The following is a 115,343-nucleotide window of genomic DNA, read 5'->3' as shown; positions in this document are numbered from 1 at the left end:
GGAGGGGGGACGTGGGAAGGATAGAAATATTTAATCCCATACGTTGTTGTGCAATACGTTTGATATCTTCATAGTTATCTTGTTGCGGATATGTTTCAATGATATCAATAATGGCTGAAATATCGTGGACAACAGTGGTTGAAAGACGCTCAGTTACCATTTGCCAATGACGTTCCATAAAGACGTAAGCAATCACCGTTTGCAAGAGTACCATAGGGGCAATAATAATGATCAAAGAGCGTGCATAAAGCCGTTTAGGCATCTTCTTTGTTAACCACTGGACGATTTTTTTTGAGGTTTCAATCATTGTGTATTTATTCAATTGAGAGTTTATAACCTATTCCTCGCACAGTTTGGAGCCATATCGGGAGAGCTGGATTTTTTTCGATTTTACGACGGAGACGATTGATCTGTACATCAATGGCGCGTTCACCGATATTGTTATCGTCCGTTGCAAATTTATGGCGTGGAATGATATCACCTGCATTTTCGGCAAAAAGAACCATCATTTTTTGTTCTGTATCTGTCAGTTTAATAATTTCTCCTCCTTTTTTTAGCTCACGTCGTGCAATTGAAAAGATATATGGTCCAAAAACGATCTGTTCGATTTTGGGCTGCTTTAGTGAAAAACCACGTCGTAAAATAGCGTTAATGCGAAGTAAAAGTTCACGAGGATCAAACGGCTTAGCAAGATAGTCATCAGCGCCCGCTTCTAAACCATGAATACGGTGGACGGTTTCTGATAAAGCTGTAAGCATGAGGATAGGAACATCTTTTGTTTGTCGCAGTGAATAGGTAAGATCTATACCATTTTCGCTGGGCATCATGACATCAACTATAAGAAGGTCAAAATCTAAGCATGCGAGTTGTCGTTTTGCTTCATCGGCATTGGCTGAGACTGAAACGCGAAAACCATTTTTAATGAGGAATTGAAATAAAAGATTGCGAATACGGGTGTCGTCATCAATTACAAGAAGGTGAGGTGCATCGTCACACAAAACTTGAACATGATCGGTCATTTTTAAAAACCTTGACAAAAATTTAGTTTACACAAAACTCAAGTTTACATAAGTTGTATAAAGCTGTCGAGCAGGCTATTTTCTATAAAAGGGAAAGAAATGTGTCTTTTAAGTTTGGAAGAGTTTTGTTTTTGAAAAGGACATCATGAATAATTTTAGTGCACATATTATTCCAGTTACGCCTTTTCAACAAAATTGCACTTTGCTTTTTGATAATGAACAAAAAGTAGGGGTATTGGTTGATCCTGGAGGTGATTGGCTTCGCGTCCAAGAAGTGATCCAGAAGAGGGGTGTTACCGTTGAAGCTATTTGGATAACACATGGTCATTTTGATCATGTAGGAGCGGCAATGCAAGCTAAAGAAGCCCTTGATGTTAAAATTATTGGTTCTCATCGTGCTGACAAGCCCCTGATGGATGCTGTAAGCGAAAGTGCAAAAAGTTACGGCATCACTGATGCGTGTATTTGTATCCCTGATCAATGGTTAGAAGATGGTGATAGCGTTCATTTTGCTGGGCATGAGTTTAGGGTTTTTCACACACCGGGACACTCTCCTGGTCATGTCATTTATTTCAATGAAAAAGAACGCTTCGCTTTATTGGGGGATGTCCTTTTTCGTGGCTCTATTGGACGTACGGATTTTCCATTCTGTTCTCATGAAGAATTGATGAAATCTCTTAAAGAAAAAGTTTTACCCTTAGGCGATGATGTTCATTTTATTTGCGGTCATGGACCAAGAAGTCAAATAGGATATGAACGCCAAAATAATCCTTTTCTCTAGGGGGGTAATATGTGAGCAAACAAAAAAACGCCCTAAAGCGTTTTTTTGTGCCGTTTAAGATTTTTCTAGCAAAATTATTAAAAAGTTAATTTACTGGAGCGTAACAAAAGTGTTCCGCACCATCATAGCCTCGGAATGTGCCCGTTTTAGGATTGAATGAACGATATTTTTTTTTGCAATATTTAAGCCAATCAGATATTTGCGATTGTTGAAGTGGCTGATATGTTGACTGAACTTCATAGATTACCTGATTTTGTGGTGCTGTTTGATAAACAATTGTTGGTTGTTTTGGCTGCTTTAAAACATTGCCAAGAATTGCACCTGCCGCAAGACCAAGAATACCTGCGGCTAAAGCATCACCTGAGTTATTTGTATGAATATTACTGTGTTTTGTCGTTTTGCGCTCGACATATTTATATGTTTTGCGTTCAACATGATGATGATGATGATGATGATGATGATGATGATCCGTTCTTTTATGGTCGATATAATGATGGTGGTAGGGCTCATCAAAAGAAGAGTGATATTTACTATGAGGAGAATAGGAACTAAAACTGTGAGACGATAAACCAGCCTTCCTCCTCATTTCCCTCATCATATCATCTGTTTGTTTAATCTTATACCTTATCATATCATCTATTTCTTTTGAAATATGGTTACTATGATACCATGCCATATCCGCAAGCGTTGTATCTAACGGTATCAAAACGGTTACAGCTGACATTGCTGATAATACCGCTAACCTGATCACTCTTTTCATAATGATGCTCCTTGTGTAAATTCGTATTTTTCACATCCTACGCGTTTCAAACTGAATAGAGCCTGAACAATTTCAGACTTTATTGTGACAAAACAAATAATAATCTATTTAGTTAGATCTATTCTTGATACAATAAAATAAAATAGTGACAGAATTTTGATTTCAATTATTTTACTCAGCTTAAGTTTACTTGATAAGTTTGTATTAAGAGAAGCTATTTTTTACTATTTGTTATAAATTATTTATTTAGTAATAATTTTTTGTATTACTTTATACAATATGAATTTAACAATATGTGTATGAATGAAAGCTATCGTTTTTGTTATAATAGGCTTATGGTGTTATGATAAAGTTTTATTTTACTTTATTTGTGTTATAGAACACTATCCTGTTTGGCTATTATTTTGTAATGATAAATAATATTGAGTTATATATCATAGTATAATTGTATTAAGATAATATATTTCGATTATTTTTTTGGTATGTCAGAGATGTTTTCTTTAAATTTGTCTGCGTTTTTTTAGAGTTTATAAGTTTTTTATAGTTTTATGGATTTTTATAAAGTGGTTTAGCGAGAAAAATTGCTTAAAAAGTCAATAATTTTAAGCATTTTTTGTAAACTGTTTTCTCTTATGGTGTTTTAGACTAATTGGAGTATCCTTAATGTTTGAGGTTATCTATTTTTAGGGCAATATTGGTTGCTTTTCATGTTTAGTCATTTTTTTAGAAGAGCAGCAGATTATTTTTGGTGGTTTTAATTTTTGGGATCCTTTGTTGGACGCGTATTTTTTCGTTTTATGGTCGTTTGGTTAGGGGTGTTTTTACGAGATTTTCCTTTACGATTTTCCGGAAGTCCAGTATCTATGGTTGGTCCCATGTGATCAAGGTCTGGTTTGGAGAAAAGACTTGGTTGTAATACTTGGTCGTGGGGGGATTGTTCGCTATGATGTGTTAAGGGATTCTCCGTGATTTCTAGTTCTATTTCTTGTAATTGTTTGATCTCATCGCGAAGTCGTGCTGCTTCTTCAAAGTTAAGATCAGCAGATGCTTCATGCATTGATTTTTCAAGGTATTTAATATGGAGTGTTAAATTGTTGCCAACCATATTGTTTTGCCTGATAAAATCAGGAATATTTGTGGAAGTATGGTTGTTTTTGCCTCCTGAATTGAGAATATCATCGATATTTTTTTTGATACTGATTGGTGTGATATGGTGCTTTTCATTGTAGGCTATTTGTTTTTGTCGACGTCTTTGTGTCTCCTGTAAGGCGCGTTCTATGGAGCCTGTGATTGTATCTGCGTAAAGGATAACGTGGCCATCTACATTGCGCGCAGCGCGTCCGATTGTTTGTACGAGAGAAGTTTCAGAGCGCAAAAACCCCTCTTTATCGGCATCTAAAATAGCAACAAAACCGCATTCTGGAATATCTAAGCCTTCTCGAAGTAAGTTGATGCCGATGAGAACATCAAAGGTACCAAGCCGAAGATCACGTAGAATTTCAATACGCTCTAACGTATCAATGTCAGAATGCATATAGCGTACGCGAATGCCTTGTTCATGGAGATATTCTGTCAAATCTTCGGCCATACGCTTGGTTAAAACCGTTACTAAGGTACGGTAGCCTTTTTGAATTGTTTTACGAATTTCGTTCACAACATCATCGACTTGGCTGGATGCTGGGCGAATTTCTGTTGCTGGATCAATCAATCCTGTTGGGCGAATAATTTGTTCAGCAAAAATCCCGTGAGCTTGTTCTATTTCCCAGCGTCCAGGTGTTGCGGAGACAGCAATAGTTTGTGGGCGCATAGCATCCCATTCTTCAAAGCGTAAGGGACGATTATCCATACAGGAGGGGAGACGAAATCCATATTCTGCTAAGGTTGCTTTTCTTCGAAAGTCACCTCGGTACATGCCACCAATTTGGGGAATAGTTACATGGCTTTCATCGATAAAAACGAGAGCATTGTTTGGAATATATTCAAACAAGGTTGGAGGTGGTTCACCAGGTTTGCGCCCCGTTAAATAGCGTGAATAATTTTCGATTCCGGCGCATGAGCCGGTTGTTTCCAACATTTCCAAATCAAAAGTTGTACGCTGTTCTAAACGTTGTGCCTCTAAAAGACGTCCCGCGGCATTTAATTCGGCAAGGCGTTGCACCAATTCCATTTTGATGAATCTCATTGCCTGATTTAATGTTGGGCGTGGTGTGACGTAGTGTGAATTGGCATAAATTTTAATTGATCGAAGATCATCTGTTTTTTGTCCTGTGAGGGGATCAAATTCAGTAATTGTTTCTACTTCTTCGCCAAAAAGTGAAATACGCCAAGCACGATCTTCAAGGTGGGCAGGAAAAATTTCAATTATATCTCCTCGAACACGAAAGGAACCACGAATGAAGTTGATATTTTGTCGACGATAGTGTTGAGCAACTAAATCAGTGAGTAATTGTTGTTGATTAAGTTTGTCACCTTTTTTTATTTCAAACGTCATAGCAGTATAGGTTTCTACTGAACCAATTCCGTAGATACAAGATACAGATGCAACAATAATGACATCATCACGTTCAAGTACAGCACGTGTTGCAGCGTGGCGCATACGGTCGATTTGTTCATTAATAGAGGATTCCTTTTCAATATAAGTGTCAGAGCGCGCAACGTAGGCTTCTGGCTGATAATAGTCATAATAAGAAACAAAATATTCGACGGCATTGTGGGGGAAAAAGCTTTTAAATTCTCCGTAAAGCTGTGCTGCTAAAGTTTTATTTGGTGCTAGGATCAAAGCTGGGCGTTGTGTTTTTTCAATGATTTTGGCCATTGTATAGGTTTTTCCTGAGCCAGTAACACCCAAAAGTACTTGTGTACGCTCATCCTTTTCGATTCCCTCAACCAGAGTTTTGATTGCTTGAGGTTGATCTCCCGCAGGTTCAAAGGATGTTTCGAGTTGAAACGGGATGCCACCTTCAGATTTTTCAGGACGAGCAGGGCGGTGGGGTGTCCATAATACGCCATTCTTAAAAAGGGGATTGCCTGACGCAATCAGAGCAGAAAGAGCTTCTACTGTTGCTGTGACACCATTTTTCATTGTTGCATCCTCTTTTTGAGATAAAAAAGTGTTTGTGGTTAAAAAAATACTAAATTTTACAATTTAATCGTGATAACGACAAAACGTTAATTAGCAGTTTTGTTTCGGTTTATTGAATATTTCATAGAATATTTGATAAATTTGGGATATTAGACTAATCCTATAAGAAGGTTTTTCGGTTTTTTAGAGTGAGACGATATTTGTAGTTGTTCATGTACATTGTCCCACCTGCGTCATGATATTGACAGGGCGCTTATTTATAATATTTACCATTAGCTACCGTGGATAATGGCTGTATGTATTATGCTTAGTTCCTGAAAGTGTCGTGTATGTCTGATAAAGGTCATTTCCATCTTTGAATGAGAGGTAACGAGATGATACCCAACCTATTTGAGTGTTATATCTGATGTGGCACCAGTTCCTTTTACACGTTTGGACAAATACCAACTTTCCTGCGGGGATTAAACCACGAAGCATATATTGAACGCTTGGTCCCGTTCTAAGATTAAGGTTTTTTGTGGTAAAGGCATCTGCAGCTCCAGAGCCCGTTGAGGTTAGAGAGAGCCAAAAACAAAAAAAAATTACGAGCTTTTTCATTTTTTGTAGAGCATTCCTTTAGAGTTTTTCTTTTCATATGAGATCTTTTTCGTTAGGTTATGATAAAACAGAAAAAAATACGATTATTTCCTCTTTAAGACTCTAATAGTCGGAGTGCAGTTTAGCATTTTAAGCGCTAAAATAGTAGATAGCTTAAACACAATTGGTGAATACTTTATTCCTTTTTCTATTTTTATATGGAAAAGGGGGATACTGTACTATATAATAAGAGAGGATTATGGTTTTCGGATTCCAAAAGTGATTTTGGAAGCCGTTTTTTGTGTTTTTATTAAACCTTCCGTGTAATAGAAAGGGACGGATTATGGAAAAAGTTCCGATGACTACAGCTGGTTTTGAAAGTCTTAAAGAAGAGTTACGTTGGCGCCAACAACAGGAACGTCCGCGAATTATTGAAGCAATTTCTGAGGCACGTGCACATGGTGATTTATCAGAAAATGCTGAATATCACGCTGCTAAAGAGGCACAAAGTCATAATGAGGGGCGTATAAATGAGCTTGAAGACTATATTGCGCGGGCGGAAGTTATTAATGTTTCACGCCTTTCAGGGGACAAAATTAAATTTGGAGCCACTATCAAGCTTTTGGATGAAGATACTGGGGAGAAAAAGGTTTATCAGATCGTTGGTGATCAAGAGGCTGATGTCAAAACTGGTAAAATTTCTATTTCTTCCCCTATTGCGCGTGCACTCATTGGCAAGCAAGAAGGTGATGTGATTGAGGTGAATGCACCAGGTGGTTCGCATAATTACGAAATTATTAAGGTTCAGTACATCTAAATTGTTATGCATGTATCTTTGGAAGAAACAGAGATTATCGTTCCTCACTTTAAAAAGCGCTTATCAGGAGTGACCTCTACAGTTATCCAGCTCATTCCATTGCAGCGACAACAGGGGGTACGTATCTCCACTTTTGGATTTGGGTTACCGCGAGATTTACCGTTCCTTTCCTTCAGCGATCTTTTTGGACTTTGGAAAAGTCCGAGGGGAAAGCCATTTCGTATTTGGCATGCACGGCGCAATATTGAGATGCTTTGCGGAATATTTTTGCGGGATGTTTTGCGAATGAAGCTTAAACTCATCTTTACTTCGGCATCTCGACGCCACCATAAGCCTTTTACCAAATGGTTGCTTCGTCGTATGGATAAGGTTATTGCTACTAGTGTATGTACAGCAACTTATCTGGAAGTACCTTGTCAGGTTATTATGCATGGAGTAGATGTTAGGCGTTTTTCACCTCCCCAAATTCCTGATGATTACTTTTCAGCAACTGGATTGCTAGGGAAATATGCAGTAGGGTGTTTTGGGCGCGTGCGCTATTTGAAGGGCACTGATCTGTTTGTGGATGCAATGATAACATTATTGCCTCACTATCCTGAGTGGACAGCGCTTATCGCTGGTCGGACTACAGAACAGCATTATAGTTTTGAAAAAAAATTGCGACAGAAGATTGCTGAGTCTGGTTTGAGCGATCGCATTATTTTTCTTGGTGAGAGGCTTGATATACCTCTGTGGTATCGTCGTCTGTCACTTTATGTGACTCCTTCTCGTTTGGAAGGTTTTGGTTTGACACCATTGGAGGCAATGGCATCACAGACAGCTGTAGTGACGAGTGATGTGGGAATTTTTAAAGAATTGGTAGTAGAGGGAACAGGAACGGTTGTGAAAGCTGGAGATGGAGCGGCTTTAACAGCAGCGATTGAACCTTATTTTACTGATTTAGAAAAAACAATGGCAGTAGGGAAAAAAGCTTTAGCCCATGTTCGTGCCCACTTTCCTTTGGAAAAGGAGGCAGCTGAAATTGGGGGCATTTACGAGGCAATGTTTGCGGAAAAAACATTTTAAATATCTCAGAAATCTTCTTGAGAAGAGGAGAGAATGTGCCATTTTTAAAAGTCTCTACAAGTAAATATTTCAAGCGAATAGCTAAATAATGCAAATGTTATTTCGCAGAATTTGGCATGTTTTTCAGGTGATGTAACGATAAGCTAGCAAAGTTTTTGATCGAAGAGCTAAAATTTTATACTTTTAGAGTGATGTAAATACAGGAAAGGGATAATTTTTTCTTACTTGAGGAATGCTTTTTGAGAATATATTGCGGTGTTCTTTTTATATATGCTGGATTGTTAAAGATGTTTGTATTGCTTCAGGAGTGGAAATAATTGTGTATTCTGCAATAATAAAATTATAACAGGCGTGTTATACTAGAAAAAATTTTATTAAAATCACTCAATGTTTTTTCTTAATGAGAAACTATTGATAAGATATATTGAGATGTTATATGAAGTTTTCTCCTCTTTGTTGAGGAGATGCATAAAGAAAGAATGTTATAAGATCTTGCTGATGTAAAAGCTCTTGGGTAACATTGGAGAGTTCTTGGTATGTCGCGTCTATTTTTAACAGTTAATGCGCAAAAAAAGAAGTGAAGGTTTCTATTTTGAGAACCGATTTTGTGTAATATACGTTGTTTATCTTGTGAATTTCTTATTATTACGAGATTAAATACTATGCATTAAAATTGCTCACGCCAAAAAGCGGGGATAAAAAGCACGAATATGGTTATAATTTCAAGACGCCCAGCGAGCATGAGAAAACTCAAAATCCATAGAGCGTTATCATTAATTGTGGAGAAATTTCCAGCAGGACCAATAATATCTCCAAAACCTGGGCCAATATTTGAAAGAGCCGTTAAGACGCCCGTAAAGGCAGAAGTAAAGTCAAGACCGGTTGTAAGCAAAAGTGCAGTGCCGATAAGAAGACAAAACATATAAAGACATACAAAAAATAAAACTGCTTTGGCAACATCGCTCGAGATGTTTGAATGATCATAGCGCGCTTTTACAACGACATTAGGAGAAAAAAGTTTTTCTATATTTGTTTGCGTAATACGCCAAAGGATAATCAAGCGATTGATTTTCATTCCACCAGAGGTAGAGCCAGCACACCCACCTGTAAAAGAAACAATAAAAAAAATCCCAAGCGCAAACGGTCCCCAAAGTTGATAATCTTCAGCACTATAGCCAGTAGTACTAATGATAGATGAAAGGTGAAAAATGACATCAAGAAAAATTAAGTAGAAAGGCCGATGATCATGAAATCGCAGCCATGCCGCTAAAGCAAAACTGAAGAGGAAAACAATATGGAAAAAAACAACCACTTGTGGATCAATGAAGCGTTTGGAGCGGCCAGGAAGTAATAATTTAACATAAAGTACGAAAGGTAGCGCGGAGAGCAACATGAAGATTGTTGAAATAATCAAGATGGCTGGTTTATCAGAGAAATAGCCAAAAGAGGCATCGTGCGTTGAAAATCCAGCTGTTGCTACCGTACTCATTGCATGGTTTATGGCATCAAATAAGCTCATCCCCGAAGCAAAATAGGAAAGCATACAAGTAAGTGTTAATCCAACATAGGCTATGATAATTCCATTGGCAATTTGGTTGATACGGGGCAATATTTTTTCAGATTTATCGGATGATTCCATATGAAACAGTCGCACTCCACCAACTCGTAGTGAAGGCAAAAGCAATAATGCTAAACCGATAAAGCCAATGCCTCCAATCCAGCATATGATAGAACGCCATAACAAAATACTTCGCGATAAATTGTCAAGCCCAGTGAGTACTGTAGAGCCTGTGGTGGTGATTCCAGAAACGGATTCAAAGATTGCTTCTGCTAGAGAAATTGAGAGAGGAGAAAGATAAAGAGGTAAGGCACCCACGATGCTTCCTGTTAGCCAAAGGCAGACAGTGAGCATAAAACCAAGCCGTGCTGAAAAACGGCAGGTAGCACCTCTTGTTGCTAAAAGAATCAGTGTTGCTAATATCGTAGTTATGGCGCAAGAGTAAAGAAAGGTTATCCAATTATGATTGTTGTCGTGCAAATCTATGAAGATTGGTAGAAGCATTGCTCCTCCCATGATTAACGCAAAGCGTGCACAGACATTGATAATAAATTGAAAAATGACCGTTCCCTATCTTTGAATCTTTTTTTGTGATGGTTTTGTACTCATAAGAATTTACGTTTTTTTCTTTATAGGGTAAAAACTGATTCCTACATTAAGTAGGATCTAATGAATTGACAACTAAACCTTTTCACTAAATTTAAAAAGAAATACGTATACACCATAATTGAGGCTGTTGAAAAATGTTTTTAATGCAGCATTTCATTATAATTTATAGAATAATTAAATAAGAAAAAGTGAAGGGGATTTTATGGAACAATCGCATATCCGGTTGCTTATTATTGGCTCGGGTCCAGCTGGTTATACAGCGGCGATCTATGCGGCAAGAGCAATGCTTAAGCCAGTTTTGGTTACTGGCTTACAGCAGGGCGGACAGTTGACGATTACAACTGATGTTGAAAATTATCCAGGTTTTGCTGAGCCAATTCAAGGACCATGGTTGATGGAACAAATGGCAAAACAAGCTGAAAATATGGGTACAAAAATTGTCTATGATAGTATTACAAAGGCTGATTTATTAAAGTACCCTTTTATTTTATATGGAGATTCAGGAACGCAATATTGTTGTGATGCACTGATTATTGCAACAGGAGCACAAGCGCGTTGGCTTGGTTTGGAAAGTGAGAAGACCTTTATGGGTGGTGGCGTTTCTGCTTGCGCTACATGTGATGGTTTTTTTTATCGTGATAAGGATGTCATTGTTGTGGGCGGTGGAAATACAGCCGTTGAAGAAGCTCTTTATTTATCGCATTTGGCAAAGAGTGTAAGTGTGGTTCATCGTCGGGATTATTTTCGGGCAGAAAAAATTTTGCAAGATAGATTGTTTGCTTGCGATAATGTACGTGTTTTTTGGGATCATGTTGTAGAAGAAATTGTTGGTTTGCCAGCTCAAGATTCAAGGGGAGCTGTTGTAACGGGTGCACAACTTAAAAACGTTAAAACTGGACAAGGAATTAAGGTGAATGCAGAGGGAATATTTATTGCCATTGGTCATGACCCCGCTGTTTCTTTGTTTGAAGGGCAACTGAAACAAAAACGAGGCGGTTATTTATGGACAGCGCCAGATTCAACAGCAACAAGCATTGCTGGTGTTTTTGCTGCTGGTGATGTAACAGACGAAACATTTCGCCAAGCTGTAACAGCAGCGGGAAGGGGATGTATGGCAGCGTTGGAGGTAGAACGTTTTTTAGATATGCAAACATGAAGATTTGTTGAAAAAGTAAAAAAATTAGAGGTAAAAGTGTGATGTCACCGTTGGATTGGGATAAATTAAGAGTTTTTCATGCTGTTGCAGAAGCGGGGTCTTTTACACATGCGGCACAAAAGCTTCATTTATCCCAATCAGCAATTTCACGACAGGTTTCAGCTTTAGAGAACGATGTTGGGGTGTCCTTGTTTCAGCGTCATGCTCGTGGGTTAATCTTAACAGAGCAGGGTGAAATTCTTTATCGGACAACGCATGATGTTTTGATGAAACTTGAGAGTGCACGCTTGCAATTAAGTGAAAGCTGTGAAAAGCCCGCAGGGAATTTACGTGTTACATCTACCTTCGGAATGGGAGCAGGGTGGCTTGTGGAGCGTATGCCAGAATTCCTTAGTCTTTATCCGGATATACGGGTTCAGCTCTTGTTTGATGATAAAGAACTCGATTTAACGATGCGTCATGCAGATTGTGCTGTTCGTTTACAGCAGCCTCAACAGCCTGATCTTATACAAAGAAAATTATTTACAATTCATATGCACGTTTACGCTTCGAAAAATTATATTGTAAATTATGGAAAACCAGAAACATTGTCTGAGCTAGATGAACACCGTATTATTTCATTCGGAGAACCTGTTCCACTTTATTTGTCTGGTTTAAATTGGTTGGAAAAGGCTGGTAGAAGTGATGGTTCTTTGCGTCTTTCAGTATTACGAATCAATAATATTATTTCAATCAAGAAGGCGATTATGTGTGATCTTGGTATCGCTGTGCTTCCGGATTATATTGTGAATAATGATGAGCGACTCGTGCGTCTTTTTCCTGATATAGTTGATATTCCTTCCTTTGACACTTTTTTTTGTTACCCTTACGCTTTAAAAAATTTGGTAAAATTGAAAGCTTTTCGGGATTATATTTTTTTAAAAGCGCGTCAGTGGTCTTTTTAATGATGTGGTATTTTAAGCTATGTATTTATTGCATAGCAGATACGCTTAAGTTTTTATTGTGCTTTTTCTTATAAAATGACATAGAGTGCTATCTCTTGATCATGTTATCTTTCATTGCATTTTCTTGAGTGTTCCCTTACGAGAATCTTTCAGATTTGTTTTATCTCTGGGGGTTTTCTAAATTTGCCGAACGTTTGTTCGGCTTTTTTTTAATTTTTGGGAGAGCCTCTAAAAATGTACATTTCTTAGGAGATGATAAAAAAAAGGCTTTCAAAAATTTTTATGGGTGTCCAATATTTTTAAAGTACATCGAGGTGTGATGAGGAGCTTTGAGGAATATTGGGATTATAATAACCATTGTGGAATAGAAAGAGTTTGATTTAGAGGCTTAGGATTTATAAGTATCAAATTTTTAGCGGATACAAATTTAATTTAAGAAATATAAGTTGCATGAGTATGTAAAAGCGTTTTTGGTGATAGTTATTCAATATGGATAAAAATTTGAAAAAATTATTTTTTGATCGTAAAGTTATAAAGAGCCAGTGGCATGTGTCAATATGAAGGAAAGAAGATAAAGATGTGCTTTATAAGTATATTATTTTTAAAATTATTCGTGTCCTCACTCTTGTGAATAGAATGTTTTATTTTTTGCTTTGTTCTAAAAAAATATCTCCGTGTAGTTTTATCGATACACACTTTCTGAAAAATCCGTTCACTTAAACTATAACCAAATGACTGAAAATCTTTCAGATCAGCTGTTTGGCAATGAAAAAAACTGTAAAAACAGACGCGTCTAAAGTCTTTAAAGCAAATTATTACAAAAGCGCTGGATACGTAAGCAAGCTTCTTCAAGCAATTTTTCTGATGTTGCATAAGAAATACGGAAAGCTGGTCCCAGTCCAAAAGCAGATCCATGAACGACAGCAATTGATTCTGCTTCCAGAAGCGCTATGACAAAGTCTTCATCATTCGTAATAATTTGGCCATTAGGGGTTTTCTTTCCAATGAGTTTTGCACAGGAAGGATAAACATAAAAGGCACCTTCTGGCGTTGGACAGTGAATACCAAGAGCTTGGTTTAACATGGAAACTACGAGATCACGGCGTGCTTGAAAAACACTTTTATTTTTGGCGATAAAATCTTGAGGACCATTGAGTGCTTCGACAGCTGCCCATTGTGAGATAGCACTTGTACCAGATGTTTGTTGACCTTGAATGGTATCCATAGCTTTAATTAATTTTCGCGGGCCTCCCGCATAACCAATTCGCCACCCTGTCATGGCATAGGCCTTAGAAACACCGTTCATTGTTAGTGTACGGTCATAAAGCTCTGGTTCTACCTGAGCTGGAGTGACAAAAGTAAAACTCCCATATGTGAGATGTTCATAAATATCGTCGGAGAGAATATGAACATGAGGATATTTCATTAAAACATCAGTTAGCTTTTTTAATTCATCATGCGTATAAGCGGCTCCTGATGGATTCGAAGGAGAGTTAAAAATGAACCATTTGGTTTTTGGGGTAATGGCAGCTTCTAGCTCCTGCGGTTGAAGTTTATAAGAAAACTTGGCTTTGGTTTCTACAAAGACAGGTGCACCACCGTTGAGAGTAACCATTTCCGGATAACTGACCCAGTAAGGGGAAGGAATGATGACTTCATCTCCTTTATTCAAAGTTGCCATCAATGCATTAAAAATGATTTGCTTACCGCCGGTACCAACAATAATTTGTTCTGGTGAATAAGTGAGATGATTTTCTCTTTGAAATTTTGCAGCAATTGCTTGTCGTAATTCTGGAATACCAGATATAGGCGTATATTTTGTTTCCCCACGTCGAATAGCTTCAATGGCAGCATTTTTGATATTGTCTGGTGTATCAAAATCTGATTCTCCAGCGCTTAAAGCAATAACATCACGGCCCAACGCTTTCAAAGTACGCGCCTTTTGGGAAACAGCAATCGTTGCAGAAGGTTTAATATGTGAAAGCTTGTTGGCAATAAAAGCCATAATTTCAGTCCTTTACGATATAAACAAATAGTTGTCGCTCTTTTTTAAGAGCATTTTATAAGAGATTATATTGTGTGCAATAAAAAACTGTCGGAAAACGCCTAGAAAATTTTGTTTAAAATACGGAATTTGTATCGTTGTTTTTTGAAGTTTTTACAAGGAAGCCGTTTAGGATACTTATGAAATAAGAGGAGGGACAGAAGTATTTTTATAATTGTACAAAATAGATATTCAGTGTTTTGTTTTATAAGGATAAATTATGCTTTATAAAAAACAAAAATCCTCATCTTTACAGGTGAGGATTTTTTAATAGCATATAGAATTTAAATATCAAAGCGCGGTAAGGTTACCAGCGGCAAATTTTCCAGAACGACGATCTTGAAGAACGTCATAGGAAATTTTCTGCCCTTCATTAAGATTATTGAGACCAGAACGCTCAACAGCAGAAATATGTACAAACACATCTGCACTTCCATCACTAGGTTGAATGAATCCGAAACCTTTTGTTGTGTTAAACCACTTAACTGTTCCTGTAGACATAGGAAACTCCTTAGAATATATAATTACATTGTGTACTGAAGCTAAAAGCATCCAATACGGTTTTAGATCGAAATTAGGTGGGAGAAGTTTCGCCGAAAGTGCAGATTGCACAGGAAAGAAAGTCACATAACCGAAAGTTCGATGGGACCCGTATAAAGGTTTTTGAGATAAAAGGCAAGCTTTAATCAATATTTTTATATAAAGATTAAAGAGTGGTAGAAAATATAAAGGGTGATATGTTTTTCTGCATATAAAAATTTTTAAGCGAAATAACTTTGCAGTGAATGCACTTCAAGGCTACTTTTTTTGAGTGCTTTGATGGCTTCCACTACGGATTCGGCTCCAGCTATTGTTGTATAATAGGGGACTTTTTGCATGAGTGCTGCATGGCGTAATGACTTTGAGTCTGAGATAGCACTGGCAGTACTTGTTGTATTAAAAATCAATTGAATTTGTCGATTACGAATGGCATCTTCAATATGAGGGTGTCCTTCTAGAACTTTGTTGATTTTTTTCGCTTCAACATTATGTTCAGCAAGAAATTTTTGTGTTCCACTTGTTGCTAAAACAGAAAAGCCAAGTTTACTTAAAAGTTTTACGGGATTTAAGATACGTTTTTTGTCTTCATCTCTTACGGAAACAAACAAAGTTCCTTCTTTTGGAAGCTCAACACCAGCTCCAAGTTGGGCTTTAGCAAAAGCAAGAGCAAATTTGTAATCAAGTCCCATAACTTCACCGGTTGAACGCATTTCTGGACCAAGAAGTGTATCGGCACCTGAAAAACGAGCAAAAGGAAAAACTGCTTCTTTGACAGCGATGTGTTGTTTCTGTTGTGGTAATCCACCGTAAACTTGAAACGTTTTGTGAAGAGTTTCTCCTGCCATAATACGTGCGGCCATTTTTGCAATGGGACGACCAATTGTCTTTGCAACAAATGGGACAGTACGCGAAGCACGGGGATTAACCTCTAAGACATAAATTGTTCTATCTTTAATGGCATATTGTACATTCATTAAGCCACGAACGTGAAGTGCTTGTGCTAATGCTTTCGTTTGACGCTCTAATTCAGCTACTATTTTATGTGAGAGAGTGTGCACTGGTAAAGAACATGCTGAATCACCAGAGTGAATACCGGCTTCTTCAATATGTTCCATAATGCCAACAACGCATGTTTCTTCTCCATCACATAGACAATCAACATCAACTTCAATTGCTTCTGTTAGATAGGTATCAAATAAAAGTGGATTTTTACCAAGCAATGTATTGATCTGTGCCGTTTGGTCGTTGGGATAGCGGGATTTAATATCTTCTGGAATCAGTTCAGGTACACTTTCAAGCAAATAATTTTGTAAGTTGCGCTCATCGCGGATAATTTGCATAGCACGTCCTCCTAAAACATAAGAAGGACGCACAATCAATGGAAAGCCTAATTCATGGGCGATGAGGCGCGCTTGTTCGATTGAATGGGCAATACCGTTTTTAGGCTGTGTTAGGTTAAGTTTGAACAACAATTTTTGAAAACGGTCTCTGTCTTCTGCCAAATCAATAGAATCAGGTGACGTGCCTAAGATAGGGATATTATGTTTTTCTAGTGCGCTTGCTAATTTCAATGGCGTTTGTCCACCAAATTGGACAATGACTCCAACCAATTCGCCTTTTTTCTGTTCTGTTTCTAAAACAGCGAGTACATCTTCTGTTGTTAAAGATTCAAAATAAAGGCGATCAGAGGTATCGTAGTCTGTTGAGACGGTTTCAGGATTACAGTTAATCATAATAGCTTCGAAACCTGCATCACGTAGCGCAAAAGCAGCGTGGCAGCAACAATAGTCAAATTCAATGCCTTGTCCGATACGGTTTGGTCCCCCGCCTAAAATAGCAATTTTTTTGCGGTCAGAAACTTGTGCTTCTGAGTGTTCTACACCTGCAAAGGGAACTTCATAGGTTGAATACATATATGCGGTAGGTGAAGAAAATTCAGCAGCGCAAGTGTCAATCCGTTTGAAAACGTGCTTAACATTAAGTGCTTTACGCAAAGCAGCTATATTATCGGGTTCTTGCCCTGTAAGGGTAGCTAAACGTGCATCCGAAAAACCCATAGCTTTTAACATGCGTAGATTGTCTGTATCTTGGGGCAAGCCATGAATGCGGATGCGTTGTTCCATTTCAATAATCGAGGCTATTTGTTCTAGAAACCATGGATCAATTTTGCTGATTTGGTGAATTTCATTTAAGGGCAAGCCCGTACGCATTGCTTGGGCAATGTAGCGCAGACGATCAGGACTTGGTATTGCAATGGCGGAGCGTATGGAACTCTTTTCATCACCTTCAGCATGTTTTGGGATTATAATTTCATCAAGACCGGTAAGACCCGTTTCAAGCCCACGGAGCGCTTTTTGCAGTGACTCTTGAAAAGTACGACCTATGGCCATTACTTCTCCTACAGATTTCATTGCAGTTGTTAAGACAGGTGATGAACCGGGAAATTTTTCGAAGGCAAAACGAGGAATTTTGGTAACAATATAGTCAATAGAAGGCTCAAATGACGCTGGTGTTGCACCACCCGTGATATCATTTTTTAATTCATCAAGTGTGTAGCCAACTGCCAGTTTAGCTGCTACTTTGGCAATTGGAAAACCTGTTGCTTTTGAGGCAAGCGCTGAAGAGCGAGAAACACGCGGGTTCATTTCAATGACGATGAGGCGGCCATTTTCAGGGTTAACAGCAAACTGTACATTGGAGCCACCGGTTTCAACACCAATTTCGCGCAATACGGCAATTGAAGCATTGCGCATACATTGATACTCTTTATCCGTTAAAGTGAGGGCAGGGGCTACAGTGATTGAATCACCGGTATGAATCCCCATAGGGTCGATATTTTCAATGGAACAAACAATAATACAGTTGTCGTTCTTATCGCGAACAACTTCCATTTCATATTCTTTCCATCCCAAAACACTTTCTTCAATTAAAACTTCTGTTGTAGGTGAAGCCTCAAGTCCGCGTTCAATAATTTCATAAAATTCAGAACGGTTGTAAGCGATTCCTCCACCGGTACCACCAAGGGTAAATGAAGGACGGATAATAGCTGGAAGACCAATAACGTCAAGAGCTTGAACTGCTTTTGCCGTCGCATGAGCGATATAGTGTTGTTTGCGGTCGGCTTCTGTGTGTCGCCAATCGCGTTCAAGCTCTTCTAGTGCTTGGTCAAGAGCATCACCAGAAAATCTCGATTTAAGTTCATCGCGCGTTTTTGCGTGCTGTTGACGATTTTCTTCTTTGAGTTCCGTCGCATTGGCTAACATAGAACGTGGTGTTTCCAAACCAATTTTTGCCATCGCCTTGCGAAACAAGGCACGATCTTCCGCTTTATCAATGGCATCCGCATTTGCACCTATCATTTCAACATGGTAGCGGTCTAAAATTCCCATACGCTTTAATGATAAAGCGGTATTGAGTGCTGTTTGACCTCCCATAGTTGGTAAAAGGGCGTCGGGTCGTTCAAGAGCAATAATTTGTGCAACTATTTCAGGAGTAATGGGTTCAATATAAGTCGCATCAGCTAAATCTGGATCTGTCATAATGGTAGCGGGATTGGAATTCACTAAGATAATTCGATAACCTTCTTCTTTTAGTGCTTTGCAAGCTTGTGTGCCTGAATAATCAAATTCACATGCCTGACCAATAACAATGGGTCCTGCTCCAATGATAAGAATAGATTTTATATCTGTGCGTTTTGGCATGGTTTTTCCCTATGACAAATATCCGTACGCGATTGCGGCAGACAAAATTAAATTTTGAGGTTAAAATAATTTTATAGGTTAAGTGACAAAGAAAGTAAGCACTAAAATGCCTTTTCCCTGTTTTTTTTCATAGATTGAAAATCAATATCTTTTTTTGCTGTTCAACTTTAATATGCGTACGAGAGTGTGAGTTTAATAAGAAAACAATGATGTGTCAAAAAGTTAGAATGTCGAAGGTCTTGATAGCTAATTAAGCATAAGCAGTTATTTGCGGGTAAAAGGAACGTCGTGAAATAAAATAAGGCTTTTTATGTATAGTGGTGAGCCAATGCCTTCATCATTTTGCATTGTAGGGTAATTTTATGATCTCCAAATTGAAATTATCTGATGTTGCAATTAAAATCATGAACAAGAATGTTGTATCTGCATAAATTGCGTGAATTTGAATATTTATTTTGATGACTTAAATGCTGACTTGAGTGCATTTTGATAATGTTGGGGATATTTCTATCCCCCGTATAGTTTATTGGAGAGCTCTTAAAACGACGATTCCTGGTGTTTTCACAACATAATCCATAAAAGGGGAATCCACGACTTTCTCATTTTCTTTTTTTGAAGAAGCATTTCGTAACATCGGGCCATTATCTGTCATGATAAAGAAACCCACATGGGATACATCCAATCCAGCAAGTTTACTATAAATACCAATGAAATCACCAGTTTGTAAACGGCTTATAACCTCTTCATTAATAAAGTTACTTGGAATATATGTTATATTGCGTTTAACAACTGGTAGTCCAGGTAAGTAATTTCCACCATCAGCTTTTTTATTGAGATACTTTTCAGTGCTCACTGCATGAGGACTTAGCTGTGCGGTTATGTCATTGGCTTGTTTGTATTCTCTATAAGCCCAATCGGTGAAAAAGTGTTTCCGATTCAAAAAGTTAATATTCCCATCAACATAACGTGTTTTTATAACATTATTTATGAATTCTGTTTGTGATGTTGATTTCCGTAATGCTTCAACATAGTCCAGATAAGTAAAGCAATCTAAACCTCTAAAATCGATAATAAGTTTTTCTGGTATATTTTCTGTCCCATGTAACATATTTGCTTGGTAAGGTGTTCCTAGAAAAGCTTCAGATAGCGCGCTGATCATTTCTCTTCTCTCATGATCATTAACCTTCGAACGTTTTTCAAGAAGAGTATTTAGTTTATTTAAAGTATACGGATCTAGATTTATTTCGGATGTTTGTTGTATTTCCGTTTTGTTTTCTGGATTATTCTTGTTTACAGCAGAATCTTGGATATCACATCCTGTAACCAAAGCTGAGGTTAACATTAATTGGAATATTCTTCGCATTTTATTCACCATTTTTATATTAAGAATGAGTCAACGAGTAATCACCGAAAATGATATTTTGCCGTTCTAATAAGCTTAGCGTTAAGTTGGCGATAACATATAACAAATTATAGACAAATATACAGAACTATTTAATTGAATAAGAATATATTTTGTGTATAAAATTCGTAATTTATATTTAAACGTGATTAATACTAAAGTAACAGTATATAATTGTGTATATATATTTATTTTAGACATTAATACTGTTTTTATATTCATATATTATATAAGCAGATTATTATGGTAAAATTTGCGTTCATTAAATTTACTGAATCATTCTTGAAAATTGGAAGGGTGCTTTACAAAAATGCGCCCAGTGCTGAGTATCAGATAAAATAAAAATTTGTAATATTTTTTTGGTTTTTTCTAAAATCTTTTATTTTAACAATAGTTTTTATCAGAAAAAATTATGCTATCTAGCGGTTTTTAACAAGAGGTAGGGTTTAGAAGATAGTAGGGAACACAATATGCATGCTATCAATGATCAAATACTTAATTCGCAGTTTATTCGCCGTGGGCTTATTTTAATTTTCATTACTTTGTTATTGGATACTATTGGTATTGCAATCGTTAGTCCTGTTTTGCCCGACTATTTGGTTCAGTTGACAGGAAAGGGGATTAGTGAGGCTTCCATTAAGGGAGGAAAATTACTGGCAGCTTATTCAGTCATGCAATTTCTCTTTGCTCCTGTTATTGGAAATCTTTCTGATCGTTACGGACGCCGTCCTATTTTGCTTATCTCCATTATCATTTTTGCTATTTATAATTTTATATGCGCTATAGCATGGTGCTATTCTATAGTGTTTATTGGGCGTCTTTTAGTAGGGATGAGTGGTGCTAGTTTTGCAATCTGTACGGCTTATGTTGCTGATATATCAGATGACAAGACCCGCACGCGCAATTTTGGTTTGTTAGGAATTGCATCCGGATTGGGGTTTATTTTAGGCTCGTTTATCGGCGGTTTTTTAGGTCAATTTGGGCTACGTATTCCGTTTTATTTTGCTGCTTGTTTTTCATTCATTAATTTTATTTTTGCGTGGGCTATGCTTCCAGAAACTCTTTATATGCAGAATAGGCGCTCTTTTGATATTAAGCGTGCAACTCCTTTGGGTGCTCTTTTGCAATTCAGACAGTATCCAATGATTCTCTGGATGTTAGTAGTCTTTTTTCTTTATTGGTTTGCGGAATCTGTATGGCCAAGCATTTGGGCATTCATTGCTAAAGAACGCTATGGTTGGAATTCTTTGTCTATTGGATTATCGTATAGCTTTTTCGGGATAGGACAGATTATTGTCGTAGCTCTCGTTCTGCCCTATTTGTCCAAGCGATGGAGTAACTGGTGGATTGTGATGGTGGGGCTCCTTTTCGCGTCGGCTGGTGCGCTTGGATACACATTTGCAATACAAGGGTGGATGGTTTATGTGGTGTTTGTGTGTACGATGGGTGAGTATCTTGTTCAGGCACCTATGCGTGCTATTGCCTCAGCACAGGTGCCGCTAAATGCACAAGGAGAATTACAGGGAGCAATAGCCTCTATTTTTTCATTAAGCTTAATATTTGGCCCCATTTTTTATATGTTTCTCTTCGAACAATTTATACACGAAGGTGCGGTGTTTTATTTTTCTGGCGCACCTTTTGTCGGGAGTTTCTTGGTGCTTGTTGTTGCGATAATAGTTTTTGCTTTACGGGTACGCTAATCAGCTTAAAATGATAACTGGTCAGAGTTTTCTTGCTAAGACAATTCAAAAGGCAAAAATTTAACTCTATAAGTAAATTGAGCTGTTTTATTGCTGAAAAGCGATATGTTTGTGTGCAGAAAAAGGGTACAATTCGGGGAAGGATAACCAAAAGAAAAGCACTTTAATTACGCTATTTTTTTATAGTTCATAATAAGTTCGCTGAAATGTTTAAAGAGGTAGTAACTATCTTGTGGTCCGGGAGAAGCTTCAGGGTGATATTGAACAGAAAAAATTGGTTTTCCAATGATACGAATGCCACAGTTTGAACCATCAAAGAGGGAAATATGTGTTTCTTGAACATGGTGTGGTAAAGATGTAGCATCTACGGCAAAACCATGATTCATTGATACAATTTCGACTTTTCCTGTGTTAAGATCTTTGACAGGGTGGTTGGCTCCATGGTGTCCTTGATGCATTTTTACGGTTTTTGCGCCCATAGTAAGAGCGAGAAGTTGATGACCAAGACATATACCGAAAAGTGGTAAATTATGATCAATCAATGTTTTGATAGTTGGGATGGCATATTGGGCTGTAGCGGCTGGATCACCGGGGCCGTTGGAAAGAAAAATACCATCAGGGTTCATTGATAAAATTTCTTCTGCATTTGTGTGTGCAGGCACAACAGTAATGCGTGCATCCTGCGTAGCCATAAGACGAAGAATGTTACGCTTAATGCCATAGTCGATTGCAATGATATGAAGATTGTGTACACTATTTTCACTATATCCTTTATTCCATACCCATGGTTTTTCATTCCATTGCCTTAATGATTTTGATGTGACCTCTTTTGTAAGATCGAGATTGATGAGACCGAGCCATTTTTGTGCACGCTTCTTCAAAGAAGGGATATCAAAATTTCCCTGAGGATCATGCGCAATGATGGCATTTTGTGCACCTTTTTCACGGATAAGAATTGTCAACGCACGCGTATCAATACCGCAAAGTGCAATAATTTTACGTGCTTTAAGCCATTGATTAAGGTTTTCATTCGCTCGGTAGTTAGAGGGATTCGTAATATCTGCTTTAAAAATAGCGCCAACAGCACCATGACAATTCAAGGGTGTGAGATCTTCAATATCTTCGTTGTTTGTGCCTACATTTCCTATATGAGGAAAAGTGAAATTAATGATTTGTTGCGTATATGATGGGTCTGTAAGAATTTCCTCATAGCCTGTTATGGCGGTGTTGAAACACACTTCAGCTTCGGCAATACCCGTAGCACCTGCTCCTTTACCTTCAACGATTGTTCCATTGGCTAATACTAAGAGGGCTGTAGGTTTGCTTACACTCCATGGTTCGCAAGATGGGGTAATTTGTGTCATAGTGTGTGCCCACAATGTTATTTTCTGAAAGGTATAATGATCAACGCTACACAAAAGCACAACTATAACAGATGCTATGTATATTGTTCTTACAATGTTTCGCTTAAGGCAAGAAGTATAGGTCTATTCCATAAAGAGGTAAAGTCCTGTTTTTGGATTTTCAAAAATATAGTGTTCATTATTCTGTATCGTGCATAGTAAAATGTGTAAGGAATGATGAAAAACTGTTTTTTGTTTGAACAAATTGGGGCAATCTGTGTTGCGTGCTCAAATTGATATGGTACTCAAAACTGCTTTAAAGATGCAAGATAGCGCGCGTTTTTTTACACTTTTTTAATGTATGCTGCGGTTAAGGATCGTGGCACTCTTTGTTTTGATGAAGAGAAGCTAGAAGTGTAGTATCATCAGATACAGTCTATTTTCATTAGAATACTTCAACAGCATGAGGAGATAACGCTCATTTATAAAGAACTTGGTTGTTTAGCTCTGATAGGGGAATAGTCGGAAATGGAAGTTATTCGTGAATCTCTTTCCTTATCAGTTTTATGAGAAGAAAGTTAAGCAGGCTTTTCGGAACAAACAAAAGCTGAAAGATTACGTGATATCGGTCAGCTTATAACATGGCTCAAGGAATGTTACGCGGGGCAAATAGTTTTTTCTAAAGTTTGTAGTAGCTTTCGTGAAAAATTGAGATAAACCGTATCCATTTGCTAAAGATATCTGAAAGTTATTTTTTACCAGTAGCTTGCTCAGAGCAGAGAGAGTACGAAGACAATAGTAGTAGTACTCTTATTTCATAAAAGTTAGCACGAAAGAATATTTTTTTGAGATAAATAAGTCGGTATTTTAACTTTTCTAAAAAAGATTTATAGTTTTCAATCCAGACAAGCTTTTTGAGAAAATAAGGTTGTTAAGAAAAAGCTGCCTTAAAATTTTTGTAGGAGCATGTCGTTGCTTTTTTTGATGTTCCAAAGTATTCATTATTGAGTGCTACCGTCTTTTCAAGAATGATTACTATTCTACAGGTAATTTAAATGAGATGATTTTGTTATCATGGAGCGCAGCTTCAAAGTATAAAGGAAAGTTTGTGTTATATTTGAAGGGTTGTAATGAAAAGAAACTCTCATTTGTAATATGCTGTTGAGGTAATCTTGAAAAATTTATTTTCTCACCCCGAAAAGGTATATAAGAATCAATTTGTTTCTTATATTGGAAGGAGTATGGCCTCTTTCATTTATGCGGAGTTTGTTGTGTAAAGCGGTGAAGCTGTTAAAAATAGCTCGGTTAGCAACAATGGTTTTCCTGTTAAACGCAAACGAGAACGACGTGCCCACAATGCACCTTGTTGGCCCATGTGGATGTAATCACGTGTCAATCTACCACTGTTAAATAAATAGTGCCCTAATGGTACAGCGCCCAAATGCATGAGTGCTTGATTGTGTGCGAATAGGGTTTCTTGGGGGATTACAGTACGCCCAAGAAGCCAAGGCTGATCATCTCCCATCAGTATGACTTCGCGTAGCCAATAACGTGCACTCTTGGGAAGATGTTCTGCTTCTTCTTGCAGTTTGTTATGTGTAATAAAACATTCACGCTGGGGTTCGATACGTAAGTGAGTACAGTGGTTTTGTAATCGGAGTGTCATTGAGCCCGTTTCCATGAGCCAATCACGGACGTTTTCTGGTACTGGAGGATTTTGGTCAGAAAGCCACTTTAAAGGTGGCAAGATGGAATCTCTAGGATCAGACATCATTCACTCTACATCCAAAATCGCATCCCGTATACTGTGCCAGATGATATAAGTAGATATCTCTATTGTAATGCGGGAATGCAAAGTCAGCAAGATTTTAAATGAGAGCGTGTACAAAGAAATTTACTGTAGAGGTAATTAAAAAATGGTATGCAAAAATACATCATGGGTTGATTTTGCATTAGAAAAGATCAAAATCATTAGAAGGTAAAAATAATGTACAGCGATTTAAATCAAGCTCTTTCATACAATGTGTTCTGAAATTTTCTTGATAGCAATGGAGCATGGAGTAAAGCGTTTCGTACTTTAAAATTTGTTTGTGATGCACATAAAAAGAGATGAAGAGTTTACTTATGCGAGAAGGCTTAAAGAAGAAATATGAGAAGTAGGGGAGAGCTTATTTAATAGTTTAGAAAATGGAGGGATACTCAAACTATGTAAACTTAGATGTAAAGGTGGTAGAATTATTTATAATACAGAAACTCATTTAAATGATTTAGAAAGGGTGAAAATGAAACAAATAACGAGCTATGAAATAGCTCCTATAATTAAAGATAAAAATGATAAAATATGTTATTATTCTCTTATATCTACTGTATCAGTACAAGAAGAGTGCATTTTAAAAAGTTAAAATTATTATATTTTTGAAAGTATTAGGTATGTAAAAGCTGAGCCACAAAATTAGTAAGATTATGTAAAACAATTTTCAGAGATCATGATGAGAGTAGAATAGATTATGTCTTATAAGTGGTGTTTCAAGATCTAATTCCTACTTTGATTTTTCGGGATTAAGTAATCATGAAAACAACGTCGCCATCTTTGCCGGTATAAATAGATTGCAGACATTGGTAGGAGGCGGTAAGTTATGAAAATCTTTGTCGTTTTTAGTGTTAACGATGGAAGGATGGAGATGCAAAAAAATCGTGATTTAAATATCTTACCATCCTCCCACAACAGTTTATAATATTCAAGGCTATGGTGGAAATATTTTAACAGTTTCATTTAGCACCAAAGATGTTTTAAAAAATGAATAAGTCTCCTACGATCTAACTTTTCGTCCTATCCATATGAGAATGCAAGCTCCTATAAAACCTGAAATAAGATAGCCAAGCCAACCAGCAAAGCTCACACCTAAAAGGCCAAAAAGAAAGCTGGCTAATGCGGCTCCAATAATTCCTAAAATAATGTTTAGAAACACTCCCGTTTGGCTTTTCATAAGATATTGTGCAGCTAAGCCTGCAAGTCCGCCGATGATAATAGCTGCAATCCAGCCGATGTTTGCGTCTTCCATGATACTCTCCTTTGCCTGTTTTAATTAGGGTAAGCTTTGTAAAGGTCAAGCCTTGCTTTTTGCTCGAACGGAGGATATTGCTGGTGGAACTTTGCTACTTTTTACTTCAATGATTTTCAACTAACACAAACACTCTATGCGTGGAGCATTATTTTATAAAATCACAAATACACACGACTTATTCTATATATCAAAAATTGTTAAAGTTAGCAACCATTTTATGTAAGAAAAATAGTAGCTATAAAATTATTATTAGAGAATTAAAAGTATATTTATTACAAAGTCCTATAAAAATCTTTAAAAAATAAACTTATATTAATAATGTAACAAGTAAACTTTACAATACAGTGTAAATGTTGTTTGATATGATGTTGAAAAACTTTTTTTTAACTCTTTGAAAAATGTTTGTGTAGATTGAATCTGTAAGACATTAGTATAATCGTTGCAATTCGACTGATATTTGCATTCATCATAGTATACTTCTTACTTTGATGATGCTGTAGAGTGGTACACGTTTTATAAGGATATTTGACCAAGACATCCGAATATTTAAAACCTCATGGTTGATGTGGTTTATTCATTGATCAAGTTTTCTTTAAGTCAAGATTTGGCTGTTTGTTGTTCAGTAGGATTACACAAGCGGGAACTTTGAAGAAGTCCCTGTGCTTCTAAAATTGGGTAGATCATTGAGGTTAAAAGGGAATTAATCTGTTTCAAATCGCGCACAGTGTCAAGGTGAAGGCTGGACGATTCTACGTTTTTGAGATCACTTTCACGAAGGCGTTTAAAATGTTTTAAGCTCATTTCTTTTTCTAAATTTCGGAGCTGATCTTTTTTCTGCACCAATAAGTGCGCAGTGTGTGTATCACGCGAAACAAGAACATTAAATGCGATGTGTGCATTGGCTAGGACAATAGCGTGGAAACGAAGGAGGTCACTCCATCCGTCACTGCTGAATTGTAGTCCTTTTTGTTGTTTCTTTTTTACCAGCATAAGCATATTATGAATAATGATATCTCCTGCTTGATCCAATTTTATACAGGCACCGAGAAGTTCTTGTGTTTGAAGGGCTTCTTCATCAGACAATTTCTGTCCAGCTAATCGTGCGAGATACAGTTTGATTGCAATATGCTTTTTATCCAATATGGTGTTCAGTTGGTTAAGCTCTCGGATGATATCGGGATCAGGTTTTTCATAAAGTCCCATAATTTTTTCTAGCATGATATCCACAAGATCACAAATATGGATGACTTCGCGCATGACATTAGAAAGTGCTAAAGTTGGGCGATCAAGAACGCTATCATCAAGAGCTGTTTGATCAGATAAATTAAGCGTTTTATCGGTTTGCGTTTTTTTTGTACTTACATAGACGAGTTTCGTGGTCAGTTTTAAAATCCATTTTGAGAGTGGTATTCCAGCAAGCAGAATGAAAACGTTAAAAATGATATGGGCATTGATAACTTGAGTAGAGGCATTATTGCCAAGCCATGTGATTGGTGGTTGAAAGAAGAGAAAGAAGATAAGGACAAGGATTGAACCAGCTCCACGCATGAGTAAATTTCCCAAAGGAACGAGGCGGGTATTAGGAGAAGCGTTGCGTGTTAGAAGCGGTGCTATAAGAGAAGAACCAAAGTTGACGCCAAGAACCATTACAACACATAGTTGAGCGTGGATAAGATCATAATTGGCGAAATTGACCAGCAAAATTATTCCTGCAATAGATGAGTGCAAGAGGTAAGTTAATGCGGCTGCTAACAAAAAAGTAGACACGGAATCTGTTGAAAGATAATCAATAATGCTAGGTAGAATCGCGCTGTCTCGTAAAGGCTCAGTGGCTGTGCTTATCATTTGTAAAGACAAAATCAAAAGGCCAATACCGATGACAATGCGTCCTATTTGACGCCAATCACGTTTTTCAGTTGTCATGAAGATAAAAGTGCCAATTAAGAGGCAAAGTGGCACAACGATAGTGAGGTCATAGGAAAGAATTTTAACAACTAATGCTGATCCTAATTCTCCACCACGCACTGCCATAAGTCCTGTTAATCGAGAGACAACACCGGACTCAACAAAAGAGCCAACAAGGAGTGTTATTGCTGTAGAGCTTTGTAAAATCATTGCTGTAAAAAGTCCAAAACTTACAGCAAAAAATGGTTTCGAAATGACGTGACGCATTTTGTATTTAAGTTTGTCACCATAGGCACGTTCAACCCCTGTGCGTACCATGCGTGTGGCCCAAAGAAGTAAAGAAATAGCACCTGCAAGATGAAGGAGCACCAACGAACCGTTCATGATACTTTTTCTTTCTTTGTTGTTATGAATACGGTTGATTCAAAAATTGACTAATTGAAATTTATAGTTTTACTTTGCTTTTGCTTTTAATACATGATTAAAATCGTAGCCGCTTGGATTTTGAAAAATCTTTAGACCAAAGCTAGGAAGAATGGAATAAAGGTGGTCAAAAATATCAGCTTGAATTTGTTCATATTCTAGCCAAACGGTTGTATTAGTAAAGCAGTATATTTCTAAGGGTAGACCATTTGGTGTAGGAGGTAATTGTCGCGTCATCAGGGTCATGTTTTGTTCGATGCTTAGATGTTGTTGTAGATAAGCGCAGACATAAGCACGGAAAGTTCCAATATTGGTTAAACGGCGGGTATTGGCTAATACATCATGATTTTTATCTAATTGAGCGTTCCATTCATTAATTTCAGGTATTTTTTGCGTGAAATAATTTTCTAACAAATTAAATCGAGAAAGATATTCTTTTTCTTCTTCTGTGTGAAAACGGATGCTTGATTGGTCAATGAAGAGGGATCGTTTGATACGCCGTCCACCAGATTCTTCCATTCCACGCCAATTCTTAAAAGGGTCAGTCACCAGTTTACGGATAGGCACGGTAGTGATTGTTTTATCGAAATTTTGAACTTTTACGGTATGAAGTGCAATTTCAATAACATCACCATCTGCACCAAGATTGGGTATTTCAATCCAATCACCGACACGGACCATATCGGTGGATGAAATTTGGATGCCTGCAACAAGGGAAAGCAGCGTGTCTTGAAAAATCAACATAAGGACAGCGGCCATAGCACCAAGTCCGGAGAAAAGAATAAGAGGCGAGCGGTCAATCAATGTGGCTATCATTAAAACTGTGGCGACAGCAAAAAGTGCAATTTTAGCGATTTGAATGTAACCTTTTATTGGTTTTAGTCGCGCTGTTGGCCGTTGTTCGTAAATGATATTAATGACATTGAGAAGAGCGGAAATTGTTAGTGCAATAACAAAAATAATGAACGCGTTAGCAACATTGCTTATAATAGTGCTGAGTGTATCAGGCAATGTTGGGATAAAATCAACACCTATTGAAAGAATATAAGCTGAAACAATATTCGCCATGTACTGAATGGTGTTTCCTATATCGGTGGTTGTGTTCTTGGGTAGGAAAGCAGCGAGCTTTTTTACTCCATGAATGAATAATTTGCGTGCTAAGAAGTTAACTAAAAGCACAACAAAGATAAGAATAATGAGCCAACCAAGAGTCTTTAACCACGGATGTTGAACAATGAACTCTATCACTTTTTTTACTCTCCATTTCTAAAATTATATGCAGTCGAACCTTTAAAATTTTTCAATCGCTTAAAAGGAAGTATTGGAATTATGCTCTAAAGTCGTTAAATATGCAAAAAAGAATTTCAAAACTCTGTGAGAGATAATGCGTTTTCCGCCTGATTTCCTTGATGAGCTCCGCACCAAATTACCAATTTCGACAGTTATTGGTCAAAGGGTCATCTTTGACCCTCGGAAAAGTAAGCCTTCGCGAGGAGACTTTTGGTGTTGTTGTCCATTTCATGGTGAAAAAACACCAAGTTTTCATTGTGATGATCGTAAAGGTCGTTATTATTGTTTTGGCTGTGGTGTAAGTGGTGATATTTTTACTTTTCTGTGTGAGCTTGATGGATTGCACTTTTCAGAAAGTGTAGAGCGTTTGGCTGATTTTGCGGGGATAAAATTACCCCTTTTTGATCCACAAAGCCATAAACGTCAAATTGAAAAGGCTGATCTTTATGACGTTATGAGAATAGCTACGGATTTTTTTCAACACAGTTTACACAGTAAAGAAGGTATGCAGGCGCGTCGTTATCTTGAAGCGCGTGGTGTTACGCCAAAACTTGTAGAGCGTTTTCGGATTGGTTTTGCTTCCATGAGGCGTACAGCTTTGAGAGAAGCTTTAAGTGCGCGCGGTGTTTCAATAAAACAAATGGAAGATTGTGGACTTCTAAAAGTGGGTGAAAATGATACGGTTTTCTATGATCGATTTAGAAATCGTATTATGTTTCCTATTGAAGACTTACGTGGTCGTGTAGTGGCTTTTGGAGGGCGTGCATTAGATAAAGATACGCCGGCTAAATATCTCAATAGCCCTGAAACAGTGCTATTTCATAAAGGAAATATGCTTTATAATGCAGCAGCAGCTCGCAAAAATAGCCGCTTCGTTGGTGATGAAAAAATCCATTCACTCCTAGTTGTTGAGGGGTATATGGATGTGATTGCGTTGACTAAAGCTGGTTTTGAAAGAGCGGTAGCCCCTTTAGGGACGGCATTAACTGAAGCGCAAATTGCGCTTTTATGGCAGATGGGGACTGATCCCATTTTGTGTTTTGATGGAGATAACGCTGGTTTAAAAGCTGCCTTTCGTGTTGCTGATCGTGTGCTGCCCCTTTTAAAAGCAGGGGTTTCTGTGCGCTTTGTTTTGTTACCACAAGGTAAAGATCCAGATGAAATTATTTCTACTGGTGGTGCACAACTTTTTTCTTCTTTTTTGCAAAAAGCAATCCCGTTGATTGAGCTTTTGTGGTGGCATGCTACTCATGGAAAGAATTTTGAAACTCCGGAGGAACGAGCAACGTTAGAAAAACAACTGAAACAGCAAATTTTTACGATTAAGGATGAAGGTATACGCCGTTATTATTTGCAAGATATAAAAAAAAGACTTTTTGATTTTTTTCGTCCTTCATTTTCTAAAAAAAAAGTTGCTGGACAATATTATCAACCTTCTCAAAACAGGATATTTAAAGATCAATCTTTTTCTATTTTGGCAAATTCTGATATAGTGCGCAATTCTTCGCAATCTATTCCTGTGCGTGAGGCTGTTATTTTATTGATTTTAGCTTACTATCCTGAGTTATGGTATGAAAATTTTGAAGTTCTTGCTGAGTTGGAATTACAAAACACTCAATTGGTGTGCTTTCATCGATCCATGTTGGAAATTCTTGGGAATCAGCAACTTCATGATAAGGAGACAATGATTGCACTTTTAGAAGGAAAAGGGCAAAAGGCTCTCTTAGAGCGTATGAAATGTCTTGTGCAAAATATTGGTATGCGTACTGTTTTTGTCGGAGCTCCTATAGAAGATGCTCGTGCTGTATTAAAACAGGCCATCTACTTGCATCTTCAAGAACACCACCTACATAAGAGACTACAAGATATTGAAGAACAACTCGTAGAAAATCCTAATAGCGAGGTCTTCGTTTTGCTCCGTGAGATAAAAAGTGAGCTGGAGCAGATGCAAGCGGTAGAAGCGTTAATTGAAGGATTTGGAAGTTGGTTGGATGAAAAAATAGATAAGAATAAGCGAGATACGATAAAATGATTCGCTTTTTTTATGCGAATCAGTCACCTAAGGCTTAAGATAAGGAAGTTTATGTAGAGCGACATTTTTACAAAGAATGACGATTGGATTTTTGAAAAAGCGGGAAAGTGGTTCTTATTGTATGCTGCGGGGATTATCTCAGAAAATCTGAGAGGTGTCAGGGAAACTTCTGGAGTTTTCCCGCGTTTTTGTGTGAAAGAAGGGCGTGTACGGAATGTATCCTTTCCGATAGCAATAGTAATCTTCTCTCAGAGGAAGTATATATGAGGAATTGTTGATCCGTTAGGTGAGAAACACAAAAAAGTTGATCACGTAGAAGCTGCGTAGTGATCAAGTGGAGTTATGGTATGGCAACAAAGGTTGAACAGAAAGATAATGTAGAAGCAATAAGCCAAGCGAGTTTGGATAATCCTCTTCTTGATTTTTCTGATGATGCCATCAAAAAAATGGTTAAACTTGCCAAAAAAAATGGTTATGTGACAATGGATGAGCTGAATGCAGTTCTTCCTTCCGATGAGGTTACATCCGAACAAATTGAAGATATCTTGGCGATGTTCTCCGAGATGGGGATTAATGTCGTGGATGATGAAGATGAAGTCGAGTCTGTACGTTATGAAGAAGAGGTTGCGGTAGAGGGTGGTGATTTAGTAGAGGCTTCTAGCCATGCGATTGCAACGACAACTAATAAGCGTGAGGTAACAGATCGCACTGATGATCCTGTGCGTATGTATTTACGTGAGATGGGAGCTGTTGAACTGCTTTCGCGGGAAGGTGAAATTGCCATTGCTAAACGTATTGAGGCAGGGCGTGAGACAATGATCGCGGGACTTTGTGAGAGTCCTTTGACTTTTCAGGCTCTCATTATTTGGCGTGAGGAATTGAAAGAGCAGCGTATTCTTCTTCGTGAAATTATTGATCTTGAAATGACCTATGCTGGTCCAGAAGCCAAGCAAGCTCCACTTGTTGAGCGAAGTGAAATTGATACGATAAAAGAGGAAAAGACGTCTTCAGGCACGCGTAATATGGAGGGGATTATAGGCGATAGAAGTGCTGAAGATGATGAAGAAGACGAGGATGAGGTTAACTTATCACTTGCTGCAATGGAAAACGAACTATGTCCTCAAGTCATGGAAACATTAGATTTTATTGCTCAAACCTATGTAAAATTGCGAAAATTACAAGATCAGCACGTTGAGAGTAGTTTGGCAGAGCGTAAAGAAGGTGCTCTTTCACCTGCTCAGAGAAAAAAATACATTCAATTAAAGAGCGAGTTGATTCAAGCAGTGAAATCTCTCTCTTTGAATCAAAATCGTATCGAAGCTTTAGTTGAACAGCTTTACGATATCAATAAGAGATTGATTCATAATGAAGGTAAGTTGAAACGGATCGCCAACAGTTATGGCATTGGTCATGAGGATTTTTTAAAAGAATACCAAGGTCGTGAATTGGATGCAGATTGGATGAATTATATTGCGACTTTGCCAAGTCCTGGCTGGCAAGAATTTTCAATGCGTGAAGCAAAAGAAATTCAACGTTTGCGTAGCGAAATACAAAATCTTGCTCAAGAAACTGCTATTTCGATTGGAGAATTTCGTCGGATTGTTACGCAGGTGCAGAAAGGTGAACGCGAATCAACGATTGCTAAAAAGGAAATGGTGGAAGCTAATCTGCGTCTTGTGATTTCAATTGCAAAAAAATATACTAATCGTGGGCTGCAGTTTCTTGATCTTATCCAAGAAGGCAACATCGGTTTGATGAAAGCCGTGGATAAGTTTGAGTATCGGCGTGGGTACAAATTTTCAACTTATGCAACGTGGTGGATTCGTCAGGCAATTACACGTTCAATTGCTGATCAGGCACGTACTATTCGTATTCCTGTGCATATGATTGAAACAATTAATAAAATTGTTCGTACATCCCGCCAGATTTTACATGAAATTGGACGTGAACCCACACCAGAAGAATTATCTAGCAAGCTTTCTATGCCGTTAGAAAAAGTGCGAAAGGTCCTTAAAATTGCAAAAGAACCTATTTCGCTTGAGACGCCTGTTGGTGATGAAGATGATTCCCATTTGGGTGATTTTATTGAGGACAGGAATGCATTATTGCCGATTGATGCAGCTATTCAAGCTAATTTGCGGGAGACAACGACTCGCGTACTTGCTTCATTAACGCCACGTGAAGAGCGTGTTTTGCGAATGCGTTTTGGTATAGGGATGAATACTGATCATACGCTGGAGGAAGTTGGTCAACAATTTTCAGTCACGCGGGAGCGTATCCGTCAAATTGAAGCAAAGGCACTTCGTAAATTGAAGCATCCGAGCCGTTCACGCAAATTGCGTAGTTTTCTCGATTCTTAAATAAGAGGATTTGTACATTTTCAAAGATGCCTCTTTTTTTGATGCATGTGAGGGAAAGACATATTATGTAGTTCTTAAGAGCTTTTTTGAGAAAATTGCAAAGCAGGTGTTGAATTCTATATAGAATCTGCACTGTTCGGTGTTTCTCTTAGCTTCGATATCTGTGCTACTCTCTATGAAAATGACAGATATGTGGTGATTTCTCAAAGGAATGAATGATATCTAAAGCATTAACCTGTATGTAGCTGTAAGTTTATTAAGAGATGTGATATTTTAAGAGTGGTTTATTTGGGGTGAATCAACTTTTTGATAACAAAGGTGCATTTTTTGTACCACAGTGCCATTTACACAAGCAATTTACGTAGTGCTGTGGCAGTTTGAAGTTTCCATTCTAATTATGTTGTTGTTTTAGATTATAAGATATTTGAAATTGCGCGTTTTATTATTTTTTGTGTTCGCTCATAATGGAGCTTTTGATACATTCATATGAGATGTTTGCTATAGATAGAGTACATCTTTATTGAATTTGTTTTAAAAAGATCGTCTTGAGGCAATGTAGTGGATTTGGTGTTTTTTAAGAAACAAAAATCTATGAAATTGTAAAAACTAAATTTTATTTATCTCATTTTAAGAGATTTTTTTATTTAACAAATATGGTTGATTTTATGTGTAAGGAAATTCCTTTTTGGAAAGTGAAAAAACTAGAAGAAATTTCCATTTCTGAATGGGAGAGCCTCTGTGATGGCTGTGGGTGTTGTTGTTTGCACAAAATAGAAGATGATGATACTGGTGATATCTATACAACTAGTGTGGCTTGTCGTCTTTTAGATGAGAAAACTTGTCAGTGTCGGGACTATGTTCATCGCAAATCAATTGTTCCAAACTGTATATCGTTGGATGTTGCAACTGTTAAAACAGCTCGTTGGCTTCCAGAAAGTTGTGCTTATCGGTTGATTAATGAGGGAAAAGACCTTCCATGGTGGCATCCACTGGTCTCAGGAGATTGGCAGACGGTGCATCAAACACAATTTTCTGCGCGTGGACAGATAGAAATTTATGAAGATGAATTATTATCTGAAGAAGCGTATATCCATTATATTACCGGTCTTCTTTGTGAAGGCCGGTAATATAATCTTTTCACGCAATAATTTGCCATGATTGATAAGATTGTACGACTTAGTCTATAGTAAATACTACAGTAACACTGACGTTATAGCCCAACTCTCCTCCTGAAAAATTTGTATCGGCGTAGCTTGCACGGGTTGCACTGCTCATAAGGCGTGGACTTGGATAATAATCATCATTATTTTCATTGATTTCAATGATTTTTCCTAATTTTAAATTTGCTGCTTGTGCTATAGTTTCAGCTTTTTCAATGGCTCTAGTGATAGCTTTTTTACGTGCTTCTTTATAAAATGGCTTTGTATCAGCGTTGGTAAAAGTAATGCCATTAACTGAGTTAACGCCGAGCGTCACTGCTTGATCAAATATTTTACCAGCATTGGCAAGATCACGAATACGCACTGTTAAAGAATTTGAAACATGATATAGTTTTTCATTGTTCTTTTTTTCGTGATGTTTGTCGGGGTTGGATTGATAAATAGATAAGCCGGATGTTTGTAAATCATTTGCTTGGATGCCATTGCTCTTAAAAGCATTTACAATATCATTCATAGATTTATTATTGGCTGCTAATGCTTTTTGGGCAGTCTTGTCATTTGTAACAACGGCTAAGTTGATAATCGCCATATCCGGTGCTGCTTGGCTTTCGCCAGTTGCAGTAACTCTAATAGTTGCGTTTTTTATTTTGCTTTCTCCAGCATGCATGGGGAGTGAGCTGGCTAGCAATGCGAGTGCTATCATAATTGTTTTAACTTTATAATGATTCAACGGTTGGAAAATTATCTTTATCATATCTATTCCTTTATATTTGTTAGTTCACTACTTTCTCATTTTTGGGAGTTCTTGTAAAGAAATTAGGGCACTGAGAAAAAAAACCGATAGAAAAAGGAGAAAAAGATGGGCTATAATTCAGGTAGGCTCTTGTATCATGGAGCGTTTTAGTTTAGAGAAAAGCGATCTGTGTGGGGCCTGTAGCTCAATTGGTTAGAGCCAGCGGCTCATAACCGCTTGGTTGGGGGTTCGAGTCCCTCCGGGCCCACCATTAAATAAAATAATATTATATAATGAAGTCTTCAGATTTGTCTCTTTAGTTTATTCTGAAGTTTTTTGATTGTTCTATTTTAAGAGGTCTTCTATCTAATTTTTGTATAGAGTGATACCATGTTTTCTTCAGTATAGCTAAAAAGACTTTCATTTATGACATTGTAGTATCTGAGCGTATGGCTGTTTATCTTATTTAATTCATGTGTTAGTTTTTAAATTTCTACTGCATTACATTTTTCACGAAACAGAGTGCTAAAATTTTTTATGAGAGTTTATTTCTGCTTTTCTCACCAATGAATGCTTTATCACACTAAGACCAATTTTAAGGGGGCATTAGTTTAAGTAGAATCAGAAGAAAAATATCTGTTTTAAATGAATGTTTTTTTGGTTTTTAATGAATGGTATTATCTGTTACGTCTTTTGGGATGATCCTAACTGCACTATCACGATGCAAGCTTGTACAAAAAATGTAGTTCATAGATGTTATGTGTATCATGTAATCAGTGATGATAACATTTGTTGATGTTTTCTTTTTACAAGTTGGGATTCTTTTTTCTTTTGGTAAATGTTGTGCAACTTATGTGCGGAGATCATTAGGGCTTGTCCCATTGTATCCTTTTTAAGTATTGCATTTTTGTTCATGCTAGATCTCTCTGCCGGTATTTCAAGGATGCTTTCACAGGGAAAGTGCCTTTCTTTGAAAGGTATATTATAGCGTTTTAGGCAGCACTGCTGTTCATAAGAGCTATACAATATTGCATTGTTATGTTCTTGTTTTGTGATATCGTTTAAAAACATAGATAGTGCTGCGTAGAATAGAATTGTGATATATTATTTCTTTCAAAATAAGCTTTTTGTATTCTCTCACGTAAAGTTCAGCAACGTCTTTAGAGGTATTTTCACGTAGATTAATTATTGGTTCGAATCGCAAAATTTTCATAACATTATTAGCGTTATTGATAAAAGTGATGATACCAGTTTTTTCATAAAAAGGTCTGGAACGTGTGATGTCTTTTATTTCATAATGGTACATAATTAAAAGAATTTCATCTGATTTTATAAAACCAGTTTGTATACAACTGCTGACATACGGCCTATTGCAAATATTTTTCTAAGGTATGGGGTATATGCAAACGTTTTGGCGTTATATAGTTTGACTGCATGGAGTATAGCTATGAAGAATGACAAAAAATTTGAGGTTACTTTATCTGATATTATCGTGAAATGGGAGGCTCTATCTACAGCTCAAAAAAAAGAAATATTGAAAATAGTAGAAAGCTCTACAAATTCTGATCAGTCAACAGAATACTTAAAGCTTCAATCTTCTTTTTATCTCCAGACGAAATTAAAGCTATGAGTTTTAAATCTTCATCGGAGATGTTAAAACCAGTTATTACATATATGGCACTAGCATTTCCGAGTGTGTTGAGAATAGCCATAAGTTTGTCTACAGAGGGTCTTTTCCCCCCGTTTATCATTTGTTGTACGTAGTTTTGTCCACAGCCTGCAGCTTTGCTTATTTCAATCATCGTGCGTCCATCACTTTTTATTAACTCAATTAAGCGTTGAAACCAATCTTTTTCAGTCTTTTTCATTTTTAGACCTTTACACATTTACGCTATAGCGTTAATATTGCGCTGCGAATCCAGAATATATGATACAAGGAGCGTCAAAATATCCATGCGTAGCTTTTCGCTTATGAAGGATATAGAGTTGTTTTTAACTAATAACAAAATGTCCGCATACACTTTCAGATTCGAATCAATAAAAAATGGTTGCTTAGTTCCACGGTTGTGACAGGGTGGACGCGTATAACCAGAGACGGAGATACACTTGGTGTGTTTATGAAATGTTACTGATAGTATACGCAGCACCATTATAAATCAAGATATACCCAAACATTGGCATTTATAAGAAATTTCCGCGTTCAGATGATGCACGGATATAGCGAAGCTTTACAGCCTTAAGGGTAAGGGGGGGGCCTGTAGAAAAAATACAAATTCATGGATGAAGAAGGTTTGTTTTCCTTTTGTTTTAATAGATTAGGTTACTGTTAGACGATATATTGTATGCGTGTGTTAAGAAACTTTGAAAATATCAAAAAAAGTGGTCGTAATAATTTTATAGAGTATGAAGGTGCTTTCGGTCACAAAGGTGATTGCTGGGTAAAATCTAATACGAGCGGTAGATGCTTTATTGTAGATGAATATGTTTTTGCTGACGCCATGGTTTATAACGATGCTCGTGTTTATAATGATAGCCATAGTGTGCAGATATATTGTATATTTCCTGTTTTCTGCCTCATTTGTGTTTACAGAAGTGCGCCAGTATATGGTAAAGTAAAGGTTTGCAATAGGCTACATGTCCACAACATTACAAAGATTTATTGTAGTACCAAGATTAGTAGCAATGTGCAGGTTTACAGCGGTGTTCATGTATACAGCAATGCCCAAGTTTATAACTCTGTAGAGATTTCTAAAAATTCTAAAACTTATGTCAACGCTTTAGTTTGCGATTATGCAAAGATTCATGGGAAGGCAGAAGTTTACTGTCATGCTGAGGTTTGCGGCTATAAAGCTTTTCGCAATGATAAAGAGACTCACATAGGTAGCTACATTTTATATGATATGAAAGAGGTAAGAAAGGGCGATGCGGGGGAGGCGGCTATTGGGTTTGTTGAGCTGTTAGCATCGTTTGAAATTATTTGTATTCTTATGTTTTATGTAAAAAATACGGTGCAAATAATTGGCGAGAGGGTGTGGATTTTTACAGCTTTTATGGGGTTGCGTTGCATCATTGGTTAGCGTGTTTTGATGGAGAGAATAAAGGGTGTTGAGTGCAATTTGTTGCACTTAGCATATGCGGTTTCGTCTTCTTTTTTTGATGAAAGGCGAAATAAAACAAATGAATCGAGATGATCGATTTAATAGCAACTAAAGGAGATTAAAATGAGTTTGAATGAAATTTTATTAGGAGCTGTGATTGTTGTTTTGCTTTTTAGTGGGATTATGTTTCGGTTACTTTTTTATTCTCGCGATCAGGTTAAAGCTCTTAAAGAAGAGGCAAGAAATATAAAGCATGAGTTTTTAAGGGATTCTATGAAGATAACTGAAGAACGAGATAGGGCAATTAGAGAGCAAAATATGGTGATTAAAAGACGTGAACAAACAATTGAAAAACTGAAAAAACAAATTAAGCAATATGAAGAAGCCATGAAACAACATCATGAACAGATTAAATCTGAAGATAGCACGAAAAAGTGATTGTGTTCATATTTTGCGTCGGATCTGTGTATTAAAAGATTTTGGAGATGTTAAGAAAAGTGATTAAAGAGTTTGAGGATAGCAAAAGAACTAATTTTCACCATAAAAGTAACGAATGAGTTAGTGGTGAGCTTATGTTTTTAGGGAACCTTCAAGTTTTTTCCAATGTTATGGTTTATGAAACCATTTAAGTTTATGGGAAGGTCGTTGTCAGTGGCAATGTAAAAGTTTCTGGTAATGCACATGTTGCTGAAAAAAGTGTTGGAGGGGTGGTATTCTTCTTTGGAGAACGAGGTATATGATGGATAAAATAACCTCAACTAACAGGTATAAAAAAGCATGGAAGTAGCAAGAAAGAAGGATGCCTGTTTTTATAAAAGTATGAAGCAAACGTATAGGTTATGATGATTGGACAGAAAAATCATATTCATAATTTGAGTGTGTTCTATTACGTTTATTACTATTGCGAAAAGACGGAAGATTTGAGAAAGTTGCAGATTAATAGATTCAAGAGGCAATTTAGTTGTCGGTTTAGAGATAGGAATAGCGTTTGCAAAAAGCTTTATTTAACAGTATTTATGTATGCTAGGAATTACACAAAAAACTCTTTCTATCGAGGAAAAATCAGTTACTCTCCATTCGTCACCAAAATGTGGTAAGATATTCCCAATATACAAAGGAAAAATTTTTGTTTTAATAGCAAAGAACGTTAGGGTTGTAGTTCCCTAATAAGCGCTTTATGCGTAATTTCTTTTATCTGCTCAATGTTTACTAGGATATCTTGTTTCGTTGGATAGCCTTTACTAGAAAAAGCGATTTTTTGTTCGTCCCCTGAAATTAAACGCCAGTACCATTGATTGTGAACTCCTTGAAACACCTCAAAAAACATGCTTTCCACCTCATAAAATAGCCGATAATTTGCAGGATAAATATTCAACCAATTTGACTATAACAGTAAGGTATGTCTCTATAGTGAGTAGTCAATATATTCCCCTTCATTTTTTTGATCTTAAACAATAATTTCTATGAGAATCCTATCTTGTAACAAGAAAATATTTATTGTCAATAATGTATAAATAGGTATTTTATACTATAAAAAATTATTTTTTAATTTTAATTAGGCTGTATTCTTATTTCGATTAGAATTTTTTTGTTGTAGTTAAACAGATAGCTTTAATGATTTTATTATAGAAACAAATTTTATAAAGTAAATAAGGCTTTACCAGCATGGAAAAAGTAAAAGTGCTTCTTTCCGTACTGATAGATTCACTTATTTTATTATTCTTTGTGATAAAGATGTCTATTGATTGGCTATAATCTCTTTTTGCGATACACTTCGAATGAGTAAATCAATGAACAGGCTAAGGGTATAGGAATTGGCCATTTTTGCCTTCGTATCAATCAAAGAGGTTGCAGCCTTTGAGTTAAGGCTATTAGATAAGCCTTGTTTTGTCAAAAACTGCTGCAACTTTTCATAAGAGCTATCGATTTTTTCTTGATCTAGTTTTTCACTATGATCACTGTTCGCAAGAATCTCTTCAAGCCGCTCAATTTTTTTTATAAAATAGTTCCAGTCAAAGTCACCTTTTGTATATTCTGTGTCAAACATTTTTCCCTGTCCAGTTAAAAGCCAATTAATATTGACACCGTACAGCGTGCGATATATCTGTAATACACTAAGATTTGGTTCTCTTTCTCCGCGCTCATAAAAAGCAATAGAGTTTTTTGTCATGCTAAAACTTTTAGCCAGTGCTTCACGTGATGGATCCCCTAAAGCTAGGCGTACATAACGTAAACGTTTTCCAAATATAGTTTTTGACTCAGTTTCAGGACGTGCCACGAATTATCTCCCTCAGTAAATCATCACGGTATCGGTTTTGACCGATAAAGGCACACTATGTATTAATATCTCATGATATAATGTCAATATTTATAACTTTATTTTTCTTTATTTTTTTAATTTTAGTGGATAGAAGGTGATTTTTGATACATCTTATTTAAAATTGGTATGTATTTCAGATAAAATTAACCAATCTTCTCTTGTTTTTTCTGTAAGAGATTCCATATAGATTCGCCATGTAGATCCTGTCTATTTTGCATTAATATATGCAATCTTCAGATATGTACCATATTCACTCTGTATCAGAGAAGATGAATTAAAGAAATAAATTTTGAGGAATGATCATGGCCCTATTAGGCTATTTTAGATGGGCTTTTTTTTTCACGATTGTTGGCATTTTTATGGGAGGGGTTATTGGTTGGTTTGAAACAGGAAGTATTACTGGTTTTTTTAAATATTTTTTTATTTGCTGCGTTTTAGGAATTTTGGAAATTTCTTTATCTTTTGATAATTCTATTATTAATGCACGGATTCTTGGAAAAATGGATTCGTTATGGCGCAGTCGTTTTTTGGTATGGGGCATTTTGATAGCTGTGTTTGGGATGCGGATTGTTTTTCCGTTACTGGTTGTTGTTGTGGCGGTTGGGATTAATCCAATTTCGGCAGTAAAATTAGCGATATGGGAGCCACATCAGTATGCTGCAATCTTAACGGATGCTCATGTAGGTATTGCGGCTTTTGGGGGAACTTTTCTCATGATGGTTGGGTTAAAATATTTTTTTGACCTTGAAAAAGAGGTACATTGGCTCGCTTTTATAGAAAAACCTGCTCAAAAGCTTGGGGTGCTTGGTGGTATTGATATTGCAATTGTTTTGGTTTTGATATTATTCCTTTCAGAACAGATTGTAACAGAAAATAAAATGGCTTTTTTACTTGCTAGTCTTTATGGACTTTTGACGTTTATAGGTGTTGAAGCTGTTAGTTCGCTGTTGGATACTCCAAAAAGATCTTTAACTACGGTTGCAAAAGGGGGAGCAGGTGCTTTTCTTTATCTAGAAATTCTAGATGCTAGTTTTTCTTTTGATGGCGTTGTTGGTGCTTTTGCTTTTTCACACAATCTTTTTATTATTGCAATTGGTCTTGGCATAGGTGCATTTTATGTTCGCTCTATGACGATTATGTTGGTCGAATCAGGGACATTGTTACATTATCGTTATCTGGAGCACGGCGCTTTTTATGCGATTTTGGTACTCGCAGTGATTATGTATCTGCAAACTGTTATATTGGTTCCTGAAGTATTTACAGGACTAGTGGGGGTCTGTATTATTGGAATGGCATTTTATTCTTCTCTTCGTTTTAAGCGCCACCTATCTGAATAAGCATGTTGTATCTACATAAATTAAAATTTTTATGCATTGCAATAAAAAGAAAGTATTTTAGGAGGACATTAAGAGCTCTATACCAGATTCGTTCATGGTTTTAAGCATTGTGTTAAGTGATCCATTTAGATCAATACCAGCACAGGCGTTTAATGAAACGCTCACTTTAAAGCCGCATTGTATAGCGTGCAGTGCAGAAAATCCTACACAAAAATCGGTTGCTAAGCCGCACATAGCAAGCTTTGTGAAACCGTGTTCTTTTAGATAAACTTGTAAGCCTGTTGGTGTTTTTTGATCATTTTCAAAAAAAGCCGAATAGCTATCAAATTTTTGATTATAGCCTTTTCTAAGGATAAGTTGCGCTTTCTCAGCTCTGAGAGATGTATGAAATTCTGCTCCTTGTGTTCCTTGTATGCAATGATCTGGCCAAAGGATTTGGGGGCCGTAGTCAAGATTTACGGTATCATAGGGTATTTTTTCAGGATAGGAGGAAGCGAAGCTACAATGGTTTTTAGGATGCCAATCTTGGGTTAAAATGACATGATTAAAATGGTCTATGAGATTATTGACAGCAGGTAAAATGGTATCACCTTGTGGTACTGCAAGTGCTCCACCTGGCAAGAAGTCGTTTTGTATATCGATGACGATTAAGGCTTTTTTTTCCATGAATATATTCCTGTTAAGAAACTTTCTTTTGTGATACCTTTAAAAAGTTATATTTTATCTTGAAGTTTTGAAATGATTTCGTGGATGTTGGTATTATTTTTGTAACTATCAAGCCAAAAAAGGGGAATGGATAAGTTTTTAGAATTTATTTTATAATTTTCTACGAATTGCAACCATGCACCAATGGAAAGCGCACTGTAATCATTAATCGCTATGTGACGGCGCAAAGCCCTCATGATCTTCAAGCTTGGGACGTCAGATCCCATAAGACGGCGTTCGTTCTGTAAGCGCAACTTAAGCCACATCAATGCAAGGGGGGAAGTCCATTGTTTTCCATAACACAAAATTGATGAAAAAAAAGAAGGATTTCTTGCTGCATAGTGTAAAGCCCACAAAGCAAAAAAAGAGGGGGCATAGAGAATCGTTTTTTGGGGTGGTACAGATACATTATTGCATTGGTAAGTTGGTTTAATACGATAAAAAAACACTGTTATATCTTGGAGAGAAAAGAGAGACGATGTTTGATAACACGTTTCAGGTACAGCTAAAAAAATTTTCTTTTTGCTCTTCAAAGGGACGTTTTTTTGCATTCAAAACCGTAATAGAGCTTGTGAAATTAGAAAAAATATATCAATATAAAAGAAAAACTTTTAATATAACGAACGCACTGCTTGACGCGCAGTTTGAGAAAAGCAAAAGCAATTCTTTAAAAGTCTTAACCTTTAATACCGTGTAGTATAAAGAGAAATTTATGGCACGTCAATTTATCTATCATATGGCTGGGCTTAACAAGGCTTACGGCAATAAAAAAATTTTAGAAAATATTCATTTGTCTTTTTATCCAGATGCAAAGATCGGTATTTTAGGACCGAATGGTGCAGGTAAATCGACTATTTTACGTATTATGGCTGGGCTAGATAAGGAATATACGGGAGAGGCATGGCTTTCTGAAGGGGCACGTTGTGGCTATCTACCGCAAGAACCTCTTCTTGATACAAGTAAAGATGTGCGCGGTAATGTGATGGAAGGTGTTGCGGATAAGCAGGCAATTGTTGAGCGTTATAACGCGTTAATGATGAATTATAGTGAGGAGACGGCTGATGAAAGTGCACGACTTCAGGATATTATCGATAGCCAGAATCTTTGGGATTTAGAAAGTCAAGTGGAAATGGCTATGGCTGCTCTTGGTTGTCCACCAGCAAATGAGGATGTGGCAAAACTTTCAGGAGGTGAGAAGCGGCGTGTTGCTCTTTGTAAATTACTTTTGTCAAAACCCGATTTATTGCTTTTGGATGAACCTACAAACCATTTGGATGCTGAAACTACAGCTTGGCTTGAAAGGCATCTATGTGAATATTCCGGTGCGGTGCTTTTGATTACGCATGATCGTTATTTTCTCGATAATGTAACGGGTTGGATTTTAGAATTAGATCGCGGTAAAGGTATTCCTTATGAGGGAAATTATTCCGCTTATTTGGGAGCGAAAGCTAAGCGTTTGGTTCAGGAAGGTCGTGAAGAAGCTGCTCGTCAACGTGCATTGTCACGTGAGCAAGAATGGATAGCTTCTAGTCCAAAGGGGCGGCAATCAAAATCAAAGGCTCGAATTAGGGCCTATGATGAGTTAGTTCAGGCTGCACGGGAGCGTCGTCCTGGAGAGGCGCAAATTATTATTCCTATTGGGGAAAGGTTAGGGCAGGTTGTCATTGAAGTTGATAATCTCTCTAAGGCGTATGGCGAGCGTGTATTAATTGATGATCTCTCTTTTAAACTTCCTGCTGGTGGTATTGTTGGTGTCATTGGTGCCAATGGTATGGGAAAATCTACCTTGTTTAAAATGTTGACGGGACAGGAACAGCCAGATTCAGGTCAAATACGCATCGGTGAGACAGTTCACATGAGTTACGTTGATCAGAATCGTGATTCGTTGGTCGGTGATAAAACCGTTTGGGAGCAAATTTCTGGCGGAAATGACATTATTAAGTTGGGGAAATATGAGATGAATAGTCGTGCTTATTGTGGTGCGTTTAATTTCAAGGGTGCAGATCAACAGCAGAAGGTGGCAAATTTATCAGGAGGACAACGCAATCGTGTACATTTGGCTAAACTTTTAAAGGAGGGAGGCAATGTTCTTCTTCTTGACGAGCCTACAAATGATCTTGATACAGAAACTTTAGGTGCATTGGAAGATGCGTTGGAAAATTTTGCTGGTTGTGCGATGATCATATCACATGATCGTATGTTTCTTGATCGACTGGCAACACATATTTTGGCTTTTGAAGGTGATGGTCATGTGGAATGGTTTGAAGGTAATTTTGCTGAATATGAGGCTGATAAGGTTCGCCGTCTCGGTGTAGAATCTCTTAATCTTAGGCGTGTAAATTATAAGCCGCTTACACGCTAGGATTTTGTATCTTGTGTAAACTTGATTGAAAGAATGAGGATGGTGTTTGGTATTGCTTTTATTTTTCAAAAGACAGTGCATGCACCATGTTGAAAAGTTTTGTTTTTCGCATCTCATAAGATAGAAATGAGAGCATAAAATCCTGATTATATCCTTCGTGGAATATGTATCATACTTGATATGCTAGGACATGTACAAGTACCCGTTACTTATCAAATTATAAGAGAAAGTTGTAAGCTTTTGTATGCAGTTTTGTGGTTATAGCCTCAATATTTTCGCTATCATCACGAGAATAAGGGACCGTTAGTTTAGGGGTTGCTTGTTGTTCAATTTGTTGGAAAACAATGTAATAAACAGAAGTAATGCAACTCTATGCCTTCTACTTGATTTTCTATTAATAGGAATAAATGCTTATCTGAGCAGAGAGGAATATTGATGAAAAAAGTAGTAAGTTTGGATGCAGCGATTATGTCCCTGAAAACGATGGCAGAGATAACTCGTTTGCGTGTTCTTGTGCTCTTGTGCCACGAAGATTTAACGATTTCTGATTTTACTTTTATCCTTGGTCAGTCGCAATCTCGTGTTTTGTGGCATTTGCATTTATTGTACGAGGCACAGTTGATAGAGTGTTATCAAAAGGGAAATCGGATTTATTTTAAGCTTTGTCATGGTTGTTTGGGTAAAGATATTGTGATGACTGCTTTTTCATCTTTGCCAAAGCATGATGTGAAACTGGCACACGATTTAGTGCGTTTGGTAGATATTAAAAAGCAGCGTCGAAAAAGGGGGAAGAAATATTTTTTACAAAACAAAGCACAATGGGATACATTTCGATTTTCCCATATTGCGGATTATGTAGTGGAAAGTGCCTTACTTGAAATCGTTGGCGATAAACAATTTGATACAATGTTGGGGATTGGTGTAGATACAGCCCCTATCTTAAAATTCTTTTCAGGTCTTTATACACGTGCAGTTGAAGTTGTACTTGATAGTGATGTTTTGCATCTCTCTATTCGAGATACAACTTTTGATTTGGTCATTCTTTACTGGGCTTTACATTTTCTTGAAAATCCTGAAGTGGCTCTTAATGAGGTGGCACGTGTTTTGCGCCCTCATGGACGTTTGCTGATTGTGGACTTTGTTCGCTATACGACAGAGCCTTCATATTCTTACCATGCACATATGCATCTTGGGTTTTCAGATTCACAAATAGAACAATGGCTTAAAGATGCAGGACTCATTTTAGAACAAACGGTTTGTCTTGCTCCTGTAAAAAATGAAAATAATGAGAGGCTAAGAGTTACATTTTGGCTTGCACGTGATCCACGTTTACTGGTTGATGATATCAAAGACAAAAAAGTAGATTTTGCATAATTATATTTGTTAGTATGTTTCATTCTTTGGTTTTTCTCAATTAGAAGCGCAAAAATGGGATTTTAGTAAGCCTTCGAAGAGTTATTGCTTTTGGTGCGTGCATTGTGTTTTTTGCATGAGATTATTGATGTTTTAATTATGGATGAGCAGCTGTATCAGCTAACGGCATTTTATAGAGATGAGGCTATAATGGTAGTTATTTAACGCATGTTGGGACAGTATTTGTTAATTGATCAATATATTGATTTATAATGGCAATTTATTCTTTACAACTTAAATGAGAATTCTGAATAGAGAAATTTTTCTCATTTCAAACCTCTTATCCAGAATCGAAAGAATTGTTTGTTTACGTGTCACAAGAGGGATAAAATATGGATAAAAAGCGTTTGAGAAAGGAATAAATATGCTTCTCATGAGTTATCTACAGGCAAGAGCATGTCGGAAACATTGGGAGCAGGTAAATATAATATGGTGCTGGGAGATGGATTAGATGCAAGGTAGGAGGTCTCTTTAAAGCAAATGCGTGAATTGTTAGTACAATGATGTACAGTTTTTGCGAGGAATATCATCCCAGAAAGAAATGCGAGTAGCAAAACGAAGATATTATCTCTTTAAAGAGAGAGAAATAGAGCAATTTTTGGATATAGAAATTGCCTTTTTATCATTTTGTGAGAGAGTTTAAGAGATGGGAAAAAATATCTCCACTAATCCTTATCACTTATGATAGTGGTTGGAGTCTATTGCTGGTTATAAAATAATCCGTAGAAACCTTAAATTTCGGTAGTGAATGATTCGTAATAAATTGCGCTTAGAATTTTAATTTTCTATCATCTTGAAGAGCTAAAAGTTTATATTTTGCTTATTGCAGTGAGAGCTTTTGAACAAATGCTTGCTGCTTGTATGTGCTTTGTTTTTCATAGGGGAAGTTCATATGAAGCGCTTGTAAAATTTTTATGGTACTGAAGTTTCTGGAAGAATTATTATAAAAATCACGCTGAACATAGATTCTTGATTCTTTCCGAGATAAAATTGCTCCAAACTGGATCATTTTGAGTATTTTTTGCCTCAATTTTTCCATTTTTTAGCGATTTATGGTTTTTTATACATTTTTTGCATGGAAGATGATAAGAATTTCTTGTTGTTTAAAACATTTTGTTCCATAGCAAGAATATTGCATCGGCTATTTTAGTGGTTGGTGCGAGAAGACGATCAGGGAACCTCCTCCCCCCCCCCCGCGTGGATCCCTTAGATTGTCTGGCCTGGCTGGGGATTTCCTCAGTCAGGCTTTTTAGGGTTTGATGTTAAGTTCGATAAAGTATTACAAAGGGAGGGAGTTGAGGTACTTAGTATTTTGGGGTATGTGGTGCAAGAGGGGAAATATGATTTTTTTTCCAGTTAGTGCAGGTACGGTGTTTTTAATAATTGAAATTTTTTTATTGAAAATTCGATGAGTGTTGTGTGATGGAATCTGCTTTTATGTTGGAATATTTGGGTAAGAGATAATGAGGTCTTGCGGGCGCCGTATTATTTTGATTTTATTTGTGTTTTGTGTTTTTTCTGCCAGCCTTTTTGTTTCTCGAAATGCTGCAGTTTATCAGTTTTCATTTGATCGTTCTTTTCCTTCTCAACAGGTTGATGTGACGGAGGAGATGCTTCTAGAGAGATTGGCGGTGTCTTTTCCAGATATTATAATGCAGCTTGCTAAGCTAAGTTCTGAGCAACAAGAGAAATTGATTGAGCAGGTGTATCAAGGTGTGGTTGCTACTGCTTCTGCAAATGGTCAGAGTGATGAACAGTCTAGAAAATTAGGTAGGACTGTTGCTGTGATTTTGTCAAAAGCGATTGCTCGTCCTTCTATTACGGATGCTTATTTTTAATCATTTCTTTGAAAAATGTCTATCTACAGTTTATTTTAAGGATGTTTTTGCAGCTTTTCGGGAAGTTTTGAAAGCGTGCAGGGAAGTTATACTACCCATTTTTTATTTGATATTATTAAGGATAGAAAATGGTAAAACACTTAAAGCTCTTTTTTGCGGTCTTTAGAATGTTTTTTTGTCGTATGTTTCTTAAAAATAAGAACAGGATTTTGCGAAGTTGGTGAGATCATAGTGTGCGGGTAAAATATTTGAATGGGGATGAGCAATATAAATTTTTATTCAGATGATCTTAAGACTGTTTGTACTGTTCCCTTTGTAGAATTTTGCATAAAGTGGATAGAAGTAATTGTTAAATTTTTCTATACGGTCAGGAGCTGATATATTTGTGCATATTTGTGGACTTTTTGTACACAATGATTTGCCTTTAAGATTGGTTTTGGGATCAGTTTTAGTAGATGTTTTTTATAGCATAATTTTTTTCGTAGTGGGTGTTTATCGTCAAGGGATGAGTCGATAACGGTTTGTATTCTTAGTAGAATCTTTGCGCTATCGAGAGCATTGGGTGAGGATGTTTTAGTTTATATTGCTTTTTGTGATTATGGAATTGATCTCAATAAAGATTTGAGTAATCCTATGTAAAAAATGGCAAAGGCTTTTTAATATTATTTCTGTTTGCTAAAAGCTAAAAGTTTGCTGTGCTGTAGATCTATCAGTAATTGATAGGGTATATGATCTTTTCTGCACATTTATATTTTCATTATAGTTTCGATATTACACGAGATATAGAAATATATAATAAATAAGCTGAGTGTTTTTCTTTTTTTAAAAAAATTATTTTGAAACTGTCTTAATATTTTCATTTTCAAGCCGTTCTTTAGCTGTTTTTTTCTGTAAAATGTCCCCGCAAAGCCATTGCGGCTAGGATTTTGAAAATGTTTTAATGAAGAGAAAGAAAATGCAATTTGTGAAGATCCTTTCCGGCGCAGCGTTTGCTGTATTTTTTGTGTTTAATATAAGTTTGGCTCGTACCGTTTTAAATGTTGGAGATTCAAATAAAAGCTCAGTTATTATTGCTTCTAGGATTTCTACTCGTCCTTATGAAACCCTTATTCAGAAATTTGCAAATAAGCATAATGTTCCTGTTAATTTGGCGCATGCTGTTGTAAGAGTTGAAAGTAATTATAAGGCGCGTACAAAGGGGGCAGCTGGCGAAATAGGTTTGATGCAAATTAAACCCTCTACAGCGCGAGGGTTGGGTTTTAATGGTTCTGTGCAAGATCTTTACGATCCTGCGACAAATCTTGAATATGGTATGCGTTATTTGGCGCGGGCATATAAACTAAGTGGTGGGAATACGTGTGGAACGATCCTTAAATACAATGCAGGTCATGCTGCAAAAAAAATGAATACCATTTCAGCTAAATATTGCTTAAAAGTGAAAACTTATCTAGCTTCATTAAAATAAAAATGACCTTGAAGGTGATATATTTGCTATGAAATATCTTGAGAGTGCACTTTTCACTTGACGAAAAATGTTTTATAAATGATGTGTCAGTCGGCTGGGCAGCCGCGCTTGTCCAATGCCTAAAGGCGGCAGGTGAGGAAAGTCCGGGCTCCATGGAAAAACGGTGCCGGGTAACACCCGGCGGGGGCGACCCTAGGGAAAGTGCCACAGAAAGCAAACCGCCTATTTTTATAGGTAAGGGTGAAAGGGTGGGGTAAGAGCCCACCGCGCATTCAGTAATGAATGTGGCAAGGTAAACCCCACCGGGAGCAAGACCGAATAGAAATGACGCGCAAGGCTTAGCTTGCAGCCGGTTTCCGGGCGAGTCATTTGGGTAGGTTGCATGAGGCGGATGGCAACATCCGTCCCAGATGAATGGTTGCCACGTAGAGTGTAAGCTTTACCATACAGAACCCGGCTTACAGGCCGACTGATGTTTTATAGTTGATATCATACGTAACCGGCATTGCGCATGGAATTTTCTCTCATGAGGTTGTGTGTTTGAAGTTTATATTCAAACGAAATGTGTTTTTTTAATTATAACATTTTTTTAAATATAATGCGTTAGGATGTGTAATAGGGGTAACTTTAGCTTTATGTTCTTTCATTGTGATAGATAGGGGAATTGAGGCTTTGGTTATTCTGATATCAGTTGCCACTGATGGCTGTTGATTTGAAAAAGCATAAATCAAGATGGATTATTTTGACAGAGCAGGGTCACAGAGCTGAACGCCATATTCCAGTGTTATTACAACCAGTTTTAGCTGGGCTTATGCCATTGGTTGGGGCAAGAGTAATTGATGGTACCTTTGGTGCTGGTGGTTATACGCGTGCTTTATTAAATGCAGGTGCACAGGTTATTGCTCTTGATCGTGATCCTCATGCTATTGATAAGGGACAAGTGCTTGTTGATGAATTTTTTCCACGACTTCGTTTAGTGCATATGGAGTTTTCACAGTTAGATCGTGTCGTTGAAGAGAAGGTGGATGCAGTTATTTTGGATATTGGTGTCTCTTCAATGCAGCTTGATGAAGCTGAGAGGGGGTTTTCTTTTCAAAAAGATGGTCCATTAGATATGCGAATGGCTCAGACTGGTTTCACTGCTGCAGATGTTGTAAATCGTTTAAAAGGTGATGTGTTAGCGCGAATCTTTAAAATATTAGGAGAAGAACGCTATGCGAGCCGAATTGCACGGATGATTGAAAAGCGCCGCTGCGTTCAGCCTTTTTTGCGTACAGGTGATCTCGCTCATGCCATCGAGGCGTTGGTGGGATGTAAAAGCAGAGATCGCATTCATCCTGCAACGCGTGTATTCCAAGCTCTGCGCATTTATGTTAATGATGAAATTGGTGAACTTGCGCGTGGCTTATTTGCTGCTGAACGCGTTTTAAAAGCAGGAGGCCGTCTGGGTGTCGTGAGTTTTCATTCTCTTGAAGATCGTATGGTCAAAAGATTTTTTTCTGCTCGTTCAGGAGAGCGTATGAGATCGCGCTATCTTCCTGAAATAGAGACAGCTCCAGCAACATTTTTTCCTTTGTTTAAAGGCGGGATTACTGCCACTAAAGAAGAGCTCCAGCAAAATCCTCGTTCACGTTCTGCGAGGTTGCGTATTGGGATACGTACTAAAGCCGAGTGTCTTGCTTCTGATATGAAATTATTTGGTTTAGCAGAGATTGCCAATTTTGAAGGCAGCAAAAAATGACAGTTTTTCGTACATTTGATATGATTTTAGTGATGATTATGATTTGTATGGCAGGTCTTACTTATAAGGTAAAATATGATGTTCAAAAACGGATGAGCGAAGTTCGTCGTCTTGAACATGAAATTGCCGCAGCAAAAAATACGGTGAGTTTGCTTCATGCTGAATGGGCTATGATGATTGAGCCTTCACGAATGCAAAAACTTGCGAAGCGTTATCAAAAAGAGCTTGGTTTAGAGATCATGCAGCCTCGACAGGTAGTAGAGCTTGAGGATATTCCGGTACGTGTACATGATCCAATTGAAGAAGTGATTAAACAAAATATCTTGGAGGATGGTGAGGATATTTTGGCAAATAATCGTGCGTCTCAGGGGAACAGCGTTGTTCGAAAAGGCGTGCGGTGATGAAATCATACTTTTTATTTTCGCAGCAGGAAAAGCGCTTAAAGAACACACTAGATGTTCAAAACTTTCCCGCTCGTCGTTCCTATTCTAGTCGTCCGCGCTTGCTTTTTTCTTTGTTTTGTTTTCTTATTTTATATGGAGTTATGGGGGCTTGTCTTATTTCTTATGGGCTTCAAGGCGGGCAGATTGAAGAAGCAAAAGGACCTAGTGTTCTTCAATTGACTGCGCGTCCCGACATTATTGATCGTAATGGTCGTTTGTTGGCAACGGATATTAAAACTTATTCGCTTTTTGTTGAACCACGACGTATTATTGATGTGGATGAAACCATTGAATTGCTCTCAACAGTTTTGCCCGATCTCAATTGGCAGGAAACTTATAAACGCCTAAAAAGAAAGTCTAGTTTTTCTTGGATTCAGCGTGGATTAACGCCAATGCAGAAGTCGCAAATTATGGCTCTTGGTATTCCTGGAATTGGGTTTCGTACTGAAATCCGTCGTTTTTATCCGAGTGGATCTGTGGTTTCGCATATTCTCGGCATGGTGAATGTTGATAATCAGGGCATAGCGGGTATGGAAAAATATATTGATGATGCTGGCTTGAGTGCCTTGCGTGCAGCTGGTCTTGCAACTGAAGAATCATTAAAGTCAGTTCAGCTTTCGATTGATGTGCGTGTTCAGACAATTATGCATGATGAACTTAAGAAGGCAATGAAGCGTTATAAAGCAATTGCGGCAGGAGCTGTTATTTTAAATATCCACACGAATGAAGTTCTTGCTATGGCATCACTACCAGATTTTGACCCTGGAAATCCTGTTGAAGCTTTGAAAAGTGATCGCTTAAATCGGATGACCGCTGGAACTTTTGAAATGGGATCTATTATTAAAAGTTTTACGACTGCAATGGCACTTGATTCAGGTCTTTTTCATTTAAATAGTGTTATTGATGCTTCACAGCCTATTAAAGCAAGTCAAAATTATTTTATTCGTGATTTTCATGGGAAAAATCGTCCTTTAACGTTATGGGAGGTTTTTATCTATTCCTCTAACATTGGTTCTGCTAGGGAAGCATTGGCGATAGGAATTGACGGACATCGTGATTTTTTGAAACGACTTGGTTTACTTGATCGCATGACAACGGAATTACCTGAAGTTGCACACCCTATTGTACCATCTCATTGGAAAGATATCCATTCTATGACGATCTCTTTTGGACATGGTATAGCAACAACGCCTTTGCAAACAGCAGTAGGTGCTGCTGCTTTAGTAAATGGTGGTTGGTTGATTGAACCTACGTTTTTAAAACGTACAAAAGAACAAGCTTTGCAACATGCAAAACAAGTTTTGCAGGCTAAAACGAGTCAAAATATGCGTTATCTTTATAAGTTAAACAGTGATATTGGTTCGGGACGTAATGCAAAAGTAGAAGGTTATCGCGTTGGTGGTAAGACAGGAACGTCCGAAAAAGTTGAAAATGGAAAATATTCTAAAACAAAAAATTTCAATAGTTTTCTTGCTGCTTTTCCTATTGAGAATCCTACCTATGTTGTTTTAACAATTATTGATGAACCTCAGCCTGAAGATGGACAGCGTTCAGCAACAGCAGCAATGAATGCTGGTCCGGTGCTTGCTAATATTATTCGTCGTTCAGCTAGTTTTTTGGGAATAAAACCAGATTTTGAAAAAGAGTATGAGCCTATTTTGAGTACAAAGAACAGTTCGAGATTCGTTAAACAACAGTAAAATTAATATAAAGGTGCGCTATTATGTTGTTTGGAAAAATTTTTACAGAATGTTTTGAAGATGAGAACCTTTCTTCAATGGAAATAACAGGCATAAGTGCGGATTCTCGGCAAATTTTTCCAGGCTATGTTTTTTTCGCTGTTAAAGGAAATCAAGGTGATGGTAGAAATTATATAAATGATGCACTAAAGCGTGGTGCGCGAGCAATTGTTACAGATCATAATGTTGTTTTTGAGGATTTATCTGTTCCCGTTTTACGTGTTTATGATGTCCGTCATAGTTTAGCGAAATCAGCTGCACGTTTTTATGGTTCTCAACCTGAAACGATTGTGGCTGTGACAGGGACAAGTGGTAAAACATCAGTTGTCTCTTTTGTTCGGCAAATTTGGACACATGTCGGTTTATGTGCTGCTAGTATAGGGACGGTGGGTGTTGTTTCTCCTAACCGGAATGATTATGGTTCTCTTACAACACCTGATCCAGTAGTCTTGCAGCGTTTACTTTCTGAAATTGCTCATGAAGGGGTTACACATGCAGCCCTTGAAGCATCTTCGCATGGACTTGATCAAAGGCGACTTGACGGGGTACATTTAACTGCTGGCGCTTTTACCAATTTAGGACGTGATCATATGGATTATCACAGGTGTGTAGAGGATTATTTGCATGCTAAAATGAGGTTGTTTGATACGCTTTTGCCTCAAGATGCTCCTGCTCTTATTTTTGCGGATGATGTTTATTCGCAAAAAGTTATTGATACTGTCACGAAAGCGCGCCGTCGTGTTTTTACAATTGGGCGTAAAGGGCAATTTATCACCATTAATCGTGTTGAACACCAACGTTCAAGACAGTGTGTTGAATGTCGTCTTGAGAACAATATTTATACATTTGATTTGCCTCTCGCTGGAGATTTTCAGGTGATCAATGCGCTTATGGCAGCGGGATTAGCAATTGCAACAGGTGTTGCTCCTGATAGGGTTTTTCATTCGCTTGAAACTTTGCAGGGAGCACCTGGGCGGTTGGAATTGGTTGGAAAGACGGAAAATAATGCTCCTGTTTATATAGATTATGCGCATAAACCAGAAGCTTTAGAGCAGGTCTTACTTTCTGTTCGTCCCTTTACGCAGGGACGCTTAATCCTTGTTTTTGGTTGCGGAGGTGATCGTGATCAAGGAAAAAGGCCTTTGATGGGAAAAATTGCAGAAAATAAGGCTGATATTGTTATTGTAACGGATGATAATCCTCGCACCGAAATGCCAGAGAAAATTCGCAAAGATATTTTACAAGCAGCACCAAGTGCTATAGAAATAGCAGATCGTGGTGAAGCTATTTCTCATGCGGTAGGGCTTTTAAAAGCAGGGGATACGTTAATCATTGCTGGAAAAGGTCATGAGAATGGTCAAATTATAGGGGAAAAAACATATCCTTTCTCAGATCGCTTGAAAGTGATTGATGCTTTGCAGGAACGTAGATGACAGCTTTATGGGATAAACAAGCACTTATTACCGCAACTGATGGCTTTGTCGTGGGGTGCATGCCAGAAAACTTTTCTGGGATTTCCATTGATAGTCGTACTCTTGTAGAAGGTGATATTTTTTTCTGTATTAAAGGGCATCATCTTGATGGCCATGATTTTGCTGAACAAGCTTATGCGCGAGGAGCAAGTGCTCTCGTCGTTTCAGAAAATCGTTTGGCTGAGATGGGAAAAATATCCGCTCCATTGATTGTTGTTCCTGATGTTTTACAAGCTTTAGAAAAACTTGCGAAAGCTGCGCGTAAGCGTTCAAAAGCTAAGATTATCGCAATAACAGGTTCCGTGGGAAAAACAACGACAAAAGAAGCCCTAAAACAAGTGCTTGCAACTTTTGGAAAAGTTCATGCGAATCTTGCTTCTTTTAATAATTGTTGGGGGGTACCGCTTACTTTGGCGCGGATGCCTGTGGAGTGTGATTATGGCATCTTTGAAATTGGGATGAATCATAAAGACGAAATTCGCCCTCTGGTGAAATTGGTGCGTCCACATATTGCTTTGCTTACGCATATTGCTGCGGGTCATATGGGTTTTTTCAAAAATCTTGAAGAAATAGCAGATACAAAAGCTGAAATTTTTGAAGGATTAGACGATGAAGGTGTAGCCATTTTAAATGCCGATAATGATTTTTTTTCTTATTTAGTCCAGAAGGCAAAGCAATGTGGTGTGAAGAAAATCTTAAGCTTTGGTGAAGCTGAAAATTCTGATTATCAGGCTAGAGATATACGTCTTCTAACGGATTATTCCTCTATGATCGTACGTATTTGTGGGCAAGATAAGGGGGTTAAAATTGGTGCTCCTGGACGACATATTGTACAAAATAGTTTAGGTGTTATTGCTGTTTGTGATGCTATTGATGTGGATTTGGAACCTGTTTTTCTATCTTTGAACCATTTTCCTCTTCAAGAGGGGCGTGGTGTTTGTTATCGTCTATCTTTACCAAAGGGGGGAGAATTTCATTTAATTGATGAAAGCTATAATGCTAATCCTGCGTCTATGAGTGCTGCTCTTGATCTGCTTGCTATAGGGCCTGTCGGGACAGGTGGTAGGAGAATTGCTATTTTGGGTGATATGCTTGAATTAGGAGCTTATAGTGAAAAACTCCACCATGCTTTAGTAAAGCCAATCTGTCTTTCTGGCGCTCATCCAGTTTTTTTATTTGGTAAAGCAATGAAGTCTTTAGCTACTGATTTGTCTGCATATGTTAAGGTTCACTATGCTGAAAATATTGAAAAAATTTTACCGCTTATTTTTGCAGAAATTTCCAATGGGGATCTGCTTATGATTAAATCATCCCACAGTCTTTCTTCATCAGATATTGTGGCTGCACTCCTTGATCACTATAAAGCGGTTTCTCTTTCATTTAAATAGGTTTTTTTGTACTATGATGCTGTTTTTTTCTTCATTTAGTGATTGGCTTCCAGGAGTCAATGTTTTTCGTTATATTACTTTTCGTACTATAGCATCTATGCTTACATCGGGGCTCATTGTATTTTTGTTTGGTCCTAGCATCATTGCTTCTCTTAAATTGCGGCAGGGGAAAGGCCAACCAATTCGTGCTGATGGTCCTCAAACACATTTTAAAAAAGCTGGAACACCTACTATGGGTGGATTGATGATTTTAACTGGTACGATGGTATCGGCGTTTTTGTGGTGTAATTTATCGAATATTTATTTTTGGATATCGTTATTTGTTATGCTTTCTTTCGGGGCAATTGGTTTTTATGATGATTATTTAAAGGTCACAAAACAAACACATAAAGGATTTTCTGGTAAAGCGCGGTTGAGTTTGGAATTTTTGATTGCAATTATTGCTGCTTTTATGATCTTACAAGTTAATTCGCCTGGATTGGCTTTACCCTTTGTAAAAGACTATTTTATCAATTTGAGTTGGTTTTTTCTTCCTTTTTCTGCTTTTGTGATTGTAGGGACTGGTAATGCGGTTAATTTGACTGATGGGCTTGATGGACTAGCTATTGTTCCTGTGATGATTGCAGCCCTTTCTTTTGCTTTGATTGCTTACCTTTCTGGTAATATAAATTTTGCTGATTATTTACAAATCCATTATGTGGCGGGGACGGGAGAGTTGGCGGTTTTATTGGGAGCTGTTGTTGGTGCTGGTCTTGGTTTTTTATGGTTCAATGCGCCTCCGGCGGCTATTTTTATGGGGGATACAGGTTCATTGGCTCTTGGAGGCCTCTTAGGTACTGTTTCTGTGGCAACAAAACATGAAATTGTTTTGGCTCTTATTGGTGGACTTTTTGTTTTGGAAGGGTTTTCGGTTGTTATTCAGGTTGGTTATTTCAAATTGACAAAAAAGCGTGTGTTTCTTATGGCCCCTATACACCATCATTTTGAGAAAAAAGGATGGACTGAAAGTCAAGTGGTAATACGTTTTTGGATTATTTCGATCGTTCTTGCCTTAATTGGTCTTTCAACACTTAAATTGCGGTGAAAGAGTGATTCCTGTTACGTGTTATGAAGGTCAAAAAGTTGCTCTGTTTGGATTAGGGCGATCAGGATTAGTTACTGCGCAAGCATTGATCAGTGGTGGTGCAGATGTAGTTGCGTGGGATGATAATTCTTCGAGTGTACAAGCGGCTTGTCGGCTAAATATTCCAACAAGAGATCTTCGTTATGAGGATTGGTCTGAGTTTGTTGCATTGATTTTAGCCCCTGGCGTTCCTTTAACTTATCCTCATCCGCATTGGGTTGTTGAGAAAGCACGTCAAAAAGATATAGAAATTATCGGTGATATTGAGTTATTTGTTCGTGCGCGCAATCATTTTTTGCAATATCATGGTTTTTGCGATCAGGATGTTCCGTTCATCGCTATTACGGGAACCAATGGAAAATCGACAACAACAGCTTTGCTTTCTCATCTTTTGGAACAGATGGGCTATGATGTACAAATGGGGGGGAATATTGGTACTGCGATATTGACGCTTAAGCCATTTGTAAAAAAACGTATTTATGTGATTGAATGCTCATCGTTTCAGATCGACCTCACGCCCTCTCTTCAGCCAACCATTGGACTTTTATTGAATTTGACGCCTGATCATATTGATCGCCATGGTAGCTTTTTTCATTATGTACGGAGCAAAAGGCATTTAGTTGCTAAGGCTTTTCATGCTTTTATTTCAGTTGATGATGCCGCTTGTCGGGATTTGTATCAACAATTGGTTTATGAGGGACGTCCAGTTGAAGCAATTTCTAAAGAACACTTTGTGAAAAATGGTTTTTATGCGGATGGGACTAAGCTTTTTTCTGTTTGCTATGGGCAACGTCAGATGCTTGCAGATCTTGCTCATATGCCTGCATTGCGCGGGAGTCACAATGCGCAAAATGCTCTTATGGCTTTGGCAACATTGCAGGCTTTAAAAATGACTGATCTACATATGAACAAGCATTTAGCAAGTTATAAAGGGTTAGCGCATCGTATGCAGCTGGTACGTAAAATGGGGGCGGTTTTGTTTATTAATGATAGTAAGGCTACAAATGCAGATGCATCAGCTCCTGCGCTTTCTGCTTTTAATGATATTTTTTGGATTGTTGGAGGGCAGGCGAAGGAAGGTGGAATTAATTCTCTTAGAAGTTTTTTTCATAAAATTCACAAAGCTTATTTGATTGGGACTGCGGCGGAAGAATTTGCTGATGTTATTGAATCTGCTTTTCCTTTTTCGATGAGCTTGACTTTAGAAAATGCAGTGCATGAAGCTGCTGCTGATGCAATGCGTTGCAAAGCGAAAGAGGTTGTGGTTCTTTTTTCACCCGCTTGCGCAAGTTATGATCAATTTGAAAATTATGAAATGCGTGGAGAAGCATTTATTTCTTTTGTTATGCAGTTAAAAGAATCAGGAACTTAAAAAAATACTTTTGCGTTAATATTCCAGAATCTTTTTTTGTGTAATTCTATTTTTGAAGTGTTTGCTAAAAGGGGAGAAATCGTATCACTTTGAGTGGAATTATGAAAAGGGTAAAGTGGATATAATGGTTGCGCGTGCAGATAGAGACCCAATCGCGAATTGGTGGTGGACGATTGATCGCTCTATTTTTGCGGCTTGTTTGATTTTAATGGGGATTGGCATTATGCTGTCTTTTGCTGCGAGCCCCACTATTGCAAAAAAAATCGGAATTGCTGATAGTTTTTATTTTGTTCGGTGGCATATTATCTTTAGCATTCCGGCGTTTTTTACGATGGTTACTATTTCTTTTTTCTCGCTTCGTAATATTCGCCGTTTATGTGCACTTTTGTTAATTGTGACGCTTGTTCTTATGGTTGTAACTTTGTTCTTTGGACCAGAGTTGAAGGGAGCACGACGGTGGATTCCTGTATTTGGTCTTTCTATACAAGCTTCAGAGTTTATGAAACCAGCGTTTGTGGTGATGTCTGCTTGGCTTTTTTCAGAACATATACGAAGTAGAGGTATTTTGGGCTACACGCTTGCTACTGCGCTTTATGCTTTTTGTTGTATGCTTCTTGTTTTACAGCCTGATATTGGTCAAACACTTTTAATAAGTGCAACATGGGGTGGTTTATTTTTTGTTGCTGGTGTGTCCCTTACTATTATTTTTTTCTTTATCATTTTAGGTATTGTAGGAATTTTTTTAGCGTATCTTTTTCTTCATCATGTTCGTGAACGGATCAATGGTTTTTTGACAGGTGAAGGCGATACCTTTCAAGTGGATGTAGGACGTGAGGCTATTTTGAATGGTGGTTGGTTTGGGCAAGGACCGGGAGAAGGAACTGTGAAACGTATCATCCCTGATAGCCATACAGATTTTGTGTTTTCTGTTGCTGCTGAAGAATATGGTATTATCCTCTGTCTTTTAATTATGATGCTTTTTGGCTTTATCGTTATGCGCTCATTATATATAGCATTGAATACGCGTGATTCATTTATACGTCTCGGTATTACTGGCATGGCAATGATGATTGGCTTTCAATCAGGGATTAATATGGCAGTTAATCTTCATTTAATCCCTCCAAAAGGTATGACATTGCCGTTTATTTCTTATGGTGGTTCGTCTATGGTGGCAATTGCATTTTCAATGGGCATTCTGCTTAGTTTAACACGCCGTTGGCCAGAAGCACGCCTTTCAGCTTTTCCCCCTTTTTCTGTTTTGGATACCACTTATGACTCGTAGAAAAGTTATTGTTTTGGTAGCTGGTGGTACAGGTGGACATCTTTTTCCTGCAGAAGCACTTGCTGTTGAATTAAGGCGGCGTGGATATGATGTTCATTTGGCAACAGATGGAAGAGCCAAACGTTTTGTATGCTGCTTTGATGAAGAGCATACACATGTACTTTCATCGGCAACATTTACAGGATGTCATCCTTTTGCACTTATAAAAACATTTTGGGCTTTGTTAAAAGGAATGGGGCAATCGTTGGTGCTTTTTTATAAATTGCGTCCTGTTCTTGTTGGTGGGTTTGGGGGATATCCTACCTTTCCTCCTCTTATTGTCGCGGCTTTAACGCGGCGTGTAACATTTATTCATGAGCAAAATGCTATTATGGGGCGTGCCAATCGAATGTTGGCAGCTTTTGTGCATGCAATAGCAGGTGGCTTATTGTCGCAAAATAATACTTATGCTCATAAAATACTTTTGACTGGGAATCCTGTGCGTGAGGCTGTTCTTAAAGCAGCAGAAATCCCTTATCATTCTTCGGCGGGTGAAAAACCATTTCATTTCTTGGTTTTTGGTGGGAGCCAAGGAGCTTCTTTTTTTTCACGAATTGTTCCGGCAGCGATTGCTTTGCTGGATGATAAGAATCGTAAACGCTTGCGGGTTGTGCAGCAAGTTCGAGGGGAAGCTGGAGAATTGATAAAAACCTATCATATGATGGGTGTGCAAGCAGAAGTTGCTTCTTTTTTTGATGATATGGCAGAACGTATGGCGCGATCTCATTTTATTTTATCGCGTGCTGGTGCCTCATCCGTTTGTGAAATAGCGGTGATTGGTCGACCTGCTTTGTTGGTTCCATATCCTTATGCTATTGATCATGATCAGTCTGCGAATGCCGCACTTCTTTCTACTGTAGGGGGAGCTAAAATTGTATCAGAAAAAGATTTGAACGCACAAAGACTCGCTTCTCTTTTAACAGAGGCTTGTTGTTCACCGCACTTATTGAAAAAACAAGCGCTTGCTGCAAAAAAAGTTGGACAGCCTCATGCAACCAGTCGCCTTGCTGATATGGCTGAAGCGTTGATTGTTGGGCGATCATTATCAGATATAAAAGAGGAGTTTTTTGATGAAGATGCCGCTTAATATAGGCGTTATCCATTTTGTTGGAATCGGTGGAATCGGCATGAGTGGAATTGCGGAGGTTTTTCATAATCTTGGCTATAAAGTTCAAGGCTCAGATCAAGTTGAGAGTGCAAATGTTGAACGTTTACGGGGAAAGGGAATTAACGTTTATATAGGTCATCGCTCTGAAAATTTAGGAGATGCAGAGGTTGTTGTTTTTTCTACTGCTATAAAAAAAACAAATCCTGAGTATATTGCAGCAAAAGAAAAGCATTTGCCGCTTGTGAGACGAGCGGAAATGCTAGCGGAGCTTATGCGATTTCGTCGAGCAATAGCTGTCGGTGGTACGCACGGTAAAACAACGACTACATCAATGGTAGCAGCACTTCTGGACGCTGGTCATTTTGATCCGGTGGTGATTAATGGCGGTATTATTAATGCTTATGAAACGAATGCGCGTATGGGTGAAGGTGATTGGATGGTGGTTGAAGCTGATGAAAGTGATGGCACCTTTTTAAGGTTGCCTGCTGATATTGCTGTTGTTACCAATATTGATGCTGAGCATTTGGATTATTATGGGAATTTTGCTGCTGTGCGCCAAGCTTTTCGGCAATTTGTAGAGAATGTACCTTTTTATGGTTTTGCTGTCTTATGTCTTGATCATACAGAGGTTCAGTCATTGGCTAGTCGTATTGATGATCGTTGGGTAATCACTTATGGTGCAAATCCACAAGCGGATGTTCGTTTTTTTAATCTTTCGATGGATGGTCAAAAAACGCATTTTGATGTTTTTATTCGTTCACGCAAGACAGGGAAAGAGACTGAGTTGAAAAATTTGATCTTGCCAATGTCTGGACGGCACAATGTTTCTAATGCAACTGCGGCGATTGCCATTGCTCATGAACTTGGCATTTCAAATGAATCTATAAAAAAAGGCTTAGCAAAATTTGGTGGAGTAAAACGGCGTTTTACGCAAACAGGAAGTTGGCGTGGCGTTGAAATATTTGATGATTATGGGCATCATCCTGTTGAAATAAAAGCTGTTTTATGTGCAGCGCGTGAGAGTGCAAAAGGGCGTGTGATTGCAATTGCTCAACCACATCGTTATTCGCGTTTGTATCATTTGTTTGATGATTTTGCTTCTTGTTTTAATGATGCCGATACAGTGTTAATTGCACCTGTTTATGCGGCTGGTGAAGAGCCAGTTGCTGGTTTTGGTGCTAGAGAATTGGTGGAACATATTCAAATGGCTGGTCATCGTGATGTGCGTTTGATCCATTGTTTGGAAGATGTTGTTTCGATTGTCTCTACTTCTGTTAAATCAGGCGATTATGTTGTTTTTCTTGGTGCTGGCAGTATTACACAGTGGGCTTGTGCGTTGCCTCATCAGCTGGCGGTATTGGATGGCAATGATGAATTTTCAGCTCATTGATGGTGAGGCGCTGTTAGCGCGGTTACAAACGAGGTTAAGTGGAATAAAAGGCAAACTTACGCCTCATGTTGATATGCGTAAAGTGACGTGGTTTCGCACCGGTGGACTAGCAGAGCTTTTTTATCAGCCTGCTGATGAAGCGGATTTAGCCTTGTTTCTTCAGAACCTTCCCGAATCCATTCCTGTAACAGTTGTGGGGATTGGCTCTAATCTTTTGGTGCGCGATGGAGGGATTCTTGGTGTTGTTATTCGTCTTTCAGCCAAAGGATTTGGGCAAGTGCGGCAAGTTTCTCCAAAGCGTTTTTTGGTTGGGGCTGCTACGGCAGGTAAACACTTAGCAGCGGCAGCTTTAGAGGCTGAGATTGCAGGTTTTCATTTTTATCACGGTATTCCTGGTGGTCTTGGAGGAGCACTCAAAATGAATGCAGGAGCTAATGGTATTGAGACAGCTGCACGTGTTGTTGAGGTTTATGCCCTTGATCGTAGAGGACAACATCATATCTTGAGTCTAAAAGATATGCACTACTCCTATCGTCATTGTGATATTCCTAAAGATTTTATTTTTACTGCTGCTTTATTGGAAGGGCATCTAGGAAATAAAGACAACATTCGTGCGGCTATGGATGAAGTTGCCCTTCATCGGGAAACAGTACAGCCTATTCGCGAAAAAACAGGTGGATCAACTTTTAAAAATCCTGAAAATACATCTGCATGGCGTGTTATTGATGAAGCAGGATGCCGCGGTTTGCGGATTGGTGGAGCCCAAATGAGTGAAATGCACTGTAATTTTATGATCAATACAGGGCAAGCAACAGGCTATGATCTTGAGATGTTAGGAGAAACAGTACGTGCTCGTGTTTTTGCTCACTCAGCACAGCTCTTACAGTGGGAAATACAACGCATTGGTCAATTTGAACAAGGCCGTAATGTTTCCTCTTTTGATCATTTAATTCATTGATTCAATATAACAAAAAAATTGTAATAAAAAATTGAGTCATTTCAAAGAGATAATGAAAAAAATCTATTAAGAATCAATAAATTAACAAAGAAACTCTTGCGTCATACGCTTGAGTCTGATTCATTATGCAAAATGCTAGGTTATTGATTCGCAAGGATAAATCTTGGCATTTCCCGTATATGGTGTTGGTGGTTTCTATGTAATCTATATATAGTACACAAATGAGGGTGAATTATTATGAAAGATGAGCATATAGCTGTATTAATGGGAGGGTTTTCTTCTGAACGGTCTGTAAGTTTGTCTTCAGGTACTGCTTGTGCTGATGTTCTTGAAGAGCAGGGGTATCGCGTGAGTCGCATAGATGTTGATGGTCAGATCGCTTCTATTCTTGAACAATTACAGCCTGATATCGCTTTTAATGCGTTACATGGTCCATTTGGTGAAGATGGCCGCATTCAGGGTATTCTTGAATATTTGAAAATTCCCTATACTCATTCGGGAGTGATGGCATCGGCGTTGGCAATGGATAAAGGGCGTGCAAAAATTATTGTTGCAAGCGTTGGCGTTTCTGTTGCTCCTTCTCGTGTGATGAGCCGCTTTGATGTGGGGCGAGTGCATCCTTTAGAGCCTCCTTATGTGATTAAGCCTGTGAGTGAAGGGTCGAGTTTTGGTGTCGTGATTGTACAAGGAAATGAGTCTGTCCCGCCGCATAATGTTTTAGAAGCTGGTTGGGGTTATGCAGATGAAGTGATTGTTGAAAAATATATTCCTGGTCGCGAACTTACTTGTGCTGTTTTGGGAAATGAGGTGCTGGATGTTTGTGAAATTCTTCCTGATCAGCACTTTCAATTCTATAATTATGACTCGAAATATAAAATTGGTGGTTCTCTTCACATTTGTCCTGCGCAACTTTCATCAAATATTTACCAAAATGTGCAAAGAATGTCTCTAACAGCACATCAGGCGATAGGTTGTCGAGGTGTTAGCCGTTCTGATTTTCGTTTTGATGAGGCAACGGGAGAATTAGTTTGGCTTGAAATTAATACGCAGCCCGGTATGACACCCACATCTCTTGTCCCTGATATTGCAAAAGTGAGTGGTCGTACTTATGGCGATATTGTTCAGTGGATGGTGGAGGACGCGTCGTGTATGCGTTGAATGTTAATAAAACAGATGTTCTGATGGAGGTGCCGTTAGTGTCAGCTTTGCCGCGTCTTTATCGTCGCTTTCTTCGGTTTATGTTTGAGTTTGTTTTTATCAGACTTCATATTCCGCGTCATTTGGGTTCTTTTGCTGTTTTATTATTTTTCTTTGTTACGGTACTTTATGGTCTTTCATCAAGTGGTCATATGGGAATGATTATAAAGACAGTCGTATCGGATATTGGCTTTGTGGTCACCGATGTCGATATAAGTGGTAATAAGCGCTTAGTAAAACAGGAAGTTTTGAAAATTTTAGGGCTTGATATTGCTCCATCTATATTCACTTTTGATGTTGATAAGGCACGTTCTCTTTTGGAACAGCAGGCTTGGGTTAGGTCGGTTAATATCCAGAAGATTTATCCCAACAGAGTGCTTATTTCGCTCGAGGAGCGTGAGCCGTATGCAATTTGGCAGCATGATGGCATAATGGATATTATTGATCATACAGGTCACATCATTGTGCCCTTTAAAGAAAACGTCGTTTTGGGTTTGCCTCTTGTAGTTGGTCAAGGTGCGCAGAACGCTGCCAAAATGTTTATTCAAACGCTTTCGGGATATCCGCAATTTTTCAGTCGTGTTCGCGCTTTTGTGCGTGTAGGTGATCGGCGTTGGGATCTTGTTTTGGATAACGGGGTGCGTGTTATGTTGCCTGAACAGGATGCATTTGAAAGACTTTCTTTTCTTATTAAGACAGGTGCAGTTCAAGATTTTTTTACTCGCGATATTCTAAGTGTTGATTTACGTCTTGCTGATCGCATTACAGTTTCTTTGTCTGATGAGGCGTTGGAACGTCGTGGTGCTGCTGTGGTAGAAGAAGAACGCGTTTTAAAAGCGCGAAAGGCAGGAAGCCTATGATGTCGCTTAGATCAAATAATGTGGGGGGGCGTAAAACACGTTTTTTAACGGTTCTTGATGTTGGCTCTAGTAAGATTGTTTGTCTCATTGCTTGTTTGCGTCCTTTGAAGCATACGCATTATTTACATGGTCGTACGCATTCTATGGAAATCTTAGGCTTTGGAGTACAGCGCTCACGCGGTATAAAATCCGGTGTTGTGATGGATATGTTTGCAGCAGAGCAATCAATACGGTTGGCTGTTGATGCGGCAGAAAAAATGGCTGGCTTGGTGGTGGATTCTGTAATTGTGAATTTTTCCTCAAGCCGATTACAAAGTGCTGTTATCAATGGAATGGTATGTTTGAACGGCCGTGAAGTAACTAGGCGTGATATGCGAGTAGCATTTTCAGATGTTTCGCGCAAAGCTTTTGATGCAGAGCGTCATGTTATGCATTCTGTTCCTGTCTCTTATGTGTTGGATGGAGATAAAGGAATTTCTGATCCTGTTGGAATGGCAGGAGAATTGTTTGGTGTGGATGTGCATGTGGTAACAGCGGAAACAGCGTCTTTGCGTAATTTAGAAACTTGTATTAATCGTGCACATTTGAGTGTTGAAGCAATGGTTGCAACCCCCTTTGCAAGTGGTCTTGCTGTTTTGATGAATGAGGAGGCGCATTTAGGGGCAGCGTGTATTGATTTTGGCGGTGGAACAACGACATTTTCAGTGTTTTTTGAAGGAAAGTTTGTTCATGCGGCGGCACTTGCTGTTGGTGGACATCATGTAACTCTTGATGTTGCACGTGGATTCTCTATGTCACTTACAGAGGCAGAGCGTCTAAAGGTTGTCTATGGTTCAGCATTTCTAACAAGCGCTGATGAGAAGCATATGATTAATGTGACGGAGATTGGGAATGAGCATCGTGAAATTCAATATCCTCGTGCTGTTCTTGGTCGGATCATTCGTGCACGGGTTGAAGAAATTTTAGAGATGGTACGTGATTGTTTAAATCGTTCTGGTTTTGGTCACATTATTGGTAAGCGTGTTATTTTAACTGGGGGGGCAAGTCAGTTAACAGGATTGCCGGAGATGGCACGTACCATATTAGGAAGAAATGTTCGTATAGGGCGGCCTTTGGGTATTTCGAGGCTTCCTTCTCTTGCAAAAGGGGCGGCGTTTACATCTGCGGTTGGGTTGTTGATTTATCCGCAATTGGTGGGTTTTGAAGAAAAAACAATGCAGACTGCAGTGAATCATTTATCGACAGGCGCGCGTGGGTATTTTCAGCGTGTTGGTCAGTGGTTGCGTGAGAGTTTTTAAGTAAGTCTATAAAGGGAAGTTAAATTTCATCGCTTTGGCTTGCGGTGTCTTATGAGAAGGAAAAGGAAATGACGATTAATCTGCATCGGCCAGATATCGCGGAATTGAAGCCACGTATTACCGTTTTTGGTGTTGGCGGTGGTGGTGGAAATGCCGTGAATAATATGATTAATGCTGGTCTTCAGGGAGTTGATTTTGTTGTTGCAAATACAGATGCACAGGCTTTGGCTATGTCAAAGGCTGAACGTGTCATCCAGCTTGGTGCAGCAGTTACAGAAGGTTTAGGTGCTGGCGCTTTGCCAGAAGTTGGACAAGCGGCGGCTGATGAATGTATTGATGAAATTATCGACCATTTGGCAGATTCTCATATGGTTTTCATTACTGCCGGTATGGGTGGAGGTACTGGAACGGGAGCGGCACCTGTTGTGGCTCGCGCAGCACGTGAAAAAGGTATTTTGACTGTTGGTGTTGTGACTAAGCCATTTCAGTTTGAAGGTGCGCGTCGTATGAAAACGGCAGAGGCTGGTATTGAAGAATTACAGAAGTCTGTTGATACGTTGATTGTTATTCCAAATCAGAATCTTTTCCGTATTGCTGATGAAAAGACAACATTTGCTGATGCTTTTGCTATGGCTGATCAAGTGCTTTATTCCGGTGTTGCTTCTATTACAGATCTTATGATTAAGGAGGGGCTCATTAATCTTGATTTTGCTGATGTGCGTTCTGTTATGCACGAAATGGGTCGAGCGATGATGGGAACTGGAGAAGCATCTGGTGAGGGGCGCGCTTTGAATGCTGCTGAAGCTGCTATTGCGAATCCACTGTTGGATGATACTTCTATGCGTGGTGCTCGTGGCTTACTTATTTCCATTACTGGTGGTCGTGATATGACTCTCTTTGAAGTTGATGAGGCTGCCAATCGTATTCGTGAAGAAGTGGATGCGGATGCGAATGTTATCTTTGGAGCCATTGATGATGAGTCACTGGAAGGTGTTATTCGTGTATCTGTGGTTGCAACGGGTATTGATCGTGAGGTAAGTGATGTAATTCAGCCCTCTCATCCTCAAATTCAAAGACCAGCTGCTCCAATTCGTAAGAGTGATCTTGGAATGTCGCAGGCTTCTTTTCATGTTCAGTCTCCTCCCTTGCGTTCTGAGTCAATGGTAGAAGTGATAGAAGCACTGGAAATAGAAAAAGGGAAATCGCCTGGAGAACAGTTTCGCCCCAAAAGCCAAATTTTTGCCCAGCCTGCAGATACCATTGTTACACGAGGTGCGAATACTGTTCCTTATGGAACTGGTGCTGTGCATGGGCAGATGTCAAATGCATCACGTATGCAAGTTAACCGAGGTTTGCAGCAGTCTATGGTTGCACCAGTGAGTATGGAGGCGACGGCGCATGTTCTTGATGAGATGGCAGGGGGTGTGAAGCAAAAAGAAAAGCAAGTACAACAGATGCAAGCGCGTTCGCCTATGCGTATGCCTGAGTTAAAGGATTTTCCTCCTGTTGCTCATGGTCAACGTGAGAGATCGTCTGTAGCCGACCAAGGTCCTCGCAATCTTTGGCAGCGTTTGAAACAGAGTTTGACACATCGTGAAGAGGTTGAACCAGAAGCTCGGCTTGAGCCCGCTGTGAAACCTTCTCAGCAGCAAGATGCTTCTGTTTATCTTCCACGTCGTTCTGGTGAATTGCATCCTCATGTACCGCAAGATCAGCGTAATTTTATGAGTGAAGAAGATCAGTTGGAAATACCAGCGTTTTTGCGTCGCCAAGCAAATTAATCCCGAAGAAGTGAGAAAAAGAAGAAAATTGACTTTTTTATGATGAGTAAAAGCCTTGTGTAGTAAAATATATTGCACTTTGGGAAAAATACTCTGTTTTTTATAAACCCGCTTATAATAAGCGGGTTTATTATTTGCTATGCATATTATTTTTATGGTTTTATAAATATTTTAAAAGGCGCAAAATAATACAATGAAGTGATGTAATGAAGCTGATGCAAAAATATCAGTCTACTCTTAAAAACGCCGTGACATTTAAGGGCTATGGTGTTCATAGTGGTTGTTTGTCTGTGATGAAGGTTTGTCCAGCTGACGTTGGGTGTGGCATCGTTTTTAAGCGCTGTGAATTAGATGGAACAGAGCAAATATTTCAAGCACATGCATTGCAAACGGGAGCGACTGAATTATCAACGGTGCTTGGGCATGGAGAGTACAGAATTGAAACGATTGAACATTTGATGGCTGCAATCGCTGCTTATAATTTAGATAATCTTGTTATTGAAGTATCGAGTCATGAAGTCCCTATTTTGGATGGGTCTGCATGGCAGTATTGTCAGGCTTTTGAAGACGTTGGCATTGTACAGCAGGATGCGCTGCGTTCCTATTTCATTATAAAAAAACCGCTGCGGGTTGAAGGGGCTGGTGGTGTTGCAGAGTTTTTGCCGTTTGATGGGCGTCGTTTTGATGTAACAATTTCTTTTCCTTCTTTTGCTATTGGTAAGCAACACTTCAATTTTGATCTTACCACAAAGGGGTTTAGAGATGATTTATCACGTGCACGCACTTTTGGTTTTGTCAAAGATGTGGAAAAATTATGGGCTTCTGGAAAGGGGATAGGCGCTTCTTTGGAAAATTCTCTTATTATAGGCCTTGATGATAAAATCATGAATTCAGATGGTCCTTATTGGAAGAATGAATGCGTGCGGCATAAAATGCTTGATGCGATTGGTGATACCGCTTTGCTAGGGGCACCTTTTATTGGATTGTTTCGTTCTTATTGTAGTGGGCATAGAATTAATTCGCAGTTGGTGAAAGCTGTTTTGGCAGACAAATCTTCTTACGAAAAAAGTTGTTTATAGGTAGCGTGAAAGAAAAATTGAAAAGATTTTCTTGTTGCTTGTTTGATTTTTAAGGGGATGATTGACCTAAGCAACTAAATTGGTTAGTGGATTTTAAAGTGATGTGGTATAGAATTTTTAATAAATAATTTTTGCTACAAGGTGATGTTTTCTGGAGGTTGGATAAAACTATGATAAAATCTCATGTATGTATTGGAAATATAGCATATAGGAAATCTAACATTGTACGAAAAGTATTGGGGCTGGTGCTTTTGGGAAGCTCTTGCATGTTAGCAGGTTGTTTATTTAAAGAGAAAAACACCCTTGATCCATCTGCATATGTTTTAAAAATGGATCCACCAGATGTTTTATATAATCAGGCACTTGCTAGCCTTGATAGTGGGCGGCTTGCGGATGCATCAAAAAAGTTTCTTGTGATTGAAAAGCAGTATGCTTATACTGACTGGGGTCGTAAATCCCTAGTGATGGGGGCTTTTACAAATTATCGACTCGGAAAATATGATGATTCAATTAGTATGGCTCAGCGCTATATTACCCTTTATCCAGAAGCAGATGACTCTGCTTATGCTTATTATATTATTGGTCTTTCTTCTTTCCGTCGAATTCCTGATGTTACGCGAGATCAACGTGATACGAAACGGGCTATTGCTGCTATGCAGCTTCTTGTGGAGCGTTATCCTAATTCTGAGTATGTCAAAGATGCTAAAGCTAAAATACGTTTTGGACGGGAGCAGCTGGCTGGTAAAGAGATGCAGATTGGCCGTTACTATGAAGAAGGTCGGCGCTATCTTGCTGCGAGTAGACGATTTCGTACGGTAGTTGAAGAATATTCTGATACAAATCAAATTGAAGAAGCGCTTTTTCGTTTAGCGGAAGTTAATCTTGCTCTCGGTTTAACCGCGGAAGCGCAAACAGCAGCAGCTATTTTAGGACGTAATTATCCAAAAAGTGAGTGGTATAAATTTTCTTATAATTTATTGCAAAAAAATAGCATATCGCCACAGGAGCATAAGTCTTCTTGGATCTCACATGCTTTGAGTGGTGATAAGAATAGGGCACGTTGATTTTATATGCTGGTACAGCTTTCGATTCATAATATTGTTTTGATCGAAACGCTCGATATTCATTTTACAGCGGGGTTATCGGTTTTAACTGGTGAAACGGGCGCTGGGAAGTCTATTCTCCTTGATGCTTTGTCACTAGCTCTCGGGGGGCGAGGTGACGCTTCGCTTGTGCGTCATGGTGCTGCTCAAGGGCAGGTGACGGCTGTTTTTGATGTACCTGTCTCACATCCTGCACGTCAACTTATCCGTGAGAATGGTTTTGATGATGAAGGCGATATTATTTTGCGACGTGTGCAATCAAGCGACGGTCGTAGTCGTGTTTTTATCAATGATCAAGTGGCGAGTGTTGCATTGATGCGTAATGTTGGCCGTCAGTTAGTTGAAATCCATGGACAGCATGATGATCGCGCACTTATTGATGTTGCCACACATCGCCAGTTATTAGACGCTTTTGGTGGGCTTGAAAATGAAGTAGAAAATTTGCGTCGCTCCTATCGGATTTGGCGTGATTTTGAGGAGCGTTTGCAACAACAGCGTATGAAAGTAGAAAATGCTGTGCGTGAGGCTGATTATCTTCGTGCGTGTGTGGAAGAGCTTGAAAAGCTTGATTTTCAGGTTGGTGAAGAGGAAGCTCTTTCTCTTCGTCGTGCAGATATGCTGAAATTAGAAAAAATAGCGGCGGATATTAAGGAAGCAGATGATCTTTTAGGAGGGACAAAATCGCCAATTCCAGTTCTTTCCAATTTGGTGAGGCGTTTAGAGCGGAAAATTTCTGAGGCGCAGGCGCTGATTGCACCTGTGGTGAAATCCATTGATGAGGCATTGCATGCACTTGCAACAGCGCAAGAAGGCATTGAAACAGCAGTGAGGGCATTGGATTTTGAACCTAGTGAATTGGAACGGATAGAAGAGCGCCTTTTTGCTCTTCGGGGGTTTGCTCGTAAATATCACGTTTCTGCGGATGAATTGGTTCAGTTGCGTGATAAAATGGATAATGAGCTCGCTGATTTTGAGGAAGCTCAGATCACATTAGCGCGTTTAGAAGGTGAGACAGGGCAAGCACAGAAAGATTATGATACATTGGCGCAAGCGCTGTCAATAAAGCGTCGAGAAGTAGCAAATCATTTGTCTGAAAGCGTTATGGCTGAGTTACCAGCATTGAAATTGGAAAAAGCAGAATTTATCGTTGAAATGCAGAGTGATGCCGAAAAGCGTACTGCAGAGGGGGTAGATCGTATTGAGTATTGGGTTCGAACAAATCCTAGAACACGAGCAGGGCCAATGCTTAGTGTGGCTTCTGGCGGTGAATTGTCTCGTTTTTTATTGGCATTAAAAGTTGTTTTGTCTGATCGTTGTTCAGCTCCCACATTGATCTTTGATGAGATTGATACGGGAGTTGGTGGAGCTGTTGCTGCTGCTATTGGGCAACGGTTGCAGCGTTTATCAGAAAGTGTTCAGGTTTTTGCTATTACGCATGCGCCACAGGTAGCATCTAAAGCACATAGTCATTTTCTTATTTCAAAGATAGAAAGTGATGATAAAGGCTGCTTTGTTACAGCTATTCATAAAATGGAGGAGCATGAGCGTGCAGAAGAAATTGCTCGCATGTTGGCGGGAGAACAGATTACGAAAGAGGCGCGTGCAGCTGCTCAAAAGCTTCTTGCGTAGATATAATTGATACGCAATATTTTAATGGCTTATCAATTATATTATTGGTGAGTATGTGTTCATTTGAATTCTATTCGTAATAAGGTGCTAAAATTTTTATGATCATGGCTTATCATTTGGAATAGATTTTATGAACAAGGGTGTAATTAAAAACTTAACTGCTCTTGAAGCAGAAAGTGAATTGGAGTGGTTGGCAAAAGAGATTGCGCGTCATGATCTGCTTTATAATACTAATGATCAGCCCGAAATTTCCGATGCAGAATATGATGCTCTTCGTCGACGTAATGCAGAAATTGAAGCTCTCTTTCCAGAGCTCATTCGTGAAGATTCTCCTTCACATAGAGTTGGTGCACCGATTTCTGAAAAGTTTGAAAAATCTGTTCATGCACAGGCGATGCTTTCTCTTGATAATGCATTTAGTTTTGAAGATGTCAGTGAATTTATTGAGCGCGTTCGTCGCTTTTTACGACTTCCAGAAACACAAGTTTTGGAAATAACAGCTGAGCCGAAGATTGATGGTTTATCTTTATCTTTGAGTTATGAGAAAGGAAGGCTTGTGCGGGCCGCAACGCGTGGTGATGGATATGTAGGTGAAAATGTTACTGCGAATGCATGGACAATTTCTGATATTCCAAAAGTATTGCAAGGTAATTTTCCCGATATTCTTGAGGTTCGTGGTGAAGTTTATATGGGACGGAAAGATTTTCAAGAGCTTAATATGAATCAACAGGAGGAGGGGAAATTAGCTTTTGCTAATCCTAGGAATGCTGCAGCTGGTTCGCTACGGCAGCTTGATTCACGGATAACCGCAAGTAGAAAGCTTAAATTTTTTGCTTATGCTTGGGGTGAAGTAAGTGAAATGCCGGCAGAAAGCCAAATAGGGATGATGAAAAAGCTAAAAGAATATGGCTTTATTATCAATCCATTAACAGAAGTTTTTAATACATTAAAGGAGATTGTTTCATATTATCATGATATCGAAGAGCTTCGTCATTCCTTAAATTATGATATTGATGGGATTGTTTATAAGGTTAATGATTTGATGCTACAGATGCGTTTGGGGTTTGTCTCTCGTTCGCCACGTTGGGCAATTGCGCATAAATTTCCAGCAGAAAAAGCTATGGCGCTTTTAGAAGGCATTGATATTCAAGTAGGTCGAACTGGAGCATTAACTCCTGTTGCTCGTCTTGCACCTATTACCGTTGGTGGTGTGGTGATTACTAATGCAAGTTTGCATAATGAGGATTATATTAAGGGAATTGGTCATAAAGGAGAGCCAATTCGTGAAGGGCGTGATATCCGTGTAGGTGATACAGTGATTGTACAACGTGCTGGTGATGTGATCCCTCAAATTGTTGATATTGTTTCTGCAAAGCGCCCAAAAGATGCTTCTGCTTTTGTTTTTCCTCACTTATGTCCTGCTTGTGGGAGTCATGCCGTTCGTGAAGTAGGTGAAGCTATACGTCGATGTACGGGGGGGCTTATTTGTCCAGCACAAGCGATTGAACGTATTCGTCATTTTGTTTCGCGTAATGCCTTTGATATTGAGGGGCTTGGGAAAAAACAAGTGGATTTTTTTTTCCGTGTTCAAGATGAGACACTTTGTATTCATACACCAGCCGATATTTTTACTTTACAACGGCGCCAAGAAAAATCTTTGACGCGTTTAGAAAATGTGGAAGGCTTTGGTACTGTTTCAGTTCGTAAACTTTATGATGCCATTGATGCACGCCGAAAAATTCCTTTAAGCCGTTTTTTGTTTGCGTTAGGAATTCGCCACGTTGGTGAGGTTAATGCACGACGTCTTGCGCGCGCCTATCAAAATTATGTTGCTTTCGAGACTACTGCGATGGCCGCAATTATGCCATGTGATAAGGGAAATGAACAAGGCAATGAGGCTTGGATAGAGCTTACCAGTATCGAGGGAATCGGGACACAGGTAGGGAGCGCAATTATTGATTTTTATCAAGAAGCGCATAACCGCGAGGTTTTGTCTGTCTTGTTGAATGAAGTAACGCCTCTTGATGAAGAACTTGTGATGACAGATTCTTCACCAATAGCAGGAAAGATAATTGTTTTTACAGGAACTTTGGCACGAATGTCACGCGATGAAGCAAAAGCATTGGCAGAACGATTAGGTGCAAAAACCTCCAGTTCTCTTTCTAAAAAAACGGATCTTCTTGTTGCAGGAGTTGGGGCAGGTTCGAAGTTAGCTAAAGCACAAGAATTAGGTGTTGAGGTTATAGATGAAGAGACTTGGCTGCGGTTGATTGATAGGCAGTATGTTTAGGGTGGATCTTCTTCAAGCATGGTGAATTTACTAGTATTTGTCATTTTTGATCAGGTGTGATTTATTGACATTAAAAACTAATATGTAACTCTAATAATTATCTTTCGTGCTGTAAAATGTTGTTCTTCAGAACAGCGATATAATAGAAACATTTTTTGTATTTACTCATGCAAACATACTTTCTCTTAAAAAGAAAAAATGCGGTGTCCTGTAAGAATAATTAGAAGATGTTTGTGCTATTTTATTTAAAGAGGCATGGTTGCTTCTTTTGCCCATTCTTTATCTTCTTCATTTAAGTAAGGTGCATTAATCTGATAAACATGTGCGTGGTAGTCGTTGAGCCATTGTTGCTCCTCTAGTGTCAAAAGCTCTGGGAGAATTAAGCGTCGATCAATGGGACAATGTGTGAGTGTTTCAAACGAGAGCATTTCTGTATCTCCACCGTTCATTTTTTGTGCTGGTTTTACAATCATCAAATTTTCAATACGAATCCCAAAAGCACCTTCGCGGTAATATCCAGGTTCATTAGAAATAATCATTCCAGGAATCAATTCTTGGTACCCATTGCGCGAAAAATTTTGTGGTCCTTCATGAACAGAGAGAAAAGATCCAACTCCATGACCAGTGCCATGGGCATAATCAAAACCTGCTTTCCATAAGGCAATACGTGCTAGAGAATCAATGTCTTGTCCGCGTGTACCTTTTGGAAATCGTGCGGTTGAAAGAGCAATCATGCCTTTGAGGACAAGAGTGAAACAGCGTTTTTCTTCTTCTCCAATATTCCCAATCCCTACTGTGCGTGTGACATCTGTCGTGCCATCACGATATTGTCCACCTGAATCTACAAGATAAAGTTCACCAGCATTGAGTTGTTTATTTGTTTTAGTCGTTACACGATAATGAACAATGGCACCATTTGCTCCTGCTGCTGAAATTGTATCAAAAGAGAGATCTTCAAGCTTTTCTCCCATTTCTTTTGCTGTTGTTATGCGAAATTCTTCTAATTTTTGAGCAGCAGAAATTTCATTTATGGACCCTAGTGTTTGTTTATCTAACCAAGAAAAAAAACGCGTAAGGGCTATACCATCGCGCAGGTGTGCTTTGCGCGCCCCGTTTAGTTCTGTGCTATTTTTAATGGCACGTGGTAGAGCAGCGGGATCAGTAAGCGTAATAAAAGAGCCGTCTTGTTCTTCAATAGTGGTGCGTAATTTTTCGCACGTTAGTCGTGGATCTAAGGCAAAAATTGCTCTCTTTTGAACATAATCTTTGATTTTTGGAATAAGCTGTTCTGGTTCGTATAATTTTGCATAACGTTCCAGATATTGTTTCTGTTCTATACCCAGTTTTGCGCCGTTAATGAATAAGGTGGGTGCTTCTTTGATGGGAATAAGAGCAAAACAAAGGGCAAAAGGTGTGTTGGAAACATCATTGCCACGTATATTGAATATCCATGCAATAGAAGAGGGGTCTGTGAAAATAAAAGCATCTGCATTGGTTTGCTCGATATTTTTGTGAATCAAGGACAGCTTCTCATCGGTATTACATCCTGCATATTTGAGAGGATGAATCGATAAGGCAGATTGTGGTAATGGTGGTTGGTCATGCCAGATAAGATCAATGGGATTTTGTTGAACTGTTATAAGTTTCCCACTTGCTTTCATTTCTAATGCATTTTTCAATGTATCTATAGCGGCAATGGTGTGGAGCCATGGATCAAAGCCAATAGAAAGCTTTCGCCCATTTTTTTCAAGCCATTGTGAAGGTGGGTAAGTTATGAGGTCTTCATATTCAAAAATATTAGGATCAGTTTGTTGGCGAACTTGGAGTTTATAGCGCCCATCTGTGAATATGATGGCTTTGTTTTTTAAAATGAGTGCAATACCTGATGATCCAGTAAAGCCAGTAAGCCAGCTAAGACGTTGAGCATGTGGGGGGACATATTCTCCTTGATGTTCATCTGCACGTGGGACAAGAAAGCCATCTAGTCCAAGGCGATCGAGTTCTTTACGAAGAAAGGTAATACGTTCGAGAGCATGAGTAGGATTTGTTGTCGCCTCAAAAGATTGATACATAGTAACGTCCTTTTCTTTTATTTTAGATGTATCGTAACCCATTCTTGACGGTGGTATGTTTCAATGTGTTGTAAGCCTTGTTTAACATATGCTTCCAATACAGAGGTGCGTTGTTCTTCAAGAATTCCAGAGAGTATAAGTGATCCACCTTTTTGAAGTGCTCGTACCATTTCTGGTGCAAGTTCAATGAGTGGATTGGCAAGGATATTGGCAACGATCAGATCAAAGGGTGCACGTGATGCAATTTGATCATGGGCAAAACCTGTTGCTGTAACAGCTGTAATATATTCTTTTACACCATTGAGTTCGATATTGTGTTGTGCAACTTGAACAGCAATGGGATCAATATCAGACGCAAGTATAGAAATAGGTTTGAGCATTGCGATGCCAATAGCAAGTATACCGCTACCGGTACCAAGATCAAGAACATTTTGTGGATTTTCATTTTGCATTACTTTGGCAATCATTTCCAAACAACCAGCTGTTGTTCCGTGATGTCCGGTGCCAAAAGCTTGATTAGCTTCAATTTCAATAGGCAAAACATTTGGTGGAATGTCGCTTCGGCTATGGCTTCCATGTAAGAAAAAAGGACCGGCATGCACAGGTGTTAGTCCTTGAAGGCTTTGTTGAACCCAATCAATATCGGGTAAAATTTCGTGGTTAATTTTATTGGGATCTATAGAAAAGATATTTGAAAAACGTTTTGAAGCATTTTCTTTGTTTTCTTTATCTACATAAAGTGACAGTTCATACACGGCATTTTTTTCATCTACCTCTGCAAGCGCAAGAGGATATCCTTCTTCATCAAAGGCTGTTTCCATAAGAGTATAAAACCGTTCTGCTTCCTCTTTAAAAATAGTACAATACAGACGAACTTGTTGCGACATTTTGTTCTTTCTTTTAACAAGCTTTTTATTTAGTTCGAAACGAGTTTTTTAAGTCGTTCAATGGCGATATCATCTTTTAATTCATTACCGCCTTCTTCAATTTCATAGGGAATAACACCGGCTAGTTTTCCACCTTTTTTTAGTAAAAAGATTGCTGCTGTGTGATTGTATGTATAGTTACCATCTGTTCCTAGTACTTTTTCAGCGACGATGTTAAAAGAATCTACCATTTTATGAACTTTTTCAGGATCTCCACTGATTCCAATAATTTTATTGTTAAAATTACTGAGATAATCATGTAGTACTTCTGGTGTGTCACGTTCAGGGTCAACAGTGACAAACCATACTCCTAATTTATCAGCTCTTGGTCCAAGAGCTGTCAGCCATCGATCAAGATTGATTAGCGTAGTAGGGCAGCTCTCAGGGCACATGGTGAAGCCAAAGAAAATTATCGAAGGCTTGCTTCGAATATCAATTTCGGTGATAGTCTTTCCATTGGAATCAGTGAGTATAAAATTATCGCCTAAAGGCTTATTTCTCAACGTATCATAAATAAAAATGCCTATAAGAAATATGACTGTCAGCCCCAAGATACGTATTACATTTTTCATAGTTTTACTTTCTTAGATAGATCAAAAAATTGTAACATTGGCTAGTTAACTTTGCAATCTCTGTTTCATGGTTGATTTTGTTTCGCTAGTCTGTATGTTCTTTCATGTTATTTATAGAAAAACAATTGGTAGAAGATGAATGAATATTGAGAGAGATCTTCGATTCCGTGAGAGTGAGCCTCGTATTCATACGACAGCACGGCTACATGGCTGTAAATTGGGACGCTATGTGGAAATTAATGAGCGGGTGATTTTGCGTGATGTAATGGTTGAAGATTTTTCTTATTTTGAGCGCAATAGTGAAGCTATTTATAGCGATATTGGGCGGTTTTGTTCTATTGCATCTCATGTATGTGTGAATGCGCTAGAGCATCCTATGGAACGCCTTTCCACACATAAAATAACATATCGTCCTAACGAATATTTTCGTTATATGCCGTTGGAGAGTTCCTTTCGTGAAAGGCGTCGTGTAAAACGTGTTATTGTTGGACATGATGTATGGATTGGACGTGGTGCGGTTATTATGCCTGGGGTAACAATTGGACATGGTGCTATCATTGGTGCTAACGCTGTTATAACAAAAGATGTTTTACCTTATATGATTGTTGCTGGTATTCCTGCAAAGCTGTTGCGGATGCGTTTTTCTGATTATGTGATTCATATGCTTTTGGAGATGGCTTGGTGGAATTGGCCGCTTGATAAAATTTACAGTGCATTGTCTGATATGCAAAATCTTCCAATTGAGGCTTTTATTCACAAATGGAAATAATTAAGATAAAATGAGAAAATGTTTTTTGTTAAGAAAGATAATTTTATTAGGCTTTGCTTACAAAATTATCGAGTACACGCTTTTCTCCCGCTTTTTCAAATATAATAGTTAATTTATGGTCGTCTATTGCTGTAATATGACCATAACCGAATTTTATATGGAAAATCCGATCATTGATTGAAAAGTCTGAAGCAGGTTCAGAGATTGATTGGGCAATGTTTTTTTCTTCAATGTTTTTTTGTGCACGTTTCCATCTTGATTTGGAATAATTATTATAAAAGGGATTTTGCTGTTTAGAGTGCGATTTCCCATAACCACCATAAGATGTTTCTATTCCTATTAATTCTATATGTTCTGCTGGTAATTCCCCTAAAAAACGGGATGGAAGTGCTGGTTGCCAAAATCCATGAATTCTTCGATTGGATACAAACCATATATGCAAATGTTTTTTTGCTCTTGTTAGCCCTACGTAAGCTAGGCGCCTTTCTTCTTCTAAACCCGAACGACCTCCTTCATCCAATGAGCGTTGATGGGGGAAAAGCCCTTCTTCCCAGCCGGGAAGAAAAACTGTTTCAAATTCAAGTCCTTTGGCTGAATGAAGAGTCATGATGTTGACCGCATCGGTATTTTCATTGTTATCAGCGTCCATTACCAGTGCAACATGTTCTAAAAAGCTATGAAGGCTTTCAAATTGTTCCATAGAGCGGATCATTTCTTTGAGATTTTCTAACCGTATTGGTGCTTCTGGTGAGCGATCTTCTAACCACATAGCTGTGTAGCCTGAATCATCAAGTATTATTTCGGCAAGTTCTCTATGGGGGGTGTATTGTAGCATATTTTGCCAGCGACGAAAGTTTTCAATAATGCTGCGCAATGAACTGCGTGCTTTTGGTTTTAACTCATCCGTTTCAATTATTGTTGCTGCAGCGGCAAAGAGAGGAATAGAGCGCGCACGTGCACTTTCATGAAGAGTGCGTAGGGTCGCATCTCCTAAGCCCCGTTTAGGCGTGTTGATAATGCGTTCAAAAGCTAAATCATCTGCTGGTTGAACAACAACGCGCAAATAAGCCATGGCATCACGTATTTCCATTCGTTCATAAAAGCGTGGGCCACCAATGACGCGGTAGTTAAGACCAAGTGTGACAAAGCGGTCTTCAAATTCACGCATCTGGAATGATGCGCGCACCAATATTGCTATATGATTTAATGAATGTCCGGTTTGTTGTACACGTTCAATTTCTTCTCCAATTGCCCGCGCTTCCTCCCCAGAATCCCATGCTGCATGAATTTTTACTTTTTCTTCTTCTGCATTTATTTGATCAGAAAAAAGTGTTTTTCCAAGTCTTTCTTGGTTATGAGAAATGAGATGAGAAGCAGCTTTGAGAATGTGAGATGTTGAGCGATAATTGCGTTCTAAACGAATAATTTTTGCAGGAGAAAAATCTTTTTCAAAACGCAATATATTATCAACTTTAGCGCCACGCCACCCATAAATAGATTGGTCATCATCACCAACACAACAAAGGTTGACATGGTGTTCTTTAGGTTGTTGTGCCAAAAGGCGAAGCCAAAGATATTGTGCTGTATTCGTATCTTGATATTCATCCACAAGAATATAGCGGAATTTGAAATGATATTCGTGAAGAATATCTGGATTATGTTGAAAGATAGAGATAGAATGAAGCAGGAGATCGCCGAAATCACAGGCATTAAGACTTTTTAGTCTATCCTGATAGCTGTAATAAAGTTTGCGTCCCATGCCGTTGCCAAAGGAATGGGCATCACTTTCTGAAATGTGTTCTGGTGAAAGCCCTTGATTTTTCCAAGAATCAATCATTATAGCGAGATTTCGTGCTGGCCAACGTTTATCATCCAATCCTTCTGCTTGAATAAGCTGTTTTAAAAGTCGAAGGACATCATCGCTATCAAGAATTGTAAAGTTGCTTTTTAAACCAACAAGTTCTGCATGGCGACGCAGGATTTTTGTACCGGTGGAATGAAAAGTTCCAAGCCAAGGCATACCTTCAACAATTTCACCAATAAGTGCACCAATACGCATTTTCATTTCGCGTGCTGCTTTATTGGTAAAAGTTACAGCAAGTATTTGCTGAGGAGAGGCAAGCCCAGAGCGTAAAATGTGAGAAATGCGCGTAGTCAAAACACGTGTTTTTCCCGTACCAGCACCCGCAAGAACTAAAAGAGGCCCTTGAGTATTCATCACAGCTTGTTGTTGTTCGGAATTAAGTTGTTTTAAATAATCGGCATCATATTGTGAAGTATGAGCAACTAACCTAGGGTTATTTTCATACTTTTGGAGCGGAGATTCATCTTCGAAAAATGGTATGTTATCGAAAAAATTATTCATTATGCCTTCTTGTGTAGTATTTTTTTCATCTGAGTGCTAGACCTAAAAATATTTTCTTTTAAAAGCCGCAACAGCTTCCGTTGAATAAGAAGGCAAAGATTGTAAACCAAATAAAACGGGCATTAAAGGCGTTGAGTAAGAACGTATTGAAGTGCATAAACGCGTAATGAAGCCGAAAGACTCGCTTTTTGTGGTCTTTTGCTGTCAAAATCGGTGATAATAAAGGCTAAAGATTGTCCTTTTTTGCGTGCTATAGCTTTGAGAATGTCTAGAAATGGTTGCTCTAAAGATACGCTTGTTGTGTGTCCACCAATGCGTACAGATATTTTTCGTGGGACCGCTTTTTTCCAATCAATAGGATTATTTTCGTGCATTTTTTCACTCTTATTCGTCGCACCATAAACGATTTTGATCGAGAATTTTTTGCGCTTTTAAAGTTTCTTTTTTCTCTAAAAGTTTATCAGCTTTTGTTCGTCCAAAACGATAGCGATTTTCTTCTGCATGGACAGCTTTTTCTGCACGTTTTTTTCGTTTTCGAAATTGGCGAAGGTTAATCGGTTCAGTCATGAAATATTTATTTTTTTCTAAAAGAATCTAATGAGACAACATCAGCACTTTGTTTGGCATCATTTTTTGAGGTTTCCTGATTTGTAGTGAGATTTTGTTCTTTTGTGAGCGTATTTTCTTTTTTTTGTTTATCTGATAGAACGATAGGTGTGGACGGTGTATTTTCTGAGTTTTTACTCTCTCTAAGGTTAAGATTTGAGGGTAGGTCAAATGCCGCTTCAAATGACGCTACAGGGTCATAAAATACTTGGATAGAAGTAAAAGGAATCACTAATTTTTCGGTAATTTCTCTAAAAGAGAGCGTTACTTCAAAGGCAGTTTCTGAAACGCTTAAATCTCTAAACTGATGTTGTAATACGATTGTCATTTGCTCCGGATAACGATTTTTAAGCCGAGAAGAAATTTTCACACCTGGAACATTTGTAAAAAAGGTAATAAAAAAATGATGGTTTCCCGGAAGACCTGCTTTAGAAACTTCCGATAAAACTTTACGGATAACCCCACGAAGCGCATCCTGAACGAGAATATCGTAACGGATTTGATCTTGAATCATCGAATATTCCTTTATTTCACGCAGAAGACGAGCGTGCACAATATTGTGCAATAGAATGTATTTTAAAGATAGCAATATTTTGTCTACGATGCATCTAAATTAACCGAAAATAATGTGAAATTTTATGAAAAATAATATCTAATAGATCAATCAATAATATTAACAAAAGTGAAGGCTTCTGTTGCCAGGTGCCTTCGAACCCCGCTTAAACCTGCGACGGTTTAAGGCTTAATTTGAAGCATTCACACCACCTTAAGCGGCGAGACGTGCTTCCGCATAGTTGTCATTTGCAACTACTCATTTAGCCCGATAACGGTGGTACTATGCCGAGTAAAAGAGCGATCTTTACGCCTTTGTCGATCCTATTTCGCCCCCACCAAAATATAACCAATAGAGATTATACTTTGGTGGAGGCGCCGGGTACCGCCCCCGGGTCCAATAGGTTTATTTCACCGTCCATTTATTACCATAGCCGGCAAGCCAGCTCCTTAAATATAGATGAAGAACAGCCTTTCGGAAAGGGGGGGTTGTTAATATTTTAAATCCTCTAATTATTTATAAGCTATATTTAGATGTGGTTGTAACAATACAGCCGCTAATTTTTGGAGAGGAGATGTTGCAGAATGACAAATGATCTAGCAGATATTAAATTATATGATCCAAATCCTGATGGGGCTGCCATAGAACGGCTAAGACAGCGTTTGGCTTTGGTGATGCAAAAGCAGGATGCATCGTTGGTTGCTACATCAGATCCAAAAGAGTTGGAACGCGTTGAAAAATGGGTTCAAGATGTATTAGGTGCCGATGCGCAGAGCGCTAAAACAGCTGTTTCGAAAATTGCAGATATGATGTCTGGAGAGCGTAGGAAAAGTCGTATGACTTTTTATTATTTGGTCGCTAAACAATTAAATGCACTTCATAAAATTTAAGTATAAAAATTAAACTTTTATGCAATTATTACAAAAAAGCCCAATTACTTGGGCTTTTTCGTTTTCTCTTAATGTGAGAAGTTTTGATGGGGCTCATCCTCTTGAAGATATCCCCCCTTACTCATATCCGGTATAAAGAGGGTGGCAATGAATGCAATGATCATCACGCCGGTTACGTAAAAATAAAAGAGTGATTCATATCCCATATTTTTTAATCCAAGTGCTACGTATTCAGCAGAACCACCAAGTAATGCATTACCAATAGCATGAGAGAGACCAACTCCTAGTGCTCGCACTGAAGAGGGGAACATCGCTGATTTTACGACACCAGATATGGATGTATACATGCTCATGATACAGAGTATTCCAATAATGGCTAATAGCGCAATCCATTTATTATCCGTATGACCGATTATGATAAGTCCAGGAATCGTAAAGAGGGTAGAGAGTACACTCCAAATAATAAGTAAATTTTTTGTTCCAATTTTATCAGCTAGTATACCAAATACGGGTTGAAGTAATATGAAAATAAAGAGTGCGGCAGTCATCACAGTTGTAGCGGTATGTTTATCAAAGCCGGTAGTTGTGATTAGATATTTCTGCATATAAGTCGTACAGGTATAAAATGTGAGAGAGCCTCCAGAGGCGAAGAGAACAATTACAAAAAAGGCTTTTGTGTGTTTGCTTAAAAGCTCTTTAAGACTCCCAGTTTGTTTTCTAGAACGGCTTTCTTTAGTGGTTGTTTCATGAAGCGAACGACGTAGATAAAGTGTAATTATTGCTGCTAATCCACCAATCGCAAAAGGAATACGCCAGCCCCATGTTCTTAATTGATCTTCCGTTAGATAAAGTGCCAAAATAAATATAGTAAAACTGCCTAAAAGTTGACCAGTAATAAGCGTTGTAGATTGGAAAGAAGCAAAGAGACCGCGATGATTTTTAAGGGAAATTTCGCTTATATAAGTTGCTGCTGTACCATATTCACCTCCGGCTGAAAGTCCCTGTATCATTCGAAGTAAAAGCAGGAGAATTGCCGCAGTTCTCCCTAAAGTTTCATAAGTTGGAAGTATGGCGATGAGAAAAGAGCCACCACACATCATAAAAATAGATATGAGCATTGAGCGTTTGCGTCCATAACGATCAGCAATAAAGCCAAAGAGCCAACTTCCAATTGGGCGCATAAGAAAACCAATAAAGAAGATTCCTGCAGTTTTTAAAAATTGGGTGACAATGTCGCTATCTGAGGGGAAAAATTGTGGTGCAAAGTAAATCGACGCAAATGAGTAAACGTAAAAATCATACCATTCTACCAGATTCCCTGATGCGCTGGATATGATAGCAAAAATACGTTTTCTTTTATCATGTTGTATTAAAGTTATTTCATTTTTCATGAAGTGCTCCCCTTTTAGATCTATAGTTTATTTTTTTCTATTTAAAGTTGTTTATGATTTGTAACACCAAAATTCAATTGTGTAATGATGATTTCTTATGAAAGTTCTTTGAGACGGCTTAATTTGGTTAACTGTTCATGCCTTTTGAAAGCTATATTTTTTTAGGAAGATAAAAGTTATCAAACGAGATTTAAAGGAAGAGGATACGTTGAAATATGGGTTCAAGATGCCTTTGGTATTGATGAGTGGAATGCAAAAACAGCAGTTTCAAAAGTTGCAGAGGTAATGTCTGATGATCGCAGAAAAAAAACTATGATTTTTTCTTATTTTGTGGACAAACAATTAATACACTTCATAAAACTTACATGACACCAAAATGTTTTTTTATGCAACAATGAAAAAAAAGCCCAATTTTTTTAGGCTTTTTTATTTCATATAGAAAATTTAACGAATCTCATCATCTTTAAGGTATCCTCCTTTGTCTATATCCGGCATGAGGAGAATTGTAATGAACGCAATGATCATCATACAGATTATATAAAAAGGGAATACAGATTCGTATCCGATTTTTTTAAATTGAAGTGCTACGGCTTCAACTGATCCGCCAAATAATGCATTAGCAATAGCATAAGAGAGACTAACACCTATTGCTCGGATTGAAGCAGGAAATAATTCTGCTTTTATGATACCAGCGATGGATGTATAAAAACTCATGATACAGAGCATTCCAAGGATGATGAATAGCGCAACCCATGCGTTATTAGCGCTACCAATTATTCTAAGTGCAGGAATTGTACAGATGATGGATAAGCTACTCCAAATGATAAGTGAAGCTCTTGCTCCAATTTTATCCGCTAGAGAACCAAATAGGGGCTGGAGTAATACAAAAACAAAGAGTGCAGCAGTCATGATTGTTGTCGCAGTGTGTTTATCAAATCCGGTCGTTGTGATCAGGTATTTTTGCATATAAGTTGTATAGGTATAAAATGTGAGTGATCCTCCAGCTGTAAAACCCATCACTAAGAAGAAAGCTTTTTTGTGATTGCGTAGAATTTCTTTAAGACTACCACTGTTTTGTTGAGAGCGGCTTTCTTTTGTTGTTGTTTCATGGAGTAAACGACGGAGGTAAATAGCGATCATTGCTCCGAAGCCACCAATCACAAAAGGAATACGCCAGCCCCATGCTTTTAATTGATCTTCAGTGAGGTAAAGTGCTAGAATAAATACAATGAAACTGGCGAGAAGTTGACCTGTAATAAGCGTGGCATATTGGAAAGAAGCAAAAAGCCCACGACGATTCTTAGGGGCAACTTCGCTCATATACGTTGCTGCTGTACCATATTCACCGCCGGCTGAAAGTCCTTGAAGCATTCGGACTAAAAGTAGAAGAAAGGCCGCTGTTGTTCCCAAAGTTTCGTAAGTTGGAAGTATGGCGATGAGGAAAGACCCACCGCACATCATAAAAATAGATATAAGCATTGAGCGTTTTCGTCCATAACGATCAGCAATGAATCCGAAGAGCCATCCTCCAATAGGGCGCATAAGAAAACCCATAGCAAAGACAGCTGCGGCTTTTAAAAGTTCCGCAACGGTATTGCCATTCGAGGGAAAAAATTGTGATGCAAAATAAATAGACGTAAAGGAATAGACATAAAAATCATACCATTCTACGAGATTTCCTGATGCACTGGATATGATAGCAAAAATACGTTTTCTTGTATCATGTGGTGCTAAAGTTGTTTTGCTTTTCATTAAGTAATTCCCTTTTAATATTTAATATTTCTTTTCTCTATTTAAAATTGTTTACGATTTGTATCATCAAAATTCAATTGTATAATGATAATTTATTATAACAGTTTTTTGAAACAGATTATTTGGATTATATTTTCATGTCTTTGGGATTCTTTATTTTTGTAATAGGATGAAGAAATCTAATCTTTATAAGAGATTGTATTTTTCTTAATTATACTGTGTTTTGTGATTATCTTAGAGGAAGAAAAGTTTATGTGATTAAGAAAACCGTTGTTTTTGTTTCCTCATTATCAATTTAGCTAAACATTAAGGCATATAATAGTGTTATTGAGTGTGTTGTGCAGTGCTTGGTGTTTATTGACAAATTTGCCATATTTTAAGGTATTGCATTATAATGCGGTGAAAATTTTCGTTCTTTGAGAGTTTCAAAATAAGGTCGGTATGTTTTTGTCATGAAGAGAAATTATTTTCAATAAAGGATCATCATTATTAGATAATAACCTCTTTTTTCTTTTATTTTGATAAAAAAGTGAAGGTATTTTAAACAAATAAAATGTTTTTTAATCTAAGTGTACCGAATTCGGTAGAAAAAATAACATACTGATAATATAGTGAGAGAATATACTTCTCATGGTTTATATCAAGGAAAAGCGTATAAAGGATTGTTAATACTGAATTTATACGATTATCATAATCAAAAGCCCTAGTAGGGCTTTTGATTCAGCACAGGAAACTTTAATGGATTCCATCACCTTGAAGATATCCTTTTTTTCTGGCATCGGGCATCAAGATAACTGCAATAAATGCAATTATCATCATGCCGGTTATATAAAAATAGAAGACAGATTCATATCCCATATTTTTTAACCAAAGTGCTACATATTCGGCTGATCCACCAAATAATGCATTAGCAATAGCATAGGAGAGCCCAACTCCCATTGCACGTACTGAAGAAGGAAACATTTCCGCTTTTACGATACCAGAAATGGACGTATAAAAACTCATAATGCATAGCATTCCGATAATGATTAATAAAGCAACCTTTGTCTCATTAGCGTCAGCAATCATTTTAAGCCCAGGAATCGTAAAGATAATAGATAAAATACTCCACATGAGGAGTGAAGTTTTTGTACCAATTTTATCAGCTAGAAAGCCAAATAAAGGTTGAAGTAACATAAAAACGAAGAGTGCAGCTGTCATTATAGTTGTGGCTGTATGTTTATCAAATCCGGTAGTCGTGATCAGATACTTTTGCATATAAGTCGTATAGGTGTAAAATGTAAGCGATCCTCCAGCTGTAAAGCCAATAACCAAAAAGAAAGCTTTTCCGTGATTGCGTAAAAGCTCTATAAGACTACCAGCCTGCTTTTTAGAACGACTTTCTTCGGTTGTTGTTTCATGAAGCGAACGGCGGAGATAAATCGCAACAATTGCTCCTAATCCACCAATTGCAAAAGGAATACGCCAGCCCCATGCTTTTAACTGATCTTCTGTGAGATAAAGCGCTAGAATGAATATTACAAGGCTGGCTAAAAGTTGTCCACCAATCAGCGTAGTGTATTGAAAAGAGCTAAAGAACCCACGGCGATTTTTGAGGGCAACTTCACTCATATAAGTTGCTGTAGTGCCATATTCACCGCCGACAGAAAGTCCTTGAAGCATTCGAAGTAAGAGTAAAAGAACTGCTGCTGCCATTCCAATGGTTTCATAGGTAGGAAGTACTGCTATTAAGAACGAACCGCTGCACATCATAAAAACAGAAATAAGCATCGAGCGTTTGCGTCCATAACGATCAGCAATAAATCCGAAGAGCCATCCTCCAATAGGACGCATAAGAAAACCAATGGCAAAAACACCAGCAGCTTGTAAAAGTTGTGCAACAACATTACCATCAGAGGGAAAGAATTGTGATGCAAAATAAATCGATGTAAAGGAATAAACGTAAAAATCGTACCATTCTACTAAATTACCTGATGCACTAGATATGATAGCAAAGATACGCCTCCTTGTATCATGCGGTGCTAGAGCTGCTTCATTCACCATAAGTCTATCCCTTTATAATTATGTTTACGTTTATTTAGACCCCTAAAAATTGTCTACAGTATTTTATCTTTTGCGTCAAAAATTTAATTAGATAGTAGTAATATTCTTGTGCAAGACGTTTTGAGAAGAGAGATTTGATTTGAATTGTATTTTTACGAATTTTACAGTTTTTATTTTCTATAATCGATAGAATCGTCCATAATCTTAATATGAAAACCTACCTTGATTTTTTATCATATGTTTTACATCAGGGCATTGATCGTACAGATCGCACTGGTGTTGGGACGCGATCGATTTTTGGGTATCAGATGCGATTTGATTTACAAGCTGGATTCCCATTGTTAACAACAAAGAAACTGCATTTGCGTTCGATCATCTATGAGCTTTTGTGGTTTCTTAAAGGTGATACAAATATTGCATGGTTGAAGAAACATGGTGTATCAATTTGGGATGAATGGGCTGATGAAAAGGGAAACCTTGGTCCTATTTATGGTTATCAGTGGCGTTCTTGGCCTGCTCCCGATGGAAGACATATTGATCAAATTAATAACCTTTTAACTATGATCAAAGAAACGCCTGATTCTCGTCGCCTAATTGTATCTGCTTGGAATCCCGCATTGATAGAGGAAATGGCTCTTCCTCCTTGTCATTGTCTTTTTCAATTTTACGTTGCTGATGGTAAATTATCTTGCCAACTTTATCAACGTTCAGCGGATATTTTTTTAGGTGTTCCATTCAACATTGCTTCCTATGCGTTATTAACGATGATGATTGCGCAAGTGAGCGAACTTAAAGTAGGAGATTTTATTCATACCCTTGGTGATGCCCACCTTTATTCTAATCATTTTGAACAAGCTCAATATCAGTTGTCACGTGTACCAAATGCTTTGCCGTTTATGCGTATAAATTCAGAGGTAACAGATCTTTTTTCTTTTAAATTTGAAGATTTTGAATTGCTTAATTATGACGCCCAGACACATATTAGAGCACCGGTGGCAATATGATTTTTAAAGTTTGTTTAATTGCAGCTGTTGCAGAAAATGGTGTTATCGGTCATGAAGGTGCTTTGCCTTGGCATTTGTCGACGGATTTACAACGCTTTAAGGCTTTGACTTTCGGTAAACCCATTATTATGGGTCGAAAGACTTGGGATTCTCTTGGCCGTCCTTTACCTGGGCGCACAAATATTGTCATTACTCACAATCGTGCTTTCTCAGCTGAAGGCGCTGTTATTGCACACTCTTTATCTCAGGCTTGTTCGGTTGCAAAAAGGGTGTCCTCTCAAAATAGTGCAGATGCAGTTTTTATTATTGGTGGTGGTGAAATTTTTCAACAAGGGTTGCCTATTGCTGATAAAATATTTCTTACAGAAGTTTTAGCTTCCATTAAAGGTGATAGCTTTTTTCCTGTCTTCGACAAAGAAAAGTGGACTATTATACAAACACAATATATTCCAGAAGGAGTTAAAGATAGTCATCCATCACGTTTTATGGTTTATGAGCGGAAGTAATCATTTGTAATTTAAGGGGAGGAAGCCTGTTCTTTACATTGTAATCGGGTAAGAGGTATCCTATAAGAGCGAGTAAATGGTTAATATTTAATTAATGGTAGTCAGTTAAAGAGGTGATAATGCCCTGGACAAATCAAAATGGTGGCGGCCCATGGAGCGGCGATAAAAATAAATCGGGTGGCGATAAGAAAGCGCCAGCTAAGAATCTTTTTGGGTCTGGGGGCAATAACAGTGGTAATAATGGTCCCAATCTTGATGACATTTTGCGTAAAGGGAAGGATCAGTTTAAGCAAGTTGGTAGAAGTGGGATTTTTGTTCTGTTACTTCTGCTTGCCGTGTTTTTTTTGCTCTATCAGTCGCTTTATATCGTTCAGCAAAATGAACAAGCTGTGGAGTTGCGTTTTGGTGTTCCTAAGGAAGGAATCATCGGAGATGGTTTGCATTTTCACTTTTGGCCAATTGAGACCTATATGAAAGTGCCTTTAACGGAAAAAACAATCGCGATTGGTGGTCAGTCTGGTCAGGCGCAACAAAGTGAAGGTTTGATGCTTTCGAGTGATCAGAATATTGTTAATGTCAACTTCTCTGTTTACTATCGGATTTCACGTCCAAGTCAATTTTTATTCAATGTGAGTGATCAAGAAGGGACAGTTCGTCAAGTTGCAGAGAGTGCAATGCGTGAAGTTATTGGTTCAAGACCTGTTGATGATGTTTTACGTGACAAGAAAGAAGAAGTTGCTAATGATGTTAGAAAAGTTATTCAGTTGACTGTAGATAAATATCAACTTGGTGTTGAAATAAGCCGTGTCTCTATCAGTGAAGCTGCTCCTCCTACGAAGGTTGCCGCTGCGTTTAATTCTGTTCAGCAAGCAGAGCAGGAACGCGGGCGAATGATTGAAGAAGGCAATCGTGTGCGTTTTACCAAGATTGGTTTAGCAAATGGTGAAGCTTCACGTACACGGGAAATAGCAAAAGGTGAAAAGGCGCAAATGGTTGAAGAGGCACGCGGACGTGCTGAGCGTTTTCAGGCTATAGCTCGTGCAGCAGCAATTTCACCAGAGGCTACGCGTTATCGTTTTTATATGGAGACAATGGGGCGTATTCTTTCTTCATCAAATAAGTTGGTTCTTGACCAAGTAAATTCTCCGGCAGTGCCTTATTTACCTCTGAATGAATTGCTACGTAGCGATTCATTAGAAAATACGAAAAAAATATCAGCACATTCTAAATCATTATTAGATTCTCGCATTTCTGAAGGACGCTAATTATGCAGCAGTCTCGTTTCGTTTTTATGTTTAGTACCATAGTGCTTCTTTTGATGGTCTTGTGGATGTCTATTTTTATTGTTTATCCTCGTCAACAAGTGGCAATTAAGCGTTTTGGACAAATTGTTAAGGTAGAGTCTGAGCCTGGGATTTATTTGAAAATGCCCTTTGTGGATAAGATGATTGTTATTGATAATCGATTATTGCGTTATGATGTTCCCACACAATCTGTACAGGTTCGTGGTGGTGCTTATTATGAAGTTGATGCGTTCTTTATTTATCGTATTACGGATCCTAAGTTGTTTTTACAGCGCATTGCTTCAGGGCGTCCGCAAATTGCTGCGCGTGAAAATCTTGCGCCGCGTTTTATAGATGCTTTGCGGGCCGTTTATGGTAAGCGAGAGTTTAAGGCAGCTTTATCAGATGAACGGGGAGCGATGATGACTGAAGTGCAGCGACAGTTTTCTGTAGATGCAGGTTCATTGGGTATCACCATTCTTGATGTGCGTATTCGCAAAACTGATTTGACTGATGCGGTGTCGGAGGATGTTTATCGGCAAATGGCAGCTGAACGTGAAGCTGCAGCGGAAAATATTCGTGCTCGTGGGCAGCAGGAGCGGGATCGTATTGTGGCGGAAGCTAATCGTGAATATGAAGAAATTGTAGCAGCTGCAAAGCGTGATGCTGAAATTACTCGTGGTGAAGGTCAGGCTGAAAGCATTCGTCTTTTATTGAATGCAAGAGAAGCTAATCCGGCTTTCTATGATTTTTGGTTAGCGATGGAACAGTACAAAAATTTGGAGCGTGTTCCTATGGTGATTTCACCAAACGAAGATTTCTTTTTCTATTTCCGTCATCCACTGCAAGCAAATAGAAAGTTTTCATCACCAATGGATACTGGCTTCAGTAAAATTGATCCAAATCTTGGGAAAGAGTAGATGACACAGTAGACTGTTGAAGGAGCTTTGATATGAGAAGTGTCGTCAGTGGTCGCTTTCTTTTATGATAAGAGCTAGGGTATTGGGCCATACTGATTTTGCATAAATAAATTTAGTGAGGCTTTTTGCAGCATTTTGTTAAAGGCATGTCATGGGTAGAAATACATCTTTGAAGTTTTTTGCTACAAAAATTGTTGTTTGTGTGGTTTTATTTTTATTAACCTCAATCAGTTTTTCTTGGGGGGAGGAGACAAAGAATACACATCTTCCGATTCCTGATTTAGCCGCTGAGCTTTTGGAGACGGTTGTGAATATTTCCACAGCACAAATTGTTGAAGGAACCGAACAGGATGAGTACACTTCGATACCTGTTATTCCGAAAGATTCATTGTTGCAAGAATATTTTAGTGATTTTTTTACACCTAAAAATGGTCAAAAGGATAGTCAGTTTCAAAAGGTACCTTCTTTGGGATCTGGTTTTGTGATTGATGCGCAAAAAGGACTTATTGTTACAAATTATCACGTTATTGTTGATGCTGATGATATTGAAGTTAATTTTACCGATGGTACAAAGCTGAAAGCAAAATTGCTTGGAAAGGATAGTAAGACTGATTTAGCATTACTTCAGGTGGATGCAGGAAATAAAAAATTAAAGGCTGTGCGTTTTGGTGATTCAGAAAAAGCACGCATTGGTGATTGGGTGATGGCTATCGGGAATCCCTATGGTTTTGGTGGAAGTGTAACTGTTGGTATTATTTCTGCACGCAATCGTGATCTTAATGCTGGTCCTTATGATAATTTTATTCAGACAGATGCAGCGATTAACCGAGGAAATTCTGGTGGTCCGTTGTTTGATAGAAATGGTGAGGTGATTGGGATTAATACGGCAATTATTTCGCCTTCTGGAGGGTCTATTGGTATTGGTTTTGCAATACCATCCGATATGGCTCTTTCTGTGATTAATCAGTTACGTGATTTTGGAGAAATAAGGCGTGGTTGGTTAGCTATTCGTATTCAACCGGTGACAGAAGATATTGCAAAAAGTTTGAAACTGGACGACGCTGTGGGGGCATTGGTTGCTGGTAAAATAGAACAGGCGAATGTCGATAATAGCCAGTTACAGGATGGAGATGTTATTCTTTCCTTTGGGGATGCGAAAATTAAGCATGCACGTGATTTACCGCGTTTAGTGGCGGAAAGTCCAGAAGGAAAAGTGGTAGATGTTACTGTTTTTCGGGACGGGCAGGAGAAAACTGTACAGGTTAAGCTTGGTCGTTTGATTGAGACAGACGCAAATGAAAATACAGAAGAAGAATCCGATGATGAAAAAAACAGTTCTGTATCGAAAAGCATGACAGTACAATTTATGGGAATGACATTATCTGAGCTGACAGCGGATTTGCGTCATCGTTATTCAATTACGGATAAGGTTCGAGGATTGGTGGTGACATCTGTTACACAAAATAGCGCGGCAGATAAAAAGCGTATTCGCATTGGTGAAGTGATTGTTGATATTAATCAAAGTTCTGTCACAACAATTGATGAGGCTAAAAAACGTATTCACAAATTACGTGAAGCTGGACGCAAAAATGCTCTATGCATTGTTGCTCAGCCAGATGGAGAGTTACGGTTCGTAACGATTCCAATAGATTGATATTTGGGGGTGGATTGTTGCTTTGGAGATTATTTTTTGAATGTGTGTTTAACCGTTTATGTCTCTGTTATCGTTATAAACGTATGCGATAGATGATTGTTTACTCGCTTCGGTTCTTTAAATAGCAATTATTACAGGAAGATTCGTATTAGAGCTCATAATTTGTGAGAGTTGTTGCGTCTTGTTTTGTGGTTGATGGGAAAGAAACAATATGAGGAAAATGAGTGCTTTAAAAAAGTAATTTGCTGAAGATTTATTATAAAAAATATCATTTATTTCTGTATAGAATTGTAAAAAGTATGTTTGTTTATGATGGTCATCCTGAAAAAATTTCGTGGTTGTGTTTTATTATTGCATAATGATAGCAAAAGGAAATGCTTTGAGACTTTTTTAGGGGTTATTATTGTGTTCATTTTTTCAAAAGTGGTAGAATAATTATAGGCGCTTTCTCTGTATTAATTATAGAATTTTTTTGCTTGTATTTTGTTTGAAGAGTTCACTCTTTGACACGGTGAATGAAATGCAGGGTTAGGGGTTGATTATGTGTGTTGCAATAAGTTGTTGATTAATGGATATAGGCATTTCCATTCATGATACAGAGAACGATTACATTGATAGCGGGGCCAACAGCAAGTGGAAAATCAGCGCTTGCCTTACAGATGGCCAAAGAAAAAAATGCTCTTATCATCAACACTGATTCAATGCAGGTTTATGATGTTTTAAATATTTTAACGGCACGGCCAACGGAGGCTGATACTGCAATTGTTCCACATTATCTTTATGGTTATGTGAGTCCTACTCTGAATTATTCAGTAGGGCAATGGTCGCGTGATGTTGAGAAATTGTTGACTACATTTACGTCGAAATCACTTATTTTTGTTGGTGGAACAGGGCTGTATTTTCGTGCCCTTTTAGAGGGGATTGCAAAAATTCCTCATGTTCCAGATGTTGTGCGGCAGAAATGGCGATTTCGGCTTGATAAAGAAGGAGCTGAAAGCCTTTATCGTCAGTTGTTGCAGGTTGATGCTGTTCTCGCTGAGAAAATTTCTTCACAAGATGGTCAGCGTATCATCCGTGCTTTGGAAGTTTATGATGCAACTGATAAGAAGTTAAGCTGGTGGCAGAAACAAAAAACTCCCCCTTTGATTGTGCCAAATTGTGCCGAAAAAATTCTTCTCATTCCATCACGTCAATTGCTTTATGAACGTATTCATAAGCGGTTGGACTTTATGTTTGAAAAAGGTGCTTTAGAAGAAGTGGTTGCTATGAAAAAGCTCATGATTTCCCCTTTGTTACCAGCGATGAAGGCTATTGGTATACCTGAATTTATAGCTTATTTGGATGGATATAGAAGTTTTGAGAATGCTCTTGAAGCAGTAAAAACACAGACAAGGAGATATGCAAAAAGGCAAATGACATGGTTTCGTAATCAATTTGATGAAGAGTGGACGCCTATTTCTTGATAAAAGAGGTGAGAAGTTTGAAAAAAAATCAGAAAGATAGTAGTGAATAGAGATTTTTTAGGAAATATAATTTTTTATTGACGAATGACATCAATAGAATTAAAATCTCCTGCCATAAAGGAATATTCTTCTTACGTTTTTTATGCGAAGTGGGGGGGCATGCAATATATGTTTTGTGTGTAATGGGCTCTCTCGGAGCCTTTTTTTATAGGCTCCTTCGGGGGCTTTTTTATTATGCTACCAAGTAGGCGAGTGGGAAAAATGACAGATCATCCAAGATTGCAAGAGAATGCAGACGGACAAATAATGTCGGGTGCTGAAATGGTGGTTCAAGCTCTTATTGATCAAGGGGTTAAACATCTCTTTGGTTATCCTGGTGGGGCTGTTCTTCCTATTTTTGATGTTATTTATCAACAAGATGCAGTTCGTCATATTTTGGTGCGTCATGAACAAGCAGCGGGTCATGCTGCTGAAGGTTATGCACGTAGTACAGGGAAAGTAGGCGTTATGCTGGTGACTTCTGGTCCAGGGGCAACGAATGCTGTGACACCTTTGCAAGATGCGCTTATGGATTCTATCCCACTTGTTTGTTTTTCTGGTCAAGTTCCAACAACTGTGATTGGAACAAATGGTTTTCAAGAAGCTGACACGGTTGGTATTACAAAGTCTTGTACTAAATATAATTGTTTGGTCGAAAATGTGAATGATCTTGCAGCAATCATTCATGAATCTTTTTCTATTGCTCAATCAGGACGTCCAGGGCCGGTTTTGATTGATATTCCTAAAGATGTGCAATTTGCTTCAGGTGTTTATAGAGCTCCTCAAGTTTCGGCATCTCTGCGTTCTCGTCCACAGTTTAAAGAGAATACTAAGACTATCGAATGTGCTGTTTCTCTTTTAGCAGAAGCAAAACGCCCTGTTATTTATTCTGGTGGTGGTGTCATTTCATCGGGCCCTGAAGCTGTACAGCTTTTGCATGATTTGGTTCAACTAGGAGACTTCCCGATCACTTCGACGCTTATGGGACTTGGTGCTTATCCTGCTTCTGGCAAGAATTGGCTTGGAATGCTTGGAATGCATGGAACCTATGAGGCTAATATGGCCATGCATGATTGTGATGTTATGTTAGCTGTTGGTGCACGGTTTGATGATCGTATTACTGGGCGGCTTGATGCGTTTGCTCCTCATGCGCGTATTATTCATATTGATATAGATCCTTCTTCTATCAATAAGATTGTAAAAGTAGAAGTTCCACTTATTGGCGATGTAGCTGATGTTTTGGGAGATATCAATCGACGCTTGCATATGCAGCAGCCAATATTTAAAAGCGAAAGTCGTAAGGAGTGGTGGAAGCAAATCAATCGCTGGAAAGCTCGTAATTCATTAGCATATATGAAGAAAAAAGATGTCATTATGCCACAATATGCTCTTGAACGGCTTTATGCACTTACCAAAGATGTGCATGCTTATGTCACGACTGATGTTGGGCAGCATCAGATGTGGGCTGCACAGTATTATCGTTTTGATGAGCCAAAACATTGGATGACTTCTGGTGGTCTTGGAACTATGGGGTATGGTCTTCCTGCTGCTATTGGTGTTCAAATAGCACACCCTGATGCGCTTGTGTTATGTATTTCTGGGGATGCTTCAATTCAGATGAATATTCAAGAGCTCGCAACAGCAATTCAACATAATACACCAGTGAAAATTTTTATTTTAAATAATCAGTATATGGGTATGGTCCGACAGTGGCAGCAATTGTTGCATGGCAATCGTCTTTCTCATTCTTATACGGAATCGATGCCTGACTTTGTAAAATTGGCACAAGCTTACGGAGTGGTTGGTCTTTGTTGTTCACATCCAGATGAACTTGATGATAAAATTCAGCAAATGATTGATTGTGATAAGCCAGTTCTCTTCGATTGTCGTGTTGCTAATTTAGAAAACTGTTTTCCCATGATTCCATCTGGGTGTGCGCATAATGATATGCTGTTACCTGATGAAGCTAATGATGAAGCCGTTGCAAATGCTGTTTCTTCCGAAGGAAAGATTCTTGTATAAAATGAGTATATTAACAAAATAGTAAAGGATGGTGATGATGAAGTCTTTGGAGTCTTCATCTCTGTCTCTTCTTTGTGGAGAGTTCCTATTATCCTTAGAGCTCATTTTATGATTTTCATTCTTTGTTTAAAGAGAGGGGGGTGTATTATTATTTGTTCATCTAAAAAATGTTATAAGTCGTGTGCAATTATGTTTGAATTTATTTGTACGCGATGTTTGTTTTTTAATTCATATGTTCACATTAATAGCTATTTCGGTGCATTTTTTAGATAATATATTGAATTATCTGTTATAAATTAATTATGTTGTCTCATATATGAAAGATTCCATCGTGCAAGAAAAAAGCCACCGTGCTTGAAGGGTGAAGCCATGCAAACCGTCATGCCTATGAAAACAATAGTTTGTCACTATGTTTTGGTTTCGCATTATGAAATTACTCCAAATCGCTCTTTCAAGGGCTTGATAGGAGAATCCCCTTAGCGGCTTGAAAGGAAGGGAAAAAATAACAAAGATCAAACGCAGCCATAGAAAATCAATTGGCCACCATAGCTTATAATCAGGTAGTAACTTCACCTGATTATGCGGGAGAAGTCTCTACATATGAGATGTGTAGTTAACATATAAACCAGAATAATACTCAACGTCATATCATTATCAGGACATTAACATTGAAAATCAAATACTCTTTCTTTATATTTGTTCCACATATCTATGATTCCATAAATCTGCAGACACAAATACTCTTTGAATCCACCGCATTGGATTTTCCTATCAAATGACCCAAAAAATTTCTCTCTAGAGTGTAGAGCCATTCTGTTATCAATCTATAATAATCTTCCTGGTTGTACATCAATTCCAAAAGATACAGCCTTAGTAGCTTCATAAAATTGATCTAAAGCTTCCTTGGCTTTTTTTGACTATGGTTCTAACATGCCCAGATAAAAAACAGTGCCGATATCTGGGAATTCACTGTCTCCTCGAACTAGGGGCACTTTACTTGTAGAGGTTACCCCATTTTTTCTCCATCTATAGGAACATTAATTATATATAAATTATCCCTTAAGCTATTCAAATCCTTCTCACTTAAAAGTTTTAAAGCTAGATGTGCAACAGATATTCTCGTTAACGGGCCATCAACTTCATTGCGAATACCAGATAAAAGTATCCTTTTAGGAGATAAATTTAAACCAGTTATAAATTTTAGTGCAGCATTTTCTATATGAAAATCTAACTCAACGTCAGATCCTAATCCTGTATAATCTTTTTTATTATCCTCTAAAGAAACTAGGTTATTTACTATATGTTTGCTTTCAAACTTAATTGAATAAGGCTCTCCGATTAATAAAGAAAACATCATAATTAAATTTTCGCTAATATAGCCACTTTTACAAGACGCATCTAAATTATAAGGAGTAGGTGACGTATTAATTTGTCTATCAATTGGAAGGTTTTCAAAGATTAAATATGGTCTAGGAGTAATAGACACCTTTTTCTTTATAAGAATTGTCAATATTCTATGTGGTAGCAGCGAAAATGCTGTTTTTTTAGCTCAACCGAATATTCAATACTACCGTATGGATCATAAATAACATGGTCTGAAGCCTCCCAAAGTTTGTCTCTTTCGCCATTGTTCAATTCAAAAGTATTTTCATTTATCATTATAATTTCCTCCTCAATTATATTTCCCTACTTTTTTATTAAGAAAAGTGAAAAAATAATCATTAAAATTAAAATCAGCCATGTTAGTAAATAAGTGTCTGTAAAATCTTGGATTAATCCAAATAATGGTGAAGCAGTAATAATTGCGATTTGATTTACAGACATTGCTAAACCCAGAGAAAAGCCAACGCTTTCTTTCGGCGAAGAGTCTACAATATAAGCAACCCAAGGGCCATGCCATCCTAATCCAAAAAACCTAACCAAGCAGATAAAATAGTTAAATAAATTATGGATCCACTCATGCCCAAAATTAATATTAAAAATCCAAAAACGACTGCAATCATGCAAAACAAGACAGGAAAAAATCGTCCGTTTCTACAATAATCACTCCACGCTGCTAAAATAATTCTTCCTAAGGCACCAGAAGCCTGTGAAACAAAAAACAAATAAGCACTTTTATCTAGAGACAGGTGATAGATTCTATAAAAATAAATCGTTATAAAAATGGTTAAAACATATTGAACGATCACAAGTGAAACGCCTGAAAAAATAATATTCTTCATATGCGGCGCAGCCAACATCGCAAGACGAGACCTTACATTTGCATAGAACGAAACTCTTGCCTTGCTTTCTGGAACGATAGCTACAACTTTTGCTGGTGAGTGATAAAAAATAATAAATGTACATCCACCTAAAAAAGAAACTATGGCACCGACCAAAAACGCACTTTGTATGCCATAGACAAATGCACTAGCAGGAAGAACTATCCCAGCTAATGCCCCACCTAATGGTAGTCCCGCCTGCCTTATTCCCATTGCAAATCCGCGTTGCGATTGTGGAAACCATGAAGAAACAGATTTAGCGCCACTGGATTGAGCAGAACTATAAAATCCTCCTACAATTAGCAAACAGATCAAAAGGGAAATATAGTTATCTGCGATTGCTCCCAACAAAAGAGTGACAGAAACGCCGACCGCGCCAACTCCAACAATATAGCGCTCGTTAGATTTGTCTAGTAATTCGCCAGCTATAAGTAGAAACTGCGCTGCTGAAGACAGCAAACCTATCTGAGAGTCACTAAGCGAGAAATCCTTCTTAAAAAAATTCAGCTAAAGGACCAATCCCTTAAACAAAGAAGCAGGCTCATGCTTGAGCGATAGTGGCAACAAGCAATACAATCCATCTATAATATTTTTTTCTATAAATTTATTATTGCTCACTTAGCCCCCTTCAGTTAAAGTGTATTCCAATGAAGTAGCCTTTTTTAATAATGATTGTAACAATAAATTAGTTATTTTATGCGGATTACATAAAAATCTGTCAATACGATTGGTATTAATATTAAAGCTAAGGAATATGCTTAATTTAAAGAAATAAGCTGTTATGTGTAGTGCAAATTTAATACGCTAGCGATATAAGATAAATTTTACAAACATTGGCTTAGCCGGCATTAAGCGCTCTTCATAAAAGACGCTATATTTTGGCAAGCTTTTTCAATATAATTTTCAAAGCTTTCTCCAGTCACATAGCCCAGATGCGGTGTGCAAAGAACTCTGTCTGATTGCAATAATTTGCTCTCATATACTGGCTCGTTGTCATAAACATCCAGTGCAAAGTAAGTTGAATTTTCCAAACTTAGTATTTTTTCTATCGCCCCTTTTTCAACCAAAGCTGAACGTGCTGTGTTGACAAAAATAGCATGAGGTTTCATGCTCAATAGATCATCTAATTGAATGATTCCTCTGGTTTTATCGCTTAAACGTAAATGTACGGATATAATGTCAGGACGTGTAAAAAATTCATCTTTTGAATGCGTAAAATGATAACCTAAATTTTTTGCTTCTTGCGTTGAACGCTCGCTCCCATAAACCAAAATGGACATGCCAAAAGCTTGAGCATATTGAGCAACCATTTTACCAATACGCCCAAACCCGAATATTCCAAGAGTAGCCCCTTTCATTTGGTTGCCAAATGTTGTTTGCCATCGTCCTTTTTTCATGTCAGACACAGATTCATAGAGTTTTCTACGCGCAGACATAATTAAGAGCCATGCAAATTCAGCAGCAGAAGTTGGATCTCCACCACCGTCTAATATTTCAATTCCTAAGTCTCTACAAGCTTCTATATCAATATGGGAACCTATAGGGCCTGTTTGGCAGATTAATTTTAAATTTGGCAGTTTCAGGAGAAGATCTCTATCAACTATAGTTCGCTCTCTGATTAAGATAAGAATATCTATCTCTTTGAGCTTATCTTCTAAATCACATTCTTTAGCTAAATTATTTATAACCAGCACTTCATGCGATTTCATTAATTTTGTAATAGACTGTAATGTTAGGGTGGCTTTTTGATAGTCATCTGGAATTAATATTTTCAATTTAAACCTCCCGTTTCATTCATCAATATTTGAGCTCATTATTTCATTTCTAAAACAACCAAAAAGCAATCTCATCGCTGATATTTTGACATAACGCCAAGCCTATTAACAAATTATACCCCTTGATGTCATTGTTATTTCTAGAATAAGAATAGCATTAATCAGTTAGTTTTTATAAACTTTAAAACATTGCGACAAAAAGAAAAAGTTTGATACAGTAGATGGAGAATTGCACTTTTCTCATATTCTAGAGGACGGACCTGAAGTGCTAAGCTGGACTGAAACCGTGTCCCAGTTTTTTTATAATAGACTACCAAGAAGGACATACTTACGAACCAGATTTTATTGTAGAAACAGAAAAAGCTACATATTTGTGCGAGATAAGGCGTGCTTCATATAAGCGTGATATCTCTCTTTATTCGTTGAGATATAACTTATTCGTAGCATGAAGAGTAAATTTATTAAAATCATGATAAGAGGGGAATAGGAACTTTATAGGTGTATCATCATAGGATTAAGTAGTTTTTTTGAAAGCTATTTCTATTTCTGCCAAAAGGTTTTTGATATATTTAATTATTATTTCTTAATAGTGGTTGTATTTTATTTTTATGTGCAAGAAAGCTGATTGATTGTGTAAAATAGTGTTCATAAAATTACATTATTTTTATCCTGTTAGGACATTTTTTCTAGCGAGGGTTTTGCAATTGCAATGCTCTTTTTTCATTCTAAATTTTGGTTAGAAAAAGCGTATATAGGTGTTATTTTAAATTTAAGATATGCATATTCCATTGTTGGTGTTACTGTTATAAAAAATTATATTTGATAAGTATCAAGGTGTTACCAAGAAGATCGATGTATAGATAAAATTTAGATTGTTACAATATTTTGAAAAAGCAATGGGTAAATAATTGATCATTATTCTGTGAAAGTAGTAGGACGGCTGTGTATCAGAAATTCGTAACGACAAAAACTTTTCTTGATAGTGTTTTTATTTTCAAAACACTTGCTCTTTTTATGCGAATCTTATTTTGATAAACTATGCAGTTTTCACCGGAACAGGATAATGCCTTGAAGGCTGTTGCTACGTGGTTGAGAGAGGGGCGTTCTCCGCTTTTTCGTCTCTTTGGCTATGCGGGGACAGGGAAGACGACACTTGCTCGTCATTTTGCTGAAACAGTTGATGGTTCTGTCCAATTTGCTGCGTTTACAGGCAAAGCGGCACAAGTTTTGCGTTCTAAAGGTGCGAGTAATGCTTGTACTATTCATTCATTGATTTATTGTCCGCGTGGAGAAGAAGAAATTTCCGATGAGGTAACAGGAAAAAAGTCTATTGCACCAACATTTGCATTGAATCGGAAAAGTGCTGCTGCGCAAGCTAAACTTATCATTGTTGATGAGTGTTCGATGGTCGACGAGCAATTAGCGCGTGATTTGATGAGTTTTCGGACACCAATTCTTGTTCTTGGTGATCCAGGTCAGTTGCCTCCTATATCAGGAGGAGGTTTTTTTTCCAATGGCACACCAGATTTTCTTCTTTCAGAAATTCATCGGCAAGCGCGTGATAATCCGATCGTTCGTCTCGCTATGAATGTGCGCCAAGGACGCGATATTGCTTATGGTGATTATGGTGAAGCTCGCGTTGTTACGCGTAAAGAGGTGGATCAACAATTGGTTTTGGATGCTGATCAAGTGTTGGTAGGGGTGAACCGAACACGTCACCTTTATAATAAACGTTTACGTGTGCTGAAGGGGTTTACAGCAGATTATCCACAAGCGGGTGATAAACTTGTATGTTTGCGTAATGATCCTGCTAAAGGTTTGTTGAATGGTTCTTTATGGAAAGTGATGACTTCACAGAAGGAAACGGTTAAACTGGGAATTAATCTTCTCGTTAAACCAGAAGAAAGTGAGCGTGGGGTGGCAAAGATTAAGCTTTTAAAAGCAGTATTTGATAACCCTGATAATGAGATTTCATGGCAATTAAAAAAAAGGTATGATGATTTTGATTATGGGTATGCATTAACTGTTCACAAAGCGCAAGGGTCTCAATGGGATAACGTGGTTTTATTTGATGAAAGTTTTGCATTTCGTGATATGTATGCGCGCTGGCTTTATACGGGAATTACGCGTGCGGCAGAGCGATTAACAATTGTTCGATAGAAAATTTATTCTTTAAAATTGTGCTGGTGGATGTATCTTTTTCTGATTTTAGAATTATATACAGAAAATAGGAGTTGTGCATGGCAGTGAAGCTTTCGGTTAATCTTAATGCTATTGCTGTTTTACGCAATCGGCGTAATCTACCATGGCCAAATATCAAGAATATTGGGCATATAGCACTTAAAGCTGGTGCTGCTGGTTTAACGGTTCATCCGAGACCTGATGAAAGGCATATTCGTTTTGCTGATTTGCCAGATATACATTGTTTAATAAACAATACGTTTCCTACTGCTGAATTTAATATCGAAGGTTATCCAAGCGATAGATTTTTGGATGTAGCGGAAAAATATGCGGATCAGATTACTCTTGTTCCTGATGATCCAGCTCAGTCAACTTCTGATCATGGTTGGAATTTTTTTCAAGATGCAGAATTTTTAGCACCTATTATTAAGCGTTTGAAAGAAAAAAAAATTCGTGTGTCATTATTTGCTGACCCTACTGTAGATGGTCTTGATATTGCTAAAGTGATTGGTGCTGATCGTGTGGAATTTTATACTGGGCCTTACGGTGGTGCGTTTAAGTATAAGGAAATGCAAGATCAGGAGTTAAATAAGCTTGTTTTAGCAGCAAGAAGAGCTAAAGAGCTGCAATTAGGTGTTAATGCAGGACATGATTTAACAATTATGAATCTTCCTGTTCTTGTTAACCGTATTCCTTGGCTTGATGAAGTGTCTATTGGTCATGGACTTATTGCTGATGCGTTAGAGTATGGAATGCATGACACTGTTCAGCGTTTCATTCGGTTACTAGAGTAATCTTTTTTCTTTTCTACAATTGGAAGGATAAATTTTTATAAAGTGCTGTTCGTTTGTCTTTAAAAAATAATTTTGTAGTATGTTGGCTTAGATATAAATACTGCTTGCGGTATGCATTATGGTAGGAACAAGAGTACTGCGCTCAATTTAAAACAATTGGCAATGGTTTTTCCATATTAGTCTATAAAGAGAAAGGTTATGGACAGAGCTCTTTAGCTTTGGTGCAACTTACTTTAAAGAAGCAGAAAAACAGCGGATGATTTTATCAGAAATACAAGATTTATATAAGTTTGAGTGAATGTTTTCAGGAAGAATGGAAAAACTTTTAGATTTGTGGTGGCAAAGAAGTGATGAGAATAATTATGTTGCGTTTATAATTTTCAAGCAGCGTTTTCTTGGGAATTTTTCTAAAAACAGATATTTTATAAGATTGCATTCTTATCTAACAAAAATATGAGAGTTTATACATAACGCGGGTGTCGAAATTGAGAGTTATACGAAGAGTATTCTTTATCATAAGAGAGATAAAATTGTGTTTTTGCGCTCAAGTATAAAAAGGCTCCCCCTTATTTTACAATTTTTCTTGCTATCCATTTTGATTTAGTTCATGTTAAAAACCGTATGGTGCGTCTTAATTTTGAGAATACAGTGGTTCATTATGCAGAAGAGGAATCTTAGTAGAGGATTTTTTTCAGAAGTATTATTTTATATAATATACCGTTTTTGTAGAACAGTCGATGAATTTTAGTGGGGGGATTCTGTTATGTTTTTGGAAGCTTTGGGGGAGCGTAGTTTTTTATGAAGTATATACTTTAAGAGATTGTTCAATTGTTGTGTTATCATGAGCCGTGTTTTTATTATTTATAGTGTGTGAATCACTTAAAGTAATTTTATATTTTTTATTCAGTAAAAATAAGCTTAAATTCAGTTTAAATGTAGAGAGAGGAAGTATTTCTATGCGTGTTTATTATGATCGTGATGCGGATGTTAATTTGATTAAAGGCAAAAAAGTGGCCATTATTGGTTATGGTTCACAAGGGCGTGCGCATGCTTTAAATCTAAAAGACTCCGGTGTTCAAAATGTACAGATTGCTTTGCGATCAGGATCGGCAACAGCTAAAAAGGCTATGAAGGACGGTTTTGAGGTTATGAGTGTTGCTGAAGCAGCAAAATGGGCTGATCTTATTATGATGGCAACACCAGATGAGTTGCAAGCTGACATTTATAAAGAGCATATACATGAGTATCTACGTGATGGGGCTGTGATTGCCTTTGCGCATGGTTTGAGTATTCATTTTGGCTTAATTGAACCTAAAAAAACAGTTGATGTCGTGATGATTGCTCCTAAAGGTCCAGGTCATACAGTTCGTAATGAATATCAACGTGGTTGCGGTGTTCCTTGCTTAATTGCTGTTGCACAGGATGCTTCAGGGCATGCCCATGATGTAGCGTTGTCTTACGCGTGTGGTCTTGGTGGTGGACGTGCCGGAGTGATTGAAACGACATTTAAAGAAGAGTGCGAAACTGATCTTTTTGGTGAACAAGCCGTTCTTTGTGGTGGTCTTGTTGAGCTGATCCGAGCAGGATATGAAACACTAACGGAAGCAGGTTATGCACCGGAAATGGCTTATTTTGAGTGTTTACATGAGGTTAAACTGATAGTTGATCTCATGTATGAAGGTGGCATTGCAAATATGAATTATTCAATTTCCAATACAGCTGAGTGGGGCGAATATATGTCTGGTCCTCGCGTGATTACGGATAAAACGAGAGAAGAAATGAAGCGTATTTTGAAAGATATTCAGACAGGTAAATTTACATCTAATTGGATTCAAGAATATAAAGCTGGTTCTGCTCATTTTAAAAGCATGCGGCGTTTAAATGATAGTCACCCTATTGAAGACGTTGGCAAAAAGCTCCGTTCTATGATGCCTTGGATAAAATCTAATGCTCTGGTTGATAAGGAGCATAATTAAAGTTCATATGAAATATTATGTAAACAGCTTTTATGCTTTATGTACAAAAAGGGTAACTTTGGTTACCCTTTTTGATGTACTCTTTGTATATAGATTTTATTTTTTATTTTGAGCAGTTTTTTTTCTTATAAACAGGAAATACATTACGCCTAAGAGAATAAACCATACTACACCATATTTTAAAGCTGTTAGAGTATCAGATTCTAATGTTAACAAATAGACCATGAAAGCAAAAAAAGCTAAAATAACCCAGCATACGACAACGCCTCCTGGCATTTTGTATATAGATTCAGTATGCAGTTGAGGATGATTACGACGATACACAATATAGCTAACTAAGATTACAGACCATACGAATAAAAATGCAATAGCTGAAATGCTAGTCACAATTGTAAAAGCACTTATGATGCTTGGAGATAGTGATGCAATTGTGTATCCTAATAAAATACATAAGCAAGAAAAGAATAGGGCATTGGCTGGAACATGGTGTTTAGAAAGTTTGCCCAAAAGGCGAGGCGCACCTTTTTGTGTTGCAAGCCCATATATCATGCGGCTGGTAGAAAAAATACCGCTATTTGCTGAAGAAGCAGCAGAGGTGAGAACAACAAAATTTACCAAACCAGCAGCTATCGGAATGCCAGCAAGCCAAAACATCGAGACAAAGGGGCTTTTCTCTGGAATAACTTGATCCCAAGGTGTGACTGACATAATCACAGCGAGAGAAAAGATATAAAACAGTACAATACGAACTGGTATTGCATTAATTGCTCTTGGTAGAACTTTTTTAGGTTCTTTGACTTCAGCAGCAGTTGTTCCGGCAATCTCTATACCAACAAAAGAAAAAATAGCAATTTGAAATCCGGCAAAAAAACCTGCAACTCCCCGAGGAAATATATCTCCACCATTCCATACATGACCGAGAGAGGCAACAGTACCATTTGGAGAGGTGAAGCCAGTAGCGATCATATAAAACCCAACAATAATTAATGCTACAATTGCTATGACTTTGATAAGACCAAACCAGAATTCAAGTTCACCGAAAAATTTTACAGCAAGGAGATTAAGGGTTAAAAAGAAGATAATGCAGGAGAAGACGATAATCCATGGGTTGAGTTCTGGCCACCAAAAGTGCGTATAAGCGATGATTGCAATAATATCCGCGGCTCCAGTTACAACCCAGCTTAACCAATAGCTCCAGCCGACAAAAAAAGCAATTCCTGGTCCTAGCATATCGGTTGAAAAATCAATAAGAGACCGATATTGTGAATTAGAAAGCAATAATTCTCCCATAGCACGCATTACAAAGTATAAGGCACAACCGATAATAGCATAAACAAGTATGATGGACGGGCCTGCTACGCTAATTGTTTTTCCTGATCCCATGAAGAGACCCGTTCCGATAGCTCCACCGAGGGCTATAAGTTGTACGTGACGGTTATCTAATCCACGTTTTAACTTCTCCTGAGGATTATTTTTTAAAGTTTGTTTATAATTCATTTTTTGAGGTTCCCTTTAATTATTTAAAATTCAAAATTACACTGAAAAAAGTAATCCTCTGTATCGAAGCATGATATAAATGAGGAGTAAAGGGGGAAAAACGTTTTTTATGATTTCATGTGGATAACCAATAAAGAATATCTAACTGACAGGAATATCTATTCCACAACAACGCAACAGATATTTTACAAAATTTTAAGTTATCGCTGAGATGGCCGATAAATGGTTGATAAGAAGACTTAGTATTATTATGGCAGGCATTGTTAAGCTGTCTTAACAGTTATAAGGAACCTCATGGGTTATAGAAAATCCTCCCCGTTTATATGTCCTATAATTGTTTTTGATGTCATAATAAAGAGAGTCTTTTATCCTCAGTCGTTATGTCTAATAAATTATAGAGCTGCCGTCTTACTGAAGAAAAAGTCTCCAATGACAGAAAATTTTAAATGATTTCCACAATCGTTTTATTGGTATTATAAGTGGAAGGCAGTTGCTTTCTTTGTTACAAAGGAAGTGAGAAGTTTACAGAATCTTTTATTTTACAGTTGTGAATAAGAAGTCTTCTCATGTATTTACACCGTTTGGCAAAATCTTGTGAAAGTTTTGCGTTGAACATGCAAGTGTATCCTTTGGGGGTAAAAAACGCTTGCCCATAGGTATTTAGAAAACCAGAGTGAGTTGTGGTGTTTTGTCCTTTAAGCACAGCTAATGCGATACTACTTTGTAGAGCAGTATAGTGGATATCAGCACCATAACCATATTTAAGAGGATTCTGCTTAGAAGATAAAGTTCCTACATTTCCATAAATGTAGAGGAATAATCTGTTTTTTTCTTCATTTTTTCGAGATTGATGTTCTCATGTCGGCTAAAGGCGCGTTTGGTAGATAACGTAATTAGCCATTTGTTACACAACAGTGTGTGTGCTGTTGCATTATAGCTGGGATTGGAAGCAAGAATTTCAGGTTGCAAATGGAAATTCTAGAATTTTTTCTTCTTTTTATCAAAAAGATTTTGTTCAATATTGGCTTTCTTTTGGTTTGATTTTAGTTATAGGCACGCAGCAGATATTTATCCGGTGCAACATATCTTGTGATGTAGAGGTTTATAGGTTTGAAATAGTCCTGTTTTGCATTTCTAGATATTTGAATTAAGTGTAAGATTACGCGCATTTGAAGAAGCATGAGTTTTTGCTTTAAATTATTTCCTTCACATTTTGTGACATAAGCTGCTGTGGAGCCTGAAAAATTACTGTGAATGAGAAGTTGATCAGTTTTTTGCAAATTTATTGCAGTGCCATCACTCCATGAGGCATTTAAGTGAATCTGTGCATTTCTCGTTATGTTGTGGATTGCTGTGTTTTTAGGTTTTCTATATGCAATGTTTGGTAATGCTCTTTTGTCGATCTTTCAAAAATAATAGAGCTATTATCGAGATTAAGCACAAAAATATCAAAATGTAAACTTTGGTTGATACAAGCAGTTTTCTATTTTTATTTTTTTCTATGTGCTAGTCTTCAACGCCCATGTCATGTTGTTTTTCAGATCAAAAGTATACATCTCTATCTTTTGCAATTTTGATTTTCTTTTCTGAAGTAAAATGATTTGTGCTTAACATAAGGTACTGTTGGGTATTACCTTAAAATCTTTGTCTTTCAAAAAAAGTATCAGCTGCTCATAAAATGTCAGTATGGGTCTCCAAATTGTTGAGATTAACTGTATTGATTGATAAATTCATATCTTTAATGTAACTATCAGTGAAAGTTTTAATAGAAATTCCAGCATTATTTTCAACGAAGAGGGGGTGGATTGGTCAATTTAATCTCATTGTTTTGATGTTGTTTTGAATTACTTGGATTATCTGAATCAGTATGAGAGATAGCTATGAGATGAAAGACTGCTAGGAGTTTGCCAGCGCTTATAATCTGCAATTTGTAGCGCTTTTGGGTGATGGTGAGGTAAATGTGATAGCTCAAAACATCATCAAATAGACTATACTGAATTTTAATTTATTAAAATTAGAAAAGTACGTTAAGTTAACTCATAGTTCAATTATACAGAAAAAACGAGGAAGAATTAGTCGTAGTATGAGCTTTTGTGGGAGCAAAGATGTCGATATTAACAGCGATAGGAAAGCAAAATCATAGAGAGATTTGTCTATCGGCTGTGTGACTTATTATCGATAAATGAAGTTATCCAAAGAAAATGAAAAAAGAAAACAGAGATAAAACTGTCCCTGTCGCTATATATCCTTTTACGCCTTGCTTTTTTAAAATGGCGCTAGCAAATGATATAAAAATGGTCATTAAAGTAAACCATGTAAATATGTTGAGGGAATGTATTGTTACAAGTTAAAAGCATTTTTAATGCTACTGCCAGAAGTCAAGAATTTTGGAAAGTCTGCTATATAAAATATTTATACTTTGGGGTTTAATATTTGTGTCAGAAAACTGTCCATATAGCTGGTGAAAAACTTTGTTTACCTACAGAATGCTTTTCATTCTTTGATATTTTTTTGAATTTAAGCTGTTTATTCCAGATTTAATCTATTTAACTCCCATATATAATAAATAGCCACCACCCATGAGTTTTACTAAAAAAACAGCGTCTTGTTGAGAATGAGTGCTGATACACTTAATATGGAAAGTGACTCATGCACATATGTTGCTGTACACAATCCCCAAACGTTCGCAAACGCGTTCTCTTTTCCAAGTCTCGTTGCATTCTCGATGATAAGGGCCATATTCAGGTTTGGTGAGATGACTAAAAAAATGAAACAATAAAAAAGGTGAGTATTTGATGATTCATTTTACTTCTAACTCTGAAATTAATTTATCTTCGAGATATAATTCTATTTTATCAAATTTAGAAAGTTTCCCTACTCCCTGTGGAGTCCCCGTATATATGATATCATCACGTCTTAGCTGAATGTGGCTACTTAAAAATGATATTATTTTCCTAAAGTTGAATATCATATTTTTTGTATTGCCAAATTGCCTCGTTTCGCCATTCAATTTCATTGCAAAGGTTATGGGGTTGTTTATTTTTTCCTTGTTTATGAAGTCAGAGACGTATGCAGCTCCTTTAAATCCTTTAGACAAAAGCCAAGGAAGTCTTTTTTCTTTCAGTTTTGTTTGCAAATCCCTTGCGGTAAGGTCAAGACCTACAGCTACTGCATCGTAGCATTCTTCAGCCTTTATCTCACTGACCATAAAAGTATCCTTTGAGACTCTAAGCACAATTTCAGTCTCAAAATGAATTTCTTTAGAAAAATCAGGGAGATAAATTTTATTTCCTAAGATGAGTGAACTGTTCGGTTTGCTAAATATAACCGGTTTATCTTCAACAACATTGCCTAGTTCATGAGCATGTTCAACATAATTGAGTCCAACGCAGTAAATGTTATTAATCATAGGAGACCACCAAGTCTTTCATTTTCTTTTTTTATAAGCAAGATATAATTGTGAAAACAACATCTTTTCTCATATCGATATGTGAGTTTTCTGAAAAATATGCGTTGTGTGGGTGAATTATTAACCTTAACGACAGCCACTTAGCATTGTTTCTCCAAGCTTTAATGAGAGGGTCGCTACTTGGTGGTTCCATAGGTAAAGCATTAACAAGCATATGGAACTCAGGCTTCACCCTTAGATGGTTTTCTAAACAATCAAAATCACTCAGGATTTTACCTCTCGCTGTGTTCACTAAAATAGCGTTTTTCTTCATCTTTTGAGAAATTCTGAATTAATCATTCCTGTTGTCTTTTTGTAAGAGAGCAGTGTAGTGATACTACATCAGATTCTTCTAAAAGGTAATCAATATCTTCGAAAAGTTTGAAGTTGAAAGATGAGGCAAGATTTTCACCAATATATGGATCATAGATAATTACTTTAAATCCAAAAGGTTTTAACCATTCTCGTGTTGCTTTTCTGATTTTACTCAATCCAATGGTTTTATACTTTTGGCAGAATGTTTTTAAGATTGTTTTCTTGCTATATTTTATGGTGTTTTTTGCTAAATCATTATGTTTGGAGATTTGTCTGCAACCCTCCAAAATTATGGTTAAGTCAGTGTCAGTTACTTCATCTGTACAATAAGAAGGGTTATTAGTAAATTCAACGCCGTGTTTTTTTAGCGCTTCATAATCTGCTTGGTCATAATTGATACCGAAGCGTACTGCTATTTACACTTAGATAATTTCTTGGCTGTTTTCTTTGTTATTTTTGCATGCAAGATTAATAAGACATCAACCTCTTTCCAGAATTTTGTCAGGAAAGTCATCTTCATTTAAAGTGTTGAAGAAATAAAATTTAGCGCCCAAAACAGCCAGTGTTTTTTTCAAATTCACTCATTTCAGTTTTTCTATCGGTTATCGCAATTTTCATTGGATTCTTTATCTATAATCGATAACCATTAAACCCCTTAAACCGTCTTCATCATTTATTGATGAAATTGCAGAAGCTGAATGGTATATTTCCATATCACCTAGTGGTATTCTCTTCTCAAGTTCCCTTGCAAGTGAACTCTTTTATTTTTTCTGTTTTTATCATAGATATAGGATGTGCTACCTTCAATATTGTGTTTGTCGATCATGTGCATATTTATGAATGTATGACCATCTTTATGAATGTTTTCAGATATAGGATTTCCTTGTATTCCTTTTTTTGCCTCAATGCAGAATTGGTATATAAAAACATCCCACACTTTGTGCCTTCTTTTTTATATATCAAAAAAGCATTAAGCGTGTTTTTAATGATTTTGTGTAATATAATATATCGATGATATTGCGTCTGATATTTTTGGCAATTTTCTTTTAATTACACCCGTATAACTATTGATTTCATAACTTTAAAAAATATTATCCTTTGCAAAATCTATCGTTTTGTTGGCTATATCTATAAAATTTTCCAAAGTATGCTTTTTGTGTGGGGCATATACGGGTAATAAGCTTGATACCAAGTTTGAAGGTTATGGAAAGCGTGCAGGATCGACTTTGAAGAAATTCAAAGATCATGTTGGTATGTAGATTTGCGCGCTATAACCGCATTTTAGATCATAAATTTTTGCGGTATTGTTAGCAGATGAAATGGTGCGCAAAATTATCACTTTTACGAAAGAACTATTGGTAAGATGGCTTGCAATAAGCGCAGCAAAAACACCAGCCACCCTCGCTATTCAATCTCTCGAAAATGAGCTATCGCTACGATAAATGTTAACGGTCAGACTTATATTATTCTTCTATCGAAAAACTTGACATACTCAGCAATACGTGCACTAGTTTGTTTATAGATATGTGTACTGATCATCATATTGCGTGTTTTAAAATATGTGGAGGGGGGCGTGCGCAAAGAACTGTTTTTTCGGTTTTATGGGCTTGTTGTTGTGCTTTATCTTTCTGATATGGTGCTATTCTTAAGTAATCTTTGGAACGTTTATCGCATAACATCTTCATCGGTTTTTTTTGGGTGTGTCCATGGCTTTGGGAACCCTTACACTCTATCTTTTGAAAAAAAGCGGGCTTGTCCGCATTAGGTCTTCGCTGAGGTTGGTAGATTTATACAAAAGGCGGATCATCATCTATAGCCTCCTTATATTGATTGCTCTTTTTCATTAAGCTGATTCTTCTTCTGGTTTTATTGCTGTATCTATCTCTATCGGTTATCTCTCTTTGATCACCTTAAGTACGCTCGAGACTTATAATACCAAACTAGCGCTTAAAGGTTATATTAGCGCTCAAAAGGTTTCCCGCATTATGCAAACAGTGGTGCAGATTGGTGCCTTTTTGGGAGCAGCACTTAGTGGTTATCTCTTAGAAGCAACCAGCCTGCGAGGGGTAGCAGCTGGGGCTGGCTATAATGGTTTGATTGCGGCACTTTGTGTGTTTGACATCATTGTAAGCCTTGTGGCCGGATATGTCATCTTTCGCGATGAATATAGTGCTACAGGCGTTGCGCCATCTGCAACCGAGAAGAAGTTAACACCTATGCTGCAAGCAGACAGGCTCTCTCTTGAACTTAAACTTTTATGCGTCTGCATAGGCCTTATCGGTTTTAGCGGCACGAGATTTTGTCATCAAAACAGGGAAGCTTGAAAATAGCGGACAATTGGCAGCAGGTCATGATTTAGTCTTTAGCGTGA

The 115,343-nt window shown here is 37.8% G+C and carries 87 protein-coding genes, 1 tRNA gene, 2 other RNA genes and 1 pseudogene (1 of these 91 running past the window's edge); 52 read left to right on the top strand and 39 right to left on the bottom strand.

Annotation, left to right across the window (positions count from 1 at the left end; translation table 11 throughout):
* Positions 1-307, bottom strand: partial view of a HAMP domain-containing sensor histidine kinase gene (locus tag MCO_RS07180; protein ID WP_007553470.1) — the 5' portion only. The gene continues 1,034 nt to the left of window position 1, outside the view; 307 of the gene's 1,341 nt are visible here — the first part of the coding sequence; the start codon lies at positions 305-307; the stop codon falls past the left edge of the window.
* 7 nt (positions 308-314) lie between these two features.
* Positions 315-1,019: a response regulator gene (locus MCO_RS07175; RefSeq protein WP_007553469.1), complete on the bottom strand. Its 705-nt coding sequence runs from the start codon at positions 1,017-1,019 to the stop codon at positions 315-317.
* 145 nt (positions 1,020-1,164) lie between these two features.
* Between MCO_RS07175 and MCO_RS07170 the strand changes: the two genes are divergently transcribed.
* On the top strand, positions 1,165-1,800 hold the full coding sequence (locus MCO_RS07170) for an MBL fold metallo-hydrolase (RefSeq protein WP_007553468.1): 636 nt from the start codon (positions 1,165-1,167) through the stop codon (positions 1,798-1,800).
* Between the two features lie 85 nt (positions 1,801-1,885).
* Here the strand turns inward: MCO_RS07170 and MCO_RS07165 are convergent, their stop codons facing one another.
* The 3 genes from MCO_RS07165 to MCO_RS11580 all read right to left on the bottom strand — a co-directional run bounded on the left by MCO_RS07165 (position 1,886) and on the right by MCO_RS11580 (position 6,119).
* The gene (locus MCO_RS07165) at positions 1,886-2,560 is read right to left on the bottom strand and encodes a BA14K family protein (RefSeq protein ID WP_007553467.1); all 675 of its coding nucleotides are present in this window, start codon (positions 2,558-2,560) and stop codon (positions 1,886-1,888) included.
* Between the two features lie 754 nt (positions 2,561-3,314).
* Positions 3,315-5,642, bottom strand: a complete 2,328-nt coding sequence (uvrB, locus tag MCO_RS07160) for an excinuclease ABC subunit UvrB (protein WP_007553466.1) — start codon at positions 5,640-5,642, stop codon at positions 3,315-3,317.
* 276 nt (positions 5,643-5,918) lie between these two features.
* Positions 5,919-6,119 carry an SH3 domain-containing protein gene (locus tag MCO_RS11580; RefSeq protein WP_371137043.1) on the bottom strand — a complete coding sequence of 67 codons (201 nt, stop codon included), beginning with the start codon at positions 6,117-6,119 and terminating at the stop codon, positions 5,919-5,921.
* A gap of 442 nt (positions 6,120-6,561) precedes the next feature.
* Here MCO_RS11580 and greA point away from each other — a divergent pair, with 442 nt between their 5' ends.
* Both greA and MCO_RS07150 read left to right on the top strand, forming a co-directional pair.
* Complete coding sequence (greA, locus tag MCO_RS07155) at positions 6,562-7,035, top strand: transcription elongation factor GreA (RefSeq protein ID WP_007553465.1); 474 nt, start codon at positions 6,562-6,564, stop codon at positions 7,033-7,035.
* Between the two features lie 6 nt (positions 7,036-7,041).
* Positions 7,042-8,100, top strand: coding sequence for a glycosyltransferase family 4 protein (locus tag MCO_RS07150; protein ID WP_007553464.1), 1,059 nt, complete (start codon positions 7,042-7,044; stop codon positions 8,098-8,100).
* 667 nt (positions 8,101-8,767) lie between these two features.
* On the opposite strand, the gene MCO_RS07145 is transcribed toward MCO_RS07150, so the two are convergent.
* Positions 8,768-10,162 carry a TrkH family potassium uptake protein gene (locus tag MCO_RS07145; RefSeq protein ID WP_007553463.1) on the bottom strand — a complete coding sequence of 465 codons (1,395 nt, stop codon included), beginning with the start codon at positions 10,160-10,162 and terminating at the stop codon, positions 8,768-8,770.
* A 307-nt stretch (positions 10,163-10,469) separates the two neighbouring features.
* On the opposite strand from MCO_RS07145, the gene trxB reads away from it, so the two are divergent.
* Positions 10,470-11,423, top strand: a complete 954-nt coding sequence (trxB, locus tag MCO_RS07140; protein ID WP_007553462.1) for a thioredoxin-disulfide reductase — start codon at positions 10,470-10,472, stop codon at positions 11,421-11,423.
* A 38-nt stretch (positions 11,424-11,461) separates the two neighbouring features.
* Complete coding sequence (locus tag MCO_RS07135) at positions 11,462-12,367, top strand: LysR family transcriptional regulator (RefSeq protein WP_040299038.1); 906 nt, start codon at positions 11,462-11,464, stop codon at positions 12,365-12,367.
* Positions 12,368-13,169: 802 nt separating this feature from the next.
* On the opposite strand, the gene MCO_RS07130 is transcribed toward MCO_RS07135, so the two are convergent.
* The 4 genes from MCO_RS07130 to MCO_RS07115 form a co-directional block, all read right to left on the bottom strand.
* On the bottom strand, positions 13,170-14,372 hold the full coding sequence (locus MCO_RS07130; RefSeq protein WP_007553460.1) for a pyridoxal phosphate-dependent aminotransferase: 1,203 nt from the start codon (positions 14,370-14,372) through the stop codon (positions 13,170-13,172).
* A gap of 330 nt (positions 14,373-14,702) precedes the next feature.
* Positions 14,703-14,912: a cold-shock protein gene (locus MCO_RS07125; RefSeq protein WP_004855916.1), complete on the bottom strand. Its 210-nt coding sequence runs from the start codon at positions 14,910-14,912 to the stop codon at positions 14,703-14,705.
* A gap of 260 nt (positions 14,913-15,172) precedes the next feature.
* Entirely contained in the window at positions 15,173-18,652 is a 3,480-nt protein-coding gene (gene carB / locus MCO_RS07120; RefSeq protein ID WP_007553459.1) for a carbamoyl-phosphate synthase large subunit, read from the bottom strand.
* A 523-nt stretch (positions 18,653-19,175) separates the two neighbouring features.
* Entirely contained in the window at positions 19,176-20,015 is an 840-nt protein-coding gene (locus MCO_RS07115) for a DUF1460 domain-containing protein (RefSeq protein ID WP_040299036.1), read from the bottom strand.
* Between the two features lie 509 nt (positions 20,016-20,524).
* Here MCO_RS07115 and MCO_RS07110 point away from each other — a divergent pair.
* A complete protein-coding gene (locus MCO_RS07110) occupies positions 20,525-21,754 on the top strand; it encodes a tetracycline resistance MFS efflux pump (RefSeq protein ID WP_007553457.1) in 1,230 nt (409 codons plus the stop codon).
* A gap of 167 nt (positions 21,755-21,921) precedes the next feature.
* Here the strand turns inward: MCO_RS07110 and carA are convergent, their stop codons facing one another.
* The 5 genes from carA to MCO_RS07085 form a co-directional block, all read right to left on the bottom strand.
* Positions 21,922-23,118: a glutamine-hydrolyzing carbamoyl-phosphate synthase small subunit gene (gene carA, locus MCO_RS07105; RefSeq protein WP_007553456.1), complete on the bottom strand. Its 1,197-nt coding sequence runs from the start codon at positions 23,116-23,118 to the stop codon at positions 21,922-21,924.
* Between the two features lie 1,234 nt (positions 23,119-24,352).
* On the bottom strand, positions 24,353-24,871 hold the full coding sequence (gene ubiC, locus MCO_RS07100) for a chorismate lyase (RefSeq protein WP_007553455.1): 519 nt from the start codon (positions 24,869-24,871) through the stop codon (positions 24,353-24,355).
* 1,036 nt (positions 24,872-25,907) lie between these two features.
* Positions 25,908-26,159: a GlsB/YeaQ/YmgE family stress response membrane protein gene (locus tag MCO_RS07095; RefSeq protein ID WP_007553453.1), complete on the bottom strand. Its 252-nt coding sequence runs from the start codon at positions 26,157-26,159 to the stop codon at positions 25,908-25,910.
* Between the two features lie 600 nt (positions 26,160-26,759).
* Positions 26,760-28,451, bottom strand: a complete 1,692-nt coding sequence (locus tag MCO_RS07090) for a Na/Pi cotransporter family protein (protein ID WP_007553452.1) — start codon at positions 28,449-28,451, stop codon at positions 26,760-26,762.
* Between the two features lie 69 nt (positions 28,452-28,520).
* Positions 28,521-29,738: a mechanosensitive ion channel family protein gene (locus MCO_RS07085; protein ID WP_007553451.1), complete on the bottom strand. Its 1,218-nt coding sequence runs from the start codon at positions 29,736-29,738 to the stop codon at positions 28,521-28,523.
* A gap of 136 nt (positions 29,739-29,874) precedes the next feature.
* Here MCO_RS07085 and dnaG point away from each other — a divergent pair, with 136 nt between their 5' ends.
* From dnaG to MCO_RS07070, 3 genes are all read left to right on the top strand, one after another.
* Positions 29,875-31,812, top strand: coding sequence for a DNA primase (gene dnaG, locus MCO_RS07080; protein WP_007553450.1), 1,938 nt, complete (start codon positions 29,875-29,877; stop codon positions 31,810-31,812).
* Positions 31,813-32,159: 347 nt separating this feature from the next.
* Positions 32,160-34,172 carry an RNA polymerase sigma factor RpoD gene (rpoD, locus tag MCO_RS07075; RefSeq protein ID WP_007553449.1) on the top strand — a complete coding sequence of 671 codons (2,013 nt, stop codon included), beginning with the start codon at positions 32,160-32,162 and terminating at the stop codon, positions 34,170-34,172.
* Between the two features lie 665 nt (positions 34,173-34,837).
* A complete protein-coding gene (locus MCO_RS07070; protein ID WP_040299044.1) occupies positions 34,838-35,299 on the top strand; it encodes a YcgN family cysteine cluster protein in 462 nt (153 codons plus the stop codon).
* A gap of 49 nt (positions 35,300-35,348) precedes the next feature.
* Here MCO_RS07070 and MCO_RS07065 read toward each other — a convergent pair whose 3' ends face one another.
* Complete coding sequence (locus MCO_RS07065) at positions 35,349-36,086, bottom strand: SIMPL domain-containing protein (RefSeq protein ID WP_007553447.1); 738 nt, start codon at positions 36,084-36,086, stop codon at positions 35,349-35,351.
* 173 nt (positions 36,087-36,259) lie between these two features.
* Here MCO_RS07065 and MCO_RS07060 point away from each other — a divergent pair.
* Positions 36,260-36,336 (top strand) — tRNA-Ile (locus MCO_RS07060).
* 1,176 nt (positions 36,337-37,512) lie between these two features.
* Complete coding sequence (locus MCO_RS11275; RefSeq protein ID WP_007553445.1) at positions 37,513-37,695, top strand: hypothetical protein; 183 nt, start codon at positions 37,513-37,515, stop codon at positions 37,693-37,695.
* Here MCO_RS11275 and MCO_RS07050 read toward each other — a convergent pair.
* Positions 37,619-37,933 carry a helix-turn-helix domain-containing protein gene (locus tag MCO_RS07050; RefSeq protein ID WP_007553444.1) on the bottom strand — a complete coding sequence of 105 codons (315 nt, stop codon included), beginning with the start codon at positions 37,931-37,933 and terminating at the stop codon, positions 37,619-37,621. The two genes, MCO_RS11275 and MCO_RS07050, sit on opposite strands and share 77 nt — an antisense overlap.
* 474 nt (positions 37,934-38,407) lie before the next feature.
* Here MCO_RS07050 and MCO_RS07045 point away from each other — a divergent pair, with 474 nt between their 5' ends.
* Both MCO_RS07045 and MCO_RS07040 read left to right on the top strand, forming a co-directional pair.
* Positions 38,408-39,142: a hypothetical protein gene (locus tag MCO_RS07045; RefSeq protein WP_007553443.1), complete on the top strand. Its 735-nt coding sequence runs from the start codon at positions 38,408-38,410 to the stop codon at positions 39,140-39,142.
* Positions 39,143-39,286: 144 nt separating this feature from the next.
* Positions 39,287-39,601 carry a hypothetical protein gene (locus MCO_RS07040; RefSeq protein ID WP_007553442.1) on the top strand — a complete coding sequence of 105 codons (315 nt, stop codon included), beginning with the start codon at positions 39,287-39,289 and terminating at the stop codon, positions 39,599-39,601.
* A gap of 709 nt (positions 39,602-40,310) precedes the next feature.
* On the opposite strand, the gene MCO_RS07035 is transcribed toward MCO_RS07040, so the two are convergent.
* Together MCO_RS07035 and MCO_RS07030 are read right to left on the bottom strand one after the other, a co-directional pair.
* Positions 40,311-40,490 carry a DUF1508 domain-containing protein gene (locus MCO_RS07035; RefSeq protein ID WP_007553441.1) on the bottom strand — a complete coding sequence of 60 codons (180 nt, stop codon included), beginning with the start codon at positions 40,488-40,490 and terminating at the stop codon, positions 40,311-40,313.
* Between the two features lie 411 nt (positions 40,491-40,901).
* Complete coding sequence (locus MCO_RS07030; protein WP_007553440.1) at positions 40,902-41,441, bottom strand: helix-turn-helix domain-containing protein; 540 nt, start codon at positions 41,439-41,441, stop codon at positions 40,902-40,904.
* Between the two features lie 344 nt (positions 41,442-41,785).
* Here MCO_RS07030 and MCO_RS07025 point away from each other — a divergent pair.
* A pseudogene (locus MCO_RS07025) lies at positions 41,786-42,839 on the top strand (DUF475 domain-containing protein).
* A gap of 38 nt (positions 42,840-42,877) precedes the next feature.
* Here the strand turns inward: MCO_RS07025 and pncA are convergent.
* Together pncA and MCO_RS07015 are read right to left on the bottom strand one after the other, a co-directional pair.
* Positions 42,878-43,486, bottom strand: a complete 609-nt coding sequence (gene pncA, locus MCO_RS07020; protein WP_007553438.1) for a bifunctional nicotinamidase/pyrazinamidase — start codon at positions 43,484-43,486, stop codon at positions 42,878-42,880.
* A 47-nt stretch (positions 43,487-43,533) separates the two neighbouring features.
* The gene (locus MCO_RS07015) at positions 43,534-44,076 is read right to left on the bottom strand and encodes a hypothetical protein (protein WP_007553437.1); all 543 of its coding nucleotides are present in this window, start codon (positions 44,074-44,076) and stop codon (positions 43,534-43,536) included.
* Between the two features lie 161 nt (positions 44,077-44,237).
* On the opposite strand from MCO_RS07015, the gene ettA reads away from it, so the two are divergent.
* From ettA to ligA, 24 genes are all read left to right on the top strand, one after another.
* Complete coding sequence (gene ettA, locus MCO_RS07010; protein ID WP_007553436.1) at positions 44,238-45,887, top strand: energy-dependent translational throttle protein EttA; 1,650 nt, start codon at positions 44,238-44,240, stop codon at positions 45,885-45,887.
* Positions 45,888-46,322: 435 nt separating this feature from the next.
* Positions 46,323-47,261, top strand: coding sequence for an ArsR family transcriptional regulator (locus tag MCO_RS07005; RefSeq protein ID WP_007553435.1), 939 nt, complete (start codon positions 46,323-46,325; stop codon positions 47,259-47,261).
* Between the two features lie 1,502 nt (positions 47,262-48,763).
* Positions 48,764-49,138, top strand: a complete 375-nt coding sequence (locus tag MCO_RS06995) for a hypothetical protein (protein ID WP_007553434.1) — start codon at positions 48,764-48,766, stop codon at positions 49,136-49,138.
* A 955-nt stretch (positions 49,139-50,093) separates the two neighbouring features.
* Complete coding sequence (locus MCO_RS06985) at positions 50,094-50,603, top strand: lytic transglycosylase domain-containing protein (RefSeq protein ID WP_007553433.1); 510 nt, start codon at positions 50,094-50,096, stop codon at positions 50,601-50,603.
* A gap of 86 nt (positions 50,604-50,689) precedes the next feature.
* An RNA gene (rnpB, locus tag MCO_RS09845) (RNase P RNA component class A) lies at positions 50,690-51,080 on the top strand.
* Positions 51,081-51,345: 265 nt separating this feature from the next.
* Positions 51,346-52,344, top strand: a complete 999-nt coding sequence (rsmH, locus tag MCO_RS06975; protein ID WP_196794037.1) for a 16S rRNA (cytosine(1402)-N(4))-methyltransferase RsmH — start codon at positions 51,346-51,348, stop codon at positions 52,342-52,344.
* Positions 52,341-52,745 carry a hypothetical protein gene (locus tag MCO_RS06970; RefSeq protein ID WP_007553431.1) on the top strand — a complete coding sequence of 135 codons (405 nt, stop codon included), beginning with the start codon at positions 52,341-52,343 and terminating at the stop codon, positions 52,743-52,745. The genes rsmH and MCO_RS06970 overlap by 4 nt, the downstream gene beginning before the upstream one ends.
* Positions 52,745-54,487 (top strand): penicillin-binding protein 2, encoded by a 1,743-nt coding sequence (locus MCO_RS06965; protein WP_007553430.1) that lies wholly within the window; start codon positions 52,745-52,747, stop codon positions 54,485-54,487. The genes MCO_RS06970 and MCO_RS06965 overlap by 1 nt, the downstream gene beginning before the upstream one ends.
* A gap of 23 nt (positions 54,488-54,510) precedes the next feature.
* Positions 54,511-55,959, top strand: a complete 1,449-nt coding sequence (locus MCO_RS06960) for a UDP-N-acetylmuramoyl-L-alanyl-D-glutamate--2,6-diaminopimelate ligase (protein ID WP_007553429.1) — start codon at positions 54,511-54,513, stop codon at positions 55,957-55,959.
* Positions 55,956-57,386 carry a UDP-N-acetylmuramoyl-tripeptide--D-alanyl-D-alanine ligase gene (gene murF / locus MCO_RS06955; RefSeq protein ID WP_007553428.1) on the top strand — a complete coding sequence of 477 codons (1,431 nt, stop codon included), beginning with the start codon at positions 55,956-55,958 and terminating at the stop codon, positions 57,384-57,386. The genes MCO_RS06960 and murF overlap by 4 nt, the downstream gene beginning before the upstream one ends.
* A 13-nt stretch (positions 57,387-57,399) precedes the next feature.
* Positions 57,400-58,470, top strand: a complete 1,071-nt coding sequence (gene mraY / locus MCO_RS06950; protein ID WP_007553427.1) for a phospho-N-acetylmuramoyl-pentapeptide-transferase — start codon at positions 57,400-57,402, stop codon at positions 58,468-58,470.
* A gap of 4 nt (positions 58,471-58,474) precedes the next feature.
* Positions 58,475-59,881: a UDP-N-acetylmuramoyl-L-alanine--D-glutamate ligase gene (gene murD, locus MCO_RS06945; protein ID WP_007553426.1), complete on the top strand. Its 1,407-nt coding sequence runs from the start codon at positions 58,475-58,477 to the stop codon at positions 59,879-59,881.
* 124 nt (positions 59,882-60,005) lie between these two features.
* Positions 60,006-61,163 (top strand): FtsW/RodA/SpoVE family cell cycle protein, encoded by a 1,158-nt coding sequence (locus tag MCO_RS06940; RefSeq protein WP_007553425.1) that lies wholly within the window; start codon positions 60,006-60,008, stop codon positions 61,161-61,163.
* A complete protein-coding gene (locus MCO_RS06935; protein WP_007553424.1) occupies positions 61,153-62,289 on the top strand; it encodes a UDP-N-acetylglucosamine--N-acetylmuramyl-(pentapeptide) pyrophosphoryl-undecaprenol N-acetylglucosamine transferase in 1,137 nt (378 codons plus the stop codon). Before MCO_RS06940 ends, MCO_RS06935 begins: the two co-directional genes overlap by 11 nt.
* Positions 62,273-63,700 carry a UDP-N-acetylmuramate--L-alanine ligase gene (gene murC, locus MCO_RS06930; RefSeq protein WP_007553423.1) on the top strand — a complete coding sequence of 476 codons (1,428 nt, stop codon included), beginning with the start codon at positions 62,273-62,275 and terminating at the stop codon, positions 63,698-63,700. The genes MCO_RS06935 and murC overlap by 17 nt, the downstream gene beginning before the upstream one ends.
* Positions 63,678-64,658 carry a UDP-N-acetylmuramate dehydrogenase gene (gene murB, locus MCO_RS06925; RefSeq protein ID WP_050982517.1) on the top strand — a complete coding sequence of 327 codons (981 nt, stop codon included), beginning with the start codon at positions 63,678-63,680 and terminating at the stop codon, positions 64,656-64,658. Before murC ends, murB begins: the two co-directional genes overlap by 23 nt.
* Positions 64,659-64,895: 237 nt before the next feature.
* Complete coding sequence (locus tag MCO_RS06920) at positions 64,896-65,816, top strand: D-alanine--D-alanine ligase (RefSeq protein WP_007553421.1); 921 nt, start codon at positions 64,896-64,898, stop codon at positions 65,814-65,816.
* A complete protein-coding gene (locus MCO_RS06915; RefSeq protein WP_007553420.1) occupies positions 65,804-66,715 on the top strand; it encodes a cell division protein FtsQ/DivIB in 912 nt (303 codons plus the stop codon). The genes MCO_RS06920 and MCO_RS06915 overlap by 13 nt, the downstream gene beginning before the upstream one ends.
* The gene (gene ftsA / locus MCO_RS06910; RefSeq protein WP_007553419.1) at positions 66,712-68,013 is read left to right on the top strand and encodes a cell division protein FtsA; all 1,302 of its coding nucleotides are present in this window, start codon (positions 66,712-66,714) and stop codon (positions 68,011-68,013) included. Before MCO_RS06915 ends, ftsA begins: the two co-directional genes overlap by 4 nt.
* Before the next feature lie 68 nt (positions 68,014-68,081).
* Positions 68,082-69,794 (top strand): cell division protein FtsZ, encoded by a 1,713-nt coding sequence (gene ftsZ / locus MCO_RS06905; RefSeq protein ID WP_007553418.1) that lies wholly within the window; start codon positions 68,082-68,084, stop codon positions 69,792-69,794.
* Between the two features lie 206 nt (positions 69,795-70,000).
* Positions 70,001-70,873: a UDP-3-O-acyl-N-acetylglucosamine deacetylase gene (gene lpxC / locus MCO_RS06900; RefSeq protein ID WP_040299025.1), complete on the top strand. Its 873-nt coding sequence runs from the start codon at positions 70,001-70,003 to the stop codon at positions 70,871-70,873.
* A gap of 170 nt (positions 70,874-71,043) precedes the next feature.
* Entirely contained in the window at positions 71,044-71,937 is an 894-nt protein-coding gene (locus tag MCO_RS06895) for an outer membrane protein assembly factor BamD (protein ID WP_007553416.1), read from the top strand.
* 6 nt (positions 71,938-71,943) lie between these two features.
* Entirely contained in the window at positions 71,944-73,605 is a 1,662-nt protein-coding gene (recN, locus tag MCO_RS06890) for a DNA repair protein RecN (RefSeq protein WP_007553415.1), read from the top strand.
* A 130-nt stretch (positions 73,606-73,735) separates the two neighbouring features.
* Entirely contained in the window at positions 73,736-75,895 is a 2,160-nt protein-coding gene (gene ligA, locus MCO_RS06885; RefSeq protein ID WP_007553414.1) for an NAD-dependent DNA ligase LigA, read from the top strand.
* A gap of 245 nt (positions 75,896-76,140) precedes the next feature.
* On the opposite strand, the gene MCO_RS06880 is transcribed toward ligA, so the two are convergent.
* From MCO_RS06880 to MCO_RS06870, 3 genes are read right to left on the bottom strand one after another with little or no spacing between them, the layout of a single operon-like run.
* Complete coding sequence (locus MCO_RS06880) at positions 76,141-77,967, bottom strand: aminopeptidase P family protein (RefSeq protein ID WP_007553413.1); 1,827 nt, start codon at positions 77,965-77,967, stop codon at positions 76,141-76,143.
* A gap of 17 nt (positions 77,968-77,984) precedes the next feature.
* Complete coding sequence (locus tag MCO_RS06875; protein ID WP_007553412.1) at positions 77,985-78,854, bottom strand: 50S ribosomal protein L11 methyltransferase; 870 nt, start codon at positions 78,852-78,854, stop codon at positions 77,985-77,987.
* 29 nt (positions 78,855-78,883) lie between these two features.
* The gene (locus MCO_RS06870; RefSeq protein ID WP_007553411.1) at positions 78,884-79,465 is read right to left on the bottom strand and encodes an SCO family protein; all 582 of its coding nucleotides are present in this window, start codon (positions 79,463-79,465) and stop codon (positions 78,884-78,886) included.
* Between the two features lie 139 nt (positions 79,466-79,604).
* Between MCO_RS06870 and MCO_RS06865 the strand changes: the two genes are divergently transcribed.
* Positions 79,605-80,234: a DapH/DapD/GlmU-related protein gene (locus MCO_RS06865; protein WP_007553410.1), complete on the top strand. Its 630-nt coding sequence runs from the start codon at positions 79,605-79,607 to the stop codon at positions 80,232-80,234.
* A gap of 46 nt (positions 80,235-80,280) precedes the next feature.
* On the opposite strand, the gene MCO_RS06860 is transcribed toward MCO_RS06865, so the two are convergent.
* From MCO_RS06860 to ssrA, 5 genes are all read right to left on the bottom strand, one after another.
* The gene (locus tag MCO_RS06860; RefSeq protein ID WP_007553409.1) at positions 80,281-82,599 is read right to left on the bottom strand and encodes an ATP-dependent helicase; all 2,319 of its coding nucleotides are present in this window, start codon (positions 82,597-82,599) and stop codon (positions 80,281-80,283) included.
* A 122-nt stretch (positions 82,600-82,721) separates the two neighbouring features.
* Entirely contained in the window at positions 82,722-82,973 is a 252-nt protein-coding gene (locus MCO_RS06855; RefSeq protein WP_007553408.1) for a ribbon-helix-helix domain-containing protein, read from the bottom strand.
* Between the two features lie 10 nt (positions 82,974-82,983).
* The gene (locus MCO_RS06850) at positions 82,984-83,166 is read right to left on the bottom strand and encodes a DUF4169 family protein (RefSeq protein WP_007553407.1); all 183 of its coding nucleotides are present in this window, start codon (positions 83,164-83,166) and stop codon (positions 82,984-82,986) included.
* Positions 83,167-83,173: 7 nt separating this feature from the next.
* On the bottom strand, positions 83,174-83,719 hold the full coding sequence (locus MCO_RS06845) for an SspB family protein (RefSeq protein WP_007553406.1): 546 nt from the start codon (positions 83,717-83,719) through the stop codon (positions 83,174-83,176).
* A gap of 167 nt (positions 83,720-83,886) precedes the next feature.
* Positions 83,887-84,243: a transfer-messenger RNA gene (ssrA, locus tag MCO_RS10235) on the bottom strand.
* Between the two features lie 99 nt (positions 84,244-84,342).
* On the opposite strand from ssrA, the gene MCO_RS06840 reads away from it, so the two are divergent.
* Entirely contained in the window at positions 84,343-84,648 is a 306-nt protein-coding gene (locus MCO_RS06840; protein ID WP_007553405.1) for a DUF2853 family protein, read from the top strand.
* Positions 84,649-84,716: 68 nt separating this feature from the next.
* Here the strand turns inward: MCO_RS06840 and MCO_RS06835 are convergent, their stop codons facing one another.
* The 3 genes from MCO_RS06835 to MCO_RS06825 all read right to left on the bottom strand — a co-directional run bounded on the left by MCO_RS06835 (position 84,717) and on the right by MCO_RS06825 (position 89,834).
* A complete protein-coding gene (locus MCO_RS06835) occupies positions 84,717-86,039 on the bottom strand; it encodes an MFS transporter (protein ID WP_007553404.1) in 1,323 nt (440 codons plus the stop codon).
* Between the two features lie 444 nt (positions 86,040-86,483).
* Positions 86,484-87,791 carry an MFS family transporter gene (locus MCO_RS06830; protein ID WP_007553403.1) on the bottom strand — a complete coding sequence of 436 codons (1,308 nt, stop codon included), beginning with the start codon at positions 87,789-87,791 and terminating at the stop codon, positions 86,484-86,486.
* 735 nt (positions 87,792-88,526) lie between these two features.
* Positions 88,527-89,834, bottom strand: coding sequence for an MFS family transporter (locus tag MCO_RS06825; protein ID WP_007553402.1), 1,308 nt, complete (start codon positions 89,832-89,834; stop codon positions 88,527-88,529).
* A gap of 209 nt (positions 89,835-90,043) precedes the next feature.
* On the opposite strand from MCO_RS06825, the gene MCO_RS06820 reads away from it, so the two are divergent.
* From MCO_RS06820 to MCO_RS06790, 7 genes are all read left to right on the top strand, one after another.
* On the top strand, positions 90,044-90,838 hold the full coding sequence (locus tag MCO_RS06820; protein WP_007553401.1) for a thymidylate synthase: 795 nt from the start codon (positions 90,044-90,046) through the stop codon (positions 90,836-90,838).
* On the top strand, positions 90,835-91,344 hold the full coding sequence (locus MCO_RS06815; RefSeq protein WP_007553400.1) for a dihydrofolate reductase: 510 nt from the start codon (positions 90,835-90,837) through the stop codon (positions 91,342-91,344). Before MCO_RS06820 ends, MCO_RS06815 begins: the two co-directional genes overlap by 4 nt.
* A 119-nt stretch (positions 91,345-91,463) precedes the next feature.
* A complete protein-coding gene (gene hflK, locus MCO_RS06810; protein WP_007553399.1) occupies positions 91,464-92,609 on the top strand; it encodes an FtsH protease activity modulator HflK in 1,146 nt (381 codons plus the stop codon).
* A 2-nt stretch (positions 92,610-92,611) separates the two neighbouring features.
* Complete coding sequence (hflC, locus tag MCO_RS06805; protein ID WP_007553398.1) at positions 92,612-93,547, top strand: protease modulator HflC; 936 nt, start codon at positions 92,612-92,614, stop codon at positions 93,545-93,547.
* A gap of 151 nt (positions 93,548-93,698) precedes the next feature.
* Positions 93,699-95,201, top strand: coding sequence for a Do family serine endopeptidase (locus tag MCO_RS06800; RefSeq protein WP_007553397.1), 1,503 nt, complete (start codon positions 93,699-93,701; stop codon positions 95,199-95,201).
* A 590-nt stretch (positions 95,202-95,791) separates the two neighbouring features.
* Positions 95,792-96,664 carry a tRNA (adenosine(37)-N6)-dimethylallyltransferase MiaA gene (gene miaA / locus MCO_RS06795; RefSeq protein ID WP_007553396.1) on the top strand — a complete coding sequence of 291 codons (873 nt, stop codon included), beginning with the start codon at positions 95,792-95,794 and terminating at the stop codon, positions 96,662-96,664.
* A 261-nt stretch (positions 96,665-96,925) separates the two neighbouring features.
* The gene (locus MCO_RS06790; RefSeq protein ID WP_007553395.1) at positions 96,926-98,725 is read left to right on the top strand and encodes an acetolactate synthase 3 large subunit; all 1,800 of its coding nucleotides are present in this window, start codon (positions 96,926-96,928) and stop codon (positions 98,723-98,725) included.
* Positions 98,726-99,731: 1,006 nt separating this feature from the next.
* Here MCO_RS06790 and MCO_RS11270 read toward each other — a convergent pair.
* The 3 genes from MCO_RS11270 to MCO_RS06775 all read right to left on the bottom strand — a co-directional run bounded on the left by MCO_RS11270 (position 99,732) and on the right by MCO_RS06775 (position 102,761).
* On the bottom strand, positions 99,732-100,211 hold the full coding sequence (locus MCO_RS11270) for a hypothetical protein (protein ID WP_245256856.1): 480 nt from the start codon (positions 100,209-100,211) through the stop codon (positions 99,732-99,734).
* 415 nt (positions 100,212-100,626) lie between these two features.
* A complete protein-coding gene (locus MCO_RS06780; RefSeq protein ID WP_007553392.1) occupies positions 100,627-101,445 on the bottom strand; it encodes an MFS transporter in 819 nt (272 codons plus the stop codon).
* 389 nt (positions 101,446-101,834) lie between these two features.
* Positions 101,835-102,761 (bottom strand): D-2-hydroxyacid dehydrogenase family protein, encoded by a 927-nt coding sequence (locus MCO_RS06775; RefSeq protein WP_007553391.1) that lies wholly within the window; start codon positions 102,759-102,761, stop codon positions 101,835-101,837.
* Positions 102,762-103,799: 1,038 nt separating this feature from the next.
* Between MCO_RS06775 and MCO_RS06770 the strand changes: the two genes are divergently transcribed.
* From MCO_RS06770 to ilvC, 3 genes are all read left to right on the top strand, one after another.
* Positions 103,800-104,921, top strand: coding sequence for an ATP-dependent RecD-like DNA helicase (locus MCO_RS06770; RefSeq protein ID WP_007553390.1), 1,122 nt, complete (start codon positions 103,800-103,802; stop codon positions 104,919-104,921).
* 80 nt (positions 104,922-105,001) lie between these two features.
* Positions 105,002-105,736 (top strand): pyridoxine 5'-phosphate synthase, encoded by a 735-nt coding sequence (locus MCO_RS06765; RefSeq protein ID WP_007553389.1) that lies wholly within the window; start codon positions 105,002-105,004, stop codon positions 105,734-105,736.
* A gap of 956 nt (positions 105,737-106,692) precedes the next feature.
* The gene (ilvC, locus tag MCO_RS06760; RefSeq protein WP_007553388.1) at positions 106,693-107,712 is read left to right on the top strand and encodes a ketol-acid reductoisomerase; all 1,020 of its coding nucleotides are present in this window, start codon (positions 106,693-106,695) and stop codon (positions 107,710-107,712) included.
* A gap of 96 nt (positions 107,713-107,808) precedes the next feature.
* On the opposite strand, the gene MCO_RS06755 is transcribed toward ilvC, so the two are convergent.
* The 4 genes from MCO_RS06755 to MCO_RS11575 all read right to left on the bottom strand — a co-directional run bounded on the left by MCO_RS06755 (position 107,809) and on the right by MCO_RS11575 (position 113,909).
* Entirely contained in the window at positions 107,809-109,209 is a 1,401-nt protein-coding gene (locus MCO_RS06755; protein ID WP_007553387.1) for an amino acid permease, read from the bottom strand.
* Between the two features lie 2,800 nt (positions 109,210-112,009).
* The gene (locus tag MCO_RS06740; RefSeq protein WP_007553386.1) at positions 112,010-112,618 is read right to left on the bottom strand and encodes a fumarylacetoacetate hydrolase family protein; all 609 of its coding nucleotides are present in this window, start codon (positions 112,616-112,618) and stop codon (positions 112,010-112,012) included.
* 335 nt (positions 112,619-112,953) lie between these two features.
* Complete coding sequence (locus MCO_RS11265; RefSeq protein ID WP_245256855.1) at positions 112,954-113,259, bottom strand: NAD(P)-dependent oxidoreductase; 306 nt, start codon at positions 113,257-113,259, stop codon at positions 112,954-112,956.
* A 431-nt stretch (positions 113,260-113,690) separates the two neighbouring features.
* The gene (locus MCO_RS11575) at positions 113,691-113,909 is read right to left on the bottom strand and encodes a 2OG-Fe dioxygenase family protein (protein WP_040299018.1); all 219 of its coding nucleotides are present in this window, start codon (positions 113,907-113,909) and stop codon (positions 113,691-113,693) included.
* Between the two features lie 382 nt (positions 113,910-114,291).
* Here MCO_RS11575 and MCO_RS11520 point away from each other — a divergent pair, with 382 nt between their 5' ends.
* Together MCO_RS11520 and MCO_RS11260 are read left to right on the top strand one after the other, a co-directional pair.
* Complete coding sequence (locus MCO_RS11520) at positions 114,292-114,414, top strand: hypothetical protein (protein ID WP_256364628.1); 123 nt, start codon at positions 114,292-114,294, stop codon at positions 114,412-114,414.
* A 543-nt stretch (positions 114,415-114,957) separates the two neighbouring features.
* On the top strand, positions 114,958-115,296 hold the full coding sequence (locus tag MCO_RS11260) for a hypothetical protein (protein WP_007553384.1): 339 nt from the start codon (positions 114,958-114,960) through the stop codon (positions 115,294-115,296).
* The last annotated feature ends 47 nt before the right edge of the window (positions 115,297-115,343 follow it).

It is taken from the genome of Bartonella sp. DB5-6, from assembly GCF_000278115.1.
Lineage (GTDB): Bacteria > Pseudomonadota > Alphaproteobacteria > Rhizobiales > Rhizobiaceae > Bartonella > Bartonella refiksaydamii.
The sequence above is the reverse complement of the archived record's forward strand: the minus strand, read 5'-3'. Positions and strand labels throughout refer to the sequence as shown.

Bases quoted from the DNA above. Each gene is read 5' to 3' on its own strand.
- MCO_RS07175 (WP_007553469.1), bottom strand. From the start codon at position 1,019: ATGACCGATCATGTTCAAGTTTTGTGTGACGATGCACCTCACCTTCTT.
- MCO_RS07170 (WP_007553468.1), top strand. From the start codon at position 1,165: ATGAATAATTTTAGTGCACATATTATTCCAGTTACGCCTTTTCAACAA.
- MCO_RS07165 (WP_007553467.1), bottom strand. From the start codon at position 2,560: ATGAAAAGAGTGATCAGGTTAGCGGTATTATCAGCAATGTCAGCTGTA.
- uvrB (WP_007553466.1), bottom strand. From the start codon at position 5,642: ATGAAAAATGGTGTCACAGCAACAGTAGAAGCTCTTTCTGCTCTGATT.
- MCO_RS11580 (WP_371137043.1), bottom strand. From the start codon at position 6,119: ATGCTTCGTGGTTTAATCCCCGCAGGAAAGTTGGTATTTGTCCAAACG.
- greA (WP_007553465.1), top strand. From the start codon at position 6,562: ATGGAAAAAGTTCCGATGACTACAGCTGGTTTTGAAAGTCTTAAAGAA.
- MCO_RS07150 (WP_007553464.1), top strand. From the start codon at position 7,042: ATGCATGTATCTTTGGAAGAAACAGAGATTATCGTTCCTCACTTTAAA.
- MCO_RS07145 (WP_007553463.1), bottom strand. From the start codon at position 10,162: ATGCTTCTACCAATCTTCATAGATTTGCACGACAACAATCATAATTGG.
- trxB (WP_007553462.1), top strand. From the start codon at position 10,470: ATGGAACAATCGCATATCCGGTTGCTTATTATTGGCTCGGGTCCAGCT.
- MCO_RS07130 (WP_007553460.1), bottom strand. From the start codon at position 14,372: ATGGCTTTTATTGCCAACAAGCTTTCACATATTAAACCTTCTGCAACG.
- MCO_RS07125 (WP_004855916.1), bottom strand. From the start codon at position 14,912: ATGTCTACAGGAACAGTTAAGTGGTTTAACACAACAAAAGGTTTCGGA.
- carB (WP_007553459.1), bottom strand. From the start codon at position 18,652: ATGCCAAAACGCACAGATATAAAATCTATTCTTATCATTGGAGCAGGA.
- MCO_RS07115 (WP_040299036.1), bottom strand. From the start codon at position 20,015: ATGCGAAGAATATTCCAATTAATGTTAACCTCAGCTTTGGTTACAGGA.
- MCO_RS07110 (WP_007553457.1), top strand. From the start codon at position 20,525: ATGCATGCTATCAATGATCAAATACTTAATTCGCAGTTTATTCGCCGT.
- carA (WP_007553456.1), bottom strand. From the start codon at position 23,118: ATGACACAAATTACCCCATCTTGCGAACCATGGAGTGTAAGCAAACCT.
- ubiC (WP_007553455.1), bottom strand. From the start codon at position 24,871: ATGATGTCTGATCCTAGAGATTCCATCTTGCCACCTTTAAAGTGGCTT.
- MCO_RS07095 (WP_007553453.1), bottom strand. From the start codon at position 26,159: ATGGAAGACGCAAACATCGGCTGGATTGCAGCTATTATCATCGGCGGA.
- MCO_RS07090 (WP_007553452.1), bottom strand. From the start codon at position 28,451: ATGAACGGTTCGTTGGTGCTCCTTCATCTTGCAGGTGCTATTTCTTTA.
- dnaG (WP_007553450.1), top strand. From the start codon at position 29,875: ATGCGTTTTCCGCCTGATTTCCTTGATGAGCTCCGCACCAAATTACCA.
- rpoD (WP_007553449.1), top strand. From the start codon at position 32,160: ATGGCAACAAAGGTTGAACAGAAAGATAATGTAGAAGCAATAAGCCAA.
- MCO_RS07070 (WP_040299044.1), top strand. From the start codon at position 34,838: ATGTGTAAGGAAATTCCTTTTTGGAAAGTGAAAAAACTAGAAGAAATT.
- MCO_RS07065 (WP_007553447.1), bottom strand. From the start codon at position 36,086: ATGATAAAGATAATTTTCCAACCGTTGAATCATTATAAAGTTAAAACA.
- MCO_RS11275 (WP_007553445.1), top strand. From the start codon at position 37,513: ATGAAGAATGACAAAAAATTTGAGGTTACTTTATCTGATATTATCGTG.
- MCO_RS07050 (WP_007553444.1), bottom strand. From the start codon at position 37,933: ATGAAAAAGACTGAAAAAGATTGGTTTCAACGCTTAATTGAGTTAATA.
- MCO_RS07045 (WP_007553443.1), top strand. From the start codon at position 38,408: ATGCGTGTGTTAAGAAACTTTGAAAATATCAAAAAAAGTGGTCGTAAT.
- MCO_RS07040 (WP_007553442.1), top strand. From the start codon at position 39,287: ATGAGTTTGAATGAAATTTTATTAGGAGCTGTGATTGTTGTTTTGCTT.
- MCO_RS07035 (WP_007553441.1), bottom strand. From the start codon at position 40,490: ATGTTTTTTGAGGTGTTTCAAGGAGTTCACAATCAATGGTACTGGCGT.
- pncA (WP_007553438.1), bottom strand. From the start codon at position 43,486: ATGGAAAAAAAAGCCTTAATCGTCATCGATATACAAAACGACTTCTTG.
- MCO_RS07015 (WP_007553437.1), bottom strand. From the start codon at position 44,076: ATGCAAAAAAACGTCCCTTTGAAGAGCAAAAAGAAAATTTTTTTAGCT.
- ettA (WP_007553436.1), top strand. From the start codon at position 44,238: ATGGCACGTCAATTTATCTATCATATGGCTGGGCTTAACAAGGCTTAC.
- MCO_RS07005 (WP_007553435.1), top strand. From the start codon at position 46,323: ATGAAAAAAGTAGTAAGTTTGGATGCAGCGATTATGTCCCTGAAAACG.
- MCO_RS06995 (WP_007553434.1), top strand. From the start codon at position 48,764: ATGAGGTCTTGCGGGCGCCGTATTATTTTGATTTTATTTGTGTTTTGT.
- MCO_RS06985 (WP_007553433.1), top strand. From the start codon at position 50,094: ATGCAATTTGTGAAGATCCTTTCCGGCGCAGCGTTTGCTGTATTTTTT.
- MCO_RS06970 (WP_007553431.1), top strand. From the start codon at position 52,341: ATGACAGTTTTTCGTACATTTGATATGATTTTAGTGATGATTATGATT.
- MCO_RS06965 (WP_007553430.1), top strand. From the start codon at position 52,745: ATGAAATCATACTTTTTATTTTCGCAGCAGGAAAAGCGCTTAAAGAAC.
- MCO_RS06960 (WP_007553429.1), top strand. From the start codon at position 54,511: ATGTTGTTTGGAAAAATTTTTACAGAATGTTTTGAAGATGAGAACCTT.
- murF (WP_007553428.1), top strand. From the start codon at position 55,956: ATGACAGCTTTATGGGATAAACAAGCACTTATTACCGCAACTGATGGC.
- mraY (WP_007553427.1), top strand. From the start codon at position 57,400: ATGATGCTGTTTTTTTCTTCATTTAGTGATTGGCTTCCAGGAGTCAAT.
- MCO_RS06940 (WP_007553425.1), top strand. From the start codon at position 60,006: ATGGTTGCGCGTGCAGATAGAGACCCAATCGCGAATTGGTGGTGGACG.
- MCO_RS06935 (WP_007553424.1), top strand. From the start codon at position 61,153: ATGACTCGTAGAAAAGTTATTGTTTTGGTAGCTGGTGGTACAGGTGGA.
- murC (WP_007553423.1), top strand. From the start codon at position 62,273: ATGAAGATGCCGCTTAATATAGGCGTTATCCATTTTGTTGGAATCGGT.
- murB (WP_050982517.1), top strand. From the start codon at position 63,678: ATGATGAATTTTCAGCTCATTGATGGTGAGGCGCTGTTAGCGCGGTTA.
- MCO_RS06920 (WP_007553421.1), top strand. From the start codon at position 64,896: ATGAAAGATGAGCATATAGCTGTATTAATGGGAGGGTTTTCTTCTGAA.
- ftsA (WP_007553419.1), top strand. From the start codon at position 66,712: ATGATGTCGCTTAGATCAAATAATGTGGGGGGGCGTAAAACACGTTTT.
- ftsZ (WP_007553418.1), top strand. From the start codon at position 68,082: ATGACGATTAATCTGCATCGGCCAGATATCGCGGAATTGAAGCCACGT.
- lpxC (WP_040299025.1), top strand. From the start codon at position 70,001: ATGAAGCTGATGCAAAAATATCAGTCTACTCTTAAAAACGCCGTGACA.
- MCO_RS06895 (WP_007553416.1), top strand. From the start codon at position 71,044: ATGATAAAATCTCATGTATGTATTGGAAATATAGCATATAGGAAATCT.
- recN (WP_007553415.1), top strand. From the start codon at position 71,944: ATGCTGGTACAGCTTTCGATTCATAATATTGTTTTGATCGAAACGCTC.
- ligA (WP_007553414.1), top strand. From the start codon at position 73,736: ATGAACAAGGGTGTAATTAAAAACTTAACTGCTCTTGAAGCAGAAAGT.
- MCO_RS06880 (WP_007553413.1), bottom strand. From the start codon at position 77,967: ATGTATCAATCTTTTGAGGCGACAACAAATCCTACTCATGCTCTCGAA.
- MCO_RS06875 (WP_007553412.1), bottom strand. From the start codon at position 78,854: ATGTCGCAACAAGTTCGTCTGTATTGTACTATTTTTAAAGAGGAAGCA.
- MCO_RS06870 (WP_007553411.1), bottom strand. From the start codon at position 79,465: ATGAAAAATGTAATACGTATCTTGGGGCTGACAGTCATATTTCTTATA.
- MCO_RS06865 (WP_007553410.1), top strand. From the start codon at position 79,605: ATGAATATTGAGAGAGATCTTCGATTCCGTGAGAGTGAGCCTCGTATT.
- MCO_RS06860 (WP_007553409.1), bottom strand. From the start codon at position 82,599: ATGAATAATTTTTTCGATAACATACCATTTTTCGAAGATGAATCTCCG.
- MCO_RS06855 (WP_007553408.1), bottom strand. From the start codon at position 82,973: ATGCACGAAAATAATCCTATTGATTGGAAAAAAGCGGTCCCACGAAAA.
- MCO_RS06850 (WP_007553407.1), bottom strand. From the start codon at position 83,166: ATGACTGAACCGATTAACCTTCGCCAATTTCGAAAACGAAAAAAACGT.
- MCO_RS06845 (WP_007553406.1), bottom strand. From the start codon at position 83,719: ATGATTCAAGATCAAATCCGTTACGATATTCTCGTTCAGGATGCGCTT.
- MCO_RS06840 (WP_007553405.1), top strand. From the start codon at position 84,343: ATGACAAATGATCTAGCAGATATTAAATTATATGATCCAAATCCTGAT.
- MCO_RS06835 (WP_007553404.1), bottom strand. From the start codon at position 86,039: ATGAAAAATGAAATAACTTTAATACAACATGATAAAAGAAAACGTATT.
- MCO_RS06830 (WP_007553403.1), bottom strand. From the start codon at position 87,791: ATGAAAAGCAAAACAACTTTAGCACCACATGATACAAGAAAACGTATT.
- MCO_RS06825 (WP_007553402.1), bottom strand. From the start codon at position 89,834: ATGGTGAATGAAGCAGCTCTAGCACCGCATGATACAAGGAGGCGTATC.
- MCO_RS06820 (WP_007553401.1), top strand. From the start codon at position 90,044: ATGAAAACCTACCTTGATTTTTTATCATATGTTTTACATCAGGGCATT.
- MCO_RS06815 (WP_007553400.1), top strand. From the start codon at position 90,835: ATGATTTTTAAAGTTTGTTTAATTGCAGCTGTTGCAGAAAATGGTGTT.
- hflK (WP_007553399.1), top strand. From the start codon at position 91,464: ATGCCCTGGACAAATCAAAATGGTGGCGGCCCATGGAGCGGCGATAAA.
- hflC (WP_007553398.1), top strand. From the start codon at position 92,612: ATGCAGCAGTCTCGTTTCGTTTTTATGTTTAGTACCATAGTGCTTCTT.
- MCO_RS06800 (WP_007553397.1), top strand. From the start codon at position 93,699: ATGGGTAGAAATACATCTTTGAAGTTTTTTGCTACAAAAATTGTTGTT.
- miaA (WP_007553396.1), top strand. From the start codon at position 95,792: ATGATACAGAGAACGATTACATTGATAGCGGGGCCAACAGCAAGTGGA.
- MCO_RS06790 (WP_007553395.1), top strand. From the start codon at position 96,926: ATGACAGATCATCCAAGATTGCAAGAGAATGCAGACGGACAAATAATG.
- MCO_RS06770 (WP_007553390.1), top strand. From the start codon at position 103,800: ATGCAGTTTTCACCGGAACAGGATAATGCCTTGAAGGCTGTTGCTACG.
- MCO_RS06765 (WP_007553389.1), top strand. From the start codon at position 105,002: ATGGCAGTGAAGCTTTCGGTTAATCTTAATGCTATTGCTGTTTTACGC.
- ilvC (WP_007553388.1), top strand. From the start codon at position 106,693: ATGCGTGTTTATTATGATCGTGATGCGGATGTTAATTTGATTAAAGGC.
- MCO_RS06755 (WP_007553387.1), bottom strand. From the start codon at position 109,209: ATGAATTATAAACAAACTTTAAAAAATAATCCTCAGGAGAAGTTAAAA.
- MCO_RS06740 (WP_007553386.1), bottom strand. From the start codon at position 112,618: ATGATTAATAACATTTACTGCGTTGGACTCAATTATGTTGAACATGCT.
- MCO_RS11520 (WP_256364628.1), top strand. From the start codon at position 114,292: ATGGTGCGCAAAATTATCACTTTTACGAAAGAACTATTGGTAAGATGG.
- MCO_RS11260 (WP_007553384.1), top strand. From the start codon at position 114,958: ATGCAAACAGTGGTGCAGATTGGTGCCTTTTTGGGAGCAGCACTTAGT.